95 protein-coding genes, 2 rRNA genes, 3 pseudogenes and 1 riboswitch (1 of these 101 running past the window's edge) are annotated in these 115,343 nt (G+C 73.3%); of the genes and pseudogenes, 77 read left to right on the plus strand and 23 right to left on the minus strand.

The genetic code is table 11. From position 1 onward, the window contains the following. Positions 1-41: 41 nt before the first annotated feature. Positions 42-866, minus strand: coding sequence for a peptidylprolyl isomerase (locus QQY24_RS25555; protein ID WP_301975062.1), 825 nt, complete (start codon positions 864-866; stop codon positions 42-44). Between the two features lie 179 nt (positions 867-1,045). On the opposite strand from QQY24_RS25555, the gene QQY24_RS25560 reads away from it, so the two are divergent. The 18 genes from QQY24_RS25560 (at position 1,046) to nusB (ending at position 19,694) form a co-directional block, all read left to right on the plus strand. Next, positions 1,046-1,753 carry an MBL fold metallo-hydrolase gene (locus QQY24_RS25560; RefSeq protein ID WP_301975063.1) on the plus strand — a complete coding sequence of 236 codons (708 nt, stop codon included), beginning with the start codon at positions 1,046-1,048 and terminating at the stop codon, positions 1,751-1,753. Between the two features lie 13 nt (positions 1,754-1,766). Next, a complete protein-coding gene (gene hisS, locus QQY24_RS25565) occupies positions 1,767-3,029 on the plus strand; it encodes a histidine--tRNA ligase (protein WP_301975064.1) in 1,263 nt (420 codons plus the stop codon). A gap of 263 nt (positions 3,030-3,292) precedes the next feature. Next, positions 3,293-3,949 (plus strand): vitamin K epoxide reductase family protein, encoded by a 657-nt coding sequence (locus QQY24_RS25570; RefSeq protein ID WP_301975065.1) that lies wholly within the window; start codon positions 3,293-3,295, stop codon positions 3,947-3,949. Positions 3,950-4,008: 59 nt separating this feature from the next. Continuing rightward, positions 4,009-5,364, plus strand: coding sequence for a replication-associated recombination protein A (locus QQY24_RS25575; RefSeq protein WP_301975066.1), 1,356 nt, complete (start codon positions 4,009-4,011; stop codon positions 5,362-5,364). A 355-nt stretch (positions 5,365-5,719) separates the two neighbouring features. After that, positions 5,720-6,334 (plus strand): 30S ribosomal protein S4, encoded by a 615-nt coding sequence (rpsD, locus tag QQY24_RS25580; RefSeq protein ID WP_301975067.1) that lies wholly within the window; start codon positions 5,720-5,722, stop codon positions 6,332-6,334. 374 nt (positions 6,335-6,708) lie between these two features. Then, positions 6,709-7,152 carry a DUF948 domain-containing protein gene (locus QQY24_RS25585; protein ID WP_301975068.1) on the plus strand — a complete coding sequence of 148 codons (444 nt, stop codon included), beginning with the start codon at positions 6,709-6,711 and terminating at the stop codon, positions 7,150-7,152. Positions 7,153-7,159: 7 nt separating this feature from the next. Further along, positions 7,160-7,522, plus strand: a complete 363-nt coding sequence (locus QQY24_RS25590; RefSeq protein WP_301975069.1) for a hypothetical protein — start codon at positions 7,160-7,162, stop codon at positions 7,520-7,522. Further along, complete coding sequence (gene alaS, locus QQY24_RS25595) at positions 7,522-10,194, plus strand: alanine--tRNA ligase (RefSeq protein WP_301975070.1); 2,673 nt, start codon at positions 7,522-7,524, stop codon at positions 10,192-10,194. The genes QQY24_RS25590 and alaS overlap by 1 nt, the downstream gene beginning before the upstream one ends. Then, the gene (gene ruvX / locus QQY24_RS25600; protein ID WP_301975071.1) at positions 10,194-10,658 is read left to right on the plus strand and encodes a Holliday junction resolvase RuvX; all 465 of its coding nucleotides are present in this window, start codon (positions 10,194-10,196) and stop codon (positions 10,656-10,658) included. Before alaS ends, ruvX begins: the two co-directional genes overlap by 1 nt. A gap of 122 nt (positions 10,659-10,780) precedes the next feature. After that, the gene (gene mltG / locus QQY24_RS25605; protein ID WP_301975072.1) at positions 10,781-12,499 is read left to right on the plus strand and encodes an endolytic transglycosylase MltG; all 1,719 of its coding nucleotides are present in this window, start codon (positions 10,781-10,783) and stop codon (positions 12,497-12,499) included. Next, on the plus strand, positions 12,480-13,319 hold the full coding sequence (locus QQY24_RS25610) for a shikimate dehydrogenase (protein ID WP_301975073.1): 840 nt from the start codon (positions 12,480-12,482) through the stop codon (positions 13,317-13,319). The genes mltG and QQY24_RS25610 overlap by 20 nt, the downstream gene beginning before the upstream one ends. Positions 13,320-13,483: 164 nt before the next feature. Then, the gene (gene aroC / locus QQY24_RS25615; protein WP_301975074.1) at positions 13,484-14,668 is read left to right on the plus strand and encodes a chorismate synthase; all 1,185 of its coding nucleotides are present in this window, start codon (positions 13,484-13,486) and stop codon (positions 14,666-14,668) included. A gap of 32 nt (positions 14,669-14,700) precedes the next feature. Next, on the plus strand, positions 14,701-15,183 hold the full coding sequence (locus QQY24_RS25620) for a shikimate kinase (RefSeq protein ID WP_301976358.1): 483 nt from the start codon (positions 14,701-14,703) through the stop codon (positions 15,181-15,183). Further along, positions 15,180-16,271, plus strand: a complete 1,092-nt coding sequence (gene aroB, locus QQY24_RS25625) for a 3-dehydroquinate synthase (RefSeq protein ID WP_301975075.1) — start codon at positions 15,180-15,182, stop codon at positions 16,269-16,271. The genes QQY24_RS25620 and aroB overlap by 4 nt, the downstream gene beginning before the upstream one ends. Positions 16,272-16,446: 175 nt before the next feature. Beyond that, positions 16,447-17,406 carry a Pro-rich N-terminal domain-containing protein gene (locus tag QQY24_RS25630; RefSeq protein WP_301975076.1) on the plus strand — a complete coding sequence of 320 codons (960 nt, stop codon included), beginning with the start codon at positions 16,447-16,449 and terminating at the stop codon, positions 17,404-17,406. A gap of 136 nt (positions 17,407-17,542) precedes the next feature. Continuing rightward, positions 17,543-18,649, plus strand: coding sequence for an aminopeptidase P family protein (locus QQY24_RS25635; RefSeq protein ID WP_301975077.1), 1,107 nt, complete (start codon positions 17,543-17,545; stop codon positions 18,647-18,649). Between the two features lie 47 nt (positions 18,650-18,696). After that, positions 18,697-19,263, plus strand: a complete 567-nt coding sequence (gene efp / locus QQY24_RS25640; protein ID WP_301975078.1) for an elongation factor P — start codon at positions 18,697-18,699, stop codon at positions 19,261-19,263. Between the two features lie 2 nt (positions 19,264-19,265). Further along, positions 19,266-19,694, plus strand: coding sequence for a transcription antitermination factor NusB (gene nusB, locus QQY24_RS25645; protein WP_301975079.1), 429 nt, complete (start codon positions 19,266-19,268; stop codon positions 19,692-19,694). A gap of 152 nt (positions 19,695-19,846) precedes the next feature. On the opposite strand, the gene bldD is transcribed toward nusB, so the two are convergent. Further along, positions 19,847-20,350, minus strand: a complete 504-nt coding sequence (gene bldD / locus QQY24_RS25650; RefSeq protein WP_189418954.1) for a transcriptional regulator BldD — start codon at positions 20,348-20,350, stop codon at positions 19,847-19,849. A 251-nt stretch (positions 20,351-20,601) separates the two neighbouring features. Between bldD and pyrR the strand changes: the two genes are divergently transcribed. The 14 genes from pyrR to QQY24_RS25720 all read left to right on the plus strand — a co-directional run bounded on the left by pyrR (position 20,602) and on the right by QQY24_RS25720 (position 37,195). After that, positions 20,602-21,186 (plus strand): bifunctional pyr operon transcriptional regulator/uracil phosphoribosyltransferase PyrR, encoded by a 585-nt coding sequence (gene pyrR, locus QQY24_RS25655; protein ID WP_301975080.1) that lies wholly within the window; start codon positions 20,602-20,604, stop codon positions 21,184-21,186. Between the two features lie 85 nt (positions 21,187-21,271). Continuing rightward, positions 21,272-22,255 carry an aspartate carbamoyltransferase catalytic subunit gene (locus tag QQY24_RS25660; RefSeq protein WP_301975081.1) on the plus strand — a complete coding sequence of 328 codons (984 nt, stop codon included), beginning with the start codon at positions 21,272-21,274 and terminating at the stop codon, positions 22,253-22,255. Positions 22,256-22,260: 5 nt separating this feature from the next. Continuing rightward, positions 22,261-23,556 (plus strand): dihydroorotase, encoded by a 1,296-nt coding sequence (locus QQY24_RS25665; protein WP_301975082.1) that lies wholly within the window; start codon positions 22,261-22,263, stop codon positions 23,554-23,556. After that, positions 23,553-24,113: a hypothetical protein gene (locus QQY24_RS25670; RefSeq protein ID WP_301975083.1), complete on the plus strand. Its 561-nt coding sequence runs from the start codon at positions 23,553-23,555 to the stop codon at positions 24,111-24,113. Before QQY24_RS25665 ends, QQY24_RS25670 begins: the two co-directional genes overlap by 4 nt. Then, complete coding sequence (gene carA / locus QQY24_RS25675) at positions 24,110-25,252, plus strand: glutamine-hydrolyzing carbamoyl-phosphate synthase small subunit (protein WP_301975084.1); 1,143 nt, start codon at positions 24,110-24,112, stop codon at positions 25,250-25,252. The genes QQY24_RS25670 and carA overlap by 4 nt, the downstream gene beginning before the upstream one ends. Continuing rightward, on the plus strand, positions 25,245-28,553 hold the full coding sequence (gene carB, locus QQY24_RS25680; protein WP_301975085.1) for a carbamoyl-phosphate synthase large subunit: 3,309 nt from the start codon (positions 25,245-25,247) through the stop codon (positions 28,551-28,553). The genes carA and carB overlap by 8 nt, the downstream gene beginning before the upstream one ends. A gap of 55 nt (positions 28,554-28,608) precedes the next feature. Further along, entirely contained in the window at positions 28,609-29,715 is a 1,107-nt protein-coding gene (locus QQY24_RS25685; protein WP_301975086.1) for a quinone-dependent dihydroorotate dehydrogenase, read from the plus strand. Further along, positions 29,712-30,557 carry an orotidine-5'-phosphate decarboxylase gene (gene pyrF, locus QQY24_RS25690; RefSeq protein WP_301975087.1) on the plus strand — a complete coding sequence of 282 codons (846 nt, stop codon included), beginning with the start codon at positions 29,712-29,714 and terminating at the stop codon, positions 30,555-30,557. The genes QQY24_RS25685 and pyrF overlap by 4 nt, the downstream gene beginning before the upstream one ends. A gap of 269 nt (positions 30,558-30,826) precedes the next feature. Next, positions 30,827-31,150: an integration host factor gene (locus QQY24_RS25695; RefSeq protein ID WP_003977346.1), complete on the plus strand. Its 324-nt coding sequence runs from the start codon at positions 30,827-30,829 to the stop codon at positions 31,148-31,150. Between the two features lie 61 nt (positions 31,151-31,211). Next, entirely contained in the window at positions 31,212-31,769 is a 558-nt protein-coding gene (gene gmk / locus QQY24_RS25700; RefSeq protein WP_301975088.1) for a guanylate kinase, read from the plus strand. Between the two features lie 64 nt (positions 31,770-31,833). Continuing rightward, positions 31,834-32,106 (plus strand): DNA-directed RNA polymerase subunit omega, encoded by a 273-nt coding sequence (rpoZ, locus tag QQY24_RS25705; protein ID WP_005319902.1) that lies wholly within the window; start codon positions 31,834-31,836, stop codon positions 32,104-32,106. Between the two features lie 104 nt (positions 32,107-32,210). After that, positions 32,211-33,413, plus strand: a complete 1,203-nt coding sequence (coaBC, locus tag QQY24_RS25710) for a bifunctional phosphopantothenoylcysteine decarboxylase/phosphopantothenate--cysteine ligase CoaBC (RefSeq protein WP_301975089.1) — start codon at positions 32,211-32,213, stop codon at positions 33,411-33,413. A gap of 260 nt (positions 33,414-33,673) precedes the next feature. Further along, entirely contained in the window at positions 33,674-34,882 is a 1,209-nt protein-coding gene (gene metK, locus QQY24_RS25715; RefSeq protein ID WP_301975090.1) for a methionine adenosyltransferase, read from the plus strand. Positions 34,883-35,047: 165 nt separating this feature from the next. Further along, positions 35,048-37,195 carry a primosomal protein N' gene (locus QQY24_RS25720; RefSeq protein ID WP_301975091.1) on the plus strand — a complete coding sequence of 716 codons (2,148 nt, stop codon included), beginning with the start codon at positions 35,048-35,050 and terminating at the stop codon, positions 37,193-37,195. 232 nt (positions 37,196-37,427) lie between these two features. Here the strand turns inward: QQY24_RS25720 and QQY24_RS25725 are convergent, their stop codons facing one another. Further along, positions 37,428-37,970, minus strand: a complete 543-nt coding sequence (locus tag QQY24_RS25725) for a hypothetical protein (protein ID WP_301975092.1) — start codon at positions 37,968-37,970, stop codon at positions 37,428-37,430. A 401-nt stretch (positions 37,971-38,371) separates the two neighbouring features. Between QQY24_RS25725 and fmt the strand changes: the two genes are divergently transcribed. The 9 genes from fmt to QQY24_RS25770 all read left to right on the plus strand — a co-directional run bounded on the left by fmt (position 38,372) and on the right by QQY24_RS25770 (position 48,454). After that, the gene (fmt, locus tag QQY24_RS25730) at positions 38,372-39,304 is read left to right on the plus strand and encodes a methionyl-tRNA formyltransferase (RefSeq protein ID WP_301975093.1); all 933 of its coding nucleotides are present in this window, start codon (positions 38,372-38,374) and stop codon (positions 39,302-39,304) included. Positions 39,305-39,397: 93 nt separating this feature from the next. After that, positions 39,398-40,816, plus strand: coding sequence for an RsmB/NOP family class I SAM-dependent RNA methyltransferase (locus QQY24_RS25735; protein WP_301975094.1), 1,419 nt, complete (start codon positions 39,398-39,400; stop codon positions 40,814-40,816). Positions 40,817-40,948: 132 nt separating this feature from the next. Continuing rightward, a complete protein-coding gene (gene rpe, locus QQY24_RS25740; protein ID WP_301975095.1) occupies positions 40,949-41,635 on the plus strand; it encodes a ribulose-phosphate 3-epimerase in 687 nt (228 codons plus the stop codon). Positions 41,636-41,725: 90 nt separating this feature from the next. Further along, positions 41,726-42,769 (plus strand): sugar-binding transcriptional regulator, encoded by a 1,044-nt coding sequence (locus QQY24_RS25745; RefSeq protein ID WP_301975096.1) that lies wholly within the window; start codon positions 41,726-41,728, stop codon positions 42,767-42,769. Between the two features lie 163 nt (positions 42,770-42,932). Then, complete coding sequence (locus QQY24_RS25750) at positions 42,933-43,325, plus strand: barstar family protein (protein WP_301975097.1); 393 nt, start codon at positions 42,933-42,935, stop codon at positions 43,323-43,325. A gap of 68 nt (positions 43,326-43,393) precedes the next feature. Then, the gene (locus QQY24_RS25755) at positions 43,394-44,836 is read left to right on the plus strand and encodes a GuaB1 family IMP dehydrogenase-related protein (RefSeq protein WP_301975098.1); all 1,443 of its coding nucleotides are present in this window, start codon (positions 43,394-43,396) and stop codon (positions 44,834-44,836) included. 234 nt (positions 44,837-45,070) lie between these two features. Next, complete coding sequence (locus tag QQY24_RS25760) at positions 45,071-45,523, plus strand: Lrp/AsnC family transcriptional regulator (RefSeq protein ID WP_301975099.1); 453 nt, start codon at positions 45,071-45,073, stop codon at positions 45,521-45,523. 394 nt (positions 45,524-45,917) lie between these two features. Then, a complete protein-coding gene (locus tag QQY24_RS25765; protein ID WP_301975100.1) occupies positions 45,918-46,706 on the plus strand; it encodes a carbon-nitrogen hydrolase family protein in 789 nt (262 codons plus the stop codon). Positions 46,707-46,756: 50 nt separating this feature from the next. Continuing rightward, a complete protein-coding gene (locus tag QQY24_RS25770) occupies positions 46,757-48,454 on the plus strand; it encodes an NAD(P)/FAD-dependent oxidoreductase (RefSeq protein WP_301975101.1) in 1,698 nt (565 codons plus the stop codon). Here QQY24_RS25770 and QQY24_RS25775 read toward each other — a convergent pair whose 3' ends face one another. Then, the gene (locus QQY24_RS25775) at positions 48,455-49,141 is read right to left on the minus strand and encodes a DUF5995 family protein (RefSeq protein ID WP_301975102.1); all 687 of its coding nucleotides are present in this window, start codon (positions 49,139-49,141) and stop codon (positions 48,455-48,457) included. A 133-nt stretch (positions 49,142-49,274) separates the two neighbouring features. Continuing rightward, a complete protein-coding gene (locus tag QQY24_RS25780; RefSeq protein WP_301975103.1) occupies positions 49,275-50,666 on the minus strand; it encodes a uracil-xanthine permease family protein in 1,392 nt (463 codons plus the stop codon). A 231-nt stretch (positions 50,667-50,897) separates the two neighbouring features. Between QQY24_RS25780 and QQY24_RS25785 the strand changes: the two genes are divergently transcribed. Next, positions 50,898-51,356 (plus strand): thioesterase family protein, encoded by a 459-nt coding sequence (locus QQY24_RS25785; RefSeq protein WP_301975104.1) that lies wholly within the window; start codon positions 50,898-50,900, stop codon positions 51,354-51,356. Here QQY24_RS25785 and QQY24_RS25790 read toward each other — a convergent pair. Beyond that, positions 51,316-52,527: an MFS transporter gene (locus QQY24_RS25790; protein WP_301975105.1), complete on the minus strand. Its 1,212-nt coding sequence runs from the start codon at positions 52,525-52,527 to the stop codon at positions 51,316-51,318. The two genes, QQY24_RS25785 and QQY24_RS25790, sit on opposite strands and share 41 nt — an antisense overlap. A gap of 118 nt (positions 52,528-52,645) precedes the next feature. On the opposite strand from QQY24_RS25790, the gene QQY24_RS25795 reads away from it, so the two are divergent. The 10 genes from QQY24_RS25795 (at position 52,646) to QQY24_RS25840 (ending at position 61,890) form a co-directional block, all read left to right on the plus strand. Then, positions 52,646-53,881 (plus strand): ROK family transcriptional regulator, encoded by a 1,236-nt coding sequence (locus QQY24_RS25795; RefSeq protein WP_301975106.1) that lies wholly within the window; start codon positions 52,646-52,648, stop codon positions 53,879-53,881. 360 nt (positions 53,882-54,241) lie between these two features. Then, positions 54,242-54,372, plus strand: a riboswitch (FMN riboswitch). A gap of 155 nt (positions 54,373-54,527) precedes the next feature. Next, positions 54,528-55,133 (plus strand): riboflavin synthase, encoded by a 606-nt coding sequence (locus tag QQY24_RS25800; protein ID WP_301975107.1) that lies wholly within the window; start codon positions 54,528-54,530, stop codon positions 55,131-55,133. Further along, the gene (locus tag QQY24_RS25805) at positions 55,130-55,771 is read left to right on the plus strand and encodes a nicotinamide mononucleotide transporter family protein (protein WP_301975108.1); all 642 of its coding nucleotides are present in this window, start codon (positions 55,130-55,132) and stop codon (positions 55,769-55,771) included. Before QQY24_RS25800 ends, QQY24_RS25805 begins: the two co-directional genes overlap by 4 nt. Then, the gene (locus QQY24_RS25810) at positions 55,768-57,096 is read left to right on the plus strand and encodes a bifunctional 3,4-dihydroxy-2-butanone-4-phosphate synthase/GTP cyclohydrolase II (protein WP_301975109.1); all 1,329 of its coding nucleotides are present in this window, start codon (positions 55,768-55,770) and stop codon (positions 57,094-57,096) included. The genes QQY24_RS25805 and QQY24_RS25810 overlap by 4 nt, the downstream gene beginning before the upstream one ends. 21 nt (positions 57,097-57,117) lie before the next feature. Continuing rightward, positions 57,118-57,603: a 6,7-dimethyl-8-ribityllumazine synthase gene (gene ribH, locus QQY24_RS25815; RefSeq protein WP_301975110.1), complete on the plus strand. Its 486-nt coding sequence runs from the start codon at positions 57,118-57,120 to the stop codon at positions 57,601-57,603. A gap of 34 nt (positions 57,604-57,637) precedes the next feature. Further along, entirely contained in the window at positions 57,638-57,910 is a 273-nt protein-coding gene (locus QQY24_RS25820) for a phosphoribosyl-ATP diphosphatase (RefSeq protein WP_016434182.1), read from the plus strand. A 42-nt stretch (positions 57,911-57,952) separates the two neighbouring features. Beyond that, the gene (gene hisG / locus QQY24_RS25825; protein WP_301975111.1) at positions 57,953-58,801 is read left to right on the plus strand and encodes an ATP phosphoribosyltransferase; all 849 of its coding nucleotides are present in this window, start codon (positions 57,953-57,955) and stop codon (positions 58,799-58,801) included. 13 nt (positions 58,802-58,814) lie between these two features. Then, positions 58,815-59,270, plus strand: a complete 456-nt coding sequence (locus tag QQY24_RS25830; protein WP_301975112.1) for a PH domain-containing protein — start codon at positions 58,815-58,817, stop codon at positions 59,268-59,270. Between the two features lie 203 nt (positions 59,271-59,473). Continuing rightward, a complete protein-coding gene (locus tag QQY24_RS25835; protein WP_301975113.1) occupies positions 59,474-60,808 on the plus strand; it encodes a hemolysin family protein in 1,335 nt (444 codons plus the stop codon). After that, on the plus strand, positions 60,805-61,890 hold the full coding sequence (locus QQY24_RS25840) for a hemolysin family protein (protein ID WP_301975114.1): 1,086 nt from the start codon (positions 60,805-60,807) through the stop codon (positions 61,888-61,890). The genes QQY24_RS25835 and QQY24_RS25840 overlap by 4 nt, the downstream gene beginning before the upstream one ends. Before the next feature lie 53 nt (positions 61,891-61,943). On the opposite strand, the gene QQY24_RS25845 is transcribed toward QQY24_RS25840, so the two are convergent. Together QQY24_RS25845 and QQY24_RS25850 are read right to left on the minus strand one after the other, a co-directional pair. Then, complete coding sequence (locus QQY24_RS25845) at positions 61,944-63,812, minus strand: AAA family ATPase (RefSeq protein ID WP_301975115.1); 1,869 nt, start codon at positions 63,810-63,812, stop codon at positions 61,944-61,946. A 426-nt stretch (positions 63,813-64,238) separates the two neighbouring features. Continuing rightward, positions 64,239-64,858 (minus strand): annotated as a pseudogene (locus tag QQY24_RS25850) (uridine kinase). A 253-nt stretch (positions 64,859-65,111) separates the two neighbouring features. Here QQY24_RS25850 and QQY24_RS25855 point away from each other — a divergent pair. From QQY24_RS25855 to QQY24_RS25875, 5 genes are all read left to right on the plus strand, one after another. Further along, on the plus strand, positions 65,112-66,068 hold the full coding sequence (locus tag QQY24_RS25855; RefSeq protein WP_301975116.1) for a hypothetical protein: 957 nt from the start codon (positions 65,112-65,114) through the stop codon (positions 66,066-66,068). Between the two features lie 40 nt (positions 66,069-66,108). Continuing rightward, a complete protein-coding gene (locus tag QQY24_RS25860) occupies positions 66,109-67,650 on the plus strand; it encodes an amino acid permease (RefSeq protein ID WP_301975117.1) in 1,542 nt (513 codons plus the stop codon). A 207-nt stretch (positions 67,651-67,857) separates the two neighbouring features. After that, on the plus strand, positions 67,858-69,225 hold the full coding sequence (locus QQY24_RS25865) for a peptidase C39 family protein (RefSeq protein WP_301975118.1): 1,368 nt from the start codon (positions 67,858-67,860) through the stop codon (positions 69,223-69,225). A gap of 101 nt (positions 69,226-69,326) precedes the next feature. Beyond that, entirely contained in the window at positions 69,327-69,467 is a 141-nt protein-coding gene (locus QQY24_RS25870; protein WP_301975119.1) for an SCO1431 family membrane protein, read from the plus strand. 305 nt (positions 69,468-69,772) lie between these two features. Continuing rightward, entirely contained in the window at positions 69,773-70,945 is a 1,173-nt protein-coding gene (locus tag QQY24_RS25875) for an acyl-CoA dehydrogenase family protein (RefSeq protein ID WP_301975120.1), read from the plus strand. 434 nt (positions 70,946-71,379) lie between these two features. On the opposite strand, the gene QQY24_RS25880 is transcribed toward QQY24_RS25875, so the two are convergent. Next, positions 71,380-71,823, minus strand: a complete 444-nt coding sequence (locus tag QQY24_RS25880; protein WP_301975121.1) for a hypothetical protein — start codon at positions 71,821-71,823, stop codon at positions 71,380-71,382. Positions 71,824-72,129: 306 nt separating this feature from the next. Between QQY24_RS25880 and QQY24_RS25885 the strand changes: the two genes are divergently transcribed. From QQY24_RS25885 to fxsA, 4 genes are all read left to right on the plus strand, one after another. Further along, positions 72,130-72,570, plus strand: a complete 441-nt coding sequence (locus QQY24_RS25885; protein WP_158919232.1) for an Lrp/AsnC family transcriptional regulator — start codon at positions 72,130-72,132, stop codon at positions 72,568-72,570. Between the two features lie 51 nt (positions 72,571-72,621). Next, the gene (locus tag QQY24_RS25890; RefSeq protein ID WP_301975122.1) at positions 72,622-74,226 is read left to right on the plus strand and encodes an amidohydrolase; all 1,605 of its coding nucleotides are present in this window, start codon (positions 72,622-72,624) and stop codon (positions 74,224-74,226) included. Positions 74,227-74,469: 243 nt separating this feature from the next. Further along, on the plus strand, positions 74,470-75,309 hold the full coding sequence (locus QQY24_RS25895) for a polyprenol monophosphomannose synthase (protein WP_301975123.1): 840 nt from the start codon (positions 74,470-74,472) through the stop codon (positions 75,307-75,309). Positions 75,310-75,361: 52 nt separating this feature from the next. Continuing rightward, a complete protein-coding gene (gene fxsA, locus QQY24_RS25900) occupies positions 75,362-75,925 on the plus strand; it encodes an FxsA family membrane protein (protein ID WP_301975125.1) in 564 nt (187 codons plus the stop codon). Between the two features lie 114 nt (positions 75,926-76,039). On the opposite strand, the gene QQY24_RS25905 is transcribed toward fxsA, so the two are convergent. From QQY24_RS25905 to QQY24_RS25915, 3 genes and pseudogenes are all read right to left on the minus strand, one after another. Further along, positions 76,040-76,414, minus strand: coding sequence for an RNA polymerase-binding protein RbpA (locus tag QQY24_RS25905; RefSeq protein ID WP_003977404.1), 375 nt, complete (start codon positions 76,412-76,414; stop codon positions 76,040-76,042). A 382-nt stretch (positions 76,415-76,796) separates the two neighbouring features. Then, positions 76,797-77,426: pseudogene (locus QQY24_RS25910) on the minus strand (MFS transporter); the annotation flags it as partial. Then, on the minus strand, positions 77,417-78,190 hold the full coding sequence (locus QQY24_RS25915; protein WP_301975126.1) for a glycerophosphodiester phosphodiesterase: 774 nt from the start codon (positions 78,188-78,190) through the stop codon (positions 77,417-77,419). The pseudogene QQY24_RS25910 and the gene QQY24_RS25915, both read right to left, overlap by 10 nt. A gap of 184 nt (positions 78,191-78,374) precedes the next feature. Here QQY24_RS25915 and QQY24_RS25920 point away from each other — a divergent pair, with 184 nt between their 5' ends. Then, complete coding sequence (locus QQY24_RS25920; RefSeq protein WP_301975127.1) at positions 78,375-79,886, plus strand: PLP-dependent aminotransferase family protein; 1,512 nt, start codon at positions 78,375-78,377, stop codon at positions 79,884-79,886. Between the two features lie 184 nt (positions 79,887-80,070). On the opposite strand, the gene QQY24_RS25925 is transcribed toward QQY24_RS25920, so the two are convergent. Further along, a complete protein-coding gene (locus tag QQY24_RS25925; protein WP_301975128.1) occupies positions 80,071-81,684 on the minus strand; it encodes a hypothetical protein in 1,614 nt (537 codons plus the stop codon). A gap of 40 nt (positions 81,685-81,724) precedes the next feature. After that, the gene (locus QQY24_RS25930; protein WP_301975129.1) at positions 81,725-81,919 is read right to left on the minus strand and encodes a hypothetical protein; all 195 of its coding nucleotides are present in this window, start codon (positions 81,917-81,919) and stop codon (positions 81,725-81,727) included. 264 nt (positions 81,920-82,183) lie between these two features. Here QQY24_RS25930 and QQY24_RS25935 point away from each other — a divergent pair, with 264 nt between their 5' ends. Together QQY24_RS25935 and QQY24_RS25940 are read left to right on the plus strand one after the other, a co-directional pair. After that, positions 82,184-82,576 (plus strand): ankyrin repeat domain-containing protein, encoded by a 393-nt coding sequence (locus QQY24_RS25935; protein ID WP_301975130.1) that lies wholly within the window; start codon positions 82,184-82,186, stop codon positions 82,574-82,576. A gap of 300 nt (positions 82,577-82,876) precedes the next feature. Further along, entirely contained in the window at positions 82,877-84,295 is a 1,419-nt protein-coding gene (locus QQY24_RS25940; protein WP_301975131.1) for a HEAT repeat domain-containing protein, read from the plus strand. 46 nt (positions 84,296-84,341) lie between these two features. On the opposite strand, the gene QQY24_RS25945 is transcribed toward QQY24_RS25940, so the two are convergent. The 5 genes and pseudogenes from QQY24_RS25945 to QQY24_RS25965 all read right to left on the minus strand — a co-directional run bounded on the left by QQY24_RS25945 (position 84,342) and on the right by QQY24_RS25965 (position 88,822). Beyond that, positions 84,342-85,211, minus strand: a complete 870-nt coding sequence (locus QQY24_RS25945) for a biotin-dependent carboxyltransferase family protein (RefSeq protein WP_301975132.1) — start codon at positions 85,209-85,211, stop codon at positions 84,342-84,344. A 40-nt stretch (positions 85,212-85,251) separates the two neighbouring features. Then, entirely contained in the window at positions 85,252-85,869 is a 618-nt protein-coding gene (gene pxpB / locus QQY24_RS25950) for a 5-oxoprolinase subunit PxpB (RefSeq protein WP_301975133.1), read from the minus strand. Next, positions 85,866-86,624, minus strand: a complete 759-nt coding sequence (gene pxpA, locus QQY24_RS25955; protein ID WP_301975134.1) for a LamB/YcsF family protein — start codon at positions 86,622-86,624, stop codon at positions 85,866-85,868. The genes pxpB and pxpA overlap by 4 nt, the downstream gene beginning before the upstream one ends. Positions 86,625-86,668: 44 nt before the next feature. Continuing rightward, a pseudogene (locus QQY24_RS25960) lies at positions 86,669-87,497 on the minus strand (putative hydro-lyase). Positions 87,498-87,502: 5 nt separating this feature from the next. Further along, complete coding sequence (locus QQY24_RS25965) at positions 87,503-88,822, minus strand: MFS transporter (protein WP_301975135.1); 1,320 nt, start codon at positions 88,820-88,822, stop codon at positions 87,503-87,505. A gap of 174 nt (positions 88,823-88,996) precedes the next feature. Here QQY24_RS25965 and QQY24_RS25970 point away from each other — a divergent pair, with 174 nt between their 5' ends. The 4 genes from QQY24_RS25970 to QQY24_RS25985 all read left to right on the plus strand — a co-directional run bounded on the left by QQY24_RS25970 (position 88,997) and on the right by QQY24_RS25985 (position 97,084). Continuing rightward, positions 88,997-89,704 carry a GntR family transcriptional regulator gene (locus QQY24_RS25970; protein ID WP_301975136.1) on the plus strand — a complete coding sequence of 236 codons (708 nt, stop codon included), beginning with the start codon at positions 88,997-88,999 and terminating at the stop codon, positions 89,702-89,704. Between the two features lie 66 nt (positions 89,705-89,770). Beyond that, positions 89,771-91,297 carry a hypothetical protein gene (locus tag QQY24_RS25975; RefSeq protein ID WP_301975137.1) on the plus strand — a complete coding sequence of 509 codons (1,527 nt, stop codon included), beginning with the start codon at positions 89,771-89,773 and terminating at the stop codon, positions 91,295-91,297. 106 nt (positions 91,298-91,403) lie between these two features. Next, positions 91,404-92,282: a hypothetical protein gene (locus QQY24_RS25980; RefSeq protein WP_301975138.1), complete on the plus strand. Its 879-nt coding sequence runs from the start codon at positions 91,404-91,406 to the stop codon at positions 92,280-92,282. A 74-nt stretch (positions 92,283-92,356) separates the two neighbouring features. Further along, complete coding sequence (locus QQY24_RS25985; protein ID WP_301976359.1) at positions 92,357-97,084, plus strand: hypothetical protein; 4,728 nt, start codon at positions 92,357-92,359, stop codon at positions 97,082-97,084. Between the two features lie 84 nt (positions 97,085-97,168). Here the strand turns inward: QQY24_RS25985 and QQY24_RS25990 are convergent, their stop codons facing one another. Then, on the minus strand, positions 97,169-97,714 hold the full coding sequence (locus tag QQY24_RS25990; RefSeq protein ID WP_301975139.1) for a hypothetical protein: 546 nt from the start codon (positions 97,712-97,714) through the stop codon (positions 97,169-97,171). A 415-nt stretch (positions 97,715-98,129) separates the two neighbouring features. On the opposite strand from QQY24_RS25990, the gene QQY24_RS25995 reads away from it, so the two are divergent. The 5 genes from QQY24_RS25995 (at position 98,130) to QQY24_RS26015 (ending at position 103,413) form a co-directional block, all read left to right on the plus strand. Continuing rightward, positions 98,130-100,967: a nitrate- and nitrite sensing domain-containing protein gene (locus QQY24_RS25995; RefSeq protein WP_301975140.1), complete on the plus strand. Its 2,838-nt coding sequence runs from the start codon at positions 98,130-98,132 to the stop codon at positions 100,965-100,967. Then, the gene (locus QQY24_RS26000; protein WP_301975141.1) at positions 100,964-101,425 is read left to right on the plus strand and encodes a roadblock/LC7 domain-containing protein; all 462 of its coding nucleotides are present in this window, start codon (positions 100,964-100,966) and stop codon (positions 101,423-101,425) included. Before QQY24_RS25995 ends, QQY24_RS26000 begins: the two co-directional genes overlap by 4 nt. A gap of 9 nt (positions 101,426-101,434) precedes the next feature. Continuing rightward, positions 101,435-101,830 carry a DUF742 domain-containing protein gene (locus QQY24_RS26005; RefSeq protein ID WP_301975142.1) on the plus strand — a complete coding sequence of 132 codons (396 nt, stop codon included), beginning with the start codon at positions 101,435-101,437 and terminating at the stop codon, positions 101,828-101,830. Between the two features lie 304 nt (positions 101,831-102,134). Beyond that, positions 102,135-102,740: an ATP/GTP-binding protein gene (locus tag QQY24_RS26010; protein ID WP_301975143.1), complete on the plus strand. Its 606-nt coding sequence runs from the start codon at positions 102,135-102,137 to the stop codon at positions 102,738-102,740. Between the two features lie 136 nt (positions 102,741-102,876). Continuing rightward, positions 102,877-103,413, plus strand: a complete 537-nt coding sequence (locus tag QQY24_RS26015) for an NUDIX domain-containing protein (RefSeq protein WP_301975144.1) — start codon at positions 102,877-102,879, stop codon at positions 103,411-103,413. A gap of 9 nt (positions 103,414-103,422) precedes the next feature. On the opposite strand, the gene QQY24_RS26020 is transcribed toward QQY24_RS26015, so the two are convergent. Next, the gene (locus QQY24_RS26020) at positions 103,423-105,768 is read right to left on the minus strand and encodes a glycoside hydrolase family 31 protein (protein WP_301975145.1); all 2,346 of its coding nucleotides are present in this window, start codon (positions 105,766-105,768) and stop codon (positions 103,423-103,425) included. A 406-nt stretch (positions 105,769-106,174) separates the two neighbouring features. Here QQY24_RS26020 and QQY24_RS26025 point away from each other — a divergent pair, with 406 nt between their 5' ends. Both QQY24_RS26025 and QQY24_RS26030 read left to right on the plus strand, forming a co-directional pair. Then, the gene (locus QQY24_RS26025; protein WP_301975146.1) at positions 106,175-108,142 is read left to right on the plus strand and encodes an acetoacetate--CoA ligase; all 1,968 of its coding nucleotides are present in this window, start codon (positions 106,175-106,177) and stop codon (positions 108,140-108,142) included. Positions 108,143-108,277: 135 nt separating this feature from the next. Continuing rightward, positions 108,278-109,171 carry a hypothetical protein gene (locus QQY24_RS26030; protein WP_301976360.1) on the plus strand — a complete coding sequence of 298 codons (894 nt, stop codon included), beginning with the start codon at positions 108,278-108,280 and terminating at the stop codon, positions 109,169-109,171. A 71-nt stretch (positions 109,172-109,242) separates the two neighbouring features. Here QQY24_RS26030 and ptsP read toward each other — a convergent pair whose 3' ends face one another. Both ptsP and QQY24_RS26040 read right to left on the minus strand, forming a co-directional pair. Beyond that, positions 109,243-110,913, minus strand: coding sequence for a phosphoenolpyruvate--protein phosphotransferase (ptsP, locus tag QQY24_RS26035; protein WP_301975147.1), 1,671 nt, complete (start codon positions 110,911-110,913; stop codon positions 109,243-109,245). Positions 110,914-110,993: 80 nt separating this feature from the next. Next, entirely contained in the window at positions 110,994-111,443 is a 450-nt protein-coding gene (locus QQY24_RS26040; RefSeq protein ID WP_301975148.1) for a PTS glucose transporter subunit IIA, read from the minus strand. Positions 111,444-112,021: 578 nt separating this feature from the next. Here QQY24_RS26040 and QQY24_RS26045 point away from each other — a divergent pair. Beyond that, positions 112,022-113,548 (plus strand): 16S ribosomal RNA (locus QQY24_RS26045). A 306-nt stretch (positions 113,549-113,854) separates the two neighbouring features. After that, positions 113,855-115,343 (plus strand): 23S ribosomal RNA (locus QQY24_RS26050); it runs 1,633 nt beyond the window's last position. Together the 16S and 23S rRNA genes form the textbook arrangement of a ribosomal RNA operon.

Genomic DNA, 115,343 nt, shown 5'->3' on the forward strand with positions numbered 1-115,343 from the left:
ATCCAGCGCGACCGAAATTGGGCAGTTGACCGTCCTGACCATCAGGACTTGCCGACCGTCGCCCTGTTGATCACGACCGTCGCGTTCGGGGCACCGTCACCGGCGCCCGTGTTCTCGCCCGCGGCCGCGATCTTGTTCAGGACCTTCAGGCCCGCCGCGTCGATCGTGCCGAACGGCGTGTAGCTCGGCGGCAGCGGGCTGTCCTTGTAGACGAGGAAGAACTGGCTGCCGCCGGTGTGCTTCTGACCGGTGTTGGCCATCGCCACGGTGCCCGCCGGGTACGTGTTCCCCTTCAGGCTCTTGTCCTTCAGGTTCTCGTCCGGGATCGTGTACCCCGGGCCGCCGCTGCCGGTGCCCGTGGGGTCGCCGCACTGCAGCACGTAGATGCCGTTCGTGGTCAGGCGGTGGCACTTGGTGTGGTCGAAGTAGCCCTTGCCCGCGAGGAAGTCGAACGAGTTCACCGTGTGCGGGGCCGCCGACGCCTTCAGCGCCACGCCGATGTCGCCGCACGTCGTGGCGAGCGTCATCGTGTACTTCGCCGACGTGTCGATCGTCATCGCCGGCTCCTTCTTCCAGCTCAGCTTCTTCACCGAGCCCTTGGCCGCCTTCTCGCACGGGTCCGGGGCCTTGCTGGTCGCCGACGCGCTCGGAGTGGCGCCGGCGACCGCCTTCGCCTTGCCGTCGTCGTCGTCCTTCAGCACGCCGGTCGTGTACAGCGCGACGCTGCCGATCACGACCACGCCGAGCACCGACGCGATCACGGAGTTGCGCATGCGTGCCCTGCGCCGTGCGCTGGTACGCCGCTGCTGCTGCCGCAAGAACTTCTCCCGGGCGAGCTGACGCCGCCGCTGCTCCTGGCTGACCACCGGGTTCTCTCCTCATGCGTGTCGTGTGCCGACCGGTACGCGCGCGTCCTGTGAGCCGACAGCCGCGTGTAGCCCCGTACCGTATATGGGTTCGCTGAGGAAACGGCACCGCCGGTAGGCTCTGGACCACGGGCTGCCCGCCCGCGAGCCCTCCCGTATCGACACAACGAAGGACGATCGTGCTCATTGCCGGGTTCCCCGCCGGGGCCTGGGGGACGAACTGTTATCTCGTCGCCCCCGCCGCCGGTGAGGAGTGCGTGATCATCGACCCGGGCCACCAGGCCGCCCAAGGCGTCGAGGAAGCGCTGGCGAAGCATCGGCTCAAACCCGTCGCCGTCGTCCTCACCCACGGCCACATCGACCACGTGGCCTCGGTCGTCCCCGTGTGCGGCGCGCACGGCGTACCGGCCTGGATCCACCCCGAGGACCGGTACATGATGAGCGATCCCGAGAAGGCGCTCGGGAGGTCCATCGGCATGCCGCTGATGGGCGAGCTGACCGTGGGGGAGCCGGACGACGTCGAGGAGCTGACCGACGGCGCGCGACTGCGGCTGGCCGGGCTGGAGTTCTCCGTCGCGCACGCGCCGGGCCACACCAAGGGGTCGGTGACCTTCCGGATGCCCGAGGACGCCGACGTCCCGCCGGTCCTCTTCTCCGGGGACCTGCTCTTCGCCGGCTCCGTCGGACGCACCGACCTGCCGGGCGGTTCCATGGAGGACCTGGTCGCGTCACTGGCCCGCGTGTGCCTGCCGCTCGACGACTCCACCGTGGTGCTGTCCGGCCACGGCCCCCAGACGACCATCGGCCAGGAGCGCACCGCCAACCCGTACCTGCGGCAGGTGGCCGCCGGCCAGGGCGCCCCCCGGGCTCCCCGACGAGGAATGTGACGAGAGACCTTCCGTGAGCACCTTCAAGGCCCCCAAGGGCACCTACGACCTGACCCCGCCCGGCTCCGCCGAGTACCTCGCGGTCCGCGAGGCGATCGCCGCCCCGCTGCGCACCTCCGGCTACGGCTACGTCGAGACGCCCGGCTTCGAGAACGTCGAGCTGTTCGCGCGCGGGGTCGGCGAGTCCACCGACATCGTGACCAAGGAGATGTACGCCTTCGAGACCAAGGGCGGCGACAAACTGGCCCTGCGCCCCGAGGGCACCGCCTCCGTGCTGCGCGCCGCGCTGGAGGCCGGCCTGCACAAGCAGGGCAACCTGCCGGTCAAGCTCTGGTACTCGGGCTCGTACTACCGCTACGAGAGGCCGCAGAAGGGCCGCTACCGCCACTTCTCGCAGGTCGGCGCCGAGGCGATCGGCGCCGAGGACCCCGCGCTGGACGCCGAGCTGATCATCCTGGCCGACCAGGCGTACCGCTCGCTGGGCCTGCGCGGCTTCCGCATCCTGCTCAACAGCCTGGGCGACAAGGAGTGCCGGCCGGTCTACCGGGCCGTGCTCCAGGACTTCCTGCGCGGGCTGGACCTGGACGAGGACACCCTGCGCCGGGCGGAGATCAACCCGCTGCGCGTCCTCGACGACAAGCGGGAGTCGGTCCAGAAGCAGCTGACCGGCGCGCCGCTGCTGGGCGACTACCTGTGCGACGCCTGCAAGGCGTACCACGAGGAGGTCCGCGAACTGATCACCGCGGCGGGCGTGGCCTTCGAGGACGACCCGAAGCTGGTGCGCGGCCTGGACTACTACACCCGCACCACCTTCGAGTTCGTCCACGACGGCCTCGGCTCCCAGTCCGCGGTGGGCGGCGGCGGCCGGTACGACGGCCTGTCCGAGATGATCGGCGGCCCCGCACTGCCGTCCGTCGGCTGGGCCCTCGGCGTCGACCGGACGGTGCTCGCCCTGGAGGCGGAGGGCGTCCGGCTCGACCTGCCCGCCGCCACCAGCGTGTTCGCGGTCCCGCTCGGCGAGGAGGCCCGCCGGCTGCTGTTCGCCAAGGTGACCGAACTGCGCAAGGTCGGCATCGCGGCGGACTTCTCGTACGGCGCGAAGGGCCTGAAGGGCGCCATGAAGAACGCCAACCGCAGCGGGGCCCGCTACGCGCTCGTCGCCGGCGAACGCGACCTCGCCGAGGGCATCGTCCAGCTCAAGGACATGGAGTCCGGCGAGCAGACGGCGATCGGTGTGAACGAGATCGTGGCGGAACTGGAGTCGCGGCTCGGCTGAGCCGGCACGCCGAAGGGCGCCGGGGACCGCGACGGCCCCGGCGCCCCCGTCATGGACCGCGCACGGCGCGGGAGCCGGGGACACCCGCCGCGAAGGGGCGTCAACCCCGGGTACGGCACGTCCCCCGGCCGGCTGGAACCGCGCCGCCCCACGGCCGCTGCGCGGGCGTCCTTATGCGGATCGAACGGTGGACGCACGCACGCGTGCGGCACAATGACCGGTGCCCGAAGAAGGTCCCACACTCAAGTGACGGAATCGGCGTGATGAGCAAGACGACAGTCAAGGACGTCTCCACGGAGCCCGGTCCCGAGCGTGCCGCCGAGTCGGCCCGGACGCTGGGCGGCAGCCGCGCCTTCGCGCTGCTGCTGGTCATCACCGGCGCGGCCGGACTGCTCGCCGCCTGGGTCATCACGATCGACAAGTTCGAGCTGCTCCAGGCCAAGGTGGAGGGCAGGACGTTCACCCCCGGCTGCAGCCTCAACCCGGTCGTCTCCTGCGGCAGCGTCATGGAGAGCAAGCAGGCCGCCGCCTTCGGGTTCCCCAACCCGATGCTCGGCCTGGTCTGCTACGGCATCGTCGTCTGCGTCGGCATGAGCCTGCTGGCCCGCGCCCGCTTCCCGCGCTGGTACTGGCTGACCTTCCACCTCGGCACCCTCTTCGGCGTCGGCTTCTGCACCTGGCTGCAGTTCCAGTCCCTGTACCGGATCAACGCCCTGTGCCTGTGGTGCTCGCTGGCCTGGGTCGCCACGATCACCATGTTCTGGTACGTCACCTCGTTCAACGTCCGCAACGGCCTGCTGCCCTCCCCGCGCCCGCTCAAGTCCTTCTTCGGCGAGTTCACCTGGGTGCTGCCGGTCCTGCACGTCGGCATCATCGGCATGCTCGTCCTGACCCGCTGGTGGGACTTCTGGACCAGCTGACCCGGGCCCCGGCCGGCACCCCGGACCCGGTTGCCGGTGCGGTGTTCTAGGGTTTCAGCGTGGAACCCGACCTCTTCACCGCCGCAGCCGAAGAACGCCAGGAGAAGGACCCGGCAGCCAGCCCCCTGGCGGTGCGGATGCGCCCGCGCACCCTCGACGAGGTCGTGGGCCAGCAGCACCTGCTGAGCCCCGGCTCCCCACTGCGCCGACTGGTCGGCGAGGGCTCCGGCGGCCCCGCCGGACCGTCCTCCGTGATCCTCTGGGGCCCGCCCGGCACCGGCAAGACGACCCTCGCCTACGTCGTCTCCAAGGCCACCGACAAGCGGTTCGTGGAGCTGTCCGCGATCACCGCGGGCGTCAAGGAGGTCCGCGCGGTCATCGACGGCGCCCGCCGCGCCACCGGCGGCTTCGGCAAGGAGACCGTCCTCTTCCTGGACGAGATCCACCGCTTCAGCAAGGCCCAGCAGGACTCCCTGCTCCCGGCGGTCGAGAACCGCTGGATCACCCTGGTCGCGGCGACCACGGAGAACCCGTACTTCTCCGTCATCTCCCCGCTGCTGTCCCGCTCCCTCCTGCTCACCCTCGAACCCCTCACCGACGACGACGTCCGCGCGCTGCTGCGGCGGGCGCTGAGCGACGAGCGGGGTCTCAAGGGCGCCGTCACCCTCCCCGGGGAGACCGAGGAGCACCTGCTGCGCATCGCCGGCGGCGACGCCCGGCGGGCGCTGACCGCCCTGGAGGCCGCCGCCGGAGCCGCCCTGGACCAGGGCGAGACCGTGATCGGCCTGCAGACGCTGGAGCGGACCGTCGACCGGGCCGCGGTGACCTACGACCGCGACGGCGACCAGCACTACGACGTCGCCAGCGCCCTGATCAAGTCCATCCGCGGCTCCGACGTCGACGCCGCCCTGCACTACCTGGCCCGCATGATCGAGGCCGGCGAGGACCCCCGGTTCATCGCCCGCCGCCTGATGATCTCCGCCAGTGAGGACATCGGCCTGGCCGACCCCAACGCGCTGCCCGTCGCCGTCGCCGCGGCCCAGGCCGTCGCCATGATCGGCTTCCCCGAGGCCGCCCTCACCCTCAGCCACGCCACCATCGCCCTCGCCCTCGCGCCCAAGTCCAACTCCGCGACCACCGCGATCGGCGCCGCCCTGGAGGACGTCCGCAAGGGCCTGACCGGGCCGGTCCCGCCGCACCTGCGCGACGGCCACTACAAGGGCGCGGCCAAGCTGGGCCACGCGCAGGGCTACGTGTACCCGCACGACCTGCCCGAGGGCATCGCCCGGCAGCAGTACGCGCCGGACGCCCTGAAGGACCGCGCGTACTACACCCCGACCCGGCACGGCGCTGAGGCGCGCTACGCGGACGCGGTGGAGTGGACGCGCAGACACCTCGGTCGTGGGCGCTCCTGAGCACCCTGTAGGATGCTCCGGAGTGCTGAGTCCCGTGCCCGGACCTCCGCAAGGAGAACCGGCACCACCAGAGCGGGACATCCAGCCGGAACCCCACGGCCGCGAGGGCGCGGGGATCCAGGAGCGTCGCGCACCGTCGAACGGTGTCGCGGGCAGCCCACCACCACCCGGAGTCCGGGACAGGTCGGTGGGCCACTCGCGTGCTGCACGTATGTGCCCAGACCAGGGGAGCGGCTGCCCACCCGTCCACCGGACGTCCCCCGGACGTCCGCGAAGGACGAGGAGGGTTTCCCCGGCTGCGGATGCGACCTCCCCTAACCCTGGTGAAGCCGTACATCACGAAAAGAGACACACAGTGGCGAACCAGTCCCGCCCCAAGGTCAAGAAGTCGCGTGCCCTCGGCATCGCGCTGACCCCGAAGGCCGTCAAGTACTTCGAGGCCCGCCCCTACCCGCCGGGTGAGCACGGCCGCGGCCGCAAGCAGAACTCGGACTACAAGGTCCGTCTGCTCGAGAAGCAGCGCCTGCGCGCGCAGTACGACGTGTCCGAGCGCCAGCTCGTCCGCGCCTACGAGCGTGCCTCCAAGGTCCAGGGCAAGACCGGTGAGGCCCTGATCATCGAGCTCGAGCGCCGCCTCGACGCGCTGGTCCTGCGTTCGGGCATCGCCCGCACGATCTACCAGGCCCGCCAGATGGTCGTCCACGGCCACATCCAGGTCAACGGCCAGAAGGTCGACAAGCCGTCCTTCCGTGTCCGCCCGGACGACGTCGTGCAGGTCCGCGACCGCTCCAAGGACAAGACGCTCTTCCAGATCGCCCGTGAGGGCGGCTTCGCCCCCGACGGCGAGACCCCGCGCTACCTGCAGGTGAACCTCAGGGCCCTGGCGTTCCGCCTGGACCGCGAGCCGAACCGCAAGGAGATCCCGGTGATCTGCGACGAGCAGCTCGTCGTCGAGTACTACGCCCGCTGACCCCAGCCCCGGCGCAGCACCCCAGCCCGCCGTCCCCCCGCCCTCCCGGGCGGGCGGGGCGGCGGGTTCGCGCTGTCCGGCGGCCCCGGGCGCGAACGGCGCACGGCCCCGGGGCCCGGCAGCGCGCCCGGCGGCCCCGCCCCCTCGCGCCCCAGCGCCCGGACCGCAACGGTGCCGCCCCGGAGGACCGCCGCGTGGCCGAGCCCCACAGCGCCTCGGCCGGGACCGCCCGTGGCCCGTCTTCGGCTCCGCCCCGCGCCCCGGCCACCGCAACCCCTGTGTCCGCCGGTGGTAATGCGGTACGGAGCCCCGCGCCCGGCGCGATAGGCTCGGTGCACGACTTTTTCGAAGCTCAGGCACGTTTCAGGGAGCGGGTGCGCACAGTGTCCGGTGGAGAAGTGGCCGGGATCCTGGTGGCCGTCTTCTGGGCGATCCTGGTCTCCTTCCTCGCCGTCGCACTGGCGAGGCTGGCCCAGACGCTCAGGGCGACCACCAAGCTCGTGGCGGACGTGACCGACCAGGCCGTCCCGCTGCTGGCCGACGCCTCCGCGGCCGTGCGCTCGGCGCAGACCCAGATCGACCGGGTCGACGCGATCGCCTCCGACGTGCAGGAGGTCACGTCGAACGCCTCCGCGCTGTCGACCACCGTCGCCTCCACCTTCGGCGGTCCGCTGGTCAAGGTCGCGGCCTTCGGCTACGGCGTGCGCCGGGCGCTGGGCGGGCGCGGGCAGGAGGCGTCCGCGAGGGCGCCGAGGCGTACCGTGATCGTGGGTCGGACCGTCCCGGCGGCGCGGCGGGGCAAGCGGAAGAAGGACTAGGTCAGGGATGTTCCGCCGTACGTTCTGGTTCAGCACGGGTGTCGCCGCCGGTGTGTGGGCCACCACCAAGGTCAACCGCAAGCTGAGGCAGCTGACGCCCGAGAGCCTCGCCGCGACCGCGGCCCACAAGGCCCTGGAGACCGGCCAGCGCCTGCGGGACCGCGCGGTCGGCTTCGCGCTCGACGTCCGCGACAACATGGCGCAGCGGGAGGCCGAGCTGGGGGAGGCGCTGGGCATCGGCGCCGGCCCCGGGCCCGCCGGCCCCGAGCTCGCAGCACCCGGGCGGCACACCGCCATCGAGAACAACCGCAGCAACCCGACGTACGTCGAGAACACGACGCACTCGAACAACCGGAATGAGGACCGCTGATGGAGTCGGCCGAGATTCGCCGCCGCTGGCTGAGCTTCTTCGAGGAGCGCGGGCACACCGTCGTGCCTTCGGCGTCGCTCATCGCGGACGACCCGACTCTGCTCCTCGTCCCCGCCGGCATGGTGCCCTTCAAGCCCTACTTCCTCGGTGAGGTCAAGCCGCCGTTCGCCCGCGCCACCAGCGTGCAGAAGTGCGTGCGCACGCCCGACATCGAAGAGGTCGGCAAGACCACGCGCCACGGCACGTTCTTCCAGATGTGCGGCAACTTCTCCTTCGGCGACTACTTCAAGGAAGGTGCCGTCAAGCTCGCCTGGGAGCTGCTCACCTCGCCCCAGGACAAGGGCGGTTACGGCCTCGACCCCGAGCGCCTGTGGATCACCGTCTACCAGGACGACGACGAGGCCGAGCAGATCTGGCACGAGGTCGTCGGCGTGCCCAAGGAGCGCATCCAGCGCCTGGGCATGAAGGACAACTTCTGGTCCATGGGCGTCCCCGGCCCCTGCGGCCCCTGCTCCGAGATCAACTACGACCGCGGCCCCGAGTTCGGCGTCGAGGGCGGCCCCGCCGTCAACGACGAGCGGTACGTGGAGATCTGGAACCTCGTCTTCATGCAGTACGAACGCGGCGAGGGCACCGGCAAGGACAGCTTCCCGATCCTCGGGGACCTGCCGAGCAGGAACATCGACACCGGCCTCGGCCTGGAACGCCTCGCCATGATCCTGCAGGGCGTGCAGAACATGTACGAGATCGACACCTCCATGGCCGTCATCGACAGGGCCACCGAGCTGACCGGTGTCGCCTACGGCGACGCCCACGACTCGGACGTGTCCCTGCGCGTGGTCACCGACCACATGCGCACCGCCACCATGCTCATCGGCGACGGCGTCACCCCCGGCAACGAGGGCCGCGGCTACGTGCTGCGCCGCATCATGCGCCGCGCCATCCGCAACATGCGGCTGCTGGGCGCCACCGGGCCGGTCGTCAAGGACCTGATCGACGTCGTCATCGGCATGATGGGCCGCCAGTACCCGGAACTGGTCACCGACCGCGAGCGCATCGAGAAGGTCGCCCTCGCCGAGGAGAACGCCTTCCTCAAGACCCTGAAGGCCGGCACCAACATCCTCGACACCGCCGTCACCGAGACCAAGCGGGCCGGCGGCACGGTCCTGTCCGGCGACAAGGCCTTCCTGCTCCACGACACCTGGGGCTTCCCGATCAACCTCACCCTGGAGATGGCCGCCGAGCAGGGGCTGTCCGTGGACGAGGACGGCTTCCGCCGCCTGATGAAGGAGCAGCGGGAGCGCGCCAAGGCCGACGCCCAGGCCAAGAAGACCGGTCACGCCGACCTCGGCGCCTACCGCGAGATCGCCGACAGCGCCGGCCAGACCGACTTCATCGGCTACACCGACACCGAGGGCGAGTCGACCGTCGTCGGCATCCTCGTCGACGGCGTCTCCTCCCCGGCCGCCACCGAGGGCGACGAGGTCGAGGTCGTCCTGGACCGCACCCCCTTCTACGCCGAGGGCGGCGGCCAGATCGGCGACACCGGCCGCATCAGGGTCGACTCCGGTGCCGTGATCGAGGTCCGCGACTGCCAGAAGCCCGTCCCGGGCGTCTACGTCCACAAGGGCGTCGTCCAGGTCGGCGAGGTGACCGTCGGCGCCAAGGCCCACGCCTCGATCGACGCCCGCCGCCGCAAGGCCATCGCCCGCGCCCACTCGGCCACCCACCTCACCCACCAGGCCCTGCGCGACACCCTCGGCCCGACGGCCGCCCAGGCCGGCTCCGAGAACCAGCCCGGCCGCTTCCGCTTCGACTTCGGCTCCCCGTCCGCCGTTCCGACGGCCGTGATGACCGACGTCGAGCAGAAGATCAACGAGGTGCTGGCCCGCGACCTCGACGTGCGCGCCGAGGTCATGGGGATCGACGACGCCAAGAAGCAGGGCGCCATCGCCGAGTTCGGCGAGAAGTACGGCGAGCGCGTCCGCGTGGTGACCATCGGCGACTTCTCCAAGGAGCTGTGCGGCGGCACGCACGTGCACAACACCGCCCAGCTGGGCCTGGTGAAGCTGCTCGGCGAGTCCTCCATCGGCTCGGGCGTCCGCCGCATCGAGGCCCTCGTCGGTGTGGACGCCTACAACTTCCTCGCCCGGGAGCACACGGTCGTCGCCCAGCTCCAGGAGCTGGTCAAGGGCCGTCCGGAGGAGCTCCCGGAGAAGATCTCCGCCATGCTCGGCAAGCTGAAGGACGCCGAGAAGGAGATCGAGAGGTTCCGCGCCGAGAAGGTGCTGCAGGCCGCCGCCGGTCTCGCCGGCTCCGCCAAGGACGTGCGCGGTGTCGCCGTGGTGACCGGCCGGGTGCCGGACGGCACCACCCCGGACGACCTGCGCAGGCTCGTCCTCGACGTGCGAGGCCGCATCCAGGGCGGCCGGGCCGCCGTGGTGGCCCTGTTCACGGTCAACAACGGCAAGCCGCTGACCGTCATCGCCACCAACGAGGCCGCCCGCGAGCGCGGCCTCAAGGCCGGTGACCTGGTCCGCGCCGCCGCCAAGACCCTCGGCGGCGGCGGTGGCGGCAAGCCGGACGTCGCCCAGGGCGGCGGCCAGGACCCGGCCGCCGTGGGTGAGGCCGTCGACGCCGTCGAGCGGCTCGTGGCGGAAACGGCCAAGTGATGCGACGGGGACGCCGGCTCGCGATCGACGTCGGGGACGCCCGGATCGGGGTCGCCTCGTGCGACCCCGACGGGATCCTCGCCACCCCGGTGGAGACCGTGCCCGGCCGCGACGTCCCGGCTGCCCACCGCCGGCTGCGGCAACTGGTGGAGGAGTACGAACCGATCGAGGTCGTCGTCGGCCTGCCCCGCTCCCTCAAGGGGGGCGAGGGGCCGGCCGCCCTCAAGGTCCGTGCCTTCGCCCGGGAGCTGGCCGAGGGCCTCGCGCCCGTGCCGGTGCGCCTGGTGGACGAGCGGATGACGACCGTGACGGCCGGCCAGGGCCTGCGGGCCTCGGGCGTCAAGGCGAAGAAGGGACGCTCCGTCATCGATCAGGTGGCCGCCGTGATCATCCTGCAGCAGGCCCTGGAATCCGAACGGGTGTCAGGCGATCCGCCCGGCGAGGGCGTCGAAGTGGTCATCTGATCGCGATACGGTAACGTTCCGCGCGATGCGGCGGTGTTCGAACAGCCGCCGCACAGAAAGAGGCGGAACGGCAGCCGGTACACAGGCCGCGAGTCCGTCGGCCTCGCGGCTCTAGGGGATCGATGACTGAGTATGGCCGGGGCGCAGGCTCCGAACCGTGGCATCCGGAGGACCCGTTGTACGGGGACGGCGGATGGGAAGGGCAGCAGGCGCACGCCGGCCAGCAGCCTGCCTACGGCGGCCACCCGCAGCAGCAGTACCCCCAGCAGGCGCAGTACGACGACTGGCGGCAGGACAACCGGCCCGGATACGACCAGCAGCAGTACCCGTACTACGACGAACAGGGCCGTCACCAAGCCGGTCAGGACCCGCAGTACACCGGCCGGGAGCAGCACTACCCCGCTCAGGACCCGCAGCAGTCCCCGCACCCGGGCGGCTGGGACGCGACGGGCACCCACGGCCAGGTGCCGTACGCCGCCGACCCCGGCGACCCGTACGGTCAGCAGCCCGTGGCCTACGGCGGGGAGCAGCCCGACCTCTACGGCACCGAGGACGCCTTCCCGCCACCGCAGCCGCCCGGCCGCAGGAACCCCGTACCCGAGCCGGGCCCCGATCCGGAGACCGGCTGGGACCCGGGGGAGGACCGGGGCGAGCACGCCTTCTTCGCCGGGGGCGGCGACGAGGACGTCGACGACGGGTCCCGCACCCGCGCCGGTCGCGGTGACCGGCGCGGCAAGGGGAGGAAGCCGGCCAAGAGCACCAAGCGCCGCACCGGCTGCGCCTGCCTGGTGGTCGTCCTGGTCTTCGGCGGCGGCATCGGCGGCGTCGGCTACTTCGGGTGGCAGTTCTACCAAAATCGTTTCGCCCCGGCCCCGGACTACTCGGGCGGCGGCCTCGACCAGACGGTCACCGTGGAGATCCCCAAGGGCGCGGGCGGCTGGGAGATCGGCCGCCGGCTGAAGGAGGCGGGGATCGTCAAAAGCACCGAAGCGTTCGTCCACGCGCAGGGGCAGAACCCCCGGGGCGACCGGATCCAGGCCGGCGCCTACCTCCTGAACAAGGAGATGTCCGCCGCCAGCGCGGTCGCCCTGATGCTCGACCCGAAGAGCCAGAGCAACGTCCTCGTGAAGCCGGGCGAGCGCAATTCCGCGGTCTACCGGGCGATCGACAAACAGCTCGAACTCCCCTCCGGGACGACCGAGGAGGTCGCCCGGCAGCAGCACGACGGGCTCGGCCTGCCGACGTGGGCGCAGGACAACGGCGACCTCAAGGACCCGCTGGAAGGGTTCCTCTTCCCCGGCACCTATCCGGCCGCCAAGGGCATGAAGCCCGACGCGGTCCTCAAGCAGATGGTGGTCCAGGCCAGGGACCGGTACGCCGCCTACAACCTGGCGACGAAGGCCCGGGCGCTCGGCCTGGAGAGCCCGTTCCAGCTCGTCACGGTCGCCAGCCTGGTCCAGGCGGAGGGCAAGACGCGCGACGACTTCCGCAAGATGGCGGAGGTGGTCTACAACCGGCTGAAGCCCACCAACACCGAGACGAACCAGCTGCTGCAGTTCGACTCGACGTACAACTACCTCAAGGGCACCAGCGACATCCACATCTCCGAGAAAGAGATCAACAGCAACACCAACCCGTACAACACCTACACCCACAAGGGGCTTCCGCCCGGTCCGATCGGCAATCCCGGCGAGGACGCGCTCAAGGCGGCACTGAATCCGACCGACGACGGCTGGATCTATTTCGTGGCGACCGACGGCACGAACAACACCGAATTCGCCAAGACCTACGAAGAATTCAAGCAGCTCAAGGAAAAGTTCAATGCCACCTCGGGCAACTGACGCCCGCCGGGCCGCCGTGCTCGGCTCGCCCATCGCCCACTCCCTCTCCCCGGTGCTGCACCGGGCGGCGTACGACGAACTCGGGCTCGCCGACTGGTCGTACGACCGCTTCGAGGTCGACGAGGCCGCCCTGCCCGGCTTCTTCGAGCGGCTGGGACCGGAGTGGGCCGGGCTGTCGCTGACCATGCCGCTGAAGCGGGCGGTCATCCCGCTGCTGGACGAGGTCAGCGAGACGGCCGCCTCCGTCGACGCCGTCAACACCGTCGTCCTCACCGAGGAGGGCCGCCGGCTCGGCGACAACACGGACGTCCCCGGCATGCTGGCCGCGCTGCGCGAGCACGGCATCGAGCACGTCGAGTCCGCCGCGGTCCTCGGCGCCGGCGCCACCGCCTCCTCGGCGCTCGCCGCCCTGGCCCGCGTCTGCACCGGCGAGGTCGTCGCCTACGTGCGCAGCGAGGCCCGCGCCGCCGAGATGCGGCGGTGGGGCGAACGGCTCGACGTGGACGTCCGCACGGCGCGGTGGGCGGACGCGGAGCGGGCCCTGCACGCCCCGCTGGTGATCGCCACCACCCCCGCCGGTGCCACCGACGCCCTCGCCGCCGCCGTGCCCGAGCGCCCCGCCGCCCTCTTCGACGTGCTGTACGCCCCCTGGCCGACCGAGCTGGCGGCCCGCTGGTCCATGTTCGGCGGCGCGGTCGTCGGCGGCCTCGACCTGCTGGTCCACCAGGCCGTCCTGCAGGTCGAACAGATGACCGGACGGTCCCCGGCGCCGCTGGAGGCCATGCGCCGCGCCGGCGAGAAGGCACTCGCGGCCGGCTGACCCCGTCCTGCCGCGTCCGCTTGCTGGACCGCAGGCCGGGCCCCGCCCGGGGACGTGGGAGGATCGAAGGCGGCGGACCGGGGGCGCGCGCCCGGTCGCGCCGTCGCCGTACGCGAGGATGTCGTACGCAGGGCAGTACCGGGCGCGAACACGGAGGAGCACCGTTGAGCAGGCTGCGTTGGCTGACCGCGGGGGAGTCCCACGGTCCCGCACTCGTCGCGACGCTGGAGGGTCTTCCCGCCGGCGTGCCGGTCACCACGGAGATGGTGGCGGATCATCTGGCGCGGCGGCGGTTGGGGTACGGCCGTGGTGCGCGGATGAAGTTCGAGCGCGATGAGGTCACGTTCCTGGGTGGTGTCCGGCACGGGTTGACGATCGGTTCGCCGGTGGCGGTGATGGTGGGCAACACCGAGTGGCCCAAGTGGGAGCAGGTGATGGCGGCCGATCCGGTCGATCCGGAGGTGTTGGGGGCTTTGGCGCGCAATGCCGCGTTGACCCGGCCGCGTCCGGGGCACGCGGATCTGGCGGGTATGCAGAAGTACGGGTTCGACGAGGCGCGTCCGGTCCTGGAGCGGGCGTCGGCGCGGGAGACCGCCGCGCGGGTGGCGCTGGGTGCGGTGGCGCGTTCCTATCTGAAGGAGACGGCCGGGGTCGAGGTGGTCTCCCATGTGGTGGAGCTGGCTTCGGCCAGGGCGCCGTACGGGGTGTGTCCGGTGCCGGCCGATGTGGAGAGGCTGGATGCGGATCCGGTGCGCTGTTTGGATGCCGGGGCGTCCAAGGCGATGGTCGCCGAGATCGACCGGGCGCACCGGGAGGGGGACACGCTGGGCGGGGTGGTGGAGGTCCTGGCCTATGGGGTGCCGGTGGGGCTGGGGTCGCACGTGCACTGGGACCGGCGGCTGGATGCGCGGCTGGCGGCTGCTTTGATGGGGATCCAGGCGATCAAGGGTGTGGAGGTCGGTGACGGGTTCGCGCTGGCCCGGGTGCCGGGGTCGAAGGCGCATGACGAGATCGTGGGCACGGCGCAGGGCATCCGGCGTGCTTCGGGGCGCTCGGGTGGTACCGAGGGGGGTCTGAGCACGGGTGAGGTGCTGCGGGTGCGGGCGGCGATGAAGCCGATCGCGACGGTGCCGCGGGCGCTTGCGACGGTGGACGTGCGCACGGGGGAGGCGGCGCAGGCCCATCACCAGCGGTCGGATGTGTGTGCGGTGCCGGCCGCGGGGATCGTCGCCGAGGCGATGGTGGCGCTGGTGCTGGCCGATGCGGTGGCGGAGAAGTTCGGTGGGGACAGTGTGCCCGAGACCCGCCGCAATGTGCGTTCCTACCTCGACAGTCTGCGCATCCGGTGAGTGCGGTGGCGGTGCTGGTGCTGGTGGGGCCGATGGGGGTGGGCAAGTCCACCGTCGGGCGGTTGCTGGCCCAGCGGCTGGGGGTGGGCTACCGGGACACCGACGACGACATCGTCGCCGCCCGGGGCCGCACGATCGCGGAGATCTTCCTCGACGAGGGTGAGGAGGCCTTCCGTGCGCTGGAGCGGCGTGCGGTGCGTGCGGCGCTGGCCGGGCACGCGGGGGTCCTGGCGCTGGGCGGCGGGGCGGTGCTGGACGCGGGCACGCGGGCGCTGCTGGCCGGGCAGCGGGTGGTCTACCTGTCGATGGGGGTGGAGGAGGCGGTGCGGCGCACCGGGCTGAACGCGGCCCGCCCGCTGCTGGCGGTCAACCCGCGCAAGCAGTGGCGGGAGCTGATGGAAGCCCGCCGGCACCTGTACGAGGAGGTCGCCACCACCGTCGTGGCCACCGACGGCCGCACGCCCGAAGAAGTCACCCAGGCAGTGCTGGACGCAGTGGAGTTGAAGGAATCATGAGCGAGGCAGTCACCCGGATCCAGATCGCCGGGAGCGCGGGCACGAACCCCTACGAGGTACTGGTGGGCCGACGGCTCCTGGGCGAACTGGCCGGCCTGGTCGGACCGAGGGCCCGGCGGGTCGCGGTGATCCACCCGGAGGCGCTGGCCGGGACCGGGGAGGCGCTGCGCACCGACCTGGCCGAGCAGGGGTACGAGGCCGTCGCCATCCAGGTGCCGAACGCGGAGGAGGCCAAGACCGCCGAGGTCGCCGCCTACTGCTGGAAGGCGCTGGGCCAGTCCAACTTCACCCGCAGTGACGTCATCGTCGGTGTCGGCGGCGGCGCCACCACCGACCTGGCGGGCTTCGTCGCGGCCACCTGGCTGCGCGGGGTGCGCTGGATCGCGATCCCCACCACCGTGCTGGCCATGGTGGACGCGGCGGTCGGTGGCAAGACCGGCATCAACACCGCCGAGGGCAAGAACCTGGTGGGGGCGTTCCACCCGCCGGCCGGCGTGCTGTGCGACCTGGCCGCCCTGGACTCCCTGCCCGTCAACGACTACGTCTCCGGTCTCGCGGAGGTGATCAAGGCGGGTTTCATCGCCGACCCGGTGATCCTCGACCTGATCGAGTCCGACCCCGAGGCGGCGCGGACCCCCGCGGGCCCGCACACGGCGGAGCTGATCGAGCGTTCGATCCGGGTCAAGGCCGAGGTCGTCTCCGCGGACCTGAAGGAGTCGGGGCTCAGGGAGATCCTCAACTACGGCCACACGCTCGGTCACGCGATCGAGAAGAACGAGCGGTACAAGTGGCGGCACGGTGCGGCGGTCGCGGTCGGCATGCACTTCGCCGCGGAACTGGGCCGTCTGGCGGGCCGGTTGGACGACGCGACGGCGGACCGCCACCGCACCGTACTGGAGTCGGTCGGGCTGCCGCTGCACTACCGCCACGACCAGTGGCCCCGGTTGCTGGAGGCGATGAAGGTCGACAAGAAGTCCCGCGGCGACCTGCTGCGCTTCATCGTCCTGGACGCCCTGGCCAAGCCGACCGTCCTGGAGGGCCCGGACCCGGCCGTCCTGCTCGCCGCCTACGGAGAAGTGGGCCAGTAGGCCCCCGCCGCTCCTTTCCGTTCCTTTCCGGCCGCATCCCCCGCCGGAGCGGGCACTTCGCACCGTCCCCGGCCGTTTCACCAAACGACGGCCGGGGACGGTACCGTTCGGTGGGGAGCGGGCTCCGCACCCGCCCGCCAGCGCCAGAAGTGTGGACGAGACGGAGTGGCAACGGATGCAGCACGTAGTGGGGTCGCCGCTGCCGCCGCCCCACCGGCCGGGGCGGGGACCACGCGCCGACTGGGCGTCGGCGCACCACCCGGGCCCGCACGCGGGAGCCCCCCAGGGTCCCACCCCCGTGCCCCAGCCGCCACCGCAGCCCGGCTACACCGGCGCGGGAGCGGGTGTTCCCGCCGGCGCCGTACCGCCCGCGCCCGTGCAGCCCCCGGCCCCCCGGCCGCCCGCCCCGCCCCGGCCCCCGGTGCCGCAGCACGCCCCGGCCCCCCGGCCCCCGGCCGTCCCGCCCGCCCCCGCCCCGGCCGCGCCGGAGGCCACCGGGCACGTACCGCTGCCGCCCGGCGGCCCGGTCGGGGTGCCCGCCGCCCCGCCGGCCACGGCCGCCGTCCCGGATCCGGCGACCACCACCCTGGCCGTGCTGCTGATCGGCCCGGCGGGCGCCGGCAAGACCAGCGTGGCCAAGTACTGGGCCGACCACCGCCTCGTCCCCACGGCCCACATCAGCCTGGACGACGTGCGCGAATGGGTCCGCTCCGGCTACGCGAACCCGCAGTCGGGGTGGAACGACAACTCCGAGGCCCAGTACCGCCTGGCCCGCCGCACCTGCGGCTTCGCCGCCCGCAACTTCCTGGCCAACGGCATCTCCTGCATCCTCGACGACGCCGTCTTCCCGGACCGTCCCGTCGTGGGCCTCGGCGGCTGGAAGCGCCACGTCGGTCCCGGCCTGTTCCCGGTCGTCCTGCTCCCCGGCCTCGACGTCGTCCTGGAGCGCAACGCCGAACGCAGCGGGAACCGCCGCCTCACCGACGAGGAGGTGGCCCGCATCCACGGCCGCATGGCCGGCTGGTACGGCTCCGGCCTCCCGATCATCGACAACTCCCAGCTGGACGTCCCCGGCACGGCCCGCGTCCTGGACGAGGTCCTGACCCGGGCCATGGCGAGCCCGCCGAACTGGTGAGCCGGGGGGACCCGGTCCCGCCCGGGGCGCGGTCAGCGGCACGGGGCACCCGGCCCACCCGCGCGCACGACGACCGCACCCCCCGCTCGGCCCCGCCCGACCGGCACGATCCGGGCGGAACTCCTACGCTCGTCTCATGTCAGAGGTGTACGCGAACCGCCGAGCCAGGCTGAGGGAACGCTGCAACGCGGCCGGTACCGCGGCAGCGCTCGTCTCCCGCCCCGCCAACGTGCGCTACCTGGCGGCCACGGCTCCGCAGGACGCCGTCCTGCTGCTCGGCCGGCGCGAGGACCTCCTCGTCTGCGCCGTCCCACCGGGCGAACGCCCCGCCGAGGGGTGGCCGGACGAGGGCCTGCGGCTGCACGTCCTGCCCTCACCCGGGGGCGACGCCGCGGTCGCGGCGGCCGGCCTCGCCGCGGCGCAGGGCGCCGAGTCCCTGGCCGTGGAGGAGCACCACCTCACCGTCACCCGCCACCGGGCGCTGTCCCGCGTCGCCCCCCGCCTCCGCCTCACCGGCCTCGGCGCGGCCGTGGAGCAGCTGAGGGTCGTCAAGGACGAGGAGGAGATCTCCTGCCTGCGCATCGGCGCCGAGATCGCCGACCAGGCGCTGGGCGAGCTGCTGGAGTCCATCCTGGTGGGCCGCACCGAACGCCACCTCGCGCTGGAGCTGGAGCGGCGGCTGGTGGACCACGGTGCCGACGGGTCGGCCTTCCCCACCTCGGTGGCCGCCGGACCCCACTCCGGGCGCCGCGGCCACCGTCCCACCGACCGGCGCGTGGAGGAGGGCGACTTCCTCTCCGTCTGCCTGGGCGCCGCCTACCGCGGCTACCGCTGCGAGATCGGCCGCACCTTCGTCATCGGCACCTCGCCCGCGGACTGGCAGGTCGAGCTGTACGACCTCGTCTTCGCCGCCCAGCGCGCCGGACGCGAGGCCCTGGCGCCCGGCGCCGCCCACCGTGACGTCGACCGCGCGGTACGCCAGGTGCTGGACTGCGCGGGCCGTGCGGAAGCGCTGCCACCGCTGACCGGACACGGGGTCGGACTCGAAATCGACGAGGACCCGCAGCTGGCCCCCTCGGCCATGGGTAAACTGGACGCTTGCGTGCCGGTCACCGTCGAACCGGGGGTCCACCTCCCGGGCCGGGGCGGTGTCCGGATCGATGACACGCTCGTCGTGCGCCCAGAGGCGGACGGCGGACCCGAGCTACTCACCATCACGACCAAGGAGCTGCTCGCGCTATAGGTGCGTGCCCCGGGGTCGTCCACGTCAGTCCAGGAGATTCCGCAACCGTGGCTTCCACGAACGACCTCAAGAACGGCCTGGTGCTCAAGCTCGAAGGCGGCCAGCTCTGGTCCGTCGTCGAGTTCCAGCACGTCAAGCCCGGCAAGGGCCCGGCCTTCGTGCGCACCAAGCTCAAGAACGTGCTCTCCGGCAAGGTCGTCGACAAGACCTTCAACGCCGGTGTCAAGGTCGAGACGGCCACTGTCGACAAGCGCGACATGCAGTTCTCGTACATGGACGGCGACTACTTCGTCTTCATGGACATGGAGACCTACGACCAGCTGATGGTCGACCGCAAGGCCGTCGGCGACGCCGCCAACTTCCTGATCGAGGGCTTCACGGCCACCGTCGCGCAGCACGAGGGCGAGGTGCTCTTCGTGGAGCTGCCGGCCGCCGTCGAGCTGACCGTCCAGGAGACCGAGCCGGGCGTCCAGGGCGACCGCTCCACCGGCGGCACCAAGCCCGCCACCCTGGAGACCGGTCACCAGATCCAGGTCCCGCTCTTCATCACCACCGGTGAGAAGATCAAGGTCGACACCCGCACGAGCGACTACCTCGGCCGGGTGAACAGCTAACCGTGGCTGCCCGCAACACGGCCCGCAAGCGCGCCTTCCAGATCCTCTTCGAGGGCGACCAGCGCGACGCCGACGTCCTGACGGTCCTCGCGGACTGGATCCGGCTCTCCCGGACCGACCCCCGGCAGCCGCCGGTGAGCGAGTACACGATGCAGCTGGTCGAGGGCTACGCGGAGCACGCGAGGCGCATCGACGAGCTGATCGCGCAGTACGCGGTCGGCTGGACGCTCGACCGGATGCCGGTCGTCGACCGCAACATCCTGCGGCTGGGCGCCTACGAGCTGATCTGGGTCGACGAGACCCCGGACGCCGTCGTCCTGGACGAGATGGTGCAGCTGGCGAAGGAGTTCTCCACGGACGAGTCCCCTTCGTTCGTCAACGGCCTGCTGGGCCGCCTGAAGGAGCTCAAGCCCTCGCTGCGCCGCGCGTAGCCGGGAAGGGGCGCTGCGGGAGCGCGCCCCCCCCGGGCTCGACCCCGGTGCCGCGGCCGCGCCGGAGTGATCGTGAAAAACCGACGGGGTGGCCGGAACCGCAAAGTTCCGGCCACCCCGGCGGTACGTTTCTGCTCAGGTGCCGCAGGGGTTTACGCGTCTTCGTGCGCCGCCACCGCGCGGCGCGCGTCCGCGTCCAGGACGCCCCAGCTGATCAGTTGTTCGGTGAGGACCGAGGGCGACTGGTCGTAGATGACGGCGAGTGTGCGCAGGTCGTCCTGGCGGATCGACAGCACCTTGCCGTTGTAGTCGCCGCGCTGCGACTGGATCGTCGCCGCGTAGCGCTGCAGGGGACCCGCCTTCTCGGCCGGCACCGTGGCCAGCCGCTCCAGGTCCAGGACCAGCTTCGGCGGCGGCTCGGCGGCACCGCCCGGCGTGGTGCCCGGCAGCAGCTCCTGCACGGGGACGCCGTAGAAATCGGCCAGCTCGGCGAGGCGCTGCACGGTCACGGCGCGGTCACCGCGCTCGTACGACCCGACCACCACGGCCTTCCAGCGGCCCTGGGACTTCTCCTCGACACCGTGGAGGGAAAGGCCCTGCTGGGTGCGGATGGCCCGGAGCTTGGCCCCGAGCTGTTTGGCGTATTCGCTGGACATAAGGCTCCCCGGACACTGTGTCGACGCGGTCGGCTGGGTTTGCCCCGCGCGGCTGGTAACTCACTGTGAGGTTACGCAGCGTGACTCTGATGCGTCAAGCCGAATGGTCCACACCGACGCTTCCGTGACGGCGGCGTTCGATTGGGCCAAGCGGGTGAAGGGAGCCGTCGCGGGACCTGCTACCGTGGATGGCGCAAATCCGACGTCCTTTAAGGTCCGTCCCGTGAGGCGGAGAAGGAGGTCCGTTTCGTATGGACACGCACGCGCATCCGCAGGCGTCCGGTGCCCGGCCCGTTCTCGAGGGGCCCGACATCGCACGCGTACTGACCCGCATCGCCCACGAGATCGTCGAACGCGCCAAGGGCGCCGACGACGTGGTGCTCCTCGGCATCCCCACCCGAGGCGTCTTCCTCGCCCAGCGGCTCGCCGCCAAGCTGGAGCAGATCACCGACCGCACGGTCCCCGTCGGCTCGCTCGACATCACCATGTACCGCGACGACCTGCGCATGCACCCGCCGCGCGCACTGGCCCGCACCGACATCCCCGGTGACGGCATCGACGGCAAGCTGGTCGTCCTCGTCGACGACGTGCTCTTCTCCGGCCGCACCATCCGCGCCGCCCTCGACGCCCTGAACGACATCGGGCGCCCGCGCGCGGTCCAGCTCGCGGTCCTGGTCGACCGCGGCCACCGCGAACTTCCCATCCGCGCCGACTACGTCGGCAAGAACCTCCCCACGTCGCTGCGGGAGACGGTCAAGGTCCAACTCGCCGAGGAGGACGGCCGCGACACCGTGCTGCTCGGCGCGAAGCCGACCGCCCCGGACGAGCGGCGATAGCGCTCCGGCGTACGCGCCGCCGCACGCCGCGCCTCCGCCTGCCCGGAATCTCCCAGAACCTGAACTGCCCCACGGAGCCTGACAGATGCAGCGTCATCTCATCTCGGCCGCCGACCTCACCCGCGACGACGCCGTCCTGATCCTCGACACCGCCGAGGAGATGGCCCGGGTCGCCGACCGGCCGATCAAGAAACTGCCGACCCTGCGCGGCCGCACGGTCGTCAACCTCTTCTTCGAGGACTCCACCCGTACCCGGATCTCCTTCGAGGCCGCCGAGAAGCGGCTGTCCGCGGACGTCATCAACTTCTCCGCCAAGGGGTCGAGCGTGTCCAAGGGCGAGTCCCTGAAGGACACCGCCCAGACCCTGGAGGCCATGGGCGTCGACGCCGTCGTCATCCGGCACGGCGCCTCCGGAGCCCCCTACCGCCTGGCCAACTCCGGCTGGATCGACGCCGCCGTCATCAACGCCGGCGACGGCACCCACCAGCACCCCACCCAGGCCCTGCTGGACGCCTTCACCATGCGCCGCCGCCTGGTCGGCCGGGACGCCGGCCTCGGCCAGGACCTGTCCGGCAAGCGGATCACCCTCGTCGGCGACGTCCTGCACAGCCGCGTCGCCCGCTCCAACGTGGACCTGCTGCACACCCTCGGCGCCGAGGTCACCCTCGTCGCCCCGCCCACCCTGGTGCCGGTCGGCGTCGAGACCTGGCCCTGCACGGTGTCCTACGACCTCGACCGCACGCTGCCCGAGTCCGACGCGGTGATGATGCTGCGCGTGCAGCGCGAGCGCATGAACGCGGCCTTCTTCCCGACCGAGCGCGAGTACTCGCGGCGCTACGGCCTCGACGGCGACCGCATGGCGCGGATGCCCGGCCACGCCGTCGTGATGCACCCCGGCCCGATGGTCCGCGGCATGGAGATCACCGCCGACGTCGCCGACTCCGACCGCTGCACCGTCGTCGAGCAGGTCGCCAACGGGGTCTCCATCCGGATGGCCGTCCTGTACCTGCTGCTGGGCGGCAACGAGCCCGCCGTCACCCACGCCCGCCCCGCCACCGAGGAGAAGTAGGACACATGAGCAAGACCCTGATCCGTGGCGCGAAGGTGCTCGGCGGCGACCCGCAGGACGTCCTGATCGACGGCGAGGTCGTCGCGGCGGTCGGCACCGGCCTGTCCGCCGGGGACGCGCGGGACGTGACCGTCGTCGAGGCCGGCGGCAAGGTGCTGCTGCCCGGCCTGGTCGACCTGCACACCCACCTGCGCGAGCCGGGCCGCGAGGATTCCGAGACCGTGCTCACCGGCACCCGCGCCGCCGCGGGCGGCGGCTACACCGCCGTGTTCGCCATGGCCAACACCTTCCCCGTCGCCGACACCGCCGGCGTGGTCGAGCAGGTCTGGCGGCTCGGCCGGGAGTACGGCTACTGCGACGTCCGGCCCGTCGGCGCCGTCACCGTCGGCCTGGAGGGCAGGAAGCTCGCCGAGCTGGGCGCCATGCACGACTCGGCCGCCGGCGTCACCGTCTTCTCCGACGACGGCAAGTGCGTGGACGACGCCGTGATCATGCGCCGGGCCCTGGAGTACGTGAAGGCCTTCGACGGTGTCGTCGCCCAGCACGCGCAGGAACCGCGCCTGACCGAGGGCGCCCAGATGAACGAGGGCGTGGTCTCCGCCGAGCTGGGCCTCGGCGGCTGGCCGGCCGTCGCCGAGGAGTCGGTCATCGCGCGCGACGTGCTGCTCGCCGAGCACGTCGGCTCCCGCGTCCACATCTGCCACCTGTCGACCGCCGGCAGCGTCGAGATCGTCCGCTGGGCCAAGTCCCGCGGCATCCGGGTCACCGCCGAGGTCACCCCGCACCACCTGCTCCTCACCGACGAGCTGGTGCGCACCTACAACCCGGTCTACAAGGTCAACCCGCCGCTGCGCACCGAGCGCGACGTGCACGCCCTGCGCGAGGCCCTCGCCGACGGCACGATCGACATCGTCGCCACCGACCACGCCCCGCACCCGCACGAGGACAAGGACTGCGAGTGGGCCGCGGCCGCCATGGGCATGGTCGGCCTGGAGACGGCGCTGTCGGTGGTCCAGGAGACCATGGTCGAAACGGGCCTGCTGGACTGGGCCGGCGTCGCCGACCGCATGGCGGCCGCGCCCGCGCGGATCGGACGCGCCACCGGCCACGGCCGTCCCGTCTCGGCCGGTGAGCCCGCCAACCTCACCCTCGTGGACACGGCATACCGTGGTCGGGTGGACCCCGCGGGTTTCGCCTCGCGCAGCCGCAACACCCCGTACGAGGGACGCGAGCTGCCGGGCCGTGTCACCCACACGTGGCTGCGGGGCAAGGCCACGCTCATCGACGGGAAGCTCACGTGACACCTGTAATCCTGCTGGCCGGGGCGAAGAGGTCGGCCGAGGTCACCGACTGGGGGGCCCGCATCGGCTGGCTCGTCGGACTCGCGCTCTTCGTCGCGCTCGTCTACTGGCTGATGCGCGAGGGCTGGAAGTGGCGCGCCACGCTCCAGGGCGACCTGCCCGAGCTGCCCACCGCGCCGCAGGACGCCGGCCCGGTGAGACTCGGCATGGAGGGCCGCTACCACGGCTCCACCACCGCCGGACAGTGGCTGGACCGCATCGTCGCCCACGGCCTCGGCACCCGCAGCCGGGTCCGGCTCACCCTGACGGACGCGGGCCTGGACGTCGAGCGCCCCGGCGCGAGCGACTTCTTCGTCCCCACCGCCGCGCTGCGCGGGGCCCGGCTCGACAAGGCCATCGCCGGCAAGGTGCTCACCGAGGGCGGCCTGCTGGTGGTGACCTGGGCGCACGGCGACCGGCTGATCGACTCGGGCTTCCGCTCCGACCGCGCGGCCGAGCACGCCGAGTGGGTCACCGCCCTGAACCAGATGACCAACGACACGGAAGGCGCACGATGACGACCTCCACCAGGGGAGCCGCCAGGGTTCCCGCCGTACTCGTCCTGGAGGACGGCCGCGTCTTCCGCGGCCGCGCCTACGGGGCTGTGGGGGAGGCCTTCGGCGAGGCCGTGTTCTCCACCGGCATGACCGGTTACCAGGAGACCCTCACCGACCCGTCGTACGACCGCCAGATCGTCGTCGCGACCGCCCCGCAGATCGGCAACACCGGCTGGAACGACGAGGACGACGAGTCCCGCCGCATCTGGGTCTCCGGCTACGTGGTGCGCGACCCCGCGCGCGTGCCGTCCAACTGGCGCTCCACCCGCTCCCTGGACGACGAGCTGGTCGCGCAGGGCGTCGTCGGCGTCTGCGGCGTCGATACCCGGGCCCTGACCCGCCACCTGCGCGAACGCGGTTCGATGCGCGCCGGGATCTTCTCCGGCGAGGCCCTCGCCGCCGACGCCGACCTGGTCGCGCGCGTGCAGGCCCAGCCGCAGATGAAGGGCGCGAGCCTGTACGAGGAGGTCGCCACCCAGGAGGCGTACGTCGTCCCGGCCCGGGGCGAGAAGCGGTTCACCGTGGCCGCGATCGACCTCGGCATCAAGGGCATGACCCCGCACCGCATGGCCGAGCGCGGCATCGAGGTGCACGTGCTGCCCGCCACCGCCACCCCGGACGAGGTCTACGCCGTCGGCCCGGACGGCGTGTTCTTCTCCAACGGCCCCGGCGACCCGGCCGCCGCCGACGGCCCGGTGGCGCTGATGCGGGCCGTCCTGGAGCGCGGGACGCCCCTGTTCGGCATCTGCTTCGGCAACCAGATCCTCGGCCGCGCCCTCGGCTTCGGCACCTACAAGCTGAAGTACGGCCACCGCGGCATCAACCAGCCGGTCCAGGACCGGACGACCGGCAGGGTCGAGGTCACCGCGCACAACCACGGCTTCGCCGTGGACGCGCCGCTCGACGAGGTCAGCGACACCGAGTTCGGCCGTGCCGAGGTCTCCCACGTCTGCCTGAACGACAACGTCGTGGAGGGACTGCAGCTGCTCGACCGGCCGGCCTTCTCCGTCCAGTACCACCCCGAGGCCGCAGCGGGCCCGCACGACGCCGCCTACCTGTTCGACCGCTTCGTCTCCCTGATGGAGGGCCAGCGTGCCTAAGCGCACCGATATCCAGTCCGTCCTGGTCATCGGCTCCGGCCCGATCGTCATCGGCCAGGCCGCGGAGTTCGACTACTCCGGCACCCAGGCGTGCCGCGTGCTCAAGGCCGAGGGCCTGCGCGTCGTCCTCGTCAACTCCAACCCGGCGACGATCATGACCGACCCGGAGATCGCCGACGCCACCTACGTCGAGCCGATCACCCCCGAGTTCGTCGAGAAGATCATCGCCAAGGAGCGCCCCGACGCCCTGCTGCCCACCCTGGGCGGCCAGACGGCCCTGAACACCGCCATCGCGCTGCACGACAACGGCGTCCTGGAGAAGTACGGCGTCGAACTGATCGGCGCCAAGCCCGAGGCGATCCACAAGGGCGAGGACCGCGACCAGTTCAAGGAGGTCGTGGAGGAGGTCCGCCGCAAGATCGGGCACGGCGAGTCCGCCCGCTCGGTGATCTGCCACTCCATGGACGACGTCCTGCGGGGCGTGGAGACCCTCGGCGGCTACCCCGTCGTCGTCCGCCCGTCCTTCACCATGGGCGGCGCCGGCTCCGGCTTCGCGCACGACGAGGAGGAGCTGCGCCGCATCGCCGGCCAGGGCCTCACGCTCTCGCCGACCACCGAGGTGCTCCTGGAGGAGTCCATCCTCGGCTGGAAGGAGTACGAGCTGGAGCTGATGCGCGACAAGAACGACAACGTCGTGGTCGTCTGTTCCATCGAGAACTTCGACCCCATGGGCGTGCACACCGGCGACTCGATCACCGTCGCGCCCGCGATGACCCTGACCGACCGCGAGTACCAGATCCTGCGCGACATCGGCATCGCCGTCATCCGCGAGGTCGGCGTCGACACCGGCGGCTGCAACATCCAGTTCGCCGTCGACCCCGCGGACGGCCGGGTGATCGTCATCGAGATGAACCCGCGCGTGTCGCGGTCCTCGGCACTCGCCTCCAAGGCCACCGGCTTCCCGATCGCCAAGATCGCCGCCAAGCTCGCCGTCGGCTACACGCTGGACGAGATCCCGAACGACATCACGCAGGAGACCCCGGCCTCCTTCGAGCCGACCCTCGACTACGTGGTCGTCAAGGCCCCCCGGTTCGCCTTCGAGAAGTTCCCGCAGGCCGACTCCGCGCTGACCACCACCATGAAGTCGGTCGGCGAGGCCATGGCCATCGGCCGCAACTTCCCCGAGGCCTTCCAGAAGGCGCTGCGCTCGCTGGAGAAGAAGGGCAGCCAGTTCACCTTCGTCGGCGAACCCGGCGACAAGGACACGCTGCTGCGCGAGGCCGTGCGGCCCACCGACGGCCGCGTCAACACGGTCATGCAGGCCATCCGCGCCGGCGCCACGCCCGAGGAGGTCTTCGAGCACACCCGGATCGACCCCTGGTTCGTCGACCAGCTGTTCCTGATCAAGGAGATCGCCGACGAGCTGGCCGAGGCGCCCGAGCTGACCGCCGAACTGCTCACCCACGCCAAGCGGCACGGCTTCTCCGACCAGCAGATCGCCGGTATCCGCGGCCTGCACGAGGACGTGGTCCGCGAGGTGCGGCACGCCCTGGGCATCCGCCCGGTGTACAAGACGGTCGACACCTGTGCCGCCGAGTTCGCCGCGCGGACGCCGTACTTCTACTCCTCCTACGACGAGGAGACGGAGGTCGCCCCCCGCGAGAAGCCGGCCGTCATCATCCTGGGCTCCGGCCCCAACCGCATCGGCCAGGGCATCGAGTTCGACTACTCCTGCGTCCACGCCTCCTTCGCGCTGTCCGACGCGGGGTACGAGACCGTGATGGTCAACTGCAACCCGGAGACCGTCTCCACGGACTACGACACCTCCGACCGCCTCTACTTCGAGCCGCTGACGCTGGAGGACGTGCTGGAGATCGTCCACGCGGAGTCCCTGGCCGGCCCGATCGCCGGCGTGCTGGTCCAGCTGGGCGGGCAGACCCCGCTGGGCCTGTCGCAGGCGCTGAAGGACAACGGCGTCCCGATCGCCGGCACCCCGCCCGAGGCGATCCACGCCGCCGAGGACCGCGGCGCCTTCGGACGCGTCCTCGCCCAGGCCGGCCTGCCCGCCCCCAAGCACGGCACGGCCACCACCTTCGCGGAGGCCAAGGCCATCGCCGACGAGATCGGCTACCCGGTCCTGGTCCGGCCCTCCTACGTGCTCGGCGGACGCGGCATGGAGATCGTCTACGACGAGACCCGCCTCGCCTCCTACATCGCCGAGTCGACCGAGATCAGCCCCTCCCGGCCGGTCCTCGTCGACCGCTTCCTGGACGACGCCATCGAGATCGACGTCGACGCCCTGTACGACGGCACCGAGCTCTACCTCGGCGGGGTCATGGAGCACATCGAGGAGGCCGGCATCCACTCCGGCGACTCGGCCTGCGCCCTGCCCCCGATCACGCTGGGCGGCTTCGACATCAAGCGGCTGCGCGCCTCCACCGAGGCCATCGCCCGGGGCGTCGGCGTGCGCGGCCTGATCAACATCCAGTTCGCGATGGCCGGCGACATCCTCTACGTCCTGGAGGCCAACCCGCGCGCCTCCCGCACGGTCCCCTTCACCTCGAAGGCGACCGCGGTGCCGCTCGCGAAGGCCGCCGCCCGCATCTCGCTGGGCGCGACCGTCGCCGAGCTGCGCGCCGAGGGCCTGCTGCCGGGGAGGGGCGACGGCGGCGAGCTGCCGCTGGACGCGCCGATCTCCGTCAAGGAGGCGGTGCTGCCGTGGTCGCGGTTCCGCGACATCCACGGCCGCGGCGTCGACACCGTCCTCGGCCCGGAGATGCGCTCCACGGGCGAGGTCATGGGCATCGACTCCGTCTTCGGCACGGCCTACGCCAAGTCGCAGGCGGGCGCCTACGGCCCGCTGCCCACCAGGGGCCGCGCGTTCATCTCGGTCGCCAACCGCGACAAGCGCTCGATGATCTTCCCGGCGCGCGAGCTGGTCGCCCACGGCTTCGAGCTGCTCGCCACCTCCGGCACCGCCGAGGTCCTCAAGCGCAACGGCATCAACGCCACCGTCGTGCGCAAGCAGTCCGAGGGCACCGGACCGAACGGCGAGAAGACGATCGTCCAGCTCATCCACGACGGCGAGGTCGACCTCATCGTCAACACCCCGTACGGCACCGGAGGCCGCCTCGACGGCTACGACATCCGCACGGCGGCGGTGGCCCGCTCGGTGCCCTGCCTGACGACGGTCCAGGCCCTCGCCGCGGCCGTCCAGGGCATCGACGCCCTCAACCGCGGCGAGGTGGGCGTCCGTTCGCTCCAGGAACACGCGGAGCACCTGACCGCGGCCCGCGACTAGCAGCCCGAGGGGGGCACCGGAAACGGTGTCCCCCTCCGTATGAGGACACATCTGGATGTACAAGCTCTTCTTCCGCCTGGTCTTCCGGCGGATGGACGCCGAGACGGCCCACCACCTGGCCTTCCGCTGGATCCGCCTCGTGGTCCGCGTCCCCGTGCTGCGCACCTTCGTCGCCGCCGCCCTCGCACCCCGCCGCGAGGAGCTGCGCACCGAGGCCTTCGGGCTGCGCATGCACGGGCCCTTCGGGCTCGCGGCCGGCTTCGACAAGAACGCCGTCGCCGTCGACGGCATGTCGATGCTGGGCTTCGACCACGTCGAGATCGGCACGGTCACCGGTGAGCCGCAGCCCGGCAACCCCGGGAAGCGGCTGTTCCGGCTCGTCGCCGACCGGGCGCTGATCAACCGCATGGGCTTCAACAACGACGGCTCGCTGGCCGTCGCGGCCCGTCTCGCCGGCCGCGAGCCGGTCTTCAGGACGGTCGTGGGCGTCAACATCGGCAAGACCAAGGCCGTACCCGAGGCCGAGGCCGTCGCCGACTACGTGAAGTCGGCCGAGCGGCTGGCCCCCTACGCCGACTACCTGGTCGTGAACGTCTCCTCGCCGAACACGCCCGGCCTGCGCGACCTCCAGGCGGTCGGCCACCTGCGCCCGCTGCTGTCCGCCGTGCGCGCGGCCGCCGACCGCGCGGCCGCGCACCGGCGCGTGCCCCTGCTGGTGAAGATCGCTCCCGACCTCGCCGACGAGGACGTCGACGCCGTCGCCGACCTGGCCGTCGAACTCGGCCTGGACGGCATCATCGCCACCAACACCACCATCGCCCGCGAGGGCCTGGGCCTGGAGTCCGCGCCCGCGCTGGTGAAGGAGGCCGGCGGGCTGTCCGGCGCGCCCCTGAAGGCGCGTTCCCTGGAGGTCCTGCGCCGCCTGTACGCACGCGTGGGCGACCGCGTCACCCTGGTGGGCGTCGGCGGCATCGAGACCGCCGAGGACGCCTGGCAGCGCATCCTGGCCGGCGCCACGCTGGTCCAGGGCTACAGCGCCTTCGTCTACCGGGGCCCGTTCTGGTCCCGCTCGATCCACAAGGGCCTCGCCGCCCGGCTGCGCACCAGCCCGTACGCCACCCTCGCCGACGCGGTCGGCGCCGACGTGAGGAAGTCCGCATGACCCCGCACGCGCCCTTCGGCGCCCGATTGCGCCGGGCCATGGACGAGCGCGGCCCGCTGTGCGTCGGCATCGACCCGCACGCCTCCCTGCTCGCCGGGTGGGGGCTGGCCGACGACGTGTCCGGCCTGGAGCGGTTCAGCCGCACGGTCGTCGAGGCGGTGGCCGACCGGGTCGCCGTCGTCAAGCCGCAGAGCGCCTTCTTCGAACGCTTCGGCTCACGCGGCATCGCCGTCCTGGAGCGGACGGTCCGGGAGGCGCGCGCGGCCGGCGCCCTGGTCGTGATGGACGCCAAGCGCGGCGACATCGGCTCGACCATGGCCGGGTACGCCGAGGCCTACCTGCGCGAGGACGCCCCGCTGTCCTGCGACGCCCTCACCGTCTCGCCCTACCTCGGCTACGGCTCGCTCGCCCCGGCCGTCGCGCTGGCCCGGGACAGCGGCGCCGGGCTCTTCGTGCTGGCCCTGACCTCGAACCCGGAGGGACCCGAGGTCCAGCACGCGGTCCGCGCCGACGGCCGCAGCGTGGGCGCGACCATGCTCGCCCACCTGGCCGCCGAGAACGCGGGGGAGGAGCCGCTGGGCTCCTTCGGCGCCGTCGTCGGCGCCACGGTGGGCGACCTGTCCGCCTACGACCTCGACATCAACGGCCCGCTCCTCGCGCCCGGCGTCGGGGCCCAGGGAGCGACGCCGGACGGTCTCGGCGCGCTCTTCGGAGCGGCGCTGCGCAACGTCGTGCCGAACGTCAGCCGGGGCGTGCTGCGGCACGGACCCGACGTCAGGGGGGTGCGCGCGGCCGCGGAGCGCTTCGCGGAGGAGATCAGGGCCGCCGTGGCGGCCGCCTGAGACCCCCGGCGCGGGACCCGCGCGGACGGTCCGGGTGACGCCCGGACTCGCATACAAGCCCACATCGGGGGCAATATGTCTGCAATATCCTGTCCGGTGGAGGCTGACCTGGACTTTTCCCGCTGTTCTCGCTGACTCCGGCGGACTTGCCCGCTAGTCTCCGAGCAGAGTGAACGGGCAAGCGTGTTGCTCGTGGCTCCCCAGGTGTGGGGCGACTAGGTTCCTCACCGGTCCGTATCCGACAGTTCGACATCCGAGGTGACGTAGGCGTGGCTCTTCCGCCCCTTACCCCTGAACAGCGCGCAGCCGCGCTCGAAAAGGCCGCCGCGGCTCGCCGGGAGCGGGCCGAGGTCAAGAATCGACTCAAGCACTCCGGCGCCTCCCTGCACGAGGTCATCAAGCAGGGCCAGGAGAACGACGTCATCGGCAAGATGAAGGTCTCCGCGCTACTCGAGTCCCTGCCGGGCGTGGGCAAGGTCCGCGCCAAGCAGATCATGGAGCGTCTGGGCATCTCCGAGAGCCGCCGCGTGCGCGGTCTCGGGTCCAACCAGATCGCCTCCCTGGAGCGTGAGTTCGGCAGCACCGGCTCCTGAGTCCGGGTCCTGCCGGACGGGGAGGTCCCGGGCACTCCGGGACTGCTGGAATAATCGCTGCATGAGTGAACGTCCGCGGCTGACCGTGCTCTCCGGCCCCTCGGGGGTCGGCAAGAGCACGGTCGTCGCCCACATGCGCAAGGAACACCCCGAGGTCTGGCTCTCGGTGTCGGCGACGACCCGCAGGCCTCGTCCCGGCGAGCAGCACGGGGTCCACTACTTCTTCGTCACCGACGACGAGATGGACAAGCTGATCGCCAACGGCGAGCTGCTGGAGTGGGCCGAGTTCGCCGGCAACCGCTACGGCACGCCCCGCGCGGCCGTGCTGGAGCGGCTGGAGAGCGGCGAGCCCGTCCTGCTGGAGATCGACCTCCAGGGGGCGCGGCAGGTCCGCGAGTCCATGGCCGAGGCCCAGCTGGTGTTCCTGGCTCCGCCCTCCTGGGAGGAGCTGGTGCGCAGACTCACCGGCCGGGGCACCGAGCCGCCCGAGGTGATCGAGCGCCGTCTGGACGCGGCCAGGACCGAGCTGGCGGCCGAACCGGAGTTCGACACGACCCTGGTCAACACCTCCGTCGGGGACGTGGCCCGCGAGCTGCTAGCCTTGATGGATGTGGTGTGATCCCGTCGGCCTGCGCCGGCTGATCAGACCGACCGGTTCTTTCCCACCCATCGGAAGGTAGAGCGTGTCCTCTTCCATCACCGCGCCCGAGGGCATCATCAACCCGCCGATCGACGAGCTCCTCGAGGCCACCGACTCGAAGTACAGCCTCGTGATCTACGCGGCCAAGCGTGCCCGCCAGATCAACGCGTACTACTCGCAGCTCGGCGAGGGCCTCCTCGAGTACGTCGGTCCGCTCGTCGACACCCACGTCCACGAGAAGCCGCTCTCGATCGCCCTGCGCGAGATCAACGCCGGTCTGCTGACCTCCGAGGCCATCGAGGGCCCGGCCCAGTAAGGCCGCTTTGCGGACCGCGACAGGTTTCCCCACGGGCCCGGCAGCACGACTGCCGGGCCCGTGGTGTCTGATGGACCCGTACACAGCCGAGCCGGGGAGAGACGGTGCACGAGCCGAGGGTCGTTCTGGGGGTCAGCGGCGGGATCGCCGCGTACAAGGCCTGTGAGCTGCTGAGGAGGTTCACGGAGTCCGGTCACGACGTGCGCGTGGTGCCCACCGCCTCCGCGCTGCGCTTCGTCGGCGCCCCCACCTGGTCCGCACTGTCGGGCAACCCGGTCGCCACCGAGGTGTGGGACGACGTGCACGAGGTGCCGCACGTCCGCATCGGTCAGCACGCCGACCTCGTGGTCGTGGCGCCCGCGACGGCCGACACGCTCGCCCGGGCCGCCCACGGCCTCGCCGACGACCTGCTGACCAACACCCTCCTCACCGCCCGCTGCCCGGTCGTCTTCGCCCCGGCGATGCACACCGAGATGTGGGAGCACCCCGCCACCCGGGAGAACGTCGCCACGCTGCGCCGCCGCGGTTGCGTCGTCGTCGAGCCCGCGGTCGGCCGCCTCACCGGCGCCGACACCGGCAAGGGCCGGCTGCCCGACCCGGTGGAGATCTTCGAGGTCTGCCGCCGGGTGCTGGCCCGCGGGACCGCCGCGCCCGACCTCGCCGGCCGGCACGTCGTCGTCTCCGCCGGCGGCACGCGCGAGCCGCTCGACCCGGTCCGCTTCCTGGGCAACCGCTCCTCCGGCAAGCAGGGCTACGCCCTCGCCCGCACCGCCGCCGCCCGCGGCGCCCGGGTGACCCTGATCGCGGCGAACACCGGCCTGCCGGACCCGGCCGGCGTCGACGTCGTCCCGGTCGGCACCGCCGTACAGCTCCGCGAGGCGGTCCTGAAGGCCGCGGGGGACGCCGACGCCGTGGTCATGGCCGCCGCGGTCGCCGACTTCCGGCCGCGGACCTACGCGGCCGGGAAGATCAAGAAGAAGGACGGCCAGGACCCCGATCCGGTCGTCCTCGTGCGCAACCCCGACGTCCTCGCGGAGATCTCGGCCGACCGCGCCCGCCCCGGACAGGTGATCGTCGGCTTCGCCGCCGAGACGGACGACGTCCTGGCCAACGGCCGTGCCAAACTGGTCCGCAAGGGCTGTGACCTGCTCGTCGTCAACGAGGTCGGGGAGCACAGGACCTTCGGTTCGGAGGAGAACGAGGCCGTGGTCCTCGGCGCCGACGGCAGCGAGACCCTCGTGGCCCACGGCCCGAAGGAAGCCCTCGCCGACACCGTCTGGGACCTCGTCGCGGCCCGTCTGGGCTGACGCGCTGCGCCATCCGGGCCGTAGCGTTTCAGCCGTTCAGCGTCTTTTTCCCGTTCATGAATGGCGTGCGGTGGCTCTGGCCAACGCCGCCGGGCATTGTGCAGAATGCCCGTGCCGCAGGTCACAGCGCTCCCGAGAGGCGAGACAGCTGGGCCCGCGGCGGAGTGCGACCGATAAACTGTGCACGGACGACGCCGGGCGCAGCCCCCGTGTCGTCCGCCCATGATCAGCCAGCAGCCGCTGCAACCCCAGGGAGCGTTGTGTCCCGTCGTCTGTTCACCTCGGAGTCCGTGACCGAGGGTCACCCCGACAAGATCGCTGACCAGATCAGCGACACCATCCTCGATGCGCTCCTGCGCGAGGACCCGGCTTCCCGGGTCGCCGTCGAGACGTTGATCACCACCGGTCTGGTGCACGTGGCCGGTGAGGTCACGACCAAGGCCTACGCGGACATCCCGACGCTGGTCCGCGGCAAGATCCTGGAGATCGGCTACGACTCCTCCAAGAAGGGCTTCGACGGTGCCTCCTGCGGGGTGTCGGTGTCCATCGGTGCGCAGTCCCCGGACATCGCGCAGGGGGTGGACGCGGCCTACGAGGCGCGGGTGGAGGGCGACGAGGACGAGCTGGACCGGCAGGGTGCGGGCGACCAGGGTCTGATGTTCGGGTACGCCTCGGACGAGACGCCGACGCTGATGCCGCTGCCGATCTTCCTGGCGCACCGTCTGTCGCGGCGGCTGTCGGAGGTCCGCAAGAACGGCACGATCCCCTACCTGCGTCCGGACGGCAAGACGCAGGTGACCATCGAGTACGACGGTGACAAGGCCGTGCGGCTGGACACGGTGGTGGTCTCCTCGCAGCACGCCAGTGACATCGACCTGGAGTCGCTGCTGGCGCCGGACATCCGTGAGTTCGTGGTGGAGGCGGAGCTGCGGGCGCTGCTGGAGGAGGGCATCAAGCTGGACACGGAGGGCTACCGGCTGCTGGTGAATCCCACCGGGCGGTTCGAGATCGGTGGTCCGATGGGGGACGCGGGGCTGACCGGCCGGAAGATCATCATTGACACCTACGGGGGGTTCGCCCGGCACGGTGGTGGTGCGTTCTCGGGCAAGGACCCCTCCAAGGTGGACCGTTCGGCGGCGTACGCGATGCGGTGGGTGGCCAAGAACGTGGTGGCGGCGGGGCTGGCGGCGCGCTGCGAGGTCCAGGTGGCCTACGCCATCGGCAAGGCCGAGCCGGTGGGTCTGTTCGTGGAGACCTTCGGTACCCACACGGTGGAGCCGGACAGGATCGAGAAGGCGATCGAGGAGGTCTTCGACCTGCGTCCGGCCGCGATCATCCGTGACCTGGACCTGCTGCGCCCGATCTACGCGCAGACCGCGGCCTACGGTCACTTCGGCCGTGAGCTGCCCGACTTCACCTGGGAGCGCACCGACCGCGTCGACGCCCTGCGCAAGGCCGCCGGGGTGTGACCACCGGGCCCCGGCGCGTTCCGGACCGGAACGCGCCGGCGGCGGCGCGCCCCGGCCGGCCGGTCCGGCCGGGTGACCCGGCCGCCGCGGGCCCCGGGGCGCCCGGCGGCCGGACCGGATCCCGGGCGGCGCCGGCTGTCGGTGCCGTTTGGTAAGAATGCAAGCGTGAGCAGCGAGGACGGACCGGGGGACGGCGGCGCCGCAGGGGCGCCGCCGGAGCAGCTCGCGCTCATCCGCGAGAGCGTGCGCGGGGCCGGGACGCCCCGGGCCAAGCCGCGCACCTGGCGGGGGGCCGCGCTCGCCGGGGAACTGCCCGTCGCCCGGGTGCTGGTCGACAAGGGCGTGCTGCACCTCGACCGGTACTTCGACTACGCCGTGCCCGAGGAACTGGACGCCGACGCGCAGCCCGGGGTGCGGGTGCGGGTGCGGTTCGGCGCCGGGCGGCACCGGGTGCGGGACGGGCGCCGTGAGGGTGGGGGGCTCATCGACGGCTTCCTGGTCGAGCGCCGGGCCGAGTCCGACTACGCCGGCCCGCTGGCCGCCCTCGCCCAGGTCGTGTCGCCCGAACCGGTGCTGAGCGAAGAGCTGCTGGGACTCGCGCGGGCGGTCGCCGACCGGTACGCGGGCAGCCTCGCCGACGTGCTCCAGCTGGCCGTGCCGCCGCGCAGCGCGCGGGCCGAGCGGCGGCCGTCCCCCGAACCCCTGCCGCCGCCGGCCGCGCCCGACGCCGGGTCGTGGGCGCGGTACGAGCACGGCGGCGCGTTCCTGGAGTCGCTGGCCGCGGGAGGAGCGCCCAGGGCGGTGTGGAACGCCCTGCCGGGGCCGTTGTGGAGCGAGGAGCTGGCCCGGGCCGTCGCCGCCACGCTCGCCTCGGGCCGCGGCGCGCTCGTCGTCGTCCCGGACGGACGGTCCGCCGCGCGGGTCGACGCCGCGCTGACCGGGCTGCTCGGCGGGGGCCGGCACGCGCTGCTGACCGCCGACGCCGGGCCGGAGAAGCGCTACGCGCAGTGGCTGGCGGTGCGGCGGGGGTCCGTGCGCGCGGTCGTCGGCACCCGCGCCGCCATGTTCGCCCCCGTGCGGGACCTCGGACTCGTGGCCGTCTGGGACGACGGCGACGACAGCCACGGCGAGCAGCACGCCCCCCAGCCGCACGCGCGGGACGTGCTGCTGCTGCGTGCCGCCCTGGACGGGTGCGCGTTCCTGCTGGGGAGCTGGAGCTGCACCGTGGAGGCCGCCCAGCTCGTGGAGAGCGGCTGGGCCAGGCCCCTGGTCGCCGGCCGGGAGGAGGTGCGCCGGTCCGCGCCCCTGGTGCGGACGGTGGGCGACGACGACCTGGCGCGCGACGAGGCCGCCCGCGCCGCCCGGCTGCCCACGCTCGCCTGGGAGGTGGTCCGGGAGGGACTGCGGCACGGTCCGGTGCTGGTGCAGGTGCCGCGGCGCGGCTACGTGCCGCGCATGGCCTGTGCGCAGTGCCGGGCGCCCGCCCGGTGCCGGCACTGTTCCGGGCCGCTTCAGGCGCGGGACGCGGGGGCGCTGGGCTGCGGCTGGTGCGGGCGCGAGGAGGGGGCCTGGCACTGTCCCCGGTGCGGGGGCTTCCGGCTGCGGGCCCAGGTCGTCGGTGCGCGGCGGACCGCCGAGGAGCTGGGGCGGGCCTTCCCCGCGGTCCCGGTGCGCACCTCGGGGCGTGAGCACGTGCTGGACACCGTGCCGGGCACGCCCGCGCTGGTGGTGAGCACCCCGGGCGCCGAGCCGGTCGCCGAGGGCGGTTACGCGGCCGCTCTGCTGCTGGACGGCTGGGCCATGCTCGGACGCCCCGACCTGCGGGCCGGGGAGGACGCGCTGCGCCGGTGGATCGCGGCGGGCGCGCTGGTCCGGCCGCAGGGGGAGCGGGGGACGGTGGTGGTCGTGGCCGAGTCGACGCTGCGGCCCGTGCAGGCGCTGGTGCGCTGGGACCCGGTGGGGCACGCGGTGCGGGAACTGGCCGAGCGGGCCGAACTGGGGTTCCCCCCGGTGTCGCGGATGGCGGCCGTGTCGGGGACGGCGCGGGCCGTGGCGGAGTTCCTGGAGTCGGTCGACCTGCCCCCCGACGCCGAGGTGCTGGGACCGGTCCCGGTGCCGCCCGCACCGCCCGGACGGCCCCGCAGGCCCGGCGGCCCGCCGCCGGGGGAGCACTGGGAGCGGGCGCTGGTGCGGGTGCCGCCGGGGAGCGGGGCCGCGCTGGCCGCCGCCCTGAAGACGGCCCAGGCCGCGCGTACGGCACGGGGGGGCGGGGAGGCGGTGCGGGTGCGGATCGACCCCCCGGACATCGGCTGAGGGGGCCGCCCGGGTGCCGGGCCGGCCGGGACACGGCTTGACGGGGCGCCGGGGCGTCGTTGTGCCGGGCGGCGGGGACGGGGCCGTCGGTGCGCCGGGGCCGACTCGTGGGCTGCCGGATCGCGGACGGCCCGGCGTGCGGCTGCCCTCCCGGCGGTTTCCGGGAGGGTGGGGCAGTCGCTGCGGCCGGCCGTGGCGGTGCGTCGCCGGCCGTGGTGCCCGGCCGCGGTCGTCAGCCGTTGCGCGGGCCGGGGAAGGCCGTGGACCGCGCGTCCTCGCGGAGGGCCGGGCTGCCCGCGGTCGGCTGGGTGGGCATCGAGCGGGCCGCGGGGACCGCGGGCACCGTCGGCAGACCGGTGTTCACGGTGACCGCCCGGCCGCCGGCTGGCTCGGTGGCCCGCTCGGCCTCGGCGGCCGCCTGGGCCGCGGCCCGGCGGGCGCCGTAACGGCGGTGCACCGCCTGCTTGGTGACGCCGAGCGCCGAGCCCACCGCGTCCCACGAGAAGCCGAGCGAGCGGTCGAAGTCCACCGCGGCCGTGACCAGGGTCTCGACGCTGTCCCGGAGCTCCTGGGCGAGGCGGACCGTCGGGGCGGGGGCGCGTCCGTAGACGACGAACCCCGTGGACGGGCCGGAGCGGCGCGGACGGTAGACGTTGCCCAGCTGGGCGGTGAGGGTGCGCAGTGCGTCCACCTGCCGGCGGACCCGCTCGATGTCCCGCACCAGCAGGTGCAGGCTGGCCCGGGCCTGGGCGTCGTGGGTTGCGTGGTCGGCCATGAACAAGCCTCTCGAACCGGCGTTGAAAGGAAGCGGACCGCGAAGGCGGTCCGGCGTGGTCAACTCTTCCTTGACCAACGCGTGCGCGCTCCGCCGGTCACGGGCTGGGGGCGTGCGGGTGCGTGTGTACGCCGTCCCCCACCCGCGCGCCGCGCGTCCGCGGTGCACCGGGGACGGCACGGCCCGTCCGCCGCCGGCGGCTCCCCGTTCCGCGCCCCGGCCCGCGCGCCCGCCCCGTCACGCCACGCCGGGCGGCAGGACTTCGCACGGACTCCGTACGACGCCCTACGGACACCGCCGGCCGCCGGTCCCCCGCGTCGCTGGCCGGAGGGAGCGGGCGGCCCGCTCGGCATAGACTGGTGCGCCGCCCGCCCCCTCGTCCGAGAGGCCCGATCCCGCCCATGAAGCTCGTCTTCGCCGGTACCCCCGAGGTCGCCGTTCCCGCCCTGGACGCCCTTCTCGCCTCCGGGCGGCACGAGGTGGCCGCCGTCGTCACGCGGCCCGACGCGCCGGCGGGGCGGGGGCGCAGGCTGGTCGCGTCGCCCGTGGCCGAGCGGGCGGAGGAGGCCGGGATCGAGGTGCTGAAGCCGGTCAGGCCGCGGGACCCGGAGTTCCTGGAGCGGCTCGGGGAGATCGCCCCGGACTGCTGCCCCGTCGTCGCCTACGGAGCCCTGCTGCCGCGGGCCGCCCTGGACGTCCCGGCGCACGGCTGGGTCAACCTGCACTTCTCGCTGCTGCCCGCCTGGCGGGGGGCGGCGCCCGTGCAGCACTCCCTGATGGCGGGCGACGAGATCACCGGGGCCTCCACCTTCCTCATCGAGGAAGGGCTCGACTCCGGCCCGGTGTACGGCACCGTCACCGAGGAGATCCGGCCCACCGACACCAGCGGCGACCTGCTCACCCGGCTCGCCTACGCCGGGGCCGGGCTGCTCGCGGCGACCATGGACGGCATCGAGGACGGCACGCTGAAGGCCGTGCCGCAGCCGGCCGAGGGGGTCAGCCTCGCACCGAAGATCACCGTCGAGGACGCCCGGGTCGACTGGGCCGCGCCCGCGCTCCGTGTGGACCGGCTGGTGCGCGGCTGCACCCCGGCGCCCGGTGCCTGGACCACCTTCCGCGGCGAGCGGCTCAAGCTCATCCAGGTCACCCCCGTGCCCGACCGGACCGACCTGGCCCCCGGGCAGCCGGCCGTGGGCAAGAACAGCGTGCACGTGGGCACCGGGTCGTACGCCGTCGAGCTGGTGTGGGTGCAGGCCCAGGGCAAGAAGCCGATGCGGGCCGCCGACTGGGCGCGCGGGGTGCGCGTCGCCGAGGGGGAGGCGCTCGGCGGCTGACGCCGGCGGCGGAAGGCGGGGGCGGAAGGCGGGGGCGTGCCGACGTAGGCTGGGAGGCGCACCCCCCTCCTTCCCATCCGGAGCACCTTTTTCGTGAGCGAGCAGTCCCGGCGGCCGCGCAGGCCCGCCAAGCCCTACCGCCGTCCCCAGAAGGACCCCGTCCGCGTCCTCGCCTTCGAGGCGCTGCGCGCGGTGGACGAGCGGGACGCGTACGCCAACCTCGTGCTGCCGCCGCTGCTGCGCAAGGCGCGGGAGAAGGGCGGCTTCGAGGCGCGGGACGCCGCCCTCGCCACCGAGCTGGTCTACGGCACCCTGCGCCGGCAGGGCACCTACGACGCCGTCATCGCCGCCTGTGTCGACCGGCCGCTGCGCGAGGTCGACCCGCCGGTGCTCGACGTGCTGAGCCTGGGCGCGCACCAGCTGCTGGGGACGCGGATCCCCACGCACGCGGCGGTGTCCGCCTCCGTCGAGCTGGCGCGGGTGGTGCTCGGCGACGGGCGCGCCAAGTTCGTCAACGCCGTGCTGCGCAAGGTCGCGCAGGACGACCTCGACGGCTGGCTGGAGAAGGTCGCGCCGCCCTACGAGGAGGACCCCGAGGACCACCTCGCGGTCGTGCACTCCCACCCCCGCTGGGTCGTCTCCGCCCTGTGGGACTCCCTCGGCGGCGGGCGGGCCGGGATCGAGGACCTGCTGGAGGCCGACAACGAACGGCCCGAGGTGACCCTGGTGGCGCGGCCGGGCCGGGCCACCACCGAGGAGCTGCTGCGCGAGGACGCCGCCGTGCCGGGGCGCTGGTCCCCCTACGCCGTGCGCCTCACCGAGGGCGGCGAGCCGGGCGCCGTGCCGGCCGTGCACGAGGGACGGGCCGGGGTGCAGGACGAGGGCAGCCAGCTGGTCGCGCTCGCGCTCGCGAACGCGCCGCTGGACGGGCCGGACCGCAAGTGGCTCGACGGGTGCGCCGGACCGGGCGGCAAGGCCGCGCTGCTGGCCGCCCTCGCCGCCGAGCGCGGAGCGGAGCTGCTCGCCTCCGAGAAGCAGCCGCACCGGGCCGGACTGGTCGCCAGGGCCCTGCACGGCAACCCGGGGCCGTACCAGGTCGTCACCGCCGACGGGACCCGGCCGCCGTGGCGGCCCGGCACCTTCGACCGGGTGCTCGTGGACGTGCCCTGCACCGGGCTCGGCGCGCTGCGCCGGCGGCCCGAGGCCCGCTGGCGGCGGCGTCCGGAGGACCTGGACAACTTCGCGCCGCTGCAGCGCGCCCTGCTGCGCACCGCGCTGGACTCGGTGCGCGTCGGCGGGGTCGTCGGCTACGCCACCTGCTCGCCGCACCTGGCCGAGACCCGGGCGGTCGTGGCCGACGTGCTCAAGCAGCACCCGGACGCCGAACCCCTCGACGCCCGCCCGCTGCTGCCGGGCGTGCCCGCGCTCGGCGAGGGCCCGGACGTCCAGCTCTGGCCGCACCTGCACGGCACCGACGCCATGTACCTGGCGCTCATCCGCCGGACCGGCTGACGGGCGCGGGCCCGGAGCGCATCCCTCCGGTACGGCCCGTGAGGGCCCGCGCACCGTCCCGTGGACGGGACGGACGAAATCTCCTGCGGTCCGGCGCGAACATCCGTGCGCCGGACATGGCAGGCTTGGGGCATGGCCGTGCAGATCAACCCCAGCATCCTGTCCGCCGACTTCGCCCGCCTCGCGGACGAGGCGCGGGCGGTCGAAGGTGCCGACTGGCTCCACGTCGACGTCATGGACAACCACTTCGTGCCGAACCTCACGCTCGGCGTGCCGGTCGTGGAGTCCCTGGCCCGGGCGACGGGCACCCCGCTGGACTGCCACCTGATGATCGAGGACCCGGACCGCTGGGCGCCCCGGTACGTCGAAGCCGGCGCCTCGTCCGTCACGTTCCACGTGGAGGCGGCCGCCGCGCCGGTGCGGCTGGCCCGGGAGATCCGCGCCAAGGGCGCCCGCGCCTCCATGGCGCTGAAGCCCGCGACGCCGGTCGAGCCGTACGAGGACCTGCTGCCGGAACTCGACATGCTGCTGGTCATGACGGTCGAGCCGGGCTTCGGCGGCCAGGCGTTCCTCGACATCATGCTGCCGAAGATCCGCCGCACCCGTGAGCTGATCGACAAGCACGGTCTCCAGCTGTGGCTGCAGGTCGACGGCGGTGTCTCGGCGGAGACGATCGAACGGTGCGCCGACGCGGGGGCGGACGTCTTCGTCGCCGGCTCGGCCGTGTACGGGGCACAGGACCCGGCGGAGGCGGTGCGCGCGTTGCGCGCCCGGGCGCAGACGGCGACCGCCAGGGCGTCCTGGGCCTGCGACCACTGAGCCACGGCTGTGTGAACAGCTGAAAGAACGGCGCCCATCAGGGCGGATCAGCCGCGCCGGATCTGCGAGGATGAACGGCGAATCCAGAGTGTGAACAGCAGTGAGGAGATCGCCGTGTCGGGTATGTCGGCGGGCCGGTCAGCCATGCGGATGGGACCCGCTGAGCTGGTGCAGGCGGCGGCCATGGCCCGCCGCTTCTACCTCGAGGGCAAGTCCAAGATCCAGATCGCCGAGGAGTTCGGCGTCAGCCGCTTCAAGGTGGCCCGGGTCCTGGAGACGGCCCTCGAACGGGATCTCGTGCGCATCGAGATCCGTGTGCCGGCCGAGCTGGACGCCGAGCGCTCCGACGCGCTCCGCGCCCGCTACGGCCTGCGGCACGCCGTCGTGGTGGAGTCCCCGGCCGAGGCCGAGGAGACCCCCGACCCCGAGAACCTCGGCGAGGTCGCCGCCGACCTGCTCGGCGAACTCGTCAACGAGGGGGACGTCCTCGGACTGGCCTGGGGCCGCTCCACCATCCACATGGCGGCGGCGCTCGACCGGCTGCCGCCCTGCACGGTGGTGCAGCTGACGGGTGTCTACGACGCCGGGACCGCCGAGCGCGGCTCGGTGGAGGCGGTGCGCCGGGCGGCCCAGGTGGCGGGCGGCGACGCGCACCCCGTCTACGCGCCGATGCTGCTGCCGGACGCGGCCACCGCGGCGGCCCTGCGCCACCAGACCGGGATCGCCCGGGCCTTCGAGTACTTCGACAAGGTCACGGTCGCCTGCGTGTCCATCGGCTCCTGGGAGCCGGGCATCTCGACCGTGCACGACATGCTCAGCGACGAGGAACGCGCGCACTACGCCTCGCTCGGTGTCGCCGCGGAGATGTCGGCGCACCTGTTCGACGCCGAGGGGCGCCGGGTCGGACGGGACCTGGGGGAGCGGTGCATCACGGTCAAGGCCGACCAGTTGCGCCGCGTCCCGGAGGTCGTGGCGATCGCCGGCGGGCAGCGCAAGGCGGCCGCGATCGACGCGGTGCTGCGTTCCGGGCTGGTCACCAGCTTGGTGACGGACACCTCGGCCGCGGACTGCCTGATGACGGCGGGGCCGGCGCCCAGGCCCGCGCTCAGCCGCGCGGACCCCGACGGGCCCTGACGGCGGCCCCCGGGGGGCGGGTCCAGCGCGGACCGTGCCGCCGGGACGCAGCGGCCGCGGCGGCACCGGCGCCGTGCCGCCGCGGTCCGTCCGCCCCCCACCGGGCGGGGCGGGCGGATCCACGACACCGGTGATCACCACGAACGTTCCGGACGGTGCTGAGATGACGGAGGACCTCGCGGGCAGGGTCGTGGTCACCCTGGACCTCGACGGTGTGACCGACAAGGCGGGGCTCATGGACCGCGCCGCCCGCGCCCTCGCGCTGCCCGACTGGTTCGGCCGCAACTGGGACGCGCTGGCCGACAGCCTCGGCGACGAGGCCCTGTGGCCCGCCGGGGCCGCGCGGCGCGGACTGCTCGTCGTCGTGCGGGGCTGGCAGGCCTACGCCGAGGCCCGGCCTAAGGAGTGGGAGACCGCCCGGGAGGTGTTCTCGGCGTCGGTGCGTCCCAGTCCCGCGCTGGACGTGGCGCTCGCTCTCGGAGGATCCTCCCGGGCCCCCGCGGGCGGCCTGGACGTTCCGCCGGGGCCTGGCGGCACCCCCTCCATGGGACAATGAAGTACGTGCTCTTTCCCCCCGGCGCACCCGTCGGGGGGTCACCTCTGATCGACTGGGATGTGCGGCACGTGCGTTTCCTCAATGACATCCGGCCCGCGTACGACCTGACGTACGACGACGTGTTCATGGTGCCGAACCGCTCCGCGGTGGGCTCGCGTCAGGGCGTGGACCTCGGCTCGCCGGACGGGACCGGCACCACCATCCCGCTCGTCGTCGCCAACATGACCGCCATCGCCGGCCGCCGCATGGCCGAGACGGTCGCCCGGCGCGGCGGCCTCGTGGTCATCCCGCAGGACATCCCGATCGACGTGGTCACGGACGTCGTCTCCTGGGTGAAGAGCCGCCACCTGGTGCTGGACACCCCGATCGTGCTGGCCCCGCACCAGACCGTGGCCGACGCCCTCGCCCTGCTGCCCAAGCGCGCGCACAACGCCGGCGTCGTCGTCGACGGCGACGACCGTCCCGTCGGCGTCGTCACCGACGCGGACCTGACCGGCGTCGACCGGTTCACCCAGCTCGAAGTGGTCATGTCCAAGGACCTGCTGCTGCTCGACGCGGACATCGACCCCCGCGAGGCCTTCAACCGGCTGGACGCGGCCAACCGCCGCTACGCCCCCGCCGTCGACCGGGACGGCCGGCTCGCCGGCATCCTCACCCGCAAGGGCGCCCTGCGCGCCACGCTGTACACCCCGGCCGTCGACGACCGGGGCAGGCTGCGCGTCGCCGCGGCCGTCGGCATCAACGGCGATGTCGCGGGCAAGGCCGAGCAACTGCTCGACGCGGGCGTGGACACGCTCGTCATCGACACCGCGCACGGTCACCAGGAGTCGATGATCAGCGCCATCGGGCTGGTGCGCGCCCTCGACCCGCAGGTGCCGATCGCCGCGGGCAACATCGTCTCCGCCGCGGGCGTCAGGGACCTCGTCGAGGCCGGCGCCGACATCGTCAAGGTCGGGGTCGGCCCGGGCGCCATGTGCACCACCCGCATGATGACCGGTGTGGGCCGGCCGCAGTTCTCCGCCGTCCTGGAGTGCGCCGCCGAGGCGAAGAAGTACGGCAAGCACGTCTGGGCCGACGGCGGGGTCCGGCACCCCCGCGACGTGGCCATGGCACTCGCGGCCGGCGCCTCCAACGTGATGGTCGGCTCGTGGTTCGCCGGGACGTACGAGTCGCCGGGCGACCTCCAGCAGGACGCGGGCGGCCGCCTGTACAAGGAGTCGTTCGGCATGGCCTCCGCCCGTGCCGTGGCCAACCGCACGTCGGAGGAGTCGGCGTACGACCGGGCCCGCAAGGCGCTGTTCGAGGAGGGCATCTCCACCTCCCGGATGTTCCTGGACCCGGCCCGCCCGGGCGTGGAGGACCTGATCGACTCGATCATCGCGGGCGTCCGCTCCTCCTGCACCTACGCCGGCGCCGGCTCCCTGGCGGAGTTCGCCGAGAAGGCCGTCGTCGGCGTCCAGAGCGCGGCCGGCTACGCCGAGGGCAAGCCGCTGCACGCCAGCTGGAACTGACCACGGCTCCTCCCGCCCGGCGCCGGGCGGGAGGAACCGGGCTTCGCCCGCCGCGTGGGGACGACCCGAGCCCCTCGGCCGTCACCCGGCGGTGTGCGGTGTGCGGTGTCCGGAGGGCGGTCGGACCCGTGTTCTACTTCGGGTACGGCCATCGCCGTTCCCGCCCCGCGACCGCCGGGGACGTCGCGATGGCGGCACAGAAGCGACCGGACCCGAAGAAGTGAACCACCCCCAGTGCTGAACGATCTCGACGAACGCATCGTGCACGCCCTCGCCGAGGACGCCCGCCGCTCCTACGCGGACATCGGGCAACTGGTCGGCCTGTCCGCACCCGCCGTCAAACGGCGGGTGGACCGGCTGCGCGCCACCGGAGCCATCACCGGCTTCACCGTCCGGGTGGACCCAGTGGCGCTCGGCTGGGAGACCGAGGGGTACATCGAGATCTACTGCCGGCGCCACACCTCGCCCGAGACCATCCAGCGGGGCCTGGAGCGCTACCAGGAGGTCGTGGCCGCGTCGACCGTCACCGGCGACGCGGACGCGATCGTCCAGGTCTTCGCCTCCGACATGCGCCACTTCGAGCGGGTGCTGGAACGCATCGCCGGCGAGCCGTTCGTGGAGCGGACGAAGTCGGTACTGGTGCTGTCCCCGCTGCTGCGGAGGTTCTCCTCCGGAGCGCCGGGCTGACGACGTCCCCGGGGCGCCACCCGGCGTTCTCGCGGCCCCGGACGCCGGCGCCCGGGCAGGGTGCGCACGCGGCAGCCCGCCCCCCTGCGCGATGCCGGCCGTCCGGCCGCCGCGCCGGCGCCCTGCGCGGGTCGCGGTCACCCGCCGGACGCGCGGCGGTGGGGCCGCACCCCGCCCCGTCCCGTCCCGCGCACCGCCGACGGCCGCCGCCGCGGCCCGCCCCCACAAGGACCGGCGGACCGCCGTCCGGGGCACGCAACGAATCGCCGTCCGGGCCCCCTCGCGCGCAACGAACCGCGCACGAGAACGCAACGGCTCGTTCTTGTCGGGCCGAGCGCGCCGACCGTACCGTCTTACTGGCCCCCGCCCCCCCCGTATCCCGTGAGGATCACGCATGCGCACCGCCCTGCTCCAGAGCTCCGGCCGGCCCGGCTCCGTCGTCGAGAACCTCAAGGTCCTCGACGAGGCCGCGGGCCGGGCCGCCGCGGCGGGCGCCGGGCTGCTGGCCGCGCCGGAGATGTTCCTGACCGGGTACGCGATCGGCGGCGACATCGCCCGCCTCGCCGAGCCCGCCGACGGCGACTCCGCCGCCGCGGTCGCCGAGATCGCCACCCGGCACGGCCTGGCCGTCGCCTACGGCTACCCGGAGCGCGACGGCCGGGCCGTCCACAACTCCGCCCAGCTGATCTCCGCCGACGGCACCCGTCTCGCGCACTACCGCAAGACCCACCTCTTCGGCCGCTTCGAGCGGGACCACTTCGCGCCGGGCGAGCAGCAGGTCGTCCAGGCCGAGCTGAACGGCCTGACCGTCGGCCTGATGATCTGCTACGACGTCGAGTTCCCGGAGAACGTCCGCGCCCACGCGCTGGCCGGCACCGACCTCCTCGTCGTCCCGACCGCGCAGATGCACCCCTTCCAGTTCGTCGCCGAGTCGATGGTCCCGGTGCGCGCCTTCGAGAACCAGATGTACGTCGCCTACGTCAACCGGGCCGGGACCGAGGGCGGGTTCGAATTCGTCGGGCTCTCGGTCCTCGCCGGCCCCGACGGGACCGCCCGCACCCGCGGCGGACGCGGCGAGCAACTGCTGTTCGCCGATGCCGACCCCGCCTTCCTGGCCGCCTCCCGCGAGGCGAACCCGTACCTGAAGGACCGCCGCCCCGGTCTGTACGGGTCCCTCGTCTGAGCCGCCGCACAGCCCCGCCCGCTCCACTTCGCGCAAGGAGTCCGCACCCCATGACGTCCACGGTGCCCAACGCCGTCGAGCACGCCGACGACCAGCAGCCGCCGATCACCATGTTCGGCCCGGACTTCCCCTACGCCTACGACGACTTCCTCGCCCACCCGGCGGGGCTCGGCCAGGTCCCCGCCACCGAGCACGGCACCGAGGTCGCCGTCATCGGCGGCGGCCTGTCCGGCGTCGTCGCCGCCTACGAGCTGATGAAGATGGGCCTCAAGCCCGTCGTCTACGAGGCCGACCGGCTCGGCGGCCGGCTGCGCACCGTCGGCTTCGAGGGCTGCGACCCCTCGCTGACCGCCGAGATGGGCGCCATGCGCTTCCCGCCGTCCTCCACGGCGCTCCAGCACTACATCGACCTGGTCGGCCTGCAGACGCGCCCCTTCCCGAACCCGCTCGCGGAGGCGACTCCCTCGACGGTGGTCGACCTCAAGGGCGAGTCGCACTACGCCGAGACGATCGACGACCTGCCGCAGGTCTACCGCGACGTCGCCGAGGCCTGGAACACGTGCCTCGAGGAGGGCGCCGACTTCTCCGCCATGAACCGCGCCATGCGGGAGCGGGACGTGCCGCGCATCCGCGAGATCTGGGCGAAACTGGTCGAGAAGCTCGACAACCAGACCTTCTACGGGTTCCTCTGCGACTCCGAGGCCTTCAGGTCCTTCCGGCACCGCGAGATATTCGGCCAGGTCGGCTTCGGCACCGGCGGCTGGGACACCGACTTCCCGAACTCCATCCTGGAGATCCTGCGCGTCGTCTACACCGAGGCCGACGACCACCACCGGGGCATCGTCGGCGGCTCCCAGCAGTTGCCGCTGCGCCTGTGGGAGCGCGAGCCGGAGAAGATCGTCCACTGGCCCCACGGCACCTCGCTGAGCTCCCTGCACGCCGGCGGCCGGCCCCGTCCGGCCGTGACGCGGCTGCACCGCACCGCCGGCAACCGGATCACGGTGACGGACGCCGACGGCAGCATCCGCACCTACCGGGCGGCCGTCTTCACCGCGCAGTCCTGGATGCTGCTGTCGAAGATCGACTGCGACGACTCGCTGTTCCCGATCGACCACTGGACGGCCATCGAGCGGACCCACTACATGGAGTCCTCCAAGCTGTTCGTGCCCGTCGACCGGCCGTTCTGGCTGGACAAGGACGAGGAGACCGGCCGGGACGTCATGTCGATGACGCTCACCGACCGCATGACCCGCGGCACCTACCTGCTGGACGACGGCCCCGACCGGCCCGCCGTGATCTGCCTGTCCTACACCTGGTGCGACGACAGCCTGAAGTGGCTGCCGCTGTCCGCCGAGGAGCGGATGGAGGTCATGCTGAAGTCGCTCGGCGAGATCTACCCGAAGGTCGACATCCGCAAGCACGTCATCGGCAGCCCGGTCACCGTCTCCTGGGAGAACGAGCCCTACTTCATGGGGGCGTTCAAGGCCAACCTGCCCGGCCACTACCGCTACCAGCGGCGCCTGTTCACGCACTTCATGCAGGACCGGCTGCCCGAGGACAAGCGGGGCGTCTTCCTCGCCGGCGACGACGTCTCCTGGACGGCCGGCTGGGCCGAGGGCGCGGTCCAGACGGCGCTGAACGCGGTGTGGGGCGTCATGCACCACCTGGGCGGCGGGACCGATCCGTCCAACCCGGGCCCGGGCGACGTCTACGACGAGATCGCCCCCGTCGAACTCCCCGAGGACTGACTAGTCCGGCAGCGGGGTCAGCAGCATCCGGCCCGCGAAGCCGACCGCCGCGTCCAGCCGTTCGGCGAACCCCCCGGCGACGTCCTCGCAGCGGCGCAGCGCCCACAGGGCCCGCGCCGCCGCCCAGGAGGCGTCCCGGGCCCGCTCCAGGCTCCAGGAGCCCAGCAGATGGGTGAGCGGATCGGCGACCTGGAGCAGGTCCGGGCCCGGCATCAGGTCCTCGCGGACGCGCTCCTCCAGGGAGACGAGCAGCTCGCCCACGCGGTCGAACTCGTCCTCCAGCTCGGCCGGTTCGCAGCCCAGCGCGCGGCAGGTGTCCACCAGGGCGAGCGCCAGGTCGTGCCCGACGTGCGCGTTGATGCCCGCCAGCGCGAACTGCAGCGGCCGCACGCCCGGATGGCGGCGGAACTGGAACAGGGGGCGCCAGCAGGCGGGCGGGCGGCGGTCGCGGGCCACCGCGTCGACCGCCGCCAGGTACCGCCCGGCGAACCGCGCGCCCAGCGCGGCGGCCGTCCGCGGGTCCGCGAACCGCCCGGCGTCCAGGCGCCGGCCGACCTCCTCGGTGACGGCGAGGTAGACGCGGTTGAACACGGCCACCCCGTCCCGCTCGGGCAGGGCCGCGTCGAGGATCCGCATCCGGTGGAGCACGGCGTCGACGGGAGTGGTGAGGTGTTCCAACTGCGCCATGGAGGAAGGGTCCCAGCCCCGGGCCGGCCGGTGGGCCGACCGGCCCGCGGCGTCGCCGGAACGGGCGAACGCGGGCCGTGCGCGGGGAGCGGCGCCCCGCCCCGCCGCGGCCCGCCCACCGCGGCGCAGGGCCCTACGGCTCGGCGCGCCCGCCGCTCCCGTCGTACGTGGAGGTGCCCTCATCCAGCAGCGGTTCCTGCTCCTTCAGGTGCGCCGGCGCGAAGGCGCGCAGCGCGTGGTAGCCGGTGATGACGACCAGCGTGCCGAGCGCGATGCCGCTGAGCGAGAAGGTGCCGGTGAACTTCATCGTGACGTTGCCGACGCCGATGACGATGCCCGCGGCGGTGGGCACCAGGTTCAGCGGGTTGCGCAGGTCCACCCCGGCGTTCAGCCAGATCTGCGCGCCGAGCAGGCCGATCATGCCGTACAGGATGACGGTGATGCCGCCGAGGACGCCGCCCGGGACCGCGGCCACGACCGCGCCGAACTTCGGGCAGACGCCGAAGAGCAGGGCGAAGCCGGCGGCGGCCCAGTAGGCGGCGGTCGAGTAGACGCGGGTCGCGGCCATCACGCCGATGTTCTCGGAGTAGGTGGTGTTCGGCGGGCCGCCCACCGCGGTCGACAGCATCGAGGCGACGCCGTCGGCCGAGATCGCCGTACCGAGCCTGTCGTCCAGCGGGTCGCCGGTCATCTCGCCGACCGCCTTGACGTGCCCGGCGTTCTCCGCGACGAGCGCGATGACGACCGGCAGCGCGACCAGGACCGCCGACCACTGGAAGGACGGCCCGTGGAAGGACGGCAGGCCGACCCAGTCGGCCTTCGAGACGCCGGAGAGGTCCAGGCGCCAGTGGTCGGTGACCCTGCCGCCCGCGTCCACCGAGTGGATCCTCCCGAAGATCCGGTCGCACGCCCAGGACAGGCCGTACCCGAACACCAGCCCGAGGAAGATCGCGACGCGGGACCAGAAACCCCGCAGGCACACCACCGCCAGACCGGTGAACAGCATCACCAGCAGGGCCGTCCACTGGTCCTGCGGCCAGTACGTCGACGCGGTCACCGGAGCGAGGTTGAAGCCGATCAGCATGACGACCGCACCGGTGACGACCGGCGGCATCGCGGCATGGATGATCCGCGCCCCGAACCGCTGCACCGCGAGGCCCGCGAGGAACAGCACGGCACCGACGACGAGCACCGCGCCGGTCACGGTCGCGCTCGTACCGCCCTGCGCGCGGATCACGGCGGCCACGCCCACGAACGACAGGGAGCAGCCCAGGTAGCTCGGCACCCGGCCGCGGGTGGCGAGCAGGAAGATCACGGTGGCCACGCCGGACATCATGATCGCCAGGTTCGGGTCCAGGCCCATGAGCACGGGGGCCACGAAGGAGGCCCCGAACATGGCCACGACGTGCTGGGCGCCCAGACCCACCGTACGGGGCCAGGAGAGCCGTTCGTCGGGGCGTACCACCGCTCCGGGCGCGGGCGTGCGCCCGTCACCGTGCAGTTTCCAGCGCACGCCGAGGTCCATGGTGGGGTTTCGCTTTCTCTGTACGTGAAGGCCGTCCGCACCATTGTCGGGGGTACCCGGTCCCGGCACGGCGCCGGGCGGCCGTACCCGATCACGGGCTGACCAGGCACCTTCCCGGCCGCCATCGCTGAGCGGTCGCTTAGTATGGGAATCCGCGGGTGTTCCCGGGGTGCTCCCGCCGGGTCCGGGGGCGTCCCGCCCTTCCGTGCCCCCGCCGTTCAGGAGTTCCCCGTGACCGCCCAAGCCCCGACCGCCCCCGACGCCCCCGTCGGCCGGCTGGTCCCCGTCACCGTCCACTTCGACGACCTGGACGCGCTCGGGATGCTGCACAACGCCCGTTACCCGCTGATGGTCGAGCGCGCCTGGACCGAGCTGTGGGCCGGGCACGGCGTCCGCTTCGACGGCGACTGGGAGACCGCCGGTGACGCCTGCAACGCCGTCCGCGAACTGCGCATCGGCTACGAGGCCCCGGTGACCCGCCCCGGCACCTACGCCGTCCACCTGTGGCTGGAGCGGCTCGGCACCACCGGTCTGACCTACGGCTTCCGCTTCTGCTCCGCCGACGGCGCGCAGACCTACGCGCGGGGCACCCGGGTCCTGGTCCGGCTCGACCCGGGCACCCTGCGCCCGGCCCCGTGGAGCGAGGCCTTCAGGGCCGCGGGTCGGCGACTGCTGCGTTCTGCGGACTGACGGTCCGGCCGCCGCGCTCGGCGGTGCGCAGCACGCCCGCGAACACCGCGACCCCGCAGGCCAGCACGGACACCAGGCAGAAGGAGACCGTCAGGCTGGTCGCCTGGGCCACCCCGCCGATCAGGCTGGGCGCGATGAGCCCCGAGGTGTAGGTGATGGTCGCGACGCCCGCGATGGCCTGGCTGGGACGGGGTCCCGCGTGCCCGGCCGCGGCGAAGCACAGCGGTACGACCACGGCGATGCCCAGCCCCATCAGCGCGAACCCCGCCATGGCCACCGCGGGGTGCCCCGCCGCGACGACCAGCAGACCGCCGAGGACGGCCAGGACGCCGCCGGCGCGGACGGTGCGGACCGCGCCGAAGCGGTTCACCACCGCGTCCCCGACGATCCGGGCCACCGCCATCGTCAGCATGAACCCGGTCGTCGAGGCCGCCGCCAGACCGGCCGAACTGTCCAGCCGGTCCCGCAGGAACACCGCCGACCAGTCCAGGCTCGCGCCCTCGGCGAACACCGCGCAGAAGCCGACCGCGCCGATCAGCAGGGCCGAGCGGGGCGGCAGCGCGAACCGCGGCGGCGGTTCCTCGTCCTCGGCGGGCTGCACGTCCAGCACCCAGCCGCAGGCCAGCACGCCGAGCACGGTGAGGACGACCGCCGCGCACGCGAAGTGCAGGCGCGCGTCCGCGCCCAGGTGGGCGGCGAGGGTGCCGGCCGCCGAGCCGGTCAGCGCGCCCGCGCTCCACATGCCGTGCAGGCCGGACATGATCGACTTGCCGAGCAGCCGCTCGACCTCGACCCCCAGCGCGTTCATCGCGACGTCCGCCATGCCCGCGCTCGCGCCGTAGGCGAACATCGCCAGGCACAGTGTGTACAGGTTCGGCGCGAGGGCCGGCAGGACCAGGGAGACCGTCCACAGCGCGATCAGCCCGCGCAGGGCCGCACGACTGCCGAAGGCGTGGCTGATCCGGCCCGCCAGCGGCATCGAGCACGAGGCGCCGAGCGCGGTGAACGCCAGCGCGAACCCGAGCTGCCCCGCGCTCAGCGAGGCGTGGTCCTGGACCCACGGCACCCGGGTCGCGAAGGAGCCCGTCACGGCTCCGTGTACGGCGAACACGGCCGCCACGGCGTACCGGGCGCGCCTGACCCCGTCGCGCGAACCGTCCACGTCACTCATCTTCCCGTCCCTCCCGGGGGTTCCCCGTCACACCCTCGCTGTCCGCCGTAAACTATCAGGGTCCCTACCTGATAGATAGCGCGCATCGAAGCGGCCCGCGTCTGGGAGGATTCCCGTCATGCCCGCATCACCGAGCACCGCCCGGGCCCTCAACGACCGGCTGGCCCTGCGGCTGTTGCAGCAGGAGGGCCCGCTGACGGCGGGGCAGCTGAAGCAGTTGACCGGACTGTCCCGGCCGACGGTCGCCGACCTCGTCGAACGGCTCGCCGCCGCAGGCCTGATCGCGGTGGTCGGGGAGTCCGGCGTACAGCGCCGGGGCCCCAACGCGCGGCTGTACGGCATCGTCGCCGACCGCGCCCACCTGGCCGCCCTCGACGTGCGCACCGAAGGCGTCCTCGTGCTGGTGTCCGACCTCGTCGGGCGGGAGCTGGCCGAGGCGTCCGCGCCGATCGGCGCGGACACCGGGACCGGCCCGGCCGTGGAACAGGCGGTGGCGGCGGTGGAGCAGGCCGTCAAGGAGGCCGGCGGCGCGGACCGGCTGCACACCGTCGGCATCGGGGCGCCCGGCCTGATCGACCCGGCGACCGGCGACCTCCGCGACTCCGGCGGCCTGCCCGCCTGGCACCGGCGCCTCGCCACCACCCTGCAGGAACGGCTGCCCGGCGCCCGGGTCACCGTGGAGAACGAGACCAACCTGGCCGCGCTGGCCGAACAGCGCGAGGGCGTCGCCCGCGACCGCGACACCTTCGTCCTGCTCTGGCTCGGCCACGGTGTCGGCGCCGCCGTCGTCCTGGACGGCACCCTCCGCCGCGGAGCCTCCGGCGGCACGGGCGAGATCGGCTTCCTCCCGGTCCCCGGCACGCCGTCCCTCCCCTCGGCGACGGACTGCGACGGCGGCTTCCACTCGCTGGCGGGAGCGGCGGCGATCGGGGCGCTGGCCCGCGGGCACGGCCTGCCGGCACCCGGCCCCACGGACGGCCCCGGCGCGGCGCGGACCGTCCGCCGGGCGGTGGCCCGCACCCGCGGGGAGGACTCCGCCGACCGCAGCGCCGAGGGCCGCTTCCTCGCCGTCCTGGCCGACCGGATCGCCATCGGGGCCGCCTGCGTCACGGCGATCCTGGACCCGGGCTGCGTGGTGCTCGGCGGAGAGGTCGGGCAGGCCGGGGGAACGGTGCTGGCGCGGCTCGTCCAGGAGCGGCTGCGCCGGATGTCACCACTGGTCACCGAGGTGCGCGCCAGCAGCCTGGGCGGCGGCGCGGTCCTGCGCGGAGCCCTGCTGACGGCCCGCGAACGGGCCCAGGACGAACTCTTCGCCCCGCCCGGGCACCGGGCGCGGGGCACGGCCGCCGGCTGAGGGCGGGTGCCCCGCGCGGGCGCCCGCGGCTCCCGCGGGAGGGGTGGTGCGCGGCCCCGCCGGACGGCCGGCCGGGCGGGCCGGTTGCACGACGGGCCGGGCCGCCGGAGGGCTGCCCCGGCCCTGGCGGCCCGACGGCGGGCAAGGGCCGTCGTCACCGCCGCCGGGCCCGCCCGCACCCTAAAAGGACTAGACCAGCACGGTCAATGGGTGCGGACCAAGGTCAAGCCCCGGCCGTCGTACAGGAGTTGACCAGGCCCGTTCCGCAGCAGGTGTTCGGGACGCGGACTGTGAGCGAATGCACACCCTTTCCCTGCCGGGGCGGGCGCCGCTCATGGCACACTGGCCCAGTACCACAAGCAGCGCACTCCGGGGTCGGTGAAAGTCCGAACCGGCGGTTACAGTCCGCGACCCGGTCGCCTCCAGCGATCGGTTTACCAGGTGAAATTCCTGGACCGACGGTTAAAGTCCGGATGGGAGGCAGTGCGCGGCGGGCGGGCACGCATGTGCGCGTCGCCGTAACCCGGGCTCGTCCGCATCCGGACGGGTCCGTCCTCGGCGGCGTCCCGGTGCGTCCGTCCCGTGTTCTCTGTCGTCATCGACAGGCCCCGGAGTCCGTGCCCGAAGAGGCAGGAGGACCCGGGAAGTGTTCACCGGAATCGTCGAAGAGCTGGGTGAGGTCACCGCCGTCGAGAACCTCGGCGACGCCTCCCGCTTCCGGCTCCGCGGCCCCGTCGTGACCGAGGGCGCGCAGCACGGTGATTCCATCGCCGTGAACGGGGTCTGTCTCACCGTCGTCGACCGCGAGGGCGACGAGTTCACCGCCGACGTCATGGCCGAGACGCTGAACCGCTCCAGCCTGGGCACGCTCGAAGTCGGCTCCCGCGTCAACCTCGAACGCCCCACCGCCGTGGGCGCGCGCCTCGGCGGGCACATCGTGCAGGGCCACGTCGACGGCACCGGCGAGGTGCTGGAGCGCGAGCGGTCCGAGCACTGGGAGACCGTGCGGATCTCGCTGCCCGCGAACCTCGCCCGGTACGTCGTGGAGAAGGGCTCCATCACGGTCGACGGCATCAGCCTCACCGTCGTGGAGGCCGGCCCCGGCCACTTCACCGTCAGCCTCATCCCCACCACCCTCGCCCTGACCACGCTCGGCCGCAAGCAGAGCGGCGCGCTCGTGAACCTGGAAGTCGACGTCATCGCCAAGTACGTGGAGCGGCTGCTCACGGCCGGTCAGGAGGCCGGCGAGTGAACTGGATGAACACCGAGGCCTTCACCCTCTTCGGCCAGCACATCCTCTGGTCGGACATGGTCGGCAACATCTTCGGCCTGGCCGCCCTCGCCCTCGGCTGGCGGCGCTCCCTGTGGAGCTGGCCGGTGCAGTTCGTCTCCGGCCTGATCCTCTTCACGGCCTTCTACGGCCACCTGACCGGCAGCGCCGGCAAGCAGGCCGTCGTCATGGTGGTCGCCGCCTACGGCTTCTGGCAGTGGAACCGCGGCGGGGGCCGGGGCGGGGACGGCCACATCACCCCCCGGTTCGCCACCTGGCGCGAGCGGGCCGCCCTGGTCGGCGCCGTCGCCGTCGGCACCGTCGCCGTCGCCCTGCTGTTCACCGCCCACCCGGCCCTGTCCTGGGACCCCTGGCCGGACGCCTACATCTTCGTCGGCACCGTCGTCGCCATGTACGCCCAGGCCGAGGGCATGGTCGAGTTCTGGTTCGCCTGGCTCCTGGTCGACCTCGTCGGCGTCCCCCTCAACTTCGCCAACGGCTACGCCTTCTCCGGCTTCGTCTACGTCATCTACGGCGCACTCGTCCTGTGGGGCATGCGCGACTGGTGGCTGCGCTCCCGCAGGGGCCCGCAGCCCGCCCTGGAAGGAGCGCCGGCATGACCTCCGCCCCGCTGCTGTACGGCACCGACGGCGCCGAGGACTTCGGGCTCGACCCGGTCGAGCGGGCCGTCGCCGACATCGCGGCCGGCCGCCCGGTCGTGGTCGTGGACGACGCGGACCGGGAGAACGAGGGCGACCTCGTCATCGCCGCCGAGAAGGCCACCCCCGAGATCGTCGCCTTCATGATGAGCGAGTGCCGCGGCCTGATCTGCGCGCCCATGGAGGGCGAGGAGCTCGACCGGCTGCGGCTGCCGCAGATGGTCGAGGACAACACCGAGTCGATGAAGACCGCGTTCACCGTCTCCGTGGACGCCGCCGCCGGGCACGGGGTCACCACCGGCATCTCGGCCGCCGACCGCGCCACCACCCTCCGGCTCCTGGCGGCCGGCACCGCCGAGCCCGCCGACTTCGTCCGGCCCGGCCACGTCTTCCCGCTGCGCGCCAGGCCCGGCGGCGTCCTGGTCCGCAACGGCCACACCGAGGCCGCCGTCGACCTCGCCCGGCTCGCGGGCCTGCGCCCGGCCGGCGCCATCGTGGAGATCGCCGGTGAGGACGGCCGCATGCTGCGCCTGCCCGAGCTGATCCCCTTCGCCCGCAAGCACGGTCTGACGATCATCTCCATCGAGGACCTGATCGCCCACCTGCGTTCCCCCGGCCCTCCGGCTCCGCTCCAGCGGGCGGCCTCACCGGACGTGCCCGCGGTCCGCCGCGAGGCCGAGACCCGCCTGCCCACCCGGCACGGCACCTTCCGCGCCTACGGCTACCGGTCCACCGCCGACGGCGTCGAGCACGTCGCCCTCGTCCACGGCGACCTGGGCGGCGGCGAGGACGTCCTGGTCCGCGTCCACTCCGAATGCCTCACCGGCGACGTCTTCGCCTCCCTGCGCTGCGACTGCGGCCCCCAGCTGGACACCGCCCTCCAGCGCATCCGGGACGAGGGCCGCGGCGTCGTCGTCTACCTGCGCGGACACGAGGGGCGCGGCATCGGCCTGCTCTCCAAGCTGCGCGCCTACGCGCTCCAGGAACAGGGCCACGACACCCTCGACGCCAACCTCGAACTCGGCCTGCCCGCCGACGCCCGCGACTACGGCGCCGGCGCGCTGATCCTCGCCGACCTCGGCGTCCGCAGCGTCCGCCTGATGACCAACAACCCCGACAAGACCGGCGCGCTGCTGCGTCACGGCCTGGAGGTCACCGGCCGGGAGCCGATGCCCGTCCAGGCCGGCGAGCACAACCTCCGCTACCTGCGCACCAAGCGGGACCGGATGGGGCACGACCTGCCCTGGCTGGACACGCCGGCCGTGTCCACCTGCGGCAACCAGTAAGCGACAGCACTTAGGAGAGACGTGAGCGGCAAGGGTGCACCGGAAGTGTCCGTACGCAACGCGAGCGACCTCAGGGTCGCCGTCATCGCGGCGCGGTGGCACGAGAAGGTGATGGACGGACTGGTGAACGGCGCCCTGCGCGCGCTGCACGACCTGGGGATCGACGAACCGACCCTGGTCCGGGTCCCCGGCAGCTTCGAGCTGCCGGTCGCCGCCAAGGTCCTCGCCGGCCGCGGCTACCACGCGGTCGTCGCCCTCGGCGTCGTCATCCGCGGCGGCACCCCCCACTTCGAGTACGTGTGCCAGGGCGTCACCCAGGGCCTCACCCAGGTCTCCGTCGACACCGGGGTCCCCGTCGGCTTCGGCGTCCTGACCTGTGACACCGAGGAGCAGGCCCTGGACCGGGCCGGTCTGGAGGGCTCGAACGAGGACAAGGGCCACGAGGCGGTGACCGCGGCCGTCTCCACCGCGGTCACGCTCCGCTCGGTGTCCGAACCCTGGCACTGAGGCACCGCCCGGACCGCGTAGGGTAAGGACCACCATGTCCAAGAAGACGTTCGAGGAGCTCTTCACCGAGCTCCAGCACAAGGCCGCCCACGGCGATCCCGCGACCTCCCGCACCGCGGAGCTGGTCGGCAAGGGTGTCCACGCCATCGGCAAGAAGGTCGTCGAAGAGGCCGCCGAGGTCTGGATGGCCGCCGAGCACGAGGGCAAGGAGGCGGCCGCCGAGGAGATCTCGCAGCTGCTCTACCACGTCCAGGTGATGATGGTCGCCCGCGGGATCTCCCTGGACGACGTCTACGCCCACCTCTGAGCCCAGTCCCCGCCACCCCGTCACGCGAAGGAAGCCGACCCCATGCTGCGCATCGCCGTCCCCAACAAGGGTTCCCTGTCCGGACCTGCGGCGGACATGCTGCACGAGGCCGGCTACCAGCAGCGCCGCGAGTCCAAGGAACTGCGTACCGTCGACCCGGAGAACGAGGTCGAGTTCTTCTACCTCCGCCCCCGCGACATCGCGATCTACGTCTCCTCCGGCCGCCTCGACATCGGCATCACCGGCCGCGACCTGCTGATCGACTCCGGCGCCGGAGCCGAGGAGATCCTGCCGCTCGGCTTCGCCCGCTCGACCTTCCGCTTCGCCGCCAAGCCCGGCACGGCCGACGGCATCGAGGACCTCAAGGGCCGGACGGTGGCCACCTCCTACGAGGGGATCGTCGCCAGGCACCTCGCCGACAGCGGTGTCGACGCCTCCGTCGTCCACCTCGACGGCGCCGTCGAGACCGCCATCGAGCTGGGCGTCGCCGAGGTCATCGCCGACGTCGTGGAGACCGGCACCTCGCTGCGCAACGCGGGCCTGGAGGTCTTCGGCGAGCCCATCATGACGTCCGAGGCGATCGTCGTCCGCCGCACCGGCGCCGACGCCGACGAGCCCAAGGTCCAGCAGTTCCTGCGCCGCCTCCAGGGCGTCCTGGTCGCCCGGACCTACGTGATGATGGACTACGACTGCCGCGTCGAGCAGCTGGAGAAGGCCGTCGCCCTCACCCCCGGCCTGGAGTCCCCGACCGTCTCCCCGCTGCACAACGAGGGCTGGGTCGCCGTCCGCGCCATGGTCCCCGCCAAGGAAGCGCAGCGGATCATGGACGACCTCTACGCCATCGGCGCCCGGGCCATCCTGACCACGGCCATCCACGCTTGCCGCCTTTGAGGACCGCACCGCCATGCCCGACCTGCCCACCCTGCCCGTCACCTTCCGGCCGGGCCACACCCGGGCCGTCCTGCTCACCGCCGGCGTCGTGGTCTTCCTGGTCATCTCGGGGATGGCGATGCTGCTGGAGCACCTCGGCCCGGGTGAGCGGGCCAGCTTCGTCGTCACCGGGGCGCTCATCTTCTGGGTACTGGCCCAGCTCGCCCGGATCAAGGTCGTCGCCGACGAGGCCGGCGTCACCGTCGTCAACATCGCCAGCAAGCGGCGCCTGGCGTGGGCGGAGATCCTCCGGGTGAACCTCCGCCCGGGTGACCCCTGGGTGTTCCTCGACCTCAGCGACGGCACCAGCCTGCCCGCGCTCGGCATCCAGCCGGGCCTCGCCAGACAACGCGCCATCGCCGACGCCCGGACCCTGCGGGCACTGGCCGAAGCCCGCGCGACGGCCCACCCGACGCGAGATCAGGGGTGACTTCGGGGCGCCCACCCTGCCCGTACCGCCCGTGTCTTGATTAATCTGGTGGTGGAGGCCCTTTCGCTGCGCCTCCGCCCCTGCGCGCCGCCCGGTGCACAGGGGTTCCTGCTACCCGAGGAGTGACTCCCTCCAGCGATGGACGGATCGTCCTGTAGTACCTGCGCCGCCCCGACCCGGCACCACGGGAAGGCGGTGGCATCGTGACCACCCCCCTGCTGCTCCTCGCAGCGGCGTTCCTGCTGATCCTCGCCAACGGCTTCTTCGTGGCGGCCGAATTCGGCCTGGTGACCGTCGAGCGGCCGGAGGCCGAGAAGGCCGCCGCCGAGGGCGACAGACGCGCCCGTACGGTCGTGGAATCGCTCAAGGAGCTGTCCTTCCAGCTCTCCGGCACCCAGCTCGGCATCACCATCACCTCCCTCGTCGTCGGCATGCTCGCCGAACCGGCCCTGGCCGAGCTGCTGCGCGGCCCGTTCGCCGCGGCCGCCGTCCCCGGCGGCGCCGTCCCCGGCGTCGCCGTGGTCTGCGGCATGCTGCTCGCCTCCGCCGTCCAGATGGTGGTTGGCGAGCTGGTGCCGAAGAACTGGGCGGTGTCCAAGCCCCTGCAGGTGGCCCGGTTCGTGGCCGGTCCCCAGCACCACTTCTCCCGCCTGTTCCGCCCGGTGATCGCCGCGCTGAACACGGTCGCCAACCGGCTCGTGCGGGCCCTCGGCGTCGAGCCCGCCGAGGAGCTGGCCTCCGCCCGCACCCCGGGCGAGCTGGTCTCCCTGGCCCGGCACTCCGCCCGGGCCGGCGCCCTCGAACAGGACACGGCCGACCTGTTCGTGCGCACCCTGTCCCTGGGCGACCTGACCGCGCAGCACGTGATGACCCCGCGCGTGAAGGTCAGCGCGCTGCAGTCGTCGGCCACCGCCGAGGACGTCGTCAACCTCACCCGCGCCACCGGCCTGTCCCGCTTCCCGGTCTACCGGGAGAAGATCGACGAGATCGTCGGCATGGCGCACCTCAAGGACGCCCTGGCGGTCCCGGTGCAGGAGCGGCTGCGCACCCCGGTCGGCCGCATCGCCAGGAAGGCGCTCCTCGTCCCGGAGACACTGCCCGTCCAGCCCCTCCTGGCCCGCCTGCGCAGCGAGCAGCCCATCGCGGTCGTCGTCGACGAGTACGGCGGCACCGCGGGCGTGGTCACCCTGGAGGACATCGTCGAGGAACTCGTCGGCGAGGTCCGCGACGAGCACGACGCCAAGGACGTGCCCGAGCTGGCCCCCGCCCCGCCGGAGGACGGCAGGCCCGCCTGGGACGTCGACGGCAGCTGCCGCGTCGACGTCCTGCTGCGCATAGGCCTGGACGTGCCCGAGGGACCGTACGAGACCGTCGCCGGCCTGGTCGCCGACCTGCTCGGCCGGATCCCGGCCCCCGGCGACCGGGCCGAACTGCCCGGCTGGCGGCTGTCCGTCCGCCAGGTCGGCCACTACCGCGCCGAACGGGTCCGCCTGGTCAGGACGGTCCCGGCGGCCAACGTCCTGGAGGCCGCCCGGTGAGCGTCCTCCAACTGCTCTTCGCCGCGCTGCTCGTGCTCGCCAACGGATTCTTCGTCGGTGCCGAGTTCGCGCTCGTCTCCGTGCGCCGCAGCCAGATCGAACCGCTGGGCACGGCCCGGGCCCGCCAGGTGCTCCACGGCCTGGAGCGGCTGCCGCAGATGATGGCCGCCGCGCAGTTCGGCATCACGGTGTGCTCCCTGACGCTGGGCGCGGTGGCCGAGCCGACGGTGGCCCGCCTGCTGGAGCCGGTGTTCGAGGCGCTGCACCTGCCCGAGGGGGTGATCCACCCGCTCGGCTACGTCGTCGCCCTCGCCGCGGTCGTCTTCTTCCACCTGGTCATCGGCGAGATGGTCCCGAAGAACCTCGCCATGGCCGCGCCGGAGAGGGCGGCGCTGTGGCTCAGCCCCGGTCTGGTGGCCTTCGCCCGGCTGTGCCGGCCGATCACCGTGGCGCTGGGCGCCTGTGCCCAGGGGATCCTGCGGCTGTTCCGGGTGGAGCCGAAGGACGAGGTGGCGGCGGTCGTCACCAGCGAGCAGCTCAACCGCCTGCTGGAGGACTCCGGCCAGGCCGGCCTGCTCGACCCCGAGGAGCAGGAGCGGCTGGAGGACGCCCTGGAACTGGGCTCGCGCCCGGTCACCGACGTCCTGCTGCGGCGCGAGTCCCTGGTGACGGTGCCCCCGTCGGTCACGCCCGCCGAGATCGTCGAGCTGACCGCCCGCACCGGGTACTCCCGCTTCCCGGTGGCCGCCGGCACGGGGGCCTTCATGGGATACGTGCACGTCAAGGACGTCCTGGACGTCGAGGAGTCCGAGCGCGCCGTCCCCCAGCACGTGTGGCGTCCGATGACGACGCTCCGCTCGGAGCTGCCCCTGGACGACGCCCTCACGGTCATGCGCCGTGCGGCCACCCACCTGGCCCAGGTGGCGGACGCCTCCGGCCGGGTCCTGGGCCTGGTCGCCCTGGAGGACGTCCTGGAACTGCTGGTGGGGGAGGTGAAGGACCCGGCGCACCGGGAGGGCCCGCAGACCCGGATCGCGGAGCCGAGGCCGAGCGGGGAACCGGAGCAGGCGCTGGCGACGTAGGGCCGCGGCCCGGCCGGGGGAGGCGGTCGCGCCCTCCCCGGGCGGGCCCGCGCCTACGCGTCCGACGGGTCCTGCGGCCCCCGCCCCGACAGCACCTCCCCGTACGCCTGCATCAGGTCGGGCAGCCGCAGCGTGGCCAGGTCGTCCCGGGACAGCACCCCGGGACACGCCGACAGGCGGAGATCCCGGTACGCGCAGCTCTTCTCGTACAGCGTGCGCAGGAACCGCCCGTTGCCCAGTTCGTCGATCCACCCCTGGTCCACCACGTGCCCGGCGATCGACCGCAGCTCCTCCAGCGCCTCCTCGTCCCAGCCGTCCCCGTTCTCGGCGGCGAGCACCTTGCCGATCTCGGTCAGTTCCGCCGGCCGGTAGGAGGGGAAGTCGACCCGGGTGGTGAAGCGGGAGGACAGCCCGGGGTTGGCGGCGAGCAGCCGGTCCATGCCCTCGGGGTAGCCGGCGAGGATCACCACCAGGTGGTCCCGGTTGTCCTCGGCCCGCTTCAGCAGCACCTGCAGCGCCTCGTCGCCGTAGGCGTCGCCCTTGCCGTACCCCGAGTTGGACAGCGAGTACGCCTCGTCCACGAACAGCACCCCGCCGATCGCGGAGTCGATCAGCTCGTTGGCCTTCACCGCGGTCTGCCCCAGGTACTCCCCGACCAGATCGGCCCGCTGCGCCTCGACCAGGTGGTCACCGCCGAGCAGCCCCAGGGCGTAGAACACCCGTCCGAGGATCCTGGCCACCGTGGTCTTGCCGGTCCCCGACGGTCCGGAGAAGACGAAGTGCCGCTTCGGCGGCTGCACCGGCAGTCCCTGCCCGGCCCGCAGCCGGGCCATGTTCAGTTGTGCGGACAACGCCTTGACCTGGCGTTTGACCGGCTCCAGCCCCACCATGCGCTCCAGTTCGGCGAGCGCCTCCTCCAGCAGCGCGGGATCGGTCGGGCCGGTGGGCAGCGACGAGGACGGCGACGGGACGCCGGCCTTGGCCCGCACCGTCGGGCCGTTCGCCGAAGGCAGCGGCCCGGCCGGCGGATCGGGTTCCGGCAGCCGCAGGTCGCGGCCCTCGGCACCGAAGAGCGGATCCAGCGCGTCCGGTCCGTCCATCACGTCCTGCCCGACACCGGTCAGGGTGACCGCCGCGAAGCCGGCCGGGTCGTCGTACCCGTCGCCCTCGGCGATGGCGGCGAGCCGGGCCGAGGTGTCCATGAAGGCCGGGTCGACCCCGTGCACGGCCCGGTACAGGGGGAGCGCCGCGGCCGAGCGGCCCGTGCCCTCGTGCGCCCGCGCCAGCCAGTACCGCAGCTCCTTGCGCTGCGGCTGCTCGCTGCGGCACCGCATCAGCGCGGCCGACAGCAGCGGCTCGGCCTGCCCGTACATCTCCAGCCGCACCCGGGCCATGCCGCCGAACAGGCCGGCCTCGATGCCGAGCAGCGGGTCGTCGAGCAGCGGGTCGGTGTGCCGCACCAACTGGTCCCAGTCCTTGACCAGGTAGGCACGGCAGGCGTGCAGGAAGCGGACCTGCGGGTCGGTGTCGACGGGGGGCAGTCCGGCGAGCGCCCGGTCCAGCTCCGGGACATGCCGGCCGTCCAGCCAGTGCGAGGCGTGCGCCAGCAGCAGGTCGCGCGGGCTCTCCAGTACCGGCTGCACCCACCAGCCCAGCCAGTACCAGGAGTTGAGGGTCCGGCGGTGCCGGGCGCGCTGCTCCCCGAAGCGCTCCCGGTGCCGGAACATCCGCAGCAGCGCGGTCGTCGTGTCCACCCGCAGCGCGTGCAGCCCCAGCCAGGCGTCCGCCATGGCCGGGTCCAGCCGCGTCGCGGTGCGGAACTCCTCCTCCGCCTGGGGATAGGCACCCATCGTGTAGGCGTCCACACCCCGCAGCCAGGCGAGGTCGGCCGGGGCCTCGGGTCCCCGCGTGCCGAAGTCCATCACGTCCCCCACAGACCGTGCCCCGTTGCTTCGCCACCGGGCAGTCGCCCGATGGCCTCCGCGGCCGAACCGCTGTGCCACGGACCGGAGTTGCCGGTGCGAGACCGCTGCTCAAGGTCGCACCGAAGGCATCGTACCCGGGGTACGACCGCGCACCGAAGGGTGTCGTGCGGGCCGTTTGCCGAGGTGGGAGCGGATGGGCGCACACAGGACGGTGACGCAGAGTGATCGGATCGGCGCGCGGAACGCCTCCACGACGGGCCGCGGACAGGACGAAGCCCCCGGTCACGGGGGAACAACCGGGGGCTTCGCGTCGCGGGGCGGCTCCGACGGGCCGCACATTGAGAACGTAAGACCTGTACGGGCACGGGGTCAAGCGGAGTCGGCACACTCGCGGAAGCGGGGGAGACGGGGGTCTTCACGGGTTCACCGCATCCCGGAGGGATCGTCGCGCTGCGTGACATCCTGGTCCGGACCGCAGGTGCGCGCGGGCCCCGGCAGCACCTCGTACCCCTCGGGCGCCCCCAGCACCAGGAGGTCGGCATGGGGGCGCGTGGGATCGGACGCGAAGTGTTCGTCCTCCGCCCCGACCCACCCGGCCCAGAACTCCCGCTGCTCCGCGCCGTCCCGCAGCCGCCCGCGCGCCCAGGCCTCCTCCCGGGGCACCTCCATCCACAGCAGCAGCGCCAGGTGCGGGCGCAACTCCCGGCGGCCGGCCCCCACTCCCTCGACCACCACCACCGGGGCGGGCGGCAGCGACCGCGCCGGGCCGAAGGTGCGGGTGCGCCAGTCGTAGGGCGTGCAGCGCGCGCTCTCGCCGCGGGCCAAGGGGGTGATCACCTGGGCCGTGAACCGGTCGGTCCAGTCGAAGAGCTGCTCGTGGCTGGCGACGTCGTCGAGGTGCAGCACCGGCGCTCCGCCCAGCGCGGCGGCCAGGTGCCCGGCGAAGGTGGACTTCCCGGAGCCGGCGTGCCCGTCGACGCCGACCAGCCGGACCGGTCCCAGCGAGGGGGGAGCCCGCGCAGCCGGGCGGCGAGGTGGTGAATGGCGGATTCCTGGGGTGTGGTGCGGTGTGGGGCGCTTTCCGGGAACAGTCTAGTAGCGGCCCACAGCGGCCGGGCCGGTGGACGGCGGAACGTCACTTCTTGCACCACTTCCCGGCCCGCGGCCAATCGCGCGCGAATAACATCGCGAATCCGTTGACCGATATGTGAAATTCGGCGTTCCCGGCACGCCGACGGCTGAGTAAGGTGCCTCCTGCGCAACTGCGATGCGCCGTACGGGGACGGACAGGGGAAGATGGCCGCGGAGTTATTCGAAGGGCACTACGTATGGCATCCGGCGGCCGACGACCGCGTCCTGGCGGGGGTATGCGTCGACGTGCGTGCCGGGCGTTATCGGAGCGCGTACGAAGCCCTCGCCGAGACGCGGTCCGACTTCGCGCTGCGCGCCCACCGCTCGCTGGTACTGGCCTCCGAGGCCGCCGGCACCGACCTGGTGGAACGCTGGCTGGCCGAGGAGCCCTCGCCCGAGGCGGCACTGATGTGGGCCCGGGTGGCGGTGCAGCGGGCGGTGCGCGCCGCCGACGCGCACGACGAGCGGGCCGAGGCACTGGAGCGGATAGCGCTGGCCGCCTGTGACCGGGCCGCCGCCCTGGTCCCCGGCGACCCCACACCCTGGGTCGCCAAGCTGGCCATGGCCCGGCTGCACCGGCTGCGCGACCCCGCCCCGCAGGGGTTGCTCACCAGCCCGCCCGGACCGTGGCGGCTGTTCGCGCACATCCTCTCCCTGGACCCCTGGCACCGCGAGGGCCACCACCGCTTCCTGTCGTGCTTCTTCTCGCGGTACGGCGGTTCGGTCAACGCGGCCTGGGACGTGGCGGCCTTCCTCAGCCAGCGGGCGCCCGCCGACTCCGCCCTGCGGCTGCTGCCGCTCGTCGCCCTGGTGGAGGGCTACAACCCCACCCAGTTGCTCGCCGACCGGGTCTGGGAACAGCCACAGTGGCGCTCCACCGCGCTGTCGATCTACCACAACTGGCTGCCCCGGGCGTCCGGTTACCGCTTCACGCCGGTGCTCGACCTGGCCTACCTCGCGCACGCGCTGGTCATGGCCCAGTGCGAGTTCGAGGCCCGGGCGGTCTTCACGGCGATGGGCCCGTACGCCTCGCGCATGCCCTGGAGCGCCTTCGGCGACCCCGCCGAGCAGCTCTCCCGGGCCCGGCGCGCCTGCGGCCTGCCCGTCCCAGGGCCCGCCTGAGACGCACCTGCCCTGACTGCACCCAGAGAAAGGCCGATCTGTGTCGGAACGGACATCGAGTCCACGGGCGAGAGCCCGCGGGGGAGAAGCCCCGGTCGTGCTCGACGACGACGCGACCCTGCACGCCATGGGTTATCCGCGGAAACTCACCCGGCGCTTCAAGGCGTTCGACAACTTCGCGATATCCTTCACCATCATCAATATCCTCTCGGGTATTTTCTCGTCCTTCGGGTACGGAATGAACGCGGGCGGACCGCGTGTTCTCGTGTTCGGCTGGATCGGTGTCTCGGTGATGGTTCTCTTCATCGGCGCCGCGATGGCGGAGGTCGCGTCCGCCTATCCGACGAGCGGTGCGCTGTATTTCTCCGCCGGTAAGCTCGCCAAGCGGCACAAGGGCGCCTGGTCGTGGTTCACCGGCTGGCTGAACTTCGTCGGGCAGATCGGCGGCACCGCGGCCACCGGCTACGCGGCGGCCACCTTCATCCAGGCGTTCATCGCCCTGCAGTGGTCCTCGTACCGGCCCACAGCGCACCAAACCGTCCTGATCACGTTCCTGATCATCGTGCTGCAGGGGCTCGCCAACACCTTCACCGTCCAGCTCGTCGCCGTGCTGAACCGGATTTCCGTGTGGTGGCTGATCATCGGACTCGTCGTGATCGTGACCACACTCACCGTGATGCCCGACCAGCACCAGTCGGCGTCCTTCGTGACGCATTTCGAGAACAACACCGGCTTCACCAACGGACTTTACGGCGGCATGCTCGGTCTGCTGGTCACCAGCTGGACCTTCACCGGCTTCGACGGCAGCTTCCACATGTCCGAGGAAACGGTCCAGGCGACGGTCAACGCCCCCAAGGGGATCACCCGCGCCATCGGCTATTCCGCGATCACCGGCCTGATCCTGATACTGGCACTCGTCTACAGCATTAACGACTACGACAAGGTGGCCGGTGCGAGTGCGCCCCCCGTCCAGATCCTCATCGACGGTCTCGGACTCGGCACCGCCAAGGTGATGCTGCTCATCGTCATCGGGTCGATGCTCTTCTGCGGCCTGGCCAACCTCACCAGCAACACCCGGCAGATCTTCGCCTTCTCCCGCGACGGCGCCATGCCCGGCTCCCGCTGGTGGCACTCGGTCTCGCTGCGCACCCGGACGCCGGTGAAGGCGGTCTGGCTCGCGGTGGGCTGCTCGCTCGCCCTGGTGGTGCCCGGCTGGTGGTCGCACACGGCGTTCACCGCCATCGTCAGCGTCAACGTGGTCGGGCTCTTCCTCGCCTACGCCGTACCGATCTTCCTGCGCCTGCGGCTCGGTGACGGCTTCCGGCCCGGCCCCTGGCACCTGGGCCGCTGGGGCCGGCCGATCGGCTGGCTCGCGGTGGTCTGGATCCTGCTCAGCAGCGTCCTGTTCATGCTGCCGCAGGCCTCGCCGATCACCGTCGACTCCTTCAACTACGCGCCGATCGCGCTGGCCGTCGTCCTGCTCGTGGCCACGGTGTGGTGGTTCGCCACCGCCCGCCGCCGCTTCCAGGGCCCGGTCAGCTACGGCCGCCCCGACGAGGTCGCCGCGATGGACCTCGTCTGATCCACACCGACTCCGGCCCCGGCGCACGGCACCCCGCCCGCGCCGGGGCCGTCGCGCGCCCGGCGGGAACCCGCCAGTGGACGGGACCAATGTTCGTGGCGTGGCATGCGCGGAAGTGCTGGCAGGGGCATGCCCCCTGATTCATAGTGGGCCCACGACCGTGCACCGGATCAGCCCGACATCGGACACCTGGGGGTAAGCACGCCCATGAGCAGAGCCCGACAGCCCTCCCGCCGAACCGTTCTCGCCGCCGCCGTCGCCGCCGCGGTGGCAGCGGGAACGGCCCCCGCCGCCGCCGTGCAGGCGCCGGCCGCCGGCACCGACGCCCCCGGCCGGGCCCCGGCCCGCCCCATCGACTACCACGCCTGGACGACGTACCCCGACTGGCGCAGCGGCACCGCACAGGGCACCCGCGCCGTCTCCGGCCCCCGCCCCGCCGTCGTGATCGGCACCCCCGCGGGCCGCACCGACTACACCGATCCGCACACCGGCACCACCGCCACCTGGGAGTACGCCACCTGGACCTCCCCGGTGCACCGGCTCACCGTGCCCGCCACCGAGGTCGTCGCCTCCTGGAACGCGCACACCCCCGAGGGCACCTGGCTCCAGGTCGAGCTGCGCGGCACGTACACCGACGGCACCGACACCCCGTGGTACGTGATGGGCCGCTGGGCGGCCGGCGACCAGGACATCAAGCGGACCTCGGTCGACGGCCAGAGCGACGGCAGGAGCACCATCTGGACCGACACCTTCGCCATCGACGACGCGGGCACCGGCCTGCGCCTGGCCTCCTACCGGCTGCGCCTCACCCTCCACCGCCGCCCGGCCACCCGCCTCACCCCGGTCGTCCACCGGCTCGGCGCCATGGGCTCCGACGTCCCCGACCGCTTCACCGTCCCGGCCTCCACGCCCGGCCTGGCCCAGGAACTCGCCGTCCCGCGCTACTCGCAGGAGATCCACAAGGGCCAGTACCCGCAGTACGACAACGGCGGCGAGGCCTGGTGCAGCCCCACCTCCTCGCAGATGATCATCGAGTACTGGGGCCGCCGCCCCACCCCGGCCCAGCTGTCCTGGGTGGACCCCGCCTACGCCGACCCGCAGGTGGACCACGCGGCCCGCTTCACCTACGACCACCAATACCGGGGCTGCGGCAACTGGCCGTTCAACGCCGCCTACGCGGCCACGTACCCGGACCTGCAGAGTGTGGTCACCCGGCTCGCCTCGCTCACCGACCTGGAGACCCTCGTCGCGGCCGGCATCCCGGCCATAACGTCCCAGTCGTTCCTGAGGACCGAACTGACCGGCGCCGGGTACGGCACCTCCGGCCACCTGATGACCGTGATCGGCTTCACGGCGGACGGCGACGTCATCGCCAACGACCCGGCCTCGCCCAGCGACGACGAGGTGCGCCGCGTGTACGTGCGGCGCGAGTTCGAGAACATCTGGCTGCGCACCAAGCGGTACAACGCCTCCGGCGCCGTGGCCTCCGGTACGGGCGGCGTCTGCTACCTGTACTTCCCGGCGCAGCCGGACCCGCGCCAGCGCAAGGCACTGGCCGCGGTGGGCGTGCGCTGACCGTGTGAGCAACGTCTCGGCCGCACACGCCGTCGCGGGTGGCAAGGTGGACAAATGGGTGGGGGGCCCGCTCCGTACGTCCTACCTCTGCGAGAAGAACCATGACCGCACACCCGGCCACCGCCACCCGCGTCCGCACCGGCGGCCCCCAGGAAGAGGGCCCCCGGATCCTCGAACACGTCACGGGCTGGCTGCTCGTCGTGGTGATCGCGATGTTCGTGACCCAGCTCGGCCTGCTCTGACCCGGCGCCCTCCCCACCGGGCGGCGCCGGTCTGCCGCCCGCGCGCGGCCGTCGCACCGCACCCCTCCCGCCCGGCCCCGCCGCGCCCCGTGACGCCGGCGTGCGGCGCCCCGGCCGGATTCTTCGAGTGAGCGGTCGTTAACTGGTGACGGGAGGTCGCCGATCGGGCATACTCACCGCACAGCGGCTGGTCAGCAGCTCCCGAGACCCGGGAGCGGGCGCCTCGGCCGACCGCAAGGACCAGGCGGAACCGCCCCCACCCACGGGCCTGCCGCCGGTGCCCGACCAGGGAGGAGACCGACGCCATGTCCGACCGCGACCCGCAGCCGGTGGAGCGTCAGCTGCCCACGGAAGAGGCGAGGGACCTCCTCGCACTCGTCCGGGACATCGCACAGCGCGAGATCGCGCCGAAGGCGGCCGAGGAGGAGGACGCCGGGCGCTTCCCGCGCGAGGTGTTCACCCTGCTCTCACGGTCCGGCCTGCTGGGCCTGCCGTACGACTCCGAGCACGGCGGCGGCGACCAGCCCTACGAGGTCTACCTCCAGGTCCTGGAGGAGCTGGCCGCGGCCCGCCTCACCGTCGGCCTGGGCGTCAGCGTGCACACGCTCGCCTCCTACGCGCTCGCCGCCCACGGCACCAAGGAGCAGCAGGTCGAGCACCTGCCCGCCGTGCTCGGCGGCGGCCTGCTGGGGGCCTACTGCCTGTCCGAGCCCTCCTCCGGCTCGGACGCGGCCTCCCTGCGCACCAAGGCCGTCCGCGACGGCGACGACTGGGTCATCACCGGGACCAAGGCCTGGACCACGCACGGCGGCGTCGCCGACTTCTACACCGTGATGGCCCGCACCGGCGAGGACGGGCCGCGCGGCATCACCGCCTTCCTCGTGCCCGGCGACGCCGAGGGCCTCAGCGGCGCGGCGCCGGAGAGGAAGATGGGCCTGAAGGGCAGCCCGACCGCCCAGGTGCACTTCGACGGCGTCCGGGTCCCCGACGGCCGGCGCATCGGCGAGGAGGGCCAGGGCTTCGCCATCGCCCTGTCGGCCCTGGACTCCGGGCGGCTCGGCATCGCGGCCTGCGCGATCGGCGTGGCCCAGGCGGCACTGGACGAGGCGGTCGCCTACGCCACCCGGCGCCGGCAGTTCGGCCGGCCCGTCGCCGACTTCCAGGGCCTGCGCTTCATGATCGCCGACATGGCGACCCAGATCGAGGCCGGCCGGGCGCTCTACCTGGCGGCGGCGCGGCTGCGCGACGCGGGCAGGCCGTTCGCCAAGCAGGCCGCCATGGCCAAGCTGCACTGCACCGACGCGGCCATGAGGGTCACCACGGACGCCGTGCAGATTCTCGGCGGCTACGGCTACACCGCCGACTTCCCGGCCGAGCGCTACATGCGCGAGGCCAAGGTGCTGCAGATCGTCGAGGGCACGAACCAGATCCAGCGGATGGTCATAGCCCGTCACGTGGCGGGGCCGGAGGGCCGCTGAACCGCTCCCGGAGGGCCGGCGGGGCCGCCGGCCCGGCCCGTTCCGGGTCGTGGCGGCCCGGCAGGGTGCGGCCCCGGTCGGCCCACACCCGTACGAGCTGGCGGTAGATGGGCGGGTCCTGCGGCGGCGCGGCCGATCCCGCGGGGCGGGTGACGAAGGTGAGGCGCCGGCCCCCGGCGGCCGGTGGCATGGGAGTCATGCCCGGCCAACGGGCCGCCGACCGGACAGGTCACCACCCGGCGCAATCGCGCGTGAGTCCAGCGGGACTCCCGTGTGGGTGCGCGGACGTCCGGCGTGTCCCGGCCGGCGGCGTCCGCGGCCTGCTCGGTCCGCCGTCCGCCCCGGTCGGGACGCACCGGAACCGCACCACGGCGGTGTACGCGCCGTGGTGCGGGGAGGCACGGGGGATCGGGTCCGGCCGGTCCGGAAGGGACTCAGGCGGCCCGGCGCAGGTCCGGCATGCGCATCGGGCGCGAGCCCGGGCCGCCGACGTGCGAGAAGGGCTGTGTCCGCCAGTCCAGGCCCTGGGGGAGCGTCAGGAGCAGGGCGGTGTCCTGTTCCTGGGGGGCGGCGGACTCGTCCGCGGGGCGGGCGTCGGCCGCCGCACGGCCCGTGCCCGCACAGACCGTGAGCCCGAACGGGTTCCACGGCGAGGCGCACAGCGCGTGCTCCGGCAGGACCTCCTCGTCCGCCAGCAGCGCGATGGGCTGCGCGCAGTCCGGGCAGATCACCCGGTACATCTCGAAGGTGTCGTAGGTGTCGTAGGCGTTCAGGTCCTCGGCGTCGAAGTCGTCCGGTTCGACGCCCTCCGGCTCGGGCTCGACGACCGGCTGCTGCCTCTTGGACACGGAACGACCAGGGCGCTTGACACTCTGCATGGGATTCTCCCCCTAAGGCTGGGCCGTGAAGGCGCTGCGGCCTCGACCACAGCAAGCACTTCCCGTCCGGTCCCGGCGGTAATCACGGGGACATCACGGGAGCACGCCCAGTGACTGTGGTGTTCGTCACACCAGATGGCCGGGTGTCCGGTACGCGGCCCTTTGCCCCTCCCGGCCGTCGCCCCCCGCGTCCCCCTGCGAACCCCCGGGCGGCGTCCCGTCCGCTCCCGGACACATCACGAACCGGGTATGACCTGCGCTGCCGAGGTATCCGAGGGGATCGGGCACACGGTAGGTTCTGGCGCCATGGAGGAGCTGGACCGTCAAATCGTGCAGCTGCTCGTCAAGGACGGGCGGATGAGCTACACAGACCTGGGCAAGGCCACGGGCCTGTCCACGTCGGCCGTGCACCAGCGGGTGCGCCGGCTCGAACAGCGTGGCGTCATCCGCGGGTACGCCGCGGTCGTCGACCCCGAGGCCGTGGGACTGCCGCTGACCGCGTTCATCTCGGTGAAGCCGTTCGACCCCAGCGCCCCCGACGACATCGCCGACCGCCTCGCCGACGTCCCCGAGATCGAGGCCTGCCACAGCGTCGCCGGCGACGAGAACTACATCCTCAAGGTGCGCGTGGCCACCCCGCACGAGCTGGAGGAACTGCTCGCCCGGCTGCGCTCCCTGGCCGGGGTCTCCACCCGCACCACGGTCGTGCTGTCGACCCCGTACGAGGCGCGCCCCCCGAAGATCTGACCGGTCCGCCCCGGTGCCCGGTCCACCCCGCCGGCGCGAGAGACTGTCGGCATGAGTGAGCAGTCCGCCGCCCCCCAGACCGTCCTGCTGCGCCGCGGCGAGGTCCACAGTCCCGCCGACCCCTTCGCCACGGCGATGGTGGTGGAGCGCGGCCAGGTCGCCTGGGTCGGCTCCGAGGGCGCCGCCGACGCCTTCGCCGACGGGGTGGACGAGGTGATCGACCTCGACGGCGCCCTGGTCACCCCGGCCTTCACCGACGCCCACGTGCACACCACCGCCACCGGCCTCGCCCTGAGCGGCCTCGACCTGTCCGGCGCCCCCTCCCTGGAGGCGGCCCTGGCCCTCGTCCGCGACTTCGCCGCCGCCCGCCCGGACGACCGCGTCCTGCTGGGCCACGGCTGGGACGCCGCCCGCTGGCCCGGCGGACGCCCCCCGACGCGCCCGGAACTCGACGCGGCCACCGGCGGACGCCCGCTGTACCTGTCCCGCATCGACGTCCACTCGGCGGTCGTCACCACCGCCCTGCTCGACCTGGTGCCCGGGCAGCCGGCCCGCGCGGACGCGCCGCTCACCGGTGACGACCACCACCGTGCGCGGGAGGCGGCGTTCGCCGCCGTCACCCCCGCCCAGCGTGCCGAGGCCCAGCGCACCGCCCTCGCCCACGCCGCCTCCCTCGGCATCGGCACCGTCCACGAGTGCGGCGGCCCGCAGATCTCCTCCGAGGACGACTTCACCGGCCTGCTGGCGCTGGCCGCCGGGCTGCCCGGTCCCCGTGTGGTCGGCTACTGGGCCGAGCAGAGCGTCGACCGGGCGCGGGAGCTGGGCGCCCTGGGCGCCGCCGGTGACCTCTTCGTGGACGGCGCCCTCGGCTCGCACACCGCCTGCCTGCACCTGCCGTACGCCGACGCCGGCCACACCGGCACCGCCTACCTGGACGCCGTCGCCGTCGCCGCCCACGTCGTCGCCTGCACCGAGGCCGGCCTCCAGGCGGGCTTCCACGCCATCGGTGACGCCGCCGTGAGCGCCGTCGTGGAAGGCGTGCGCGCCGCCGCGGAGAAGGCCGGCCTCGCCCGGATCCGGGCCGCCCGCCACCGGGTGGAACACGCCGAGATGCTCACCCCGGAGACCGTCGCCGCGTTCGCCGAACTGGGCCTGATCGCCTCCGTCCAGCCCGCCTTCGACGCGCTGTGGGGCGGCGCGGACGGCATGTACGCCCAGCGGCTGGGCGCGGAGCGGGCCCGCGGCCTGAACCCCTTCGCCGCGCTGCTGCGGGCCGGCGTGCCCCTGGCGTTCGGCTCCGACAGCCCCGTCACCCCCCTCGACCCGTGGGGCACGGTCCGGGCCGCCGCCTTCCACCGCACGCCCGAGCACCGCGTGTCGGTCCGTGCCGCCTTCACCGCGCACACCCGCGGCGGCTGGCGGGCCGTCGGCCGCGACGACGCGGGCGTCCTGGTGCCCGGCGCGCCCGCCGACTACGCCGTGTGGCGCACCGACGAACTGGTCGTCCAGGCCCCCGACGACCGGGTCGCCCGCTGGTCGACCGACCCGCGCTCCGGCACTCCCGGCCTGCCCGACCTCACGCCGGGCCGTGACCTGCCGGTCTGCCTGCGCACCGTGGTCGGCGGACGGACGGTGTTCGCACGGCCGGGCGAGTGACCCGCGGGGGCGGGCCGGGCGGACAACGGCTCCCGGCGGACAACGGCTCCCGGCCGGCCCGAAGGGTGCCGGGCCCCCGTCCGCCGCGGCCCGCGGGGGTCCGGCCGTGCGGGCCGCGGGTGCCGAACGGCGCGTTCTCGCCCCACTCGTGCCGAATCGACACCACGGCGGGCCCGCGCCGTCACGTCACCGCAGGCCGCGGCCACTATGGTGGACGCCTGTGTACGACATGAAGGGGCAGCAGTGAACGACGGCGACGGGACCCTCGCGGCCAAGGCCCAGGGGAGGCAGTTCGGTCCGCTCGGCACGGCCTTGGTGATCATTCCGACCTACAACGAGGCGGAGAACATCAAGAGCATCGTCGGCCGGGTACGCAAGGCCGTCCCCGAGGCGCACGTCCTGGTGGCGGACGACAACAGCCCCGACGGCACGGGCAAGCTCGCCGACGAGCTGGCCGCCACCGACGACCACGTCCAGGTGCTGCACCGCAAGGGCAAGGAAGGCCTGGGCGCCGCCTACCTCGCGGGCTTCCGCTGGGGCCTGGAGCACGGCTACGGCGTGCTGGTCGAGATGGACGCCGACGGCTCCCACCAGCCCGAGGAACTGCCCCGGCTGCTCACCGCCCTCAAGGGCGCCGACCTGGTGCTGGGCTCCCGCTGGATGCCCGGCGGCCGGGTGGTGAACTGGCCCAGGTCCCGCGAGTTCATCTCCCGCGGCGGCAGCCTCTACTCCCGTCTCGCCCTCGACCTGCCGCTGCGCGACATCACCGGCGGCTACCGCGCCTTCCGCCGCGAGACCCTGGAGGGCCTGGGCCTGGGGGAGGTCGCCTCGCAGGGCTACTGCTTCCAGGTCGACCTGGCCCGCCGTGCGGTCAAGGCCGGTTACCACGTGGTCGAGGTCCCCATCACCTTCGTCGAGCGGGAACTGGGCGACTCCAAGATGAGCCGCGACATCCTGGTCGAGGCGCTGTGGCGGGTCACCGCCTGGGGCGTCGGCGACCGCGTCGGCAAGCTCACGGGCAAGGACCAGCAGGCCCGGGACGGAGCGGACCGGCCGCACCCCGGCATCCGCAGCGCCGACTGACCGGGACCGGGTCCTTATCCGGCGCTGAGCCGCTCCCGGGCACACTGGAGGCATGACGACTGGCGCTCCGACCTCCACGCACGCCGACCGGCCCCGGCGCTCCCGGCCGCGCGGGTACCTGCCGCTGGGGATCGCCGTGTGGCTGGTGCTGGAGGCCTGGTTGCTGACCGTGGTCGCGGACGCGGCGGGCGGTCCGGCCGTGCTCCTGCTGCTGGCCGCGGGTCTCGTCGCCGGTGCCGTGGTCATCAAGCGGGCCGGCCGGCGCGCCTTCCGGAACCTGAGCGAGGCACTGCAGCGCGGCGGTTCCCCCTCCGGGGGCGGCGGCAACGGCCTGACGATGCTCGGCGGCCTGCTGCTGATGATCCCCGGCCCGGTCTCCGACGCGGCCGGCCTGCTCCTGCTGCTCCCGCCGGTCCAGAGGGCCGTCGGCCGCCGCACCGAGCGCGCCCTGGGCGAGCGGCTCCGCCGGGCCGCCCCCGGCACCCTGGGCGACGCCTTCCAGCGGGCCCGCGTCCACCGGCCCGGCGGCAAGGTGGTGCAGGGCGAGGTCATCCGTGAGGAGCGGGACCGGCCGGGGGACGCACCGACCGGACGGCGGCCGCCCCTGGCGCGCTGAGCCGCGCGGCCGCACGGAACGCGGCCGGACACGAAACCGCGGGCGCCGTACGTCTCACGTGCGGCGCCCGCGGTTTCGTGTCCGTGCCGTGCATCCGGCCCGGCTCCGCAGGGACTAGGCCGACTTGCGGCTGTCCCGGGGATGAACGGCGATGTTCATCGCCCCCGAGCGCAGAACCGCCAGGCGCTCCTCGAGGACCTCTTCGAGTTCCTCACGGGTGCGCCGCTCCATCAGCATGTCCCAATGGGTACGCGCGGGCTTGGCCTTCTTCTCCTCAGGGCCGTCGCCGTCCACCAGGAGTGCCTGGGCCCCGCAGACCTTGCACTCCCACTCCGGCGGGATCTCCGCCTCGACCGAGAAGGGCATCTCGAAACGGTGCCCCTTCTCGCATGCGTACTCCACGGCCTGGCGCGGAGCCAGGTCGATGCCGCGGTCCGTCTCGTAGCTGGTCACCACGAGGCGCGTACCGCGAAGAGCTCGCTCACTCATGAATCGTGCCTCCCGGGCTTGTCGCCCACAGGACAGGTGTCGCTGTCGTCGTCATCCGGTCAACGTCCGGTCGGCGGTAAAGATTCCCGTTCCGGGTCATGCGTCGCCGTCGTAGCCGCCCTTGTTCTACCCACAGGCGCCCGTTTTGTCACATCTGCCAGCAGATGTGACCCAGTGTTCCGACATCTTTGACGCGCAGTAACGGTACGCCTGGCAGGCCAAACGCGTACACTACCGCCCTTTCGTGTCGAGCGCTAAATCAGCGCTAGATCCTTTTCGGAACCGGGTTTCCCGCCACGCCGATGTCATGCCGGATCGGGACACGTGCGAGCAGTCCGAAGCCGACGACGAAGAAGACCGCCAGCGAGATGATCGCGGACCGGCCGAAGGAGTCGTGGGCGGAGTACAGCACCAGGTCGGCGGTCAGGACCAGCGAGCCCGCCGCGTAGCCGAACGCCCAGCCCCGGGAGGACACCGCGTCGCGCTCCTCGGGCGGGGCGATCCGCGGCAGGTAGGAGTTGTGGAGCACCATCCCCACCGGCTGCGCCGCGTTGGCCGCCACGAGCAGCAGCCCGCCGAGCGGGTAGCGGTCGCCGTCCAGGAAGAACATGCCGGCCGCCCTGGCGGCCCCCGTGTAGGCGGCGGCCGCGAGCAGCGGCCTCCTGCGGCCCGAACGGTCGGCCGCGCCGCCCACCAGGGGCATCAGCACGACCGCCACGACCACCGACAGGGACACGGAGTAGGCGAAGAAGGAGCCCGCCCGCACCGGTACGCCCAGCGGGTGCACGTACCCGCCGGCACCCGCCGCGCCCTCGGCGACCGAGGTCAGGTACGGACCGGGGAACACGGTCAGGAGGCTCGTCGAGTAGACCGGGCACGCCCAGTCGTAGAAGTACCAGCCGCGCCGCCCGGCGGTCCCGCCGCCCGGTCCCGATGTCCACCCGTGCCCCCGCTTCCCCGCCGAGGTGCCGTGCGGGAGACGCGGTCCGGGCGCCCGGGCGCTCAGACCCAGACGCCGCGGTCCTCCATGACCTCGCGCAACGCGCCGATGTGATCGGTCATGATGCCATCGACGCCCAGGTCCAGGAGCCGGTGCATCCGCTCCGGTTCGTTGACCGTCCACACGTGCACCTGCAGCCCGCGCGCGTGGGCGGCGCGGACGAAGCGGTGGTCGACCACCGGGACGCCCGACCGGGCCTCGGGCACCTGCGCCGCCACGGCGGACCGGCGCACCGCCGCCGGCAGCCCCCACGAGCGCAGCCGCAGGCCGAGCACCCCGCGGGTGCCGAAGGACGTCGCCAGGCGCGGCCCGGCCAGCCGCTGGGCGCGCAGCACCCGCGCCTCGGAGAAGGAGCCCACGCACACCCGGTCCCAGGCGTCCGTGCGCTCGACCAGCTCCAGCAGGGGCCGCAGGGCCGGCTCCGCCTTGAGGTCCACGTTCCAGCGGACGCCGGGGAAGGCCTCCAGCAGCTCCTCGAAGAGCGGCACCGGTTCGCGGCCGCCCACGCGCGCGTGCCGCACCTGCGCCCACGGCAGGTCGGCGATGCGTCCGGCCCCGTCGGTGACCCGGTCCAGGGTCGCGTCGTGGAAGGCGACGAGCCGGCCGTCCGCCGTCGCGTGGACGTCGGTCTCCATGTACCGGTAGCCCAGCTCCACCGCGCGCCGGAACTGCGCCGCGGTGTTCTCCAGCCCGTCGGCGGCTCCGCCCCGGTGGGCGAAGGGGATCGGGGCCGGGTGGTCCAGGTACGGGTGGCGCGGCGGCTGCGTGGTCCTCACGGACGCAGTATCGCCCGGTCCGGTGGCCGGGCGGCAGCGACCGCGCTGCCGCCCGGCGCCGCCGGGACGGCCCGCGGCGGACGCGGCGCACCCCCGAAGGGCGGTGCCGGCCCGGCCCGTGTCACCCTGTGGCAGGGGATGGGACGCCGTTCACGGCCGATCAGGGGAAGGTGGACCGATCGTCATGGCACATTGGACCTCGGCGGTGGGCTCCGCGCAGCTGTCCCGGCTGCTGAACTCCCAGCAGGACCGTCCGGCCGGCCCCGGCACGCGCCGCCCGCCCGCCTACCGCGCCCTCGCCGACGGCATCCGGCTGCTCGTCCTCGAAGGCCGCGTCCCCGTGGCCGCCCGGCTGCCCGCCGAACGCGAACTGGCCCTGTCGCTGTCCGTCAGCCGCACCACGGTCGCCGCCGCCTACGAGGCGCTGCGTGCCGAGGGCTTCCTGGAGTCCCGGCGGGGAGCCGGCAGCTGGACCGCCGTACCGGCGGGCAACCCGCTGCCCGCCCGCGGCCTGGAGCCGTTGCCCCCCGAGGCCCTCGGCTCGATGATCGACCTGGGCTGCGCCGCCCTGCCCGCGCCCGAGCCGTGGCTCACCCGCGCCGTGCAGGGTGCCCTGGAGGAATTGCCGCCGTACGCCCACACGCACGGCGACTACCCGGCCGGACTGCCCGCCCTGCGCGCGATGATCGCCGAGCGGTACACCGCGCGCGGGATCCCCACCATGCCCGAGCAGATCATGGTGACCACCGGCGCGATGGGCGCCATCGACGCGATCTGCCACCTCTTCGCCGGCCGCGGCGAGCGGGTCGCCGTCGAGTCGCCGTCCTACGCCAACATCCTCCAGCTGATGCGCGAGGCGGGCGCCCGCCTGGTCCCGGTGGCGATGGCCGAGGGGCTGTCCGGCTGGGACCTGGACCGCTGGCGCCAGGTGCTGCGCGATGCCGCGCCCCGCATCGCCTACGTCGTCGCCGACTTCCACAACCCGACCGGCGCGCTCGCGGACGAGGACCAGCGGCGCCGCCTGGTCGACGCGGCCCGCTCGGCCGGCACCGTCCTCGTCGCCGACGAGACGATGAGCGAGCTGTGGTTCGACGAGGACGTCGCGGCCGCGGGGATGCCGCGCCCGGTCTGCGGCTTCGACCCGGCCGGCTCGACGGTCATCACGGTCGGCTCGGCCAGCAAGGCGTTCTGGGCGGGCATGCGCATCGGCTGGGTGCGCGCGGCCCCGGACGTGATCCGCAGCCTGGTCGCCGCACGCGCCTACGCCGACCTCGGCACGCCCGTCCTGGAGCAGTTGGCGGTGAACTGGCTGTTCAGCACCGGGGGCTGGGCGCAGGCCGTCGGACTGCGGCGGAGCCAGGCCCGCGAGAACCGGGACGACCTGGTGGCCGCGGTGCGCCGCGAACTGCCCGACTGGGAGTTCGAGGTGCCCGGGGGCGGCCTGACGCTGTGGGTCCGCGCGGGCGGCCTGTCGGGCTCGCGCCTGGCCGAAGCGGGTGAGCGGGTCGGCGTCCGCGTCCCGTCGGGCCCGCGCTTCGGCGTCGACGGCGCCTTCGAGGGGTACCTCCGGCTGCCGTTCACGGTCGGGGGAGCGGTGGCGGACGAGGCGGCGGCGCGGCTGGCCGCGGCGGCGCGGCTGGTGGAGAGCGGGGGGACCGCAGGGTCCGCCGAGTCGCCGCGGACGTTCGTGGCGTAGGGGGAACGGGGCGGGAGCGGCCGCGGTTCGTCCTCCGGCCGCGGGCGGGGACCGGTCGCGCGGTCCCCGAGCCCTTGCCGCCGCGCCGTTCGCCGCACGGACGCGGGCGGGGCGGTCCGTCCAGGGTCCGTCGTGCGGATCGTGCCGGGCTCGCGGGCTCCGGCCCGATCCACACGACGGACCCCTAGGCCGTCTCGGCGTGGACCGGCTCCTTGGCCGGGGAGCCGGACCCGGGCGGTTCCGCCCCGGCCGCCGCCGGGCCGGCGTCGGCGGGAGTCGTCCGCGGCGGCAGCAGCCCCAGCACCGCCTGCCGGTGGGTCTCGCTCGTGGCGTCGTCGTACGGGTCCGGGGTGCACGGCACCTGGAGCCGGTGCACCGGTCCCGACCCCAGCCGCGCGTAGCCGCGTCCCGCGGGCACCCGGGCCGGCGCGGTCGTGGGCGGTGCCGCCCCCAGCACCGCCCGCACCTCCTCCGGCGCCGCGGGTCCGAGCACGACCCGCGCGCGCGTGTGCTGCCGGACCGCTTCGTCCAGACCGTCCGCGCCGTCCAGTTGCTCGGCCACGACCACGGTCACGTTCGCCGCGCGGCCGTGCCGCAGCGGCACCCGGAGCAGCGTCTGCGGGTCCTCGCGGCCGTCCGCCTCCGCGAGGTGGGTCAGGACGGCCGGACGGTCCAGGAGGATCCACAGCGGGCGCCGGGTGTCCTCGGGCGGCGGGTTGCCCGCCTGCCGGGCCCGGTTGACGGCGACGAGCCGCCGCTCGGTCTCGTGCGCGGCCCACTGGAGGCTGGCCAGCGCGCCGGTCGGCGCGCACTCCACGGCCAGTACGCCGTCCCGGCCCACCAGGCAGGCGTACTCACCGGTGCCGCCGCCGTCGACGATCAGCACGTCGCCGTGGTGCAGGGCCTGCAGGGCGATCGAGCGCAGCAGGGTCGAGGTGCCGCCGCCGGGGTGGCCCAGGGCCAGCAGGTGCGGCTCGGTCGAGCGGGTGCCGGTGCGCCAGACGACCGGCGGGACGTCGTACTGCTCCTCCCCGTAGGTGAGGGGGAGCGTGCGCTGGACCTCGGTGGGATGGGTGAAGCCGAGGACCGTCTCGCCGGGGGCGGTGACGAAGTGCTGGGCGGCGATGTCGGTGGGCAGCGGCGTGAGGACGGTCACCGCGAGCCGGTTGCACTCCTCGTCCCACGCGAAGTGGTACTCCCGGTCCCGCCCGGCCTTCGCGGCGAGCAGCAGCTCGATCCGGGCCCGGGCCCCGGGCTCGCCGTCCGGGAAGTGGGCGGGGTAGCGGATCACGAGGTGGCCGATGCGACCGGCGTCGTCGAACCCGTGCTCCGCGAAGGCCTGCGCCCACTCCCCGCCGTGCGCGTACAGGGGGGCCGGGTCCTCGGGGGAGGAGAAGTACGGCACCAGGGCCTCGTACAGGGCCTGGAGCCGTTCGGCCTGGGAGGCGTCGGGTCCCTCCGGCCCCCGCGGAGCGCGGTCGCGGCCCTGCCAGGCCGCCGCCGCCATCAGGGTGGCGGCGGCGAGCAGCGGCCCGTACGGCACCAGTGCCACGGTGACGGCCGCGCAGGCTCCCAGGAACAGCAGCGGGCCGCGTCTGTCCCCGGGGGTCCGCGCCCACCTGCGCCGGCCGGCCGAGGCCAGCCGGCGCAGCCCGCGCGTGACGGTGATCAACGGGTGGAGGACGTCGGTGGCGCCGTCGGCCGCCGTCCGGGCCAGCTCCCGGCTCCGGGCGATCTGCGTCCGGGCGGTCCGCGCGCTGTCTTTGCTCAGGATGCGGGGGAGGGGGCGCCGGGCCACTGCTGTCTCCTGTCGGTGCGTGCGGACGTGGGGCGGGCGGTCAGAACCTGATGCCGCCGAGGAGGCTCGCGAGGCTCTCGCCCCCGGCCTTGATGCTCGGTGCGATGGCCGTGCTCGCCAGGTAGAACCCGAACAGGGCCGAGATGCAGGCGTGCGAACCCTTGAGCCCGTCCTTGCGGAAGAAGAGGAAGACGATGATGCCGAGCAGGACGACGCCTGACATGGAGAGAATCATTTGAGGTCTCCTGGTGTCGAGAGGGGACAGTCACCATGCGTACTTCCATAATCACAGCATGTGTCCATACGATTAAAGGTGCAACTGGGTGAAATACGGTACTTTTCACCCGGGTGGCGGAGCCGCCCCTGGGCCGGTTGAGCAGCGCGCTTGCGTCCCGCGGAGCTGTGGTGATCTTTACCTCGGGCACTCCGGGGCGCGTGCGGCGCGAGCCAGTACCCTTGCGATTCACCTGAACGGTTGCAGCGGAAGGCGGTCCGGCCGATGACTGAAGCCCCCGACCCCGAGGTCGTGGAGCTGGCGACCAGGATCTTCGACCTGGCCCGGCAGGGGCGGACGGAAGCACTCGTGGCGTACGTCGACGCGGGCGTCCCGGCCGGCCTCACCAATGACCGCGGCGACTCCCTGGTCATGCTCGCGGCCTACCACGGCCACGCCGACGCGGTGCGCGCGCTGCTCGTCCGCGGCGCGGCGGCGGACCAGGTCAACGACCGGGGCCAGACCCCGCTCGCGGGAGCCGTCTTCAAGGGGGAGACGGAGGTCGTCAGGGTCCTCGTGGAGGCCGGCGCCGATCCCGCTGCCGGTACCCCCTCGGCCGTCGACACGGCACGCGTGTTCGACAGGGCGGACCTGCTGGAACTGTTCGGCGCACACTGATCCGGACGCCCTGACCGGGCACGGCGCGGAAAACGGGGGAGGCGGTACGGGGCCGCCGGAAATACGGTCGCGGCAGCACACGCCGCGGGTCATCATGACGTCGTGATTCACGGACGCGATGGCTGGGCAGGTGTTGCCGCACCGCGCGGGCCGTGACGCGGCCCGCCTGGGCCACCGACGAGAGGCAGAGAGAAATGGTCTACGGCAAGCAGGAGACGGCGGGCGCCCCGACGGTGGGTCACGCGGCCAGGTAATGCGTGTCCCCCGGTTGCGTCGACGCTTGATGTGAGGCTGTTTCCCATGTTCGATCCGGTCATAGCGCCCAGCGGTACGCTCCTCGGCCTGCTCCAGCGTGGCCGCGGCGACGGCACTCTGCACGCGCTCACCGCTCCGCGCGCGGAAGCGCTCGCGGCCCTCGACCACTGCGTGCTCCACGACCCCCGCCACGACTGGCAGGTGGAGAACCGCTCCCTGTACTACGCCCGGCTCTACCTCGACCTCGACGGCGGGCTGGACGCCATCGAGGCGCACCTGTCCGCCCCCGAGGACGTCCTGGACGCCGACGAGTCCCGCACCGGCCTCGCCCTGGCCGTGCTCGGCCACCTCGCCTCCTACGGACGGCGGGACGCGCTCGAACTGCTGCGCGGGTACGCCGCCCGCGGCTCCAACTGGGCCTGGGCGCTGGACGAGCTGGCCCTGCGGGACGACGACGCGGGCCTGCGCGCCCTCGCCGTCCCCGTCCTGGCCCGCTTCGCCACCGACCCGCAGGGCGAGGCCGAGCTGGCCGCCGCCGTGCGCGACGCCTTCGAACCGCGGCCGTGGCGGCTGTGGGCACGGGATCCGCGCGAAGACGTCGCCACCCGCGTGCGTGCCGCCCACGAGACCGGCTGCTTCGACCGCTGGCAGCGCCAGATGCGGCCCGGCGGGCCCCGCCCCGGGTGGAGCGTGCGCGCCGTCCTGGAGTGGGCCCAGCAGGGTGTCGAGCGCGGTGCCGTCCTCCACGTCCCGGCCGCCCGCTGCCTGGCCGCGGTGGCCGGTCCCGAGGACCGGCCGGAGATCCTCCGGGCCGCCCGGAGCGGAGCCGAGGGCGCCCGCTGTACGGCGCTGCGCCACCTCGCCGAGCACCACGACCCCGACGCGCTCGCCCTGATCGAGGCCGCCGTGGCCGACGGTCCGGCCCCGGTCGTGGAGGCCGCCGCCGAAGCCTTCGAGCGGATGCGCAGCACCGCCGCCGTCGAACGCGCCCGCGGCTGGGTCCGGCGTCCGGACGCCCTCGGCGCCGCCGCCGGCCGCGTGCTCGCCTGCCGCGGCGGGGTCCAGGACGGCGACCTGGTCCTCGGCGCCCTGCGCGAGGCCGTACGCGGTGAGGGCCCCGACGCCCCCACCCTGTGGACCCTGGTCGACGGCGCCGGACGCCTCGGCATCGCCTGCGCCGCTCCCGTGCTGCGCCACGTCTACCGCGAGACGGCCTCGTCCCACCTCCGCGGCCGCGCCGCCCGCGCCCTGGCCGCCACCGACCCCTGCTTCGCCGCCGGCTTCGCCGTCGAGTGCCTGTGGGACTGCGAGGAGACCACCCGCGAACTCGCCGCCCGGCACGCCGAGACCGGCGACGCCCGGGTCGTCGAACGGCTCCGCCGCCTCGCCGCCGACCCGGCCGAGGAGGCCGAGGTGCAGACGGCGGTCCGCAGCCGGATCGGACCGGAGACGCAGGCCATGTGACCCTCACCGGGCGGCGCGCCCGGGCCGCCCGGTCCGGTGCCCGGGTTCAGCGGTGCCGTACGGCCGTGAACCGGACGGGCGTGCCCGGGAGCGCCTGGGCCGCGGTCGGCAGGTCGGCGGCGCGGACCACGGCGATCACCGGGTAGCCACCGGTGGTCGGGTGGTCGGCCAGGAACACCACCGGGCGGCCGTCCAGCGGGACCTGGACCGCGCCGAGCACCATGCCCTCGCTGGCCAGTTCGCCCGGCCGGGCCCGCTCCAGGACGGGTCCCTCGGTGCGCAGGCCGATGCGGTTGCTCGCCGACGACACCCGGTACGTGCGCGTGGTGAGGTCGCGGACCGCCCGCGCCGTGAACCAGTCGTCGCGCGGACCCAGGGTCACCCGGAGCACCAGCTCGGCAGGCGGAGCCGGCTGCGGGGCCACGTCCACGTGCGCGGCGGGGCCGGCCGGAGTGCCCAGCGGCAGCACCGTGCCGTCGCCCAGCGGCGCCGGGCCGAGGCCCGACAGCAGGTCGGTGGCGCGGCTGCCGAGGACCGGCTCCACCGCGATGCCGCCGCGGACGGCCACGTAGGAGCGCACCCCGGCCACGGCGGCGCCCACCTCCAGCAGCTCACCGGCGGGCACGACGACCGGAGCGCCCCAGGCCGCCGGGCGGCCGCCCACCGTGACCGGACACGGCGCGCCCCCGACCGCCACGGTCACCGCGGACCGCGGGCGCAGCGCGCAGCCGGTGAGGGTCGTCTCCAGGACGGCCGCGTCCGGCCGGTTGCCGGCCAGTCGGTTGACGAGCGCCGCCGCGGGCGGGTCGAGCGCCCCGGAGCGGGGCACGCCGAGGTGCGCGTACCCGGGCCGCCCCCGGTCCTGCACGGTCGTCAGCGCCCCGGCCCGCTCGACGACGAGCGCACGGTCGCTCATGGGTCCTCCCCCGGGGCGAAGCACCCGCGCACGGGCCCGTTCATGCATGCCCCCACGGTACGAAGCGCACGCGCGCGCCCGGGGAGAGCAGCGCGGCCGGTTCGCGCGCGTGGTCCCACAGCACCGCGTCGGTGGTGCCGATCAGCTGCCAGCCCCCCGGTGAGGAGCGCGGGTAGACGCCCGTGTACGGCCCCGCCAGCGCCACGGCGCCGGCCGGGACCGCCGTGCGCGGGGTGGCCCGGCGCGGGACGTGGTAGCGGGCGGGCAGACCGGTGAGGTAGCCGAAGCCGGGCGCGAACCCGCAGAAGGCCACCGTGAACTCGGTGCCCGCGTGGATCCGCGCCACCTCGCGCTCGGGCACCTGCCAGTGCGCGGCGACCTCGGCGAGGTCCGGTCCGTCGTAGCGCACCGGCAGTTCGATCGTCCCCCGCGCGCGGGGGGCGGGGGGCGGCACGTCGGCGGAGGCCAGTTCGCCCGCCCAGCGGGCCGGGTCGTCCAGGCCGTCGAGCAGGACCGTACGCGCCGCCGGGACGATCTCGCGGACGGTCAGCGAGCCCTCCGCGCGGCGGCGCAGCAGGTCGGCGTGCAGGGCCTGCGCCTGCTCGCCCGTGGCGACCTCCACGAGCAGCGCTTCCTCGCCCACGGGCAGCGTCCTCATGCGAACGCCTCCACCCGCACGCCCGCCGCGGCCAGCCGCCCGCGCACCCGGCGGGCCAGCTCCACCGCGCCGGGCGTGTCGCCGTGCAGGCACAGCGAACGGGCGCGCACCGTGATGCGCGTGCCGGAGTGCGCGATGACCTCGCCGGAGCGCGCCAGACCCACCGAACGCTCCACGACGGCGTCCGGGTCGGTCACCACCGCGCCGTCCCGGCCGCGCGGCACGAGCGTGCCCTCGTCGGTGTACGCGCGGTCGGCGAACGCCTCGGTGACGGCCGGCAGGCCCGCCCGCGCGGCCAGGTCCAGCAGGCGCGAACCGGGCAGTCCCAGCACCGGCAGCGCGGTGTCGGCCAGCAGCACGCCCTCGATCACCGCGGCGGCCTGCTCCCCGTCGTGCACGACCCGGTTGTAGAGCGCGCCGTGCGGCTTGACGTACGCCACGCGCGCGCCCGCCGCCCGGGCGAACACCTCCAGGGCACCGATCTGGTAGGCCACCTCGGCCGCCAGTTCGGCGGACGGCACGTCCATCGCGCGCCGTCCGAACCCGGCGAGGTCGCGGTAGGAGACCTGCGCGCCGATCGCCACCCCGCGCGCCGCCGCCAGTTCGCACACCCGGCGCATGGTGACCGGATCCCCGGCGTGGAACCCGCAGGCCACGTTGGCGCTGGTGACGACGGACAGCAGCTGTTCGTCGTCGGTGAGCCGCCAGCGGCCGAAGCCCTCGCCGAGGTCGGCGTTCAGATCGATCGCGGTCATCGTCTTCCGTGTCTCCGCTCGTGGTCGTAGGGGGGCGCACGACGTCAGCCGGTGCCGAGTACCCGGTACCGCTCGTCGCGTGCGCCGGTCAGGAACATCCGGCCCGGCGCGCGGGTGATGGCGAACGGCGGCCGGGAGGCCGTCACCACCGCCTGCGGGGTCGCCCCGCAGGCCCGGAACACCGGTACGTCGCCGGGGGCGGCCGTCACCGGGTCGCCGAAGTCCGGCCGGCCCGGGTCCCCGATGCCGGGGGCCGCCGGGTCCCCGCCGTGCACGGGCCCGCCGTGCACGGCCGGCAGCAGGCTGCTCTCCCGGACCGCGGTGCGCAGGTGCCGGGGCGGCACCGGGCGCACGGACACCACCATCGGCCCGTGCAGCCGGCCCGCCGGCCGGCACTGCCTGTTCGTCACGTACATCGGCACGTTGCGGCCCTGCTCGACGTGGCGGCTCGGGACGCCCGCCGCGGCCGGCGCCCCCTCGAAGGTGAAGCTGCACCCGAGCAGGAAGGACACCGGGTCGCCGCGCCCGTGCGCGCCCACGTCCGTCGGCTCTCCGACCAGTTCGCCGTCCTGCCGCACCCGGTAGCGCGGCAGGTCGGTGCGCAGGTCCGCGCCGGGGGCGGGGGCGGTCGTGGCGGAACCGGCGTCCGTCACGTCGAACACCGGGCAGGGCTTCGGGTTCCGCTGGCGGAACAGCAGCATGTCGTACGCCCAGTCGGCCGGCACCGAGATCAGGTCGGCCCGGGTGCGGCCCGCCGCGACCCCTGCCCCGGGACCCGCCGGGCCCTCCCGGAACCGGGCGCGCGCGGTGCGCGGGCTCCACGCGCGCCCGCTCGTCGGCCAGGGCCATCGGGAGGTCGCCGGTGCGGTCCACCCGCGTCACGCCAGCTCCCTCCCGCGCGTCTCCGGCAGCCCGAGCAGCGCCAGTGCCGCGAGACCGTAGCCGACCGCGCCGAACACCAGGGCCCCGCCCACTCCCCAGCCGTCGGCCAGGAAGCCGACCAGGGACGGGAACACCGCGCCCACCGCCCGGCCCGTGTTGTACGTGAAGCCCTGCCCCGTGCCGCGCACCGCCGTCGGGTACAGCTCGCTCAGGTAGCAGCCGAAGCCGCTGAAGATCGCCGACATGCAGAAGCCGAGCGGGAAACCGAGCACCAGCAACAAGGTGCCGGCGCCCTGGGGGATGTGGGCGTACGCCAGGACGCAGACCGCCGACAGCAGCGCGAAGAGCCAGATGTTGCGGCGCCGGCCGAGCCGGTCGGTGAGCTGGCCTCCGGTCAGGTAGCCGAGGAAGGCGCCGGAGATCAGGAAGGCCAGGTAGCCGCCGGTGCCCACGACGGACAGGCCGCGCTCGGACTTCAGGTACGTCGGCACCCAGGTGGCCAGGGTGTAGTAGCCGCCCTGCACGCCCGTGGACAGCAGGCCCGCGAAGACCGTCGTCCGCAGCAGGCCCGGCGAGCCGGCCGTGCCCGGCCGGAGGATCGCGGCGAACGAGCCGCGCCGGGGGCTGCGTTCGCGGGCCGCCGCCGCCTCCGGCGCGTCGTGCACCCGGCGGCGCAGCCACACCACCAGGAGCGCGGGCAGCGCCCCGGTCCAGAACATCACGCGCCATGCCAGGTCGTCGCCGGCGAAGGAGAAGACCAGCGTGTAGACCACCGCGGCCAGTGCCCAGCCGACCGCCCAGGCACTCTGGACCGCGCCGAGCGTGCGGCCCCGGTGCCGCGCGCTCGCGTACTCGGCGACCAGGATCGCCCCGACCGCCCACTCGCCGCCGAAGCCGAGGCCCTGCAGCGCGCGGAAGACCAGCAGCGTCTCGTAGGTGGGCGCGAAGCCGCAGGCGACGGTGAAGACGGCGTACGTGATCACCGTGATCATCAGCGCCCGGACCCGGCCCACCCGGTCCGCGACCACGCCCGCCACGGCACCGCCGACCGCGGAGACCACGAGGGTGACCGTGGTGAACAGGCCCGTGCGGCCGCTGTCCAGGCCGAAGTACGCCGAGAGCGCCACCATGCTCAGCGGCAGCGTGAAGTAGTCGTAGGAATCCAGGGCGTACCCGCCGAAGGCGCCGGCGAACGCGTGCCGGCCGCGCGGGCCGAGGGCGCGCAGCCAGTCGAACGCGCGGTTGTCGTGGGCGCCTCCGCCCGGCTTCGGAGGCACGCCGGAGGTCACGGACCGGGGCGGTGGGGTCGTGCTCATGGGCACCTCGCAGAGAGGAGGGAGGAAGAGAGCGGGGAGGGGCAGGGGGAGGAGGGCGGAGGACCGGGCGGGGCCGTGCGGACACCGTGCCGCGGGGAGCACCGTAGGGGGTCGTTCAACGATCCTTCAATACCCTCGTTGTCCCGTCCCCCGGTCTGCGGTTGAATTCCGGGCATGGCAGAGCAGCTGACGGAACTGGCCGACGACCGCGCCCTCCTGGGGCGCACCAGCACCGCCGAACGCGTCTCCGACATCCTCAGGAGCCGCATCGCCGAGGGCTACTTCCCGCCGGGCACCCGCCTGTCCGAGGACGGCATCGGCGGGGCGCTCGGCGTCTCCCGCAACACCCTGCGCGAGGCGTTCCGGCTGCTCACCCACGAGCGCCTGCTCGTGCACGAACTCAACCGGGGCGTGTTCGTCCGCGTCCTGACCGTGGAGGACGTGGAGGACATATACCGCACCCGGACCCTGGTCGAGTGCGCCGTCGTGCGCGGCCTCGGCGAGCCGCCGTACGCGCTCGGCGCACTGGCCGCCGCCGTCGAGGAGGGACAACGGGCCGCCCACGACCACGACTGGAAGGCACTGGGCACCGCCGACATCCACTTCCACCGGGAACTGGTCGCCCTGGCCGCCAGCGAACGCACCGACGAGCTGATGCGCAGCGTCTTCGCCGAACTCCGCCTGGCCTTCCACGTCGTGGACGACCCGCGCCGGCTGCACGAGCCGTACCTCGTCCGCAACCGCCGGCTCCTGCGGACGCTGGAGGCCGGCGACCGGCAGGAGGCGGAGCGGATGCTGGAGACCTACCTCGCGGACTCGCTGGAACGGGTCGTGGAGGTCTACCGGCGGCGCATCGGCGAGGACGGCACCGGCGCCCGCTGAGCCGTCGCCGGGAGCGTTCCCGCCTCGTTTGGATCGATGTCGGACCGAGGACCTAGTCTGTGCACCGTGACTTCGCCTGCACCGACGGACCCCGTTCCGCCCCAGCTCAGCGCGGGGCCGCGCCCGGCACCGGGCCCGGCCGCCGACGAGGGACTGGCGCGGCGGCTGCGCGCGCTCGCCTGCACCGCGCCGCTGCACGACCTCGACGCCCGCAAGGCCAACCTGGCCGGCGAGTACTCGGTGTACGGCATGGCCGAGGTGGCCCTGGCCGCCATCGACCTGGTCACCCTGAACATGGACTTCGACACGGGCGCCGACCACGAGCAGGTCGTGGCCCGGCTCGTCCCGCGCGTCGCCGCCCAGGCCCCGGGGCGCCCCGCCGCCGAGCACGAGCGCGTGGCCCGCTGGGTCCTGGAGAACCTGATCAACGTGGGCAGCGTGGACCGCGGCTTCCGCGCGGTGTACGGCACGTTCGCGCCGGACGGCACCTACGTCCGCCGTGACTACGACTTCAAGCTGATCGAGGAGGTCCCCGGCCCCGGCGGCACGGTCTACCTGCGCACCACCGACGAGGCGGTCAACGTCCTGGTCGGCGCCCTGGACACGGACGTCACCAGTGCCCAGATCGCCGCCGAGGTCAAACTCGAGGTGCTCATCAGCCGCGGCCGCCTCGCCGACGCCCAGCTCGCCGCCGAGCAGGCCCGCTACCGCACGGTGCAGTACTCCGAGACCCTGCGCCGCGCCCTGGAGGCCACCCGGCGCAACGTCCGTGCGGTCGACTGGCTCAAGGCCGTCCCGGACATGATCGCCGAGGCCCTGGACCACGTGGCGGACCGCTACCGCCACGAGAACGCGATCCTGACCAACATCCGCAAGGCCCGCGACGAGACCGAGGAACCCGAGCACAAGCGGCGCGCCGCCGAGCTGGTGGACATCGTCAAGGACTGCATCCGCCGGCACACCCAGCTCCAGTCGCGCCTGCTGGAGGCGGGCCCGCTGTTCCGCGCCGAACAGGACCGGCAGGCCTTCGCCACCCCCGCCACGACCTCCGGGACGGACCTGTACGGCCACCTGTTCGCGCCGCTCCTGCCGCTGCCCCTGGAGCGGGCGATCCGGGTCACGGACGCCTTCTTCGCGAGCGGCACGGGACTGCGCACGCCGGTGTCGGTGCGGGTGGGCGACCTGGTCGGCATCCTGCTGACACCGCCCGTGGAGCGGGAGCACCTGGGCGCGGAGATGCCGGAGCCCGACCTCATCGCCACGCCGGACGACAGCCGGTTCAGCGAGGAGCAGCTGGCCGCGGCGACGCGGCTGCTGGACCTGCCGGCGGACGCGCCGCGCAGGCTGTCCGGACTGCTGGCGCAGGCGCGCGCGGAGGATCCCGACCTGCCCTACCTCGTGGCCCTGCTGGCCGTCCACGCGGCCAGCCCTCCCGTGGGCACCGCCTACCGGCAGGGCGAGGAGAAACTGCTGTTCGCCGTGGACGACGGCACCGAGCTGGACGACCCCGAGTTCGGCGGGGCCGACCTGATCGTGGGCACCGCCCTGCTGGACGCGGCGGGGATGGCGGCCGACCGGGCGGAGGCCGCGTGACGGATCCGCCGGTGAGCCGGCGCGCCGCCCCCGCCCCCGCGCCCGGCCGCGCCCGCTTCGGGGCGAGCGTCCCCGGTCCCGCAGCCACCAATGAGGAGTCGCAGTCGTGAGTGAGCAGGCCGAGTGGAGTGACACGCAGGCCCCGGCCCCGTCGGCGTCCGCCGCCGTCACCCCCGCCGACGCCGCCGACGCGGCGCGGCTCGTCGCCTTCGGGCTGCAGCCCAAGCTGCAGCCCGCGCGGGACCAGGAGTACACCGAGCTGCTGCGCCGCCACCGGGACGACCCCGCGTTCGCACGGCTCGCCGACGCCGTCGCCGCCGGTCTCGGCCTCGTCGTGCTGGAGGTCTCCCCGCGCGCGGGGATGGCCGTCACCGCCGCCGAGGACTCGGTGTTCGCCGTCCGCATGGGCGACTACGCGCGCCGCACCGCCGCCGACTCCGGCGACCGCTTCCTGCACGGCCTGGCCCATCTGGCCGTCGCCGTGCTGGCGTTCCCGCGCCCCGAGGACCTGGCCGACGACTCCTACATCGGCCGGGTCACCGTCAACGGCGTCGACGCCTTCGTCCGGCAGGCCTGCCGACGCCTGGAGGAACGCGCCGAGGAAGAGGGCCGCAACACCGACCCCGAGACCGACGCGCCCGGCCTGGAGTCGGCCTGGCGGATCTGGGCCCGGCGCAGCGCCGCCGGAGCCACCAAGGACGCCCGCCGGCTGCCCGGTTCCACCACCGGGATCGTCGGCAAGGCGGTCGCCTTCCTGACCGACTCGGGCTTCCTGCAGCGCACCGGCGACGACAACGGCGGCACCTACCGCACCACGGCCCGCTACCAGCTCCAGGTCCGCGACATGGCCGGCAGCGCCGCGCTGGCCGAACTGCTGGAGCTGGGCGTCGTCCCGGTCACCGACGGCACGGCCGGCCTGCTCCCCGCCGAGGACACCGAGGACCTGGACCTGGTGGCCGACGCGGGGCTGCCGTTCCACTCCTGAGGGCCGCGCACCCGAAGGCGCCGCCCACCCCGCACCACCGCACGATGTCCGAAGACTTACGACGAGAGTCCGCCATGTACGAGCTGTCCCGGGTCCGCCTCTACTCCATCGGGCCCGCCGGTGCGCGCTACGCCGACACCGTGCTTGACCTGCGCGGTGTCGGCGAACCGGTGCCCGACCCCGCGCCCATGCAGGCGGAGTTCTTCGCGGAGGAGCCGTCCGGCCCGCCGCGCCGCCCCGCACCCGCGGGCGTGCTGTTCCTGGAGAACGGCGGCGGCAAGTCCGTCCTGCTCAAGCTGATCTTCTCGGTGATGCTGCCCGGCCACCGCAACACGCTGGGCGGCGCCAGCTCCGGCGTGCTGCGCAAGTTCCTGCTCGCCGACGACTGCGGACACGTGGCCCTGGAGTGGCAGCACGTGCTGACCGGCGAGTGCGTCGTCGTCGGCAAGGTCAGCGAGTGGCGCGGGCGCCAGGTCTCCAACGACCCCCGCAAGTTCGCCGAGGCCTGGTACTCCTTCCGCCCCGGACCCGGGCTCAGCCTGGACAGCCTCCCCGTCGCCGAGTCCACCGCCGTACGGCCGCCCGTCGAGGGCCAGTCGGGCGCCCAGGGCCGCCGCCGCACCATGAAGGGCTTCCGGGACGCCCTCACCGAGGCCGGCAAGGCCTATCCGCACCTGGAGGTGCACTGGGAGGAGATCCACGACCGCTGGATCGAGCACCTCGGTGACCTCGGCCTCGACCCCGAGCTCTTCCGCTACCAGAGGGAGATGAACGCGGACGAGGGCGAGGCCGCCGGTCTGTTCGCGGTCAAGAAGGACTCCGACTTCACCGACCTGCTGCTGCGCGCCGTCACCGACACCCGTGACACCGACGGCCTCGCCGACCTCGTCAGCGGCTTCGGCAACAAGCTGGGCCGGCGCGCCGAACTGATCGCCGAACGCGACTTCACCGCCGGCTCGGTCGACCTGCTCGGGCGGATCGTCGAGGCCGCCGACGCCCGCGCCCGCGCCCGGGACGTCCACGCCGGCGCCGAACGCCGCACCCGCACCCTGGCCCGGCGGCTGTCCGCCCGGGCCGTGCGGGAGCGGGCGCGGGCCGCCGACCTCGCCCAGCGGGTCACGGCCGCCGCCGACGCGGTCACGCACGCCGGGGGCGCCCGCGAGCGCAGCGCCCGCATCGCCGCCGAACTCGCCTACCGGCACGCCTCCCTGGCGCTCGCCGCAGCCGAGAAGTCCGCCGCCGCGCAGAAGCGCGAGCTGGCCGACGCGCGCACCCTGCACTCCGCCTGGCAGGCCGCCGAGGCCGTCCTGCGCCACCGCGCCGCCGCCGACCGCGTCGCGCGCGTGTCCGCCGCCATCCAGGAGGCGGAACGGGACGCCGCCCCCGCCCTCGCCGCCCGCGCCAGGGCCGCCGCGGACCTCGTACGCGCCCTGCAGGCCGCCGCCGGGCGCGCCGAGGCCCTCGCCAACGAGGAGGAGGAGCGCTCCGCCGCGCTCCAGGAGGTCGGCGACGCCGCCCACCGGGACTCCACCGGCGCGGCCACCGAGGCGCAGCGCGCCCGCAGCGAGGCCGGACACCTGCGCCAGCGCCTCGCCGAGGTCGAGCAGGAGACCGCCGAGGCGGTCCGCGCGGGCTGGCTCGACGACAGCGCCCCGGACGCCGACCCCGCGCGCGCGGCGCTCGCCGCCAGCGACGCCGGGAAGACCGCCGTGGCCGCCTGGGACGCGGCCCGCGAGGCCGCCCGACGGGCCACCGAGCACGCCCGGGAGGCGGCCGCCGCCGAGTCCCGCGCGGAGCTGACCGCGGCCCGCGCGGCGGACGCCGCGACCGCCGCCGAGCGCGCCCACGCCGCCGAGCGGCGCCTGGCCGAGGCACTGGCGGCCGAGGAACGGTTCGCCGAGCTGCTGAGCCTGCCCGGCGCCCCGGGACCCGGCCGGGCCCGGGTGCCCGGCCCCCGGACCGAGGCGGACGGCACGGCCGGTGCCCGCACCGGCGCCGACCGCGGCACGGCGGACGCCGAGCGCGGCGCCGACCGGTACGGCGCCGGCGAGCCGGTGCGCTCCGGCGCGGACGGCACCGGGCGTCCGCCCGCCGACGGCCCGCTGACCCCCCAGGACCTGGACCGCTTCGCCGACGAGCTGCGCGAACTGCTCGACGACGCCGTCGGCTCCGCCGAACGCCACCTCTTCGACCTGCGCACCGCCGCCGCCGACGACGCCCGCATCCTCGGCGCCCTCGGCGACGGCGGGCTGCTGCCGCCCGGCCCGGACGTGCTGGCCACCGTCGAGTTCCTCGGCGAGCACGGCATCCCCGCGCTGCCCGGCTGGCGCTACCTCGCGCAGGCCGTCGACCCCGCCGACCACGCCCGCGTGCTCGCCGCCCGCCCCGAACTGGTCGACGGCGTCATCATCACCGATCCCGACACGCACGCGCGGGCCCGCCGGACACTCGGCGAGGCCGCCCTGCTGCCCCGTTCCGCGGTGGCCGTCGGCACCGCCGCCGCGCTGCTCGCCCCCACCCCGGCGGCCGACGCCACCTCCGGTGACGTCTTCCTCGTCCCGCCGAACCCCGCCATGCACGACGAGCACGCCGCCGACGAGGAGCGGCAGGCGCTGCGCGCCCGGGCCACCGCGCGCGACGAGGAGATCCGCACCCTCGCCGCCCGCCTCGGCAAGGACCGCGAACTGGCCGCACGGCTCGCCTCCTGGCGCACCGGCTGCCCGGCCGGCCGGCTCACCGAGCTGGCCGAAGCGGCCCGGGACGCGCGCGCGTTCGCCGAGGAGGCCGAGGCCGAGCTGGCCAAGACCCGGACCGTGCGCGCGGAGGCCGACGAGGCCGCCGCCGAGGCCGTGCAGGTCCGCGACGAACGGCAGGAGGCCGCGCAGAGGGCCCGCCGCGCCGCCGACGCCCTCGCCGGGCTCGCCTTCCGGCTGCGCGAGCGCGCCGGCTGGCAGGCGAAGCTCCGCGAACTCGTCGACGAGGCCGCCGAGTCGGAGGCCCGGGCCCAGGCCTGCCTGGAGCGTGCCCGCGCGGCCGACGAGGACCGCCGCGCCGCCCAGCGGGCCGCCGACGACGCCCGCCGCACCGCGCGGGCCCTGCGCGCCGAGCGCGCCGAGATCGCCGGTGCCCCCGACGACGTGCCGGAGGGCGGCGAGGACGCGCCGAAGGCGTCCCTGCCCGCCCTGCGCGAGGCCTACCGGGCCGCTTCCCAGGTCTACGAGAAGGTCGGTGTCGGCGCCGACCTGCGCGCCGAACAGGCCCGCGCGGAGAGCGACGAGAGCGCGGCCCGCGCCGAGCTGGACCGGCTCAGCAACAAGGTCCGCACCCGGGCCGAGCAGCTGCTGCAGTCCCCGGACGGCTCCGACGGCCCCTCCCGGCAGGCGGCCGCCGCGCGCGCCGAGGAACTGGTGCAGTTGCTGGAGACCCGCATGTCCACCGCGAGCGAGCAGCTCGGCCGGCTGCGCGGCGAGACCGAGCGCCTCGCCCCCGAGGACGGCGAGGCGCACACCGAGCTGCCCGGGGAACTCGTCCCGCGCGACGCCGAGCACGCCCAGGCGCTGCTGCGCACCGCCACCGCCGAACTCGCCGCCCGCACCGATGCGCTGGCCGAGGCCCGCGGGGCCCACGCCGAGCTGCTGGAGGCGCACCGGGCCGCCGAGGACGCCGCCGGCGGCTTCGACGAGATCGCCGCGATGCTCCGCGACCTGCTGCGCGAGCACGTTCCCGAGGAGGGGCGCGAGGAGCCGGAGCCGTATCCCGGCACCCTGGAGGAGGCCCGGCACTCGGCCGCCGAGACCCGCCGCTCGCTGCGCGGCTGCGCCGCCGACCTGTCCACCGCCGAGACGGCCGTGCGCGAGGCGGGCGACGTGCTCGTCCGGCACGCCAACTCCACGCGCTACGAACAGGTCCGCACCCCGGCCCGGCAGCAGATCCGCGAGCTGCCCGCCGCCGCACTGCCCGAGCACGCGCAGAAGTGGGCCGACGCCTTCGCGCCCCGGCTGCGCGTCCTCACCGACGAGCTGGCGCAGCTGGAACGGAACCGGGACTCGATCGTGGACCGGCTGCGCGGTCTCGTGGAGTCGGCGCTGGCGACGCTGCGGTCCGCCCAGCGCCTCTCCCGCCTGCCCGAGGGGCTCGGCGAGTGGTCGGGGCAGGAGTTCCTGCGCATCCGCTTCGAGGAGCCCGACCAGGCGACGCTCACCGAACGGCTCGGCGAGGTCGTCGACGAGGCCACGCGCGCGGCCGTGAGGAAGAACTCCGACCTGCGCCGCGACGGCATGTCCCTGCTGCTGCGCGGAGTGGCCGCGGCACTGCAGCCCAGGGGAGTGGCCGTGGAGATCCTCAAGCCCGACGCCGTCCTGCGCGCCGAGCGGGTGCCCGTCGGGCAGATGGGCGACGTCTTCTCCGGAGGCCAGCTGCTGACCGCGGCCATCGCGCTGTACTGCACGATGGCCGCGCTCCGGTCGAACGACCGGGGCCGGGACAAGCACCGGCACGCGGGCACGCTGTTCCTCGACAACCCCATCGGCCGCGCCAACGCCACCTACCTGCTGGAGCTGCAGCGGGCCGTGTCCGACGCGCTGGGCGTGCAGCTGCTGTACACGACCGGCCTGTTCGACACGACCGCGTTGGCGGAGTTCCCGCTGGTCATCCGGTTGCGCAACGACGCCGACCTCCGGGCGGGCCTGAAGTACATCAGCGTGGAGGAACACCTCCGGCCGGGGCTGCCCCAGCAGCCGCAGGCGGGGGAGGCGGTCCACAGCGAGATCACCGCGACGCGGATGTTCAAGCGGCCGGCCTGACCCCCGCGCGCCGCGGCCGGTCCCGGCGCGCGGCCGGTCCCGGCGGCGAAGGCGCGGACCGGCCGCGCCCCTGCGCGCGAGCGGTCAGGAATGCGACAGCTGCCCCGCGCCGCCCCGTCGGCGTATCCGCCTCTGCTCCCGCGACGCGGCCCGCTCCTGGCGCCGGCGGGCGCGCCGCTCGCGGCGCAGCGAACGGGCCGTGCTGCTCGGCTCGGAGACCACGCCGTGACGCTGGCTCCACACCTGGCGGGTCACCCAGACGTCGACCACGCCCCAGGTGGCCACCACCGTGCTGGCCACACTGCTGATCACCATCGGGAACGCCAGCCAGGACCCGGCCATCGTGCACAGGAACGCCACCATCGCCTGGATCAGCGTCACCGAGACGATCAGCACCGCGCGCACGGCCGCCGTACGCACCGGATCGGGCAGCCGGCGCCGCCGCGCGGGCTCCTCGACCCACAACGGCCGGTGGCACGACTCGTGTCGTCCTTCGCGTTGCCCCTCGGCGGACTCCCCGGAGCGCCCATGCGCCGGATTGTCCCGATCCGATGCCTCAAGGCCCCGCCGCGCCGCCGGGCGCTCCGCCACGCCTTCCTCGGGCGCCCCGCGCCGCTCCGCCGTCCCCATCACCGTGTCACTCCCCACCGCAGGCAGTCCCCTCACCCGGTGTCCGTGGACCCCGTCTCCCCAGTGGCTGCCCGGCTTGCGCTGTTTTACGCCGCCGGGGCGCGGCATGCGGCTGCTGTGGCCGATTCCACGCCCGCTTCCCGTGAAAGGACGAACGGCGGCCCGGAAAGATTCCCGGTGGCGAAAGATTCCGGCCAACCAGTTGTCCGTACTGCGCCGATGGGCCCCCGGCGGCCGCGTGCCGCACGGGGGCAATCTCCCGCAATGCCCGGACAACTCGCCATCTCTCGCCCCGGATGCGGAAGTTCATCCTCCGGCCATGTCTTCGAGTTAACCAGGAGGCGGTAGTAGGCTCGCGCCGTTTGTTAACGCACGTGTGCGCCCCCGGCCGACGGGGGCCGAGCTGGGGGAGGCCATGCGCTTTCGCGGGAAGTCGGTCCGCCGGAAGATCGTGGCGCTGCTTCTCGTGCCGCTGGTGTCCCTGGCCGCCATCTGGGGCTTCGCCACGGTGCACACGGGGCGTGAGGCCGCCGACCTGGTCCGCGTGTCCAGGGTGGTGCAGGACATCGGCTACCCCACCGAGGACGCCGTCCGCGGCCTGCAGCAGGAACGGCGCCAGAGCCTCGTCTACCTCGCCGACCCGCGGGCCCCCGGTGCCCTCGCGGCGCTGCACCGCGCCCACACCGCCACCGACCGGACCGTCACCGAGCTCCGCAGGCACGCCGGGGACCGCGGCCTCCTCGACGGCATGGACGCGGACGACAACGAGCACTTCACCACCGTCCTCGACGCCTTCCACGGGCTGGACGACCTGCGTCGCGGCGTCCGGGAGCGCTCGGTCACCCGCGCCCAGGCCCTCGACCTCTACAACCGGCTCGTCGACCCCTGCTTCTCCCTGCTCGCCAGCCTGGACGGCATCGACGACGTCGAGATGGACAAGCAGGGGCGGGCCCTGGTCAACGTCATCCGTGCCCGGGAACTGCTCTCCCGCGAGGACGCCCTGCTGGGTTCGGCGCTGGTGGCCGGCCGGCTCTCCCGTGACGAGACCCGGGACGTCTCCGACCTCGCCGCCCAGCGCACCCTGCTGTACGGCATCAGCCTGCCGCTGCTGCCCGCCGCGGAACGCGACCGGTACGAACGCCTCTGGAAGAGCGCCACCACCGCCCCGCTGCGCACGGCCGAGCGGAACGTGATCGGCACCGGCTCCGCAGTGCCCGGCGGCGTCACCGCGCGGAACTGGGACACCGCCGCGGCGAACGTCCTGGGCGACCTCGGCCGCCTGGACGACCAGGTCGGCGACCGGCTCCAGGACCGCACGCGGCCCGTGGCCGTGGGGGTGATCGCCCAGGCGGCCGCCGCCGGCCTCCTCGGCCTCGTCGCCCTCCTGCTCTCCCTGGTGCTCTCCGTGCGCGTCGGCCGCGGTCTCGTCCGCGACCTCAAGCAGTTGCGCCAGGAGGCGCACGAGGCGTCCGGGGTGCGGCTGCCCAGCGTGATGCGCCGCCTCTCCGCCGGCGAACAGGTCGACGTCGAGACCGAGGTCCCGCGCCTGGAGTACGAGAAGAACGAGATCGGCGAGGTCGGCCAGGCGCTCAACACCCTGCAGCGCGCGGCCGTCGAGGCAGCGGTCAAACAGGCCGAACTGCGGGCCGGGGTCTCCGAGGTCTTCGTCAACCTCGCCCGCCGCAGCCAGGTGCTGCTGCACAAGCAGCTCACCCTGCTCGACACCATGGAGCGCAGGACCGAGGACACCGACGAACTCGCCGACCTCTTCCGCCTGGACCACCTCACCACCCGCATGCGCCGGCACGCCGAGGGCCTGGTGATCCTCTCCGGTGCCGCGCCGTCGCGGCAGTGGCGCCGCCCCGTGCAGCTCATGGACGTCGTCCGCGCCGCCGTCGCCGAGGTCGAGGACTACGAACGCGTCGAGGTCCGCCGCCTGCCGCGCATCGCCGTCAACGGGCCGGCCGTCGCCGACCTCACCCACCTCGTGGCCGAACTCCTGGAGAACGCCACGGTGTTCTCGCCCCCGCACACCGCCGTCCAGGTCCTCGGCGAACGGGTCTCCAACGGCTTCACCCTGGAGATCCACGACCGGGGGCTCGGCATGACGGCCGAGGCGCTGCTCGACGCCAACCTCCGGCTCGCCGAGACCCCCGAGTTCGAACTCTCCGACACCGACCGGCTCGGCCTGTTCGTGGTCAGCCGCCTCGCCCGGCGCCAGCGCGTCCGGGTCTCCCTCCAGCCGTCCCCCTACGGCGGCACCACCGCCGTGGTCTTCATCCCCGACACGCTGCTCAGCGACGACATCCCGGAGACCGACGGCACCGGCTTCCGCCTCGACCGGGAGCGCTCCCCGCAGGAGGCCGAGCCCACGGCGCGGCGCCTCACCGCGCGTGCGCGGGTGCCGGAGCTGCCGCAGGTGCCGGGGCTGCCCGCTCTGCCGGCCTCCTTGCTGGGCCCGGTCGAGCTGGAGGCGCCGGTGGACCTGGACGCCCTCGACGACTTCCCCGGGGCGCTGCCGGAGGAGGACAGCGAGCGCGGCGGACTCTTCCGCCCCCGCCACTTCCCGGCCCGCGCCGACGACCCGGCGGTCCCCCGGCTGAGCGGACTCCCCCCGTCCGCCTCCCCGCGCGCCGACGACCCCGGGGAACGCACCGGCGGACCCGTACCGCTGCCCCGGCGGCGGACGCCCAAGCTGGTCAGCTCGCACGGCAGGCCGGTCGCCGGGCAGGGCCCGCGCCGCGACCCGGACGGACAGCCCCCGGCCGGCCCCCGCCGTGCCGAGCCGGGCGGACCGGCCGCGCTGCCGGTCCGCCGCCGCGAGGAGCCGGACCGGCGGGCCGCGGGGTCCGCCGAGCGCGCCGGGGCACGCCCGGCTGCTCCGGGCGACGGCGGGCACGAGTCCTCCGGGACGCCGTCGCCGCCCGGGCGCCCCCGGTCCGCGACCGCCGCTTCCGGGGCCGGCCGGGACGACGGCACGCCGCCCGCCGGCGGCACGGCCCCCGCGTCCGCTCCCGGCGCCGGCCCGCTGCCCCGGCGCCGGCGCCAGGCCAGCCTGGCCCCCCAGCTCAAGCAGGACCCCGAACGGCGCGCCGAACACGAGGCGCGGCCCGAGGACCGCGACGCCGACGAGGTCCGCAGCCGGATGGCCTCCCTGCAGCGCGGCTGGCAGCGCGGCCGCGAGGAGAACGCCGCCGGCGACGGCGCGCGGAACGGCACAGCACGAGGAACGACAAAGGGGGACGGTCCATGACCGCACCGAAGGCCACCGGCGGCACGGGTACGAACAAGGAGGACAAGAGGGACAAGGGGGACAAGGGGGAGCTGAACTGGCTCCTCGACGACCTCGTCGACCGGGTCGCCAGCATCCGCAAGGCCGTCATCCTCTCCGGGGACGGCCTGCCCACGGGAGTGTCCAAGGACCTGACCCGCGAGGACGGCGAACACCTGGCCGCCGTCGCGTCCGGTTTCCACAGCCTGGCCAAGGGCGTGGGCCGTCACTTCGACGCGGGCGGCGTCCGGCAGACCGTCGTCGAGCTGGACGACGCCTTCCTGTTCGTGACCGCCGCCGGGGACGGCAGCTGCCTGGCCGTGCTGTCGGACGCCGACTCCGACGTCGGCCAGGTCGCCTACGAGATGACCCTCCTGGTCAAGCGGGTCGGTGCGCACCTGGGCACGGCTCCGCGCGCCGAGCTGCCCGCGGGCGGGTAGTGGGACGGCATGAGCGGAGACGGTCAGGCAGGAAGCCACTGGTTCGACGACGAGGCGGGACCGGTCGTCCGTCCGTACGCCATGACGCGTGGCCGCACCACGAGCCCGGCCCAGCACCGCCTCGACCTGATCGCGGTGGTCGTCACGGAGCCCGGCGCCGACGACGCCGAGGCGGACACGACGCTCTCCCCGGAACACGTGGACATCGTCCGGCTCTGCCGGGACGCGCCGCAGTCGGTCGCCGAACTCGCCGCGGAGCTCGACCTGCCCACCGGAGTGGTGCGCGTCCTCATCGGAGACCTCGTGCACGCGGAACTCGTCCACGTGACGCGTCCGGTGCCCCCGGCCGAGCTGCCGGACGAGAGCATCCTGCGTGACGTGATCGCCGGCCTCCGGGCGCTGTGACCGGCGTGGAAGCGCGAGCGGTGACGGGCCGGCGGCTGCCAACCGGCCGGGGCGGCACCCCCGCCGGTGCCGTCGCGCGTGGCCCGGACGGCCGGCCGGCCGCGGACGGACCGCCGTCCCGCGGTCCCGGCCGGCACGCGCCCACCGCCGTCACCGGCGCACGCGAGGAACCCCTCGGTGCTGACCGGCCGCGGTGAGCACCCGCCTCCGCGGCGCCCCGCGTGGCCCACGGGAACCAAGAACCCGGTGGCGGCGGCTACGGCCGACCGCCGCCCGAACACCCAGCAAGCAGGAGAAGAGACCGATGATCTTCGGGCGTTCCGAGCGCGGCAGGTCCCTGGTGGAGCCCGTCACGCTCAAGATCCTGGTGGCCGGCGGCTTCGGCGTGGGCAAGACGACCCTGGTCGGCGCGGTCAGCGAGATCAGACCGCTGCGCACCGAGGAGCTGCTGACCGAGGCCGGGCGTCCGGTCGACGACACCACCGGCGTGGAGGCCAAGCACACCACCACCGTGGCCATGGACTTCGGCCGCATCACCGTGCGCGAGGGGCTGGTGCTGTACCTGTTCGGGACGCCCGGGCAGGAACGGTTCTGGTTCATGTGGGACGAGCTGTCCGAGGGCGCCCTCGCCGCCGTGGTGCTCGCCGACACACGCCGCTTGGAGGACTGCTTCGCCGCCGTCGACTACTTCGAACGGCGGTCCATCCCCTTCCTCGTCGGCATCAACTGCTTCGACGGTGCCGCCCGTTACCCCGCCGACGCCGTCCGGCGGGCACTCGACCTGGACGGGGACGTCCCGCTGGTGCTGTGCGACGCCCGCGACCGGGAGTCGGTGAAGGAGGTGCTCGTCCGCGTCGTCCAGCACGCGATGGGGTACACCGCCGACCGCCGGCGGGCCGTCACCACCTGACCCGCGACGCGGTCCGCACCGCGGAGCGGTGGCCGGGGCGGGCGGGAGCCGTTGTGGCCGACCCGCTGCCACCGCATCGGCTCCGTGGACATCTGCGCCGCAAGAAGTTCCGCTTCTGATCGGATACAGTCCGCGCGTGTCCGAAATTCAGCACTCAACTGCCAACTCCGCTCAGGGCTCCCACTGTTCGAGCTGCGGAGCGCCCCATGGGGAGGGTGCCGCCGGCTGGCCGCGCACGTGCCCGTCCTGCGGGAGCGTCGCCTACCGCAACCCGCTGCCGGTCGCCGTCGCACTCCAGCCCGTGTACGACACCAGGGGCACGGCCCTGGTCGTCATCACCCGAACCATCGCCCCCGCACGCGGGGGCACCGCCCTGCCCGGCGGTTACATCGACGACCGCGAGGACTGGAAGCAGGCCGTCGTGCGCGAACTCAACGAAGAGACCGGCATCGACGCCGCCGCCCGCGACGTGCGGCTCGCGGACGCCATGAGCTCGCCCGACGGGCACCTGCTGCTGTTCGGGCTCCTGCCCGAACGCTCCGCCGAAGGACTCCCGGCCCCCGGCACCACGGACGAGACCGAGGGCCCGCACCTGCTGCGCAGGCCCGAGGAGCTCGCCTTCCCCCTGCACACCCTGGCCGTGCGGGCCTTCTTCGAGGGCCGCTACGTCTGAGCCGGCCGGTCAGCCCAGGCCCCGCACCCGCACCGGGCGGGACGGCTCGGCCGCGCCGTCCTCCCGCTCCCGTACGACCACCACCCGCCGGCCCTGCCGGCGGGCCACGTAACGCTCGATCCCCCCCTCGTCCCACCCGTCGCCCGCGTCCGGCACCACCAGCCCGCCCCCCGCCCGTCCCCGCTCGGGCGCCCACACCTCCAGCTCCGGCGCGCCGCGCTCACCGCGCACCGGCAGCACCGCACCCGCGTGCGCGAACACCGGGATCCGCGACGGCGGCGCGTCCACGACGACCCGCGCCGGGCCCTCGTACGCCCGCTCCGTCACCGTGTCGTACCAGCGGCCCCGCGGCAGCTGCACCGCACGCCGGTCGGTTCCCGGTTCCAGGACCGGCGCCACGAGGAGACAGTCGCCGAGCAGGAACGCGTCCTCGCAGTCGCGCAGCGCGCGGTCCTCGGGCGCCCTCCACCACACCGGCCGCACACAGGGCGCGCCGGTCCGCCGGGCCAGGTGGGCCAGCGTCACGAAGTAGGGCTGCAGACGCCGGCGTTCGAGCAGCGCCAGGCGCGCGTGCCCCACCACCCCGGGGCCGGACTCCCACGGCCCCCCGCGCCCCGCCCGCGTACGGAGCAGCGGCAGGTACGCGGCGAGCTGCAGCCACCGCAGGTACAGCTCCGCCGCCCCGTCCCCGCCGGGGCCCCCCACGTCCGGCCCCGAGAACGGCACCCCGCACAGGCCGAGCCCCAGCACCAGCGACAGGGAGGCCCGCAGCCCCGGCCAGCCCGCCGCCGCGGCCCCCGACCAGGTCCCCCCGTACCGCTGCGAGCCCGCCCAGCCGGAGCGCGACAGCAGGAACGGGCGCTCCTGCGGCGACAGCGCGCGCAGCCCCTCGTAGCCCGCGCGGGCCATGCAGAGCGCGTACACGTTGTGCGCCTCCCGGTGGTCGCCGCCGCGCCCCTCCAGGGCGTGCCGGGCCGAACGCGGCAGCGTCGTCTCCCCGAAGGCGGTGAACGACGTCGGCTCGTCCATGTCGTGCCAGACCCCCGCGAAGCCCTGCCCCAGCCGCTCCGCGTAGAGGCCGCCCCACCACGCGCGCACGGGCGCGCGGGTGAAGTCGGGGAAGACCGACTCGCCGGCCCGCGCCTCGCCGCGCACCACCCGCCCCGCGGCGTCCCGGACGAACGCGTCCACGGCCGAGCCGCTGTCGTGCACGGCGTTGCCCGGCGCGGCCTTCACCGCCGGGTCGACGACCGACACCAGCCGTATCCCGTCCCGGCGCAGTTCCTCGGCGAGCACCGGCAGCTTCGGGAAGCGCTCCTCGTCGACGGTGAACACCTGGCCGTCCTCGCAGTGGCCGACGTCCAGGTGGACGGCGTCCAGCGGCAGACCGCGCTCCTGATGGGCCGCGACGGTCCGCCGCACCTCCTGCTCGCCGCCGCGGTCCCACCGCAGGTGGTGGCCGAGGGCCCAGGCGGGCGGCAGCGCGGGCGCTCCGGTCAGCGACGCCCAGGTGTGCAGCACGCGCGCGGGCGTGCCCGCCATCACCCAGCAGCGCAGCGGACCCCCGTCCATCCGCGTCTCGCAGCGTCCCGCCCGGTCGTGCCCCGACCCGGCGCCCTCCTCGCCCTCCCACAGCGTCACCGCACCGTCCCACGTGCTGTCGTGGAACACCAGGTGGGCCCCCGCGTCGGCCACCACCAGCTGCACCGGCATGGTCAGGTGCGGCGGATCACCCCCCGGGCCGGACGCACGGCCCGGACCGGCGTTCCACAGCCGGTACGTGCCGTCCCGCAGCCGGGGCCCGGACGCGCGCCCGCCCAGACCGAAGAACCGGGCGTCCGCGGCCACCTCGGACCGCTGCATCCACCGCACCGTGCCCCCGCCGGCCGGCTCCCACCAGCGCGGCGGCAGGTCCCGCCGCAGCATGACGCCTCCGGGCGTGCACACCTGGACCGCACCGTGCCGGGAGACGGCGACCGTCATCCGCTCGGCCACGACCCGCCAGCCACCGTCCTTGTCCGGCTCCAGCACCGCCCGCGGATCCGCCTCGGGACAACTCCGGGCGAGCGCGTACGAGGGCTCGGGGCCCGCCCCGTCCCAGCCCCAGAAGACCGCCCCGTTGACCGCGACGGTGATCCGCAGCTCGGACCGCCCGAACCGGACCACCCCGCCCCCCGGCCCCGGTTCCGCCCCCCGCACCTCTCCCGGGACCCGCGCGCGCTCGGCCCCCCGCGGCGGCAGCCCCGCGGCGTCGATACGCCTCCTGCGCCATGCGGCCCGTACGGTACGGAACCCCTGCGCCGCCCCCCTCGAACCGACCACACTCACCGAACGCACCAGGTCACGACCGTCCATGCTGCTCACCCTGCCACTGACCGCCCCCCGCGCGCGTGTCGTTCAACTGCCGTTCACCCATGCCGGAACCACATCTTCACGACACGGACTATGTGGGGCCCGCCCTGGTGCGGCCCGTACGGTACGGAACCCCTGCGCCGCCCCCCTCGAACCGACCACACTCACCGAACGCACCAGGTCACGACCGTCCATGCTGCTCACCCTGCCACTGACCGCCCCCCGCGCGCGTGTCGTTCAACTGCCGTTCACCCATGCCGGAACCACATCTTCACGACACGGACTATGTGGGGCCCGCCCTGGTGTGGAAGTCGATCACATGGCATCGTCCGTGTCAGCCGCGTCACGCGCACACCCCAGCCCGTGCGCGGACCGACGCACACCACGCGCACAGCCCGGGAGCCGCCCCATGTCGACCGCGAACCCCCAGCCGCTCTGGCAGCCCGATCCCGAACGGATCGCCCAGGCCCGCATCACCCGGTTCCAGGCGTGGGCCGCCGAGCACCACGGGGCCCCTGCCGCGGGAGGGTACCCGGCCCTGCACCGGTGGTCCGTCGACCAGCTGGACACGTTCTGGGAAGCCGTCACGCAGTGGTTCGACGTGCGCTTCTCGACTCCCTGCGCGCGCGTCCTCGGCGACCGCTCGATGCCGGGCGCCCAGTGGTTCCCCGGGGCCACCCTCAACTACGCCGAGCACGCCCTGCGCGCCGCGGACGGCCGCGCGGACGAGCCCGCCCTCCTGTACGTCGACGAGACCCACGAACCCCGCCCGGTCACCTGGTCCGAGCTGCGCCGGCAGGTGGGCTCCCTCGCGGCCGGACTCCGCGCCCTCGGCGTGCGCCCCGGCGACCGCGTCAGCGGCTACCTCCCGAACATCCCCGAAGCCGTGACCGCGCTCCTGGCCACCGCCGCCGTCGGCGCCGTGTGGACCTCGTGCGCCCCCGACTTCGGCGCCCGCAGCGTCCTCGACCGCTTCCAGCAGGTCGAACCGGTCGTCCTGTTCACCGTCGACGGCTACCGCTACGGCGGCAAGGAGCACGACCGCCGTGCCGTCGTCGCCGAACTGCGCCGCGAGCTGCCCACCCTGCGCGCCGTCGTCCACATCCCGCTCCTCGGCACCGAGGCGCCCGACGGTGCCCTGTCGTGGCCGGAGCTGACCTCGGCCGGCACCGAGCCCACCTTCGAACAGGTGCCGTTCGACCACCCGCTGTGGGTGCTGTACTCCTCCGGCACGACCGGCCTGCCCAAGGCCATCGTCCAGTCCCAGGGCGGCATCCTCGTCGAGCACCTCAAGCAGCTCGGACTGCACTGCGACCTCGGCCCCGGGGACCGCTTCTTCTGGTACACCTCGACCGGCTGGATGATGTGGAACTTCCTCGTCTCCGGCCTCCTCACCGGGACGACGGTCATCCTGTACGACGGCAGCCCCGGCCATCCGGACACCGGCGCCCAGTGGCGGATCGCCGAGCGCACCGGCGCCACCTTCTACGGCACCTCGGCCGCCTACGTCATGGCCTGCCGCAAGGCGGGCGTGCACCCCTCGCGCGACTTCGACCTCGCGAGGGTGCGGTGCGTCGCCACCACCGGCTCGCCCCTGCCGCCCGACGGCTTCCGCTGGCTGCACGACGAGGTCCGCGGGGACCTGTGGATCGCCTCCGTCAGTGGCGGCACCGACGTCTGCTCCTGCTTCGCGGGAGCCGTACCGACCCTCCCCGTCCACACCGGCGAACTCCAGGCGGCCTGCCTCGGCACCGACCTGCAGTCCTGGGACCCGGCGGGCCGGCCGCTCGTGGACGAGGTGGGCGAACTGGTCGTCACCAACCCCATGCCGTCGATGCCGATCCGCTTCTGGAACGACCCCGGCGGCAGCCGCTACCGCGACAGCTACTTCGACACCTACCCCGGCGCCTGGCGCCACGGCGACTGGATCACCGTCACCTCCCGCGGCTCGGTGATCATCCACGGCCGCTCCGACTCCACCCTCAACCGGCAGGGCGTACGCATGGGGTCGGCCGACATCTACGAGGCCGTCGAACGCCTGCCCGAGATCAAGGAGTCCCTGGTCATCGGCGTCGAGCAGCCCGACGGGGGCTACTGGATGCCGCTGTTCGTCCACCTCGCCCCGGGCGCCGTCCTCGACGAGGCCCTGTTGACCCGCATCAAGCAGGCCGTCCGCGAGCAGCTCTCACCGCGCCACGTACCCGACGAGGTCATCGAGGTCCCCGGGATCCCGCACACCCTCACCGGCAAGCGCATCGAGGTCCCGGTCAAGCGGATCCTGCAGGGCACACCCCTGGAGAAGGCGGTCAACCCCGGGTCCATCGACGACCTGGCGCTGCTGGCCCTCTACGAGCGGATGGCCCGCGAACGCGCCTGACCCGGCCGCCTCCCGCCCGGAGGGAACGGCCCGGGCCCTGCCGGACCCCGCGGCAGGCCGGGCCGCCCCGGCCCCGTTGTCAGTGCCCCCGGTTACTGTGGGTGAGCAATGATCCACTGCGCACTGGGGGACATCATGGCGCACACCGACCACCGGACCACGCGGCGCGTCCTGGGCCGCGAGATGGCCGGCACCATCGGACTGCTCACCGACGAACACGACTTCCGCGCCATGCGGCGCTACCGCAGCTTCACCTTCGACGACCACACCGCCTACCTCCACCAGGTGGAGGCGCTCCTCGAAACCCGCGCCGCACAGGGCAGCCACACCACACTGGCCCTCTTCGACCCCGAGGACTACGCCGCGTTCTGCGCGCACACCGGCCTCGACCCGGAGGCCCCGGCCAGCCGCAGCCGGTACACCGCCGAACTCGCGGCGACCGGCCCCACCGTCCCCTATGACGGCCGGCCCCTCGCCGCGCTCGTGCCCACCCTCGTGGACGAAGCGGTCCGGCAGGCCACCTGGGAGTACGCCACCACCCTGCTGACCCGCCTCGGCCCCTGCGCCACCTGCGGCGAGGACATCGGCCGCGCGGCCTTCACCAGGGCCTCCGGCCTCCTCGTCCGCATCCTCGACACCGCACCACCGGGCGACCGGCACCTGGTCTGCAGCGTCTCCGGACCACCGGAGACCCTGGTCTCCGTCCTTCACGCGGACGAGGGCACCGGCGGGACCGCCGAACTCGACGAGGCGGAAGCCCTGGAATTCACCGGCGTCCTCGCCCTCGGCCTCGCCACCCGCAGCCCCGGCGGACTCGTCATGCGCACCAGCGCCCCCGGAAGGGCGGACCGCGTCTACGGCTGGCGGCTGCGCGCCGGCGCCCTGGAACCCCTCACCGCCTCCGAGGTCTTCGACGCCTACTGCACCGACGCCGAGTCGGGCGACCCCGTCCCACCGGAACCGGACGTCGACTACTGCGTCCCGCCCGACCTCGGCACGCAGGACACACCACCGGGCCACCGTCACTGAACGCGCCGGGGGCGCCCCGCCCGGAGGCGGGACGCCCCTGAACCCGGCCGGCACCGTCGGCGCCGGCCGGCCTACTCGCCGGACAGCACCGCCTGCGCCGCGGCGCGCGCCTCCCCGGCACTGTCCGCCGCGCGCGCGGCGGCGGCCGCCCGCTCGCACTGCGCCAGCGTGTACTTCGCCAGCGTCGCCCGCACGTAGGGAATCGACGCCGCACCCATGGACAGGGAGGTGACGCCCAGACCCGTCAGCACACACGCCAGCAGTGGATCGGACGCGGCCTCACCGCACACCCCGCAGCTCTGGCCCCCGGCCCGCGCGGCCTCGGCCGACAGCGCGACCAGGTCGAGCAGCGCGGGCTGCCACGGGTCCTGCAGCCGCGACACCGCACCCACCTGCCGGTCCGCGGCGAACGTGTACTGCGCGAGGTCGTTGGTCCCCAGCGACAGGAACTCGACCTCCCGCAGGATCGAACGCGCCCGCAGTGCGGCTGACGGGATCTCCACCATGGCGCCGAACTTCGCGTGCAGTCCCGCCGCGCGACAGGCGTCCGCGAACGCCCTGGCGTCCGCGCGGTCCGCGACCATGGGCGCCATGACCTCCAGGTGCACGGGCAGCCCCTCCGCGGCCTTCGCCAGCGCGGCCAGCTGCGTACGCAGGACCTCCGGGTGGTCCAGCAGCGCCCGCAGCCCCCGCACGCCGAGCGCCGGGTTCGGCTCGTCCGCCGGCGTGAGGAAGTCCAGCGGCTTGTCGGCGCCCGCGTCCAGCACCCGTACCACCACCCGGCCCCCGGGGAAGGCCTCCAGCACCTGCCGGTAGGCCGCCACCTGCTTCTCCTCGGACGGAGCGTTCCGGCTGTCGTCCAGGAAGAGGAACTCGGTGCGGAACAGACCGACGCCTTCGGCACCGGCCTCCACGGCGGCCGGCACGTCCGCCGGACCGCCGACGTTGGCCAGCAGCGGCACCTTGTGCCCGTCGGCCGTGGCACCCGGGCCCGTCGCGCCCGTGAGAGCGGCCCTGCGCTCCGCCGCAGCGGCCTCCAGCTCGGCCTTCCTCCCCTCGCTCGGGTCGACGAAGACCTCGCCGGTGCTGCCGTCGACCGCGATCACCACGCCCTCGGCCAGCTCACCGGCGCCCGGCAGCGCCACGACGGCCGGAACGCCCAGTGCCCGCGCCAGGATCGCGCTGTGACTGGTCGGGCCGCCCTCCTCGGTCACGAAACCGAGCACCAGGGCCGGGTCCAGCAGAGCCGTGTCGGCGGGGGCCAGATCCCGCGCCACCAGTACGTAGGGCCGGTCGCTGTCCGGAACACCCGGCATCGGGACGCCCAGGAGCCGGGCGACGATGCGGTTGCGCACGTCATCGAGGTCCGCGACGCGACCGGCGAGGTACTCGCCGGCGCCGGCCAGCAGCTCCCGGTACGCCGCGAACGCGTCGTACACCGCGCGCTCGGCCGTGCTGCCGACGGCGATCCGCCGCTCGACATCGGCCATCAGCTCGGGGTCCTGGGCCATCATGGCCTGCGCCTCCAGGACCGCCTGGGCCTCGCCCCCCGCCAGGTTGCCGCGCGCCGCCAGGTCGGCCGCCACGGCGTCCACGGCCTGGTGCGCCCGTCCCTGCTCGCGCTCGGCCTCCTGCGCCGGAATCCGCTTCGCCGGCGGTTCGAGCACCGCCGTCCCCATGTGCCGAACCTCGCCGATCGCCACACCGTGGCTCACGCCGACGCCTCGCAGCGTTGTCTCCATCTCACCCGTCTCCGGTCAGGCGCGGCGGGTCGAGCCGCCGCGGTGGTTGTGCGGTGGGCCGCCGTGCGGCGGTGTGGTCGTCAGTTCCAGGAGAAGAGGCTGTCGCCGGTCTTCACGTCACCGCTGTCCCGGAGGCCGGAGAGCGCCTCGGCCGTGGCTTCGAGCGCCACGACGGGACACACCGGGGACTTGCCGGCGGCCTCGACGGCGGCGGGGTCCCAGCGCACGATGCCCTGACCGCGGCTCACGGTGTCGCCCTTGTTGACGAGCAGCTCGAACCCCTCGCCGTTGAGCTGCACCGTGTCGATGCCGAGGTGGGTGAGCACACCGTGCCCGCTCTCGTCGACCACGACGAAGGCGTGCGGGTGCAGGGAAACGATGACGCCGGCCACGGGCGCCACGACCTCGGAGGGCTCGCGCACCGGGTCGATCGCGGTGCCCGGGCCGACCATGGCCCCGGAGAAGACCGGATCCGGCACGGCGGCCAGTCCGACGGCGCGTCCGGGAAGAGGGGACGTCACGGTGGTCATGGGAAGCCTCCCAGGAGTGGGGCTGCGTTCGGGCCGTCACTGTCCGTCCCGGACGGCACACCGAGCAGCAGCGTATGTCAGTGAAGTGGCGGTTCCGGACAGAAGGTACCAGCTAGTGGTCTAGACCACCACTCACCGGGATTTGCACCGGCTCCGGGGACCCGTGTACCGTGGAGGACCTGCTGAGGACGGAACGGCGCTACGGCGTCCTCGCCCGGCAGCAACCCAAACTCGATCAGATCCTATCCCGGGATCACCTTCGGCATGTCTGCGGGGGGTTGGTCAGGGAGACGGAAAAAGCCTGATAGAGTTTGAAACACCGAAGGGAAGCGCCCGGAGGAAAGCCCGTGAGGGTGAGTACGAAGGAAGCGTCCGTTCCTTGAGAACTCAACAGCGTGCCAAAAGTCAACGCCAGATATGTTGATACCCCGTCCGTCGGAGGTTGTTTTCCGATGGTCGAGGTTCCTTTGAAGTAGACACAGCGAGGACGCTGTGAACGGCTGGGCTTATTCCGCCCGGCTGTTCCGCTCTCGTGATGTGTGCACCGGATGTGCTGGTTGCATGGTCCGGGGTGAGCATTCACGGAGAGTTTGATCCTGGCTCAGGACGAACGCTGGCGGCGTGCTTAACACATGCAAGTCGAACGATGAACCTCTTTCGGGAGGGGATTAGTGGCGAACGGGTGAGTAACACGTGGGCAATCTGCCCTGCACTCTGGGACAAGCCCTGGAAACGGGGTCTAATACCGGATATGAGGATCATGGGCATCTGTGGTTCTGGAAAGCTCCGGCGGTGCAGGATGGGCCCGCGGCCTATCAGCTTGTTGGTGAGGTAATGGCTCACCAAGGCGACGACGGGTAGCCGGCCTGAGAGGGCGACCGGCCACACTGGGACTGAGACACGGCCCAGACTCCTACGGGAGGCAGCAGTGGGGAATATTGCACAATGGGCGAAAGCCTGATGCAGCGACGCCGCGTGAGGGATGACGGCCTTCGGGTTGTAAACCTCTTTCAGCAGGGAAGAAGCGAAAGTGACGGTACCTGCAGAAGAAGCGCCGGCTAACTACGTGCCAGCAGCCGCGGTAATACGTAGGGCGCGAGCGTTGTCCGGAATTATTGGGCGTAAAGAGCTCGTAGGCGGCTTGTCGCGTCGGTTGTGAAAGCCCGGGGCTTAACCCCGGGTCTGCAGTCGATACGGGCAGGCTAGAGTTCGGTAGGGGAGATCGGAATTCCTGGTGTAGCGGTGAAATGCGCAGATATCAGGAGGAACACCGGTGGCGAAGGCGGATCTCTGGGCCGATACTGACGCTGAGGAGCGAAAGCGTGGGGAGCGAACAGGATTAGATACCCTGGTAGTCCACGCCGTAAACGGTGGGCACTAGGTGTGGGCAACATTCCACGTTGTCCGTGCCGCAGCTAACGCATTAAGTGCCCCGCCTGGGGAGTACGGCCGCAAGGCTAAAACTCAAAGGAATTGACGGGGGCCCGCACAAGCGGCGGAGCATGTGGCTTAATTCGACGCAACGCGAAGAACCTTACCAAGGCTTGACATACGCCGGAAAACCCTGGAGACAGGGTCCCCCTTGTGGTCGGTGTACAGGTGGTGCATGGCTGTCGTCAGCTCGTGTCGTGAGATGTTGGGTTAAGTCCCGCAACGAGCGCAACCCTTGTCCCGTGTTGCCAGCAGGCCCTTGTGGTGCTGGGGACTCACGGGAGACCGCCGGGGTCAACTCGGAGGAAGGTGGGGACGACGTCAAGTCATCATGCCCCTTATGTCTTGGGCTGCACACGTGCTACAATGGCCGGTACAAAGAGCTGCGATACCGTGAGGTGGAGCGAATCTCAAAAAGCCGGTCTCAGTTCGGATTGGGGTCTGCAACTCGACCCCATGAAGTCGGAGTCGCTAGTAATCGCAGATCAGCATTGCTGCGGTGAATACGTTCCCGGGCCTTGTACACACCGCCCGTCACGTCACGAAAGTCGGTAACACCCGAAGCCGGTGGCCCAACCCCTTGTGGGAGGGAGCTGTCGAAGGTGGGACTGGCGATTGGGACGAAGTCGTAACAAGGTAGCCGTACCGGAAGGTGCGGCTGGATCACCTCCTTTCTAAGGAGCACTTCTTACCGGGCCTGGCCCGGTCAGAGGCCGGTGCATCGGCGAGTGTCCGATGCCGGTTGCTCATGGGTGGAACGTTGACTATTCGGCAGGGTCCAGGATGGATCAGGCGCTAGTACTGCCCTTGGGGGTGTGGAACGCTGATCTGGTCGGCTGGTCGTGTCGGGCACGCTGTTGGGTGTCTGAGGGAATGGGTTTTTTTCCTCAGGTGCCGGCCCCAGTGCACTCGGACGGTGGTCCGGGGTGATGGGTGGCTGGTCGTTGTTTGAGAACTGCACAGTGGACGCGAGCATCTGTGGCCAAGTTTTTAAGGGCGCACGGTGGATGCCTTGGCACCAGGAACCGATGAAGGACGTGGGAGGCCACGATAGTCCCCGGGGAGTCGTCAACCAGGCTTTGATCCGGGGGTTTCCGAATGGGGAAACCCGGCAGTCGTCATGGGCTGTCACCCGCTGCTGAACACATAGGCAGTGTGGAGGGAACGCGGGGAAGTGAAACATCTCAGTACCCGCAGGAAGAGAAAACAACCGTGATTCCGGGAGTAGTGGCGAGCGAAACCGGATGAGGCTAAACCGTATACGTGTGAGACCCGGCAGGGGTTGCGTGTGCGGGGTTGTGGGATCTCTCTTTCACGGTCTGCCGGCCGTGGGACGAGTCAGAAACCGTTGATGTAGGCGAAGGACATGCGAAAGGTCCGGCGTAGAGGGTAAGACCCCCGTAGTCGAAACGTCAGCGGCTCGTTGGAGAGACACCCAAGTAGCACGGGGCCCGAGAAATCCCGTGTGAATCTGGCGGGACCACCCGCTAAGCCTAAATATTCCCTGGTGACCGATAGCGGATAGTACCGTGAGGGAATGGTGAAAAGTACCCCGGGAGGGGAGTGAAATAGTACCTGAAACCGTGTGCCTACAAGCCGTGGGAGCGTCGGAGTGGAGTTTTCTTCATTCTCGTGACTGCGTGCCTTTTGAAGAATGAGCCTGCGAGTTTGCGGTGTGTTGCGAGGTTAACCCGGGTGGGGAAGCCGTAGCGAAAGCGAGTCCGAAGAGGGCGTTTTAGTAGCACGCTCAAGACCCGAAGCGGAGTGATCTAGCCATGGGCAGGTTGAAGCGGAGGTAAGACTTCGTGGAGGACCGAACCCACCAGGGTTGAAAACCTGGGGGATGACCTGTGGTTAGGGGTGAAAGGCCAATCAAACTCCGTGATAGCTGGTTCTCCCCGAAATGCATTTAGGTGCAGCGTCGTGTGTTTCTTGCCGGAGGTAGAGCACTGGATAGGCGATGGGCCCTACCGGGTTACTGACCTTAGCCAAACTCCGAATGCCGGTAAGTGAGAGCGCGGCAGTGAGACTGTGGGGGATAAGCTCCATGGTCGAGAGGGAAACAGCCCAGAGCATCGACTAAGGCCCCTAAGCGTACGCTAAGTGGGAAAGGATGTGGAGTCGCACAGACAACCAGGAGGTTGGCTTAGAAGCAGCCACCCTTGAAAGAGTGCGTAATAGCTCACTGGTCTAGTGATTCCGCGCCGACAATGTAGCGGGGCTCAAGCGTACCGCCGAAGTCGTGTCATTGACATATATAGCCCCAACGGGTGTGTTGATGGGTAGGGGAGCGTCGTCTGCCGGGTGAAGCAGCACCGGAAGGTAGTTGTGGACGGTTGACGAGTGAGAATGCAGGCATGAGTAGCGATACAAACGTGAGAAACGTTTGCGCCGATTGACTAAGGGTTCCTGGGTCAAGCTGATCTGCCCAGGGTAAGTCGGGACCTAAGGCGAGGCCGACAGGCGTAG

Origin of the sequence: Streptomyces sp. TG1A-8 (assembly GCF_030499535.1) — a bacterium.
GTDB lineage: Bacteria > Actinomycetota > Actinomycetes > Streptomycetales > Streptomycetaceae > Streptomyces.

Excerpts from the sequence above, each read along its gene's own strand:
- QQY24_RS25570 (WP_301975065.1), top strand. The coding sequence starts at position 3,293 with ATGAGCAAGACGACAGTCAAGGACGTCTCCACGGAGCCCGGTCCCGAG.
- QQY24_RS25590 (WP_301975069.1), top strand. The coding sequence starts at position 7,160 with ATGTTCCGCCGTACGTTCTGGTTCAGCACGGGTGTCGCCGCCGGTGTG.
- alaS (WP_301975070.1), top strand. The coding sequence starts at position 7,522 with ATGGAGTCGGCCGAGATTCGCCGCCGCTGGCTGAGCTTCTTCGAGGAG.
- ruvX (WP_301975071.1), top strand. The coding sequence starts at position 10,194 with ATGCGACGGGGACGCCGGCTCGCGATCGACGTCGGGGACGCCCGGATC.
- mltG (WP_301975072.1), top strand. The coding sequence starts at position 10,781 with ATGACTGAGTATGGCCGGGGCGCAGGCTCCGAACCGTGGCATCCGGAG.
- QQY24_RS25610 (WP_301975073.1), top strand. The coding sequence starts at position 12,480 with ATGCCACCTCGGGCAACTGACGCCCGCCGGGCCGCCGTGCTCGGCTCG.
- QQY24_RS25620 (WP_301976358.1), top strand. The coding sequence starts at position 14,701 with ATGGGGGTGGGCAAGTCCACCGTCGGGCGGTTGCTGGCCCAGCGGCTG.
- aroB (WP_301975075.1), top strand. The coding sequence starts at position 15,180 with ATGAGCGAGGCAGTCACCCGGATCCAGATCGCCGGGAGCGCGGGCACG.
- QQY24_RS25630 (WP_301975076.1), top strand. The coding sequence starts at position 16,447 with ATGCAGCACGTAGTGGGGTCGCCGCTGCCGCCGCCCCACCGGCCGGGG.
- QQY24_RS25635 (WP_301975077.1), top strand. The coding sequence starts at position 17,543 with ATGTCAGAGGTGTACGCGAACCGCCGAGCCAGGCTGAGGGAACGCTGC.
- bldD (WP_189418954.1), bottom strand. The coding sequence starts at position 20,350 with ATGTCCAGCGAATACGCCAAACAGCTCGGGGCCAAGCTCCGGGCCATC.
- pyrR (WP_301975080.1), top strand. The coding sequence starts at position 20,602 with ATGGACACGCACGCGCATCCGCAGGCGTCCGGTGCCCGGCCCGTTCTC.
- QQY24_RS25660 (WP_301975081.1), top strand. The coding sequence starts at position 21,272 with ATGCAGCGTCATCTCATCTCGGCCGCCGACCTCACCCGCGACGACGCC.
- QQY24_RS25665 (WP_301975082.1), top strand. The coding sequence starts at position 22,261 with ATGAGCAAGACCCTGATCCGTGGCGCGAAGGTGCTCGGCGGCGACCCG.
- carA (WP_301975084.1), top strand. The coding sequence starts at position 24,110 with ATGACGACCTCCACCAGGGGAGCCGCCAGGGTTCCCGCCGTACTCGTC.
- QQY24_RS25685 (WP_301975086.1), top strand. The coding sequence starts at position 28,609 with ATGTACAAGCTCTTCTTCCGCCTGGTCTTCCGGCGGATGGACGCCGAG.
- pyrF (WP_301975087.1), top strand. The coding sequence starts at position 29,712 with ATGACCCCGCACGCGCCCTTCGGCGCCCGATTGCGCCGGGCCATGGAC.
- gmk (WP_301975088.1), top strand. The coding sequence starts at position 31,212 with ATGAGTGAACGTCCGCGGCTGACCGTGCTCTCCGGCCCCTCGGGGGTC.
- QQY24_RS25725 (WP_301975092.1), bottom strand. The coding sequence starts at position 37,970 with ATGGCCGACCACGCAACCCACGACGCCCAGGCCCGGGCCAGCCTGCAC.
- fmt (WP_301975093.1), top strand. The coding sequence starts at position 38,372 with ATGAAGCTCGTCTTCGCCGGTACCCCCGAGGTCGCCGTTCCCGCCCTG.
- rpe (WP_301975095.1), top strand. The coding sequence starts at position 40,949 with ATGGCCGTGCAGATCAACCCCAGCATCCTGTCCGCCGACTTCGCCCGC.
- QQY24_RS25750 (WP_301975097.1), top strand. The coding sequence starts at position 42,933 with ATGACGGAGGACCTCGCGGGCAGGGTCGTGGTCACCCTGGACCTCGAC.
- QQY24_RS25765 (WP_301975100.1), top strand. The coding sequence starts at position 45,918 with ATGCGCACCGCCCTGCTCCAGAGCTCCGGCCGGCCCGGCTCCGTCGTC.
- QQY24_RS25770 (WP_301975101.1), top strand. The coding sequence starts at position 46,757 with ATGACGTCCACGGTGCCCAACGCCGTCGAGCACGCCGACGACCAGCAG.
- QQY24_RS25775 (WP_301975102.1), bottom strand. The coding sequence starts at position 49,141 with ATGGCGCAGTTGGAACACCTCACCACTCCCGTCGACGCCGTGCTCCAC.
- QQY24_RS25780 (WP_301975103.1), bottom strand. The coding sequence starts at position 50,666 with ATGGACCTCGGCGTGCGCTGGAAACTGCACGGTGACGGGCGCACGCCC.
- QQY24_RS25790 (WP_301975105.1), bottom strand. The coding sequence starts at position 52,527 with ATGAGTGACGTGGACGGTTCGCGCGACGGGGTCAGGCGCGCCCGGTAC.
- QQY24_RS25795 (WP_301975106.1), top strand. The coding sequence starts at position 52,646 with ATGCCCGCATCACCGAGCACCGCCCGGGCCCTCAACGACCGGCTGGCC.
- QQY24_RS25810 (WP_301975109.1), top strand. The coding sequence starts at position 55,768 with ATGACCTCCGCCCCGCTGCTGTACGGCACCGACGGCGCCGAGGACTTC.
- QQY24_RS25820 (WP_016434182.1), top strand. The coding sequence starts at position 57,638 with ATGTCCAAGAAGACGTTCGAGGAGCTCTTCACCGAGCTCCAGCACAAG.
- hisG (WP_301975111.1), top strand. The coding sequence starts at position 57,953 with ATGCTGCGCATCGCCGTCCCCAACAAGGGTTCCCTGTCCGGACCTGCG.
- QQY24_RS25830 (WP_301975112.1), top strand. The coding sequence starts at position 58,815 with ATGCCCGACCTGCCCACCCTGCCCGTCACCTTCCGGCCGGGCCACACC.
- QQY24_RS25845 (WP_301975115.1), bottom strand. The coding sequence starts at position 63,812 with ATGGACTTCGGCACGCGGGGACCCGAGGCCCCGGCCGACCTCGCCTGG.
- QQY24_RS25855 (WP_301975116.1), top strand. The coding sequence starts at position 65,112 with ATGGCCGCGGAGTTATTCGAAGGGCACTACGTATGGCATCCGGCGGCC.
- QQY24_RS25865 (WP_301975118.1), top strand. The coding sequence starts at position 67,858 with ATGAGCAGAGCCCGACAGCCCTCCCGCCGAACCGTTCTCGCCGCCGCC.
- QQY24_RS25870 (WP_301975119.1), top strand. The coding sequence starts at position 69,327 with ATGACCGCACACCCGGCCACCGCCACCCGCGTCCGCACCGGCGGCCCC.
- QQY24_RS25875 (WP_301975120.1), top strand. The coding sequence starts at position 69,773 with ATGTCCGACCGCGACCCGCAGCCGGTGGAGCGTCAGCTGCCCACGGAA.
- QQY24_RS25880 (WP_301975121.1), bottom strand. The coding sequence starts at position 71,823 with ATGCAGAGTGTCAAGCGCCCTGGTCGTTCCGTGTCCAAGAGGCAGCAG.
- QQY24_RS25885 (WP_158919232.1), top strand. The coding sequence starts at position 72,130 with ATGGAGGAGCTGGACCGTCAAATCGTGCAGCTGCTCGTCAAGGACGGG.
- QQY24_RS25890 (WP_301975122.1), top strand. The coding sequence starts at position 72,622 with ATGAGTGAGCAGTCCGCCGCCCCCCAGACCGTCCTGCTGCGCCGCGGC.
- fxsA (WP_301975125.1), top strand. The coding sequence starts at position 75,362 with ATGACGACTGGCGCTCCGACCTCCACGCACGCCGACCGGCCCCGGCGC.
- QQY24_RS25905 (WP_003977404.1), bottom strand. The coding sequence starts at position 76,414 with ATGAGTGAGCGAGCTCTTCGCGGTACGCGCCTCGTGGTGACCAGCTAC.
- QQY24_RS25920 (WP_301975127.1), top strand. The coding sequence starts at position 78,375 with ATGGCACATTGGACCTCGGCGGTGGGCTCCGCGCAGCTGTCCCGGCTG.
- QQY24_RS25930 (WP_301975129.1), bottom strand. The coding sequence starts at position 81,919 with ATGATTCTCTCCATGTCAGGCGTCGTCCTGCTCGGCATCATCGTCTTC.
- QQY24_RS25935 (WP_301975130.1), top strand. The coding sequence starts at position 82,184 with ATGACTGAAGCCCCCGACCCCGAGGTCGTGGAGCTGGCGACCAGGATC.
- QQY24_RS25940 (WP_301975131.1), top strand. The coding sequence starts at position 82,877 with ATGTTCGATCCGGTCATAGCGCCCAGCGGTACGCTCCTCGGCCTGCTC.
- QQY24_RS25945 (WP_301975132.1), bottom strand. The coding sequence starts at position 85,211 with ATGAGCGACCGTGCGCTCGTCGTCGAGCGGGCCGGGGCGCTGACGACC.
- pxpB (WP_301975133.1), bottom strand. The coding sequence starts at position 85,869 with ATGAGGACGCTGCCCGTGGGCGAGGAAGCGCTGCTCGTGGAGGTCGCC.
- pxpA (WP_301975134.1), bottom strand. The coding sequence starts at position 86,624 with ATGACCGCGATCGATCTGAACGCCGACCTCGGCGAGGGCTTCGGCCGC.
- QQY24_RS25965 (WP_301975135.1), bottom strand. The coding sequence starts at position 88,822 with ATGAGCACGACCCCACCGCCCCGGTCCGTGACCTCCGGCGTGCCTCCG.
- QQY24_RS25970 (WP_301975136.1), top strand. The coding sequence starts at position 88,997 with ATGGCAGAGCAGCTGACGGAACTGGCCGACGACCGCGCCCTCCTGGGG.
- QQY24_RS25985 (WP_301976359.1), top strand. The coding sequence starts at position 92,357 with ATGTACGAGCTGTCCCGGGTCCGCCTCTACTCCATCGGGCCCGCCGGT.
- QQY24_RS25990 (WP_301975139.1), bottom strand. The coding sequence starts at position 97,714 with ATGGGGACGGCGGAGCGGCGCGGGGCGCCCGAGGAAGGCGTGGCGGAG.
- QQY24_RS25995 (WP_301975140.1), top strand. The coding sequence starts at position 98,130 with ATGCGCTTTCGCGGGAAGTCGGTCCGCCGGAAGATCGTGGCGCTGCTT.
- QQY24_RS26000 (WP_301975141.1), top strand. The coding sequence starts at position 100,964 with ATGACCGCACCGAAGGCCACCGGCGGCACGGGTACGAACAAGGAGGAC.
- QQY24_RS26005 (WP_301975142.1), top strand. The coding sequence starts at position 101,435 with ATGAGCGGAGACGGTCAGGCAGGAAGCCACTGGTTCGACGACGAGGCG.
- QQY24_RS26010 (WP_301975143.1), top strand. The coding sequence starts at position 102,135 with ATGATCTTCGGGCGTTCCGAGCGCGGCAGGTCCCTGGTGGAGCCCGTC.
- QQY24_RS26020 (WP_301975145.1), bottom strand. The coding sequence starts at position 105,768 with ATGGACGGTCGTGACCTGGTGCGTTCGGTGAGTGTGGTCGGTTCGAGG.
- QQY24_RS26025 (WP_301975146.1), top strand. The coding sequence starts at position 106,175 with ATGTCGACCGCGAACCCCCAGCCGCTCTGGCAGCCCGATCCCGAACGG.
- QQY24_RS26030 (WP_301976360.1), top strand. The coding sequence starts at position 108,278 with ATGGCGCACACCGACCACCGGACCACGCGGCGCGTCCTGGGCCGCGAG.
- ptsP (WP_301975147.1), bottom strand. The coding sequence starts at position 110,913 with ATGGAGACAACGCTGCGAGGCGTCGGCGTGAGCCACGGTGTGGCGATC.
- QQY24_RS26040 (WP_301975148.1), bottom strand. The coding sequence starts at position 111,443 with ATGACCACCGTGACGTCCCCTCTTCCCGGACGCGCCGTCGGACTGGCC.